The organism is Micromonospora sp. NPDC005171 (genome assembly GCF_040608575.1).
Lineage (GTDB): Bacteria > Actinomycetota > Actinomycetes > Mycobacteriales > Micromonosporaceae > Micromonospora.
The window spans coordinates 1-112,819 of record NZ_JBEXIM010000017.1; the positions used below are offsets into that span (position 1 = coordinate 1).

Consider the following 112,819-nt stretch of genomic DNA (forward strand, 5'->3'; position numbering starts at 1 on the left):
TTTTTTTTTGCTTCGTGTTTTTTGGTGTGTGTCGCCCGCCATGTTTCCGCGGGGGGGGGGGGGGGCCCGTTCCGGGGGGGGGGGGGGGGGGGGCCCCCCCCCCCCCCCCCCGACCGCTCACCTCAGACCTCTTCGACCGAGCTCGGCTCGCGCCGGGACAGGTCGATGCCCAGCTCCTCAGCGGCCCGGAACACCTCGTCGTCGGTCTCGCGCATCTCCAGGGCCACACCGTCGCTGGAAAGCACCTCAACGTTGAGGCACAGCGACTGCAGCTCCTTGAGCAGCACCTTGAACGACTCCGGGATGCCCGGCTCCGGGATGTTCTCGCCCTTGACGATGGCCTCGTAGACCTTCACTCGGCCGAGCACGTCGTCGGACTTGATCGTGAGCAGCTCCTGCAGGGCGTAGGCAGCGCCGTACGCCTGCATCGCCCAGCACTCCATCTCACCGAAACGCTGACCACCGAACTGCGCCTTACCACCCAGCGGCTGCTGCGTGATCATCGAGTACGGGCCGGTCGACCGAGCGTGGATCTTGTCGTCGACCAGGTGGTTGAGCTTCAGGATGTAGACGTAGCCGACCGCGATCGGGTCCGGCAGCGGCTCACCGGAACGACCGTCGAACAGCTGCGCCTTGCCGGTACGCCCGATCAGCTGCTTGCCGTCCCGGTTGGGCAGGGTCGACTCGAGCAGACCGGAGATCTCCTCCTCGCGGGCACCGTCGAAGACCGGGGTGGCCACGTTGGTGTCACCCTCGGACTCGTGCGCGTCGATCGAGCGGAGCTGGCGCTTCCAGTCGGCGTCGTCACCCTCGACCTTCCAACCGGTCTTGGCGACCCAACCGAGGTGGGTCTCCAGCACCTGGCCGATGTTCATCCGGCTCGGCACACCGAGCGGGTTGAGCACGATGTCGACCGGGGTGCCGTCCTCAAGGAACGGCATGTCCTCGATCGGCAGGATCTTCGAGATGACACCCTTGTTGCCGTGCCGGCCGGCGAGCTTGTCGCCGTCCTGGATCTTGCGCTTCTGGGCGACGTAAACCCGGACCAGCTCGTTGACACCCGGCGGCAACTCGTCGCCGTCCTCGCGGGAGAACGTGCGCACACCGATGACCGTGCCGGTCTCGCCGTGCGGCACCTTCAGCGAGGTGTCCCGAACCTCACGCGCCTTCTCACCGAAGATCGCGCGGAGCAGCCGCTCCTCCGGGGTCAGCTCGGTCTCACCCTTGGGCGTGACCTTGCCGACCAGGATGTCACCGGGGACGACCTCGGCACCGATCCGGATGATGCCGCGCTCGTCGAGGTCAGCGAGCATTTCCTCGCTGACGTTCGGGATGTCGCGGGTGATCTCCTCCGGGCCAAGCTTGGTGTCCCGGGCGTCGACCTCGTGCTCCTCGATGTGGATCGAGGTGAGCACGTCCTGCTGCACGAGGCGCTGCGACAGGATGATCGCGTCCTCGTAGTTGTGGCCCTCCCAGCACATGAACGCCACCAGCAGGTTGCGTCCGAGCGCCATCTCGCCCTCGTCGGTGCACGGACCGTCGGCGATGACCTGACCGGCCTCGACGCGGTCGCCCTCGAAGACCACCGGCTTCTGGTTGACGCAGGAGCCGGCGTTGGAGCGGCGGAACTTGTGCAGCAGGTACGTCCGGCGGTGGCCGTCATCCTGGTGGATGGTGACGTAGTCGGCGCAGAGATCCTCGATCACACCGCCGACCTCGGCGACAACCACGTCGCCAGCGTCGACCGCGGCACGGTACTCCATGCCCGTACCCACGAGCGGCGCCTCGGCCTTGACCAGCGGCACCGCCTGGCGCTGCATGTTCGCGCCCATCAGTGCCCGGTTGGCGTCGTCGTGCTCAAGGAACGGGATCATGGCGGTCGCGACCGAGGTCATCTGCCGGGGCGAGACGTCCATGTAGTCGACGGCACCGGGGACGACGTCCTCGGTCTCGCCGCCCTTACGACGGCAGAGCACCCGCTCCTCGGCGAACGTGCCGTCAGCCTTCAGGCGCGCGTTGGCCTGGGCCTTGACGAACCGGTCCTCCTCGTCCGCGGTCAGGTAGTCGATCTGGTCGGTGACCCGACCCTCGACGACCTTCCGGTACGGCGTCTCGATGAAGCCGAACGGGTTGACCCGGGCGAAGGTGGACAGCGCGCCGATCAGGCCGATGTTCGGGCCTTCCGGCGTCTCGATCGGGCACATCCGGCCGTAGTGGGACGGGTGCACGTCGCGGACCTCGAAGCCGGCCCGCTCCCGGGACAGACCACCCGGGCCGAGCGCGCTCAGCCGACGCCGGTGGGTCAGGCCCGCCAGCGGGTTGGTCTGGTCCATGAACTGGGACAGCTGAGACGTCCCGAAGAACTCCTTGATCGCCGCCACCACCGGGCGGATGTTGATCAGGGTCTGCGGGGTGATCGCCTCGACGTCCTGCGTGGTCATCCGCTCGCGGACGACCCGCTCCATCCGGGACAGACCGACCCGGACCTGGTTCTGGATCAGCTCGCCCACGGTACGCAGACGCCGGTTACCGAAGTGGTCGATGTCGTCGGCCTCGTAGCCGTCCTCACCGGCGTGCAGCCGGCACAGGTACTCCACGGTGGCGACGATGTCGTCCTCGGTCAGCGTGCCGGTGGTGATCGGCACGTCGACTTCGAGCTTCTTGTTGAACTTGTAGCGCCCAACCTTGGCGACGTCGTACCTCTTCGGGTTGAAGAAGAGGTTGTCGAGCAGGGTCTGGGCGTTCTCGCGCGTCGGCGGCTCGCCAGGGCGCAGCTTGCGGTAGATGTCGAGCAGCGCCTCGTCGGCGCCGGCGATGTGGTCCTTCTCGAGCGTGGTCATCATCAGCTCGGACCAGCCGAACCGCTCACGGATCCGCTCGGCCGACCATCCGATGGCCTTGAGCAGGACGGTGACGGCCTGCCGACGCTTACGGTCGATGCGTACGCCGACCGTGTCGCGCTTGTCGATGTCGAACTCCAGCCAGGCACCCCGACTCGGGATGACCTTGACGCTGGAGAGGTCGCGGTCGGAGGTCTTGTCCGGCTGCTTGTCGAAGTACACGCCCGGGGACCGGACGAGCTGGCTGACCACGACACGCTCGGTGCCGTTGATGACGAAGGTGCCCTTGGGCGTCATCATCGGGAAGTCACCCATGAACACCGTCTGGCTCTTGATCTCGCCAGTGGTGTTGTTGGTGAACTCCGCGGTCACGAAGAGCGGAGCGCAGTAGGTCAGGTCCTTCTCCTTGCACTCCTCGATCGAGGCCTTGACCTCGTCGAAGCGCGGCGCTGAGAAGGAGAGCGACATGGTGCCGGAGAAGTCCTCAATGGGACTGATCTCTTCAAGGATCTCCGCGAGACCCGATCGTGCGTGCGGGTCGTCCGCCGACCGGCCCTGCCAAGCCTCGTTGCCGACGAGCCAGTCGAAGGACTCGTTCTGAATGGCAAGGAGGTTGGGGACCTCGAGGTGTTCGGTGATCCTGCCGAATGAAACTCGGCGGGGAGCGAATGCGCTCGACGTACGACTGGTCTTCGCAGGGCGGGAAGCTGCCAAGATGCGTCCTTCCGAGGACCGGTGCTGCAGAACGGCTGGTACGCGTGCACTCCAATGACCCCACCAGAAATATCCGTAAACGGACATTTCCGAGCAGGGGTCAAGTCGGAAGGCAGCGCAAACTAGCAGTGTAGCCGAGAGGCTAACCGCTGTCCAGCCCACCCCGCAGGTTGTTTGCGGAGCGCGCCTCGGCCCCCGTCAACCGGGGTCTGCCGGGCCGCTCAGAACGCAACTCCCCACTGGGCCGCTCGGGTTACCGCGGCCGATGGTGCCGCCGCTGTCATACCCACGTCGTGGCCGTCGCAAGCGCGGTGTCTTGCTGGTGTCAGCGTGCCTGGCAGCCCCGGGCCGCGTCAAGGGCCGGTATTCCCCTTGCTGCGTGTTTCCCCCTGGAGAGCGACCCGCCGCCCTCGTTCCGGTCCACGGAGCCGCTGGTCGGAGCCCAGCTCAGGGCCGGTCGGAGCGCACTGCACCAATACGGCGGGCGGTGATCCGTGTCGGATCACCGCCCGCCGCGACGCGATGGTGTCCCGGCTCACGAGCCGGGTACGCGTTGGTGGAGCGTCAGGTCACTTGAGGGTGACCTTGGCGCCCTCGCCCTCGAGCTTGGCCTTCGCCTTGTCGGCGGTCTCCTTGTTGACCTTCTCCAGGATGGCCTTCGGCGCGGACTCAACCGCGTCCTTGGCCTCCTTGAGGCCCAGGCCGGTCAGCTCACGCACGACCTTGATGACCTGGATCTTCTTGCCACCGTCGGCCTCGAGGATGACGTCGAACTCGTCCTTCTCCTCCTCGGCCGGGGCAGCGGCGCCACCGGCGCCACCACCGGCAGCGGCAACCGCGACCGGAGCGGCGGCGGTGACCTCGAAGGTCTCCTCGAACTGCTTCACGAACTCAGAGAGCTCGATCAGCGTCATCTCCTTGAACGCGTCGAGCAGCTCGTCGGTGCTGAGCTTCGCCATATCTGGCGTCCTTTCCTGATTCTGTTAAGTAAGAACTGGTGCGCCGTGGGGGCCTCAGGCCGCCTCGGCGCCCTCCTTCTCGCGCTTGTCCTGCAGTGCAGCCGCCAGACGGGCGGTCTTCGACAGCGGGGCCTGGAACAGGGCCGCGGCCTTGCTCAGGTTGCCCTTCATCGCGCCGGCCAGCTTGGCCAGCAGCACCTCGCGGGACTCCAGGTCGGCGAGCTTCGTGACCTCGGCCGCGGAAATGGCCTTGCCCTCGAAGACACCGCCCTTGATGACGAGCTTCGGGTTGGCCTTCGCGAAGTCGCGAAGCCCCTTCGCCGCCTCGACGACGTCGCCCGAAACGAAAGTCAGCGCGGTAGGACCGGTGAACAGCTCGTCGAGGCCGGTGATGCCCGCGTCCGTCGCAGCACGCTTGGCCAGCGTGTTCTTCGCGACCGTGTAGCTGGTATCGGCGCCGAGCGAGCGCCGAAGCTGGGTGAGCTGGGAAACCGTCAGACCGCGGTACTCGGTCAGCACGGTGGCGCCCGAGCTGCGGAAGCTCTCGGTCAGCTCAGCGACGGCCGTGGCCTTGTCGGCCCGGATCGGCTTGTCCGCCATGTCCCTCCTCTCTCGTTACTCGAGGCTGGTCCCCGATTCGGCCGAAGCCGGAACGGGGGCGGAGGCAGCACGACAACGAAAAAGCCCCGGCGCAGGGCGCACGGGGCGAGGGCCGGCGGATCATCATGGTCGGCGGACCACGTTCACTGCCGAGTTACGCTTGCCGCCCTACGCGGGTCGCCCGTCGTCGCGGGACCTTCGACCGTGCCGAAGCACGGTGACCAGCGGTCTTTGGGTGGTTCCTCATCCATGAGAACACGGATGACGTTTGAAGAGTACGCGCCCGGGTCATCAGCACCAAATCGCGGCCTGTGAGCCGCGCCACCGGCTGCGGTCAGGTCAGCCCTGGGCCCGCCGCCGCCACAGGTAGCCGCCGACGACCGCCGCGCTCCAGGCCACCGCCCACCCGCTCAGCCCCAGCAGGGTCAGCGCGGCGGCGTCGCCGCCGGTGGTGCGAGCGGCGGCCATGATCGGCGGCGCCAGCCAGGGGGCCACCGAGCCGGTCAGACCGAGCACCACAGCGCCGACCCCGCCGAGGGCCAACACAGCGACGCCGTACCCGGCGCCGCCCACCGACGCCCGGCTGGCCAACGCCCCGAGAGCAACCGCAGCGGGTACGACCAGCAGGTGCGCCCACAATCCCAGCGCGAGCCCGACCGGAATCGACCGGTCCCCCAGGTCGACCGGGCCGGACACCCCACCGACCAGCCACGGAAAGAGCAGCGCGACGGCCACCGTCACCAGCGCCGCCACCGCGGCGGCGAACAGCCCGGCCAACCGCTCCCGCGCCACCCCGACCGTCACCTGCGCCAGTCGACGCTGCACGTCCGGCTCGACGTCCAACAGGATCTTGGTCTGCCAGGCCAGCACCGGGAAGAGCACCACCGCGGAGACGCCGTACGCCTCCGCCGGCTGGGCGCGGCCACCGCCGTAGAGGGTGCCGAGCGTGATCAGGCCGGCCAGCAACGGTGCCAGCGCCCGGCCGGTCCGTAGGAAACCGGCCAACCGCATCCGGACCAGGGCGGTCACCGGGCCTCCCCCGCCGCGGGCTCGACCGCGGCGTCGGCGGTCTCCGGCTGCTCCGCTGCCAACTCCCCGGCCAGCCCGAGCGACGGCTCGGCGGGTCGGGCGGCACCGGCAGGCCGCAACGGCTCAGCGGGCCGCGCCAGGAGTGCGGCGGGGGCGGCGTCGGAGCGTACCCCCAGCACCTGGTGGCCCTCGGCGCGCAACCGGGCGACGGTGCCGGCGACCCGCGCGGCCGGCACCGCGACCTCGACCACCGCGAACGTCTCGTCCGTCGACGACGTCTCCTCGGAGAGCGAGCCGTCGGCCACCAACCAGCGGCGCGCGGCCGGCAGTCGGACCGTCTCGCCGCGGTGGTCGCTGACCAGCACCGACCCGTCAGCAGCGAGCACCTCGGCGATCAGTTCGGGCACCAACTCGCGGGTGGTGGCGTCCAGCCCCTCCCACGGCTCGTCGAGGACCAGCAGGCCCGGCGGGCGCAGCATGGCCTGGGCCAGGCCGACCTTCTGCGCGGTGCCCTTCGACAACTCCGGCAGCCGGACCGAGCGGAAGGCGGACAGCCCGAGCCGGTCGGTCCAGGAGGTCACCGCCTCGTCGGCCGCGGCCCTGCCCAGCCCCGCCACCCGGGCCATCCCGGTCAGGTAGCGGGTCACCGTGAACGGTTGGTCGGCGGGGAAACGCTCCGGCACCCAGCCCACCCGCTCCGGCCGGTCGGTGACCCGGCCCCGGCCCGGTCGGAGGACCCCCGCGGCCACCTGGAGCAGTGTCGACTTGCCCACCCCGTTGCGGCCCAGCACGATCGCCGCCTCGCCGGGACCGATCCGCACGTCGATGCCCTGCAGCACCCACGGCCCCCGCCGGTGGTACCGCAACCAGACGTTCTCCAGCCGCATGGGGTCGAGCCTGCCACACCTCAAACGCGCCGGGGCGCCGCCACTGTCGTGGCGACGCCCCGGTGGAGCGAACTGTCGACTCAGGCGTCGGCCTGGTCCTCCCGAAGGTTCTTCACCAGGTTCGGGTCGACCGGGACGCCCGGGCCCATCGTGGTGGTCAGGATGACCTTGCGGAGGTACTTGCCCTTGGCCGCCGACGGCTTGGCACGCAGCACCTCGTCGAGCACCGCAGCGTAGTTGTCCACCAGCTGGGTCTCCGTGAAGGAGGCCTTGCCGATGATCAGGTGCAGGTTGGAGTGCTTGTCCACCCGGAAGGTGATCTTGCCGCCCTTGATGTCCTGCACCGCCTTGGTGACGTCCATGGTCACCGTGCCGGTCTTCGGGTTCGGCATGAGACCGCGCGGGCCCAGGATCCGCGCGATCCGGCCGATCTTGGCCATCTGGTCCGGCGTGGCAATCGCCGCGTCGAAGTCGAGCCAACCACCCTGGATCCGGGCGACCAGCTCATCGGTGCCCACCTCGTCCGCACCCGCGGCGGCGGCCTCTTCGGCCTTCGCGCCACTGGCGAACACGATCACGCGGGCGGTCTTACCGGTGCCGTGCGGCAGGTTGACCGTGCCGCGGACCATCTGGTCCGCCTTGCGGGGGTCGACGCCGAGGCGCATGGCGACCTCGACCGTGGCGTCGAACTTGACGTTGGTGGTCTCCTTGGCCAGCTTCACGGCCTCGGTGGGGGTGTAGAGCTTCGACCGGTCGATGACATCGGCGGCCTTGCGGTAGCTCTTGCTGCGCTGCATTGCTGATTACTCCTGTGGTCTCTGGCGGGCCGCTCGGCGCGAGCCCTCCCACGGTCGGGTCGAAGGCCGGGGCCGACGTCAGTCGTTGACGGTGATGCCCATCGACCGGGCGGTGCCGGCGATGATCTTCTCGGCCTGGGCGATGTCGTTGGCGTTGAGGTCGGCCATCTTCTTCTCGGCGATCTCACGCAGCTGGGCGCGGCTGACCGAGCCGACCTTCTCGGACTGCGGAACACCCGAACCCTTCTGCACACCGGCGGCCTTGATCAGCAGCCGGGCAGCGGGCGGGGTCTTCAGCACGAACGTGAAGGACCGGTCCTCGTACACGCTGATCTCGGCGGGGACGATGTCGCCCCGCTGAGACTCGGTCTGCGCGTTGTAGGACTTGCAGAACTCCATGATGTTCACGCCGTGCTGGCCGAGCGCGGGGCCGACCGGCGGCGCCGGCGTGGCCTGGCCCGCCGGCAGCTGAAGCGTGAACGTCTTGACGAGCTTCTTCTTCGGAGGCATGTCACTTCCTGGGGCTTGGAGCTGGGAAAATGCGGCTGTCGCCGCCCTCGGGCGCGCACGGTCAGCGCGGTGCGACAGCGGCGACATTCAAGAGTAGCGCAGGCCGCAGCCCACTCGTCCGCCGAGGTCGAGCGAGAGCGCGTACGCCGACGTCGGCGGCGGGCCGGGCCCGCCGCCGACGACCAATCAGATCTTGGCGACCTGGTTGAAGTTGAGCTCCACCGGAGTCTCGCGACCGAAGATCGACACCAGCACCTTGAGCTTCTGCTGGTCGGCGTTGATCTCGCTGATCGTGGCCGGCAGCGACGCGAACGCGCCGTCGGTGACGGTGACGGAGTCGCCCACCTCGAAGTCGAGGACCTTGATCTCCGGCTTCGCCTTCTTCTGCTCGGTCTCGACAGCCGGCGCCAGCCACTTCAGCACCTCGTCGAGCGAGAGCGGAGCGGGCCGGTCGGCCCGGTCGGTCGCGCCGACGAAGCCGGTCACACCCGGGGTGTTCCGGACACAGGAGTAGGACTCGGCGGTGAGCTCCATCCGGACCAGGATGTAGCCCGGGAAGACCTTGGCCTGGATCTGCGAACGCTTACCGTTCTTGACCTCGACCTCTTCCCGGGTCGGCACCTCGACCTGGTAGATGAAGTCCTCCATGTCGAGGCTCGTGATCCGGGTCTCGAGGTTGGTCTTGACCTTGTTCTCGTAGCCGGCGTACGAGTGCACCACGTACCAGTCACCCGGCGCGTAGCGCAGCTTCTGCCTCAGCTCCGCGACGGGGTCGTAGTCCTCGTCCGGTGCGGGCTCGGTCGTTGGGAACTCCGGCTCGCTGGCGGCCTCAACCGACTCGTCACCAGCCGCCGTCGCGACCGTGGACTGCTCGTCCACCGGTCCGGCGGTCTCGTCGTACTCAGGCACGCTCGCTCACTTCCGTCACTATGGCTGGAGGCAGCCGGTCAGTCCGAGTTGCCAAAGACAAACAACACGACCTTGGCGAAGCCGAAGTCCAGCACACCCACGATCGTCAGCATCACCGCGACGAACGCCACCACCACGGCGGTGTAGGTCAGCAACTCCTTGCGGGTCGGCCAGATGACCTTACGCAGTTCGGCTACGACCTCGCGGAAAAACCGGGCGATGCGGCCGAAGACGCCCACCCGACCCGTCTCCGACCGGGTGGTCGGTCGGCTGTCCGCCGACTCCGCCCGGGCACGGGACCGCGTGGCGGTGCCTCCTCGGGAAACCGGCTCGTCCGCGCCGGAGGCGTCGTCGTCGGCCACGTCGTCGACGACCTCGTCGTCCAGACGATCGTCGCCGTCGTCGTCGCGCCGCTTGTTGTCGGCCACTTCGCCCTCCGTCGCGGAATCTGGGGTCGCACGCCGGGCGGCGTACGCGGCGCTGGTCACGCCGGCCGGACCCAACCGTCCCGCGACGGGCCGCGGCCGGTGGATCACCCGGAGGGCCCGATTGCCTCGGAACCACCCCGCCGATGCCACCACCACGGGCCGGACGCCGCCAAGCTGGCGGCGCGACCCACGGGAACGGTCAGGCCTGAGGCGCAGGGGTGACAGGACTTGAACCTGCAGCCTGCGGTTTTGGAGACCGCTGCTCTGCCAATTGAGCTACACCCCTATGCGGCAACACTCGCCCCACGCGGCCACAGACGACCGAGCAGGGGTCACTTGCCCCACGGCGGACCAGTGTACGGGTAGCCGCCCGACTTTCCCAACCGGTCTCTCCGCCACGCGTGGCGGGCTCGGTTCAGGGTGCCGTTCGGATGGTTGCCCGCGCCTGCGACAGCACCTTGTCACCCAGGCAGGTGGCGGTCACCTCGAGTCGGGTGAGGCCGTCCTCGGTCACCTCACGGACCCGCGCGGTCACCTCGATTTCGGTCCCCTGGTCGTCGTCCGGGACCACCACCGGCCGGGTGAAACGCACGCCGTACTCGACCACCGCGTCCGGCGAACCGGCCCACTCGGTGACCGCCCGGCCGACCAACGCCATGGTGAACATGCCGTGGGCGATCACCCCGGGCAGACCCACGGTGGTGGCGACCCGATCACTCCAGTGGATCGGGTTGAAGTCGCCGGAGGCGCCGGCGTAGCGGACCAGGTCCGCGCGGGTCACCCGAAACGTCTGTGCTGGCAACTCCATCTCACGCCTCCCCGCGTACGACATACCGGGCCCAGACTGCGACGACGGGTTCCCCGCCGACGGTGCTCACGTCGGTGCGCGTGGTCAGGAAGCCGTGCCCACCCCGGGTGCTGACGTCCTCGATGGTGTTGGTGCAGACCAGCTCGTCGCCGGCGAACACCGGCCGGGTGTACGCGAACCGCTGATCGCCGTGCACCAGGCGGCTGTAGTCGACGCCCAGGGCCGGGTCCTCGATGATCTGGCTGCTCGCGGCCATCGTCACGATCACCGGGAAGGTCGGCGGGGCCACCACGTCGGGGTGGCCCAGCGCCCGCGCGGCCTCCGGGTCATGGTGGGCCGGGTCGGTGGCGCCGATGGCGGTGGCGAACTCGCGGATCTTTTCTCGGCCCACCTGGTAGGGGGCGGTCGGCGGATAGGTCCGGCCGACGAAGGAAGGGTCCAGAGACATGCCGCGAACCTACACGGAATGCCCAATCGCCGACCTGATCGGTAGGCGGCGGCGGAGCCGCGCCAAACCGGTCAGATCGGCGATGGAAAAGCTTCGACAGCGGCCGGCCCCAAGGCCGGCGGCAATCAGCGGGTCTCGCGGTGAACGGTGTGCCGACCGTCGCGCGGGCAGAACTTCTTCAGCTCGATGCGGTCGGGGTCGTTGCGGCGGTTCTTGCGCGTGATGTAGTTGCGCTCCTTGCACTCCACACACGCCAAAGTGATCTTCGGCCGGACATCGGTAGCCTTCGCCACGGCGGAGTGCCTTCCTCGCTAACGGAAACAAACTACGACGCGCCAGCCTAGACGCTGACAGCGCGGACATGCAAAGTGGGCGCCAGAAGCGCCCATTCTTACGACCACCGGCAACCAGCCCGGAAGACGAGAGTAGCGGTGGCCGGACTTGAACCGGCGACACAGCGATTATGAGCCGCTTGCTCTACCATCTGAGCTACACCGCTGCGATGGGTCCAGCTGAACCCTCGAGCCCCCTTACGGAATCGAACCGTAGACCTTCTCCTTACCATGGAGACGCTCTGCCGACTGAGCTAAGGGGGCCTGCGCGATCTCCCCGTGGGGCGCGCAGGAGTAAGAGTACACGGCCCGGCTCGACAGGTGAAATCGGATCCCCGGTGATCGTCCGCGCCCTGTTCAGGGCACGACGCGAAGGCGCGGCAGCTCCCCGTTGGAGGTCGTCTCCGGCTCGACCTGGGCGCCGAACCAGGCGGCCAACCGCTCGTACGGCAACGGCCGGCTGAACAGGAAGCCCTGCCCGATCTCACAGCCGATGTCCTGGAGAAGCTCCAGGGTCAGCTCGCTCTCCACCCCCTCGGCCACCACGGCCAGGCCGAACTGCTGGGAGAGGGTCACCACCGCGTTGACGATCGCCAGGTCCCCCGGATCGGTCGCCATGCCCTGCACGAAGGAACGGTCCACCTTCACCTCGTGCACCGGCAGCCGGCGCAGATGCGCCAGGGACGAGTCGCCGGTGCCGAAGTCGTCCACCGACAGCCGTACGCCGAGATCCCGCAGCCGTTGCAGGGTGGGGATGGGCCGGTCCGTGCCGTCCAGCACCCCCGACTCGGTGATCTCCAGCGTGAGGCGCTGCGCCGGCACCTTGTACTCGGTCAGCAACTCCTGGACCCGGTCCGGGAAGTGCTGGTCGATCAGCGTACGAGCGGAGAGGTTGACCGCGATGGGCAGCGGCTGGTCGGCGAGCGCCCAGTCCCGACTGCGGCGCAGGCCCTCGCGGAGCACCACCTCGGTGAGCCGGCTCAACTGACCGGTGTGCTCGGCCACCGCCACGAAGTCCTCCGGCGCGACAGTGCCGTGCGTCGGGTGCTCCCACCGGGCCAGACACTCCACACCGACCAGGCGCCGGTCCCGCAGAGTCACCTTGGGCTGGAAGTAGACCTCCAGCTCGTCCTGGTCCAGTGCTCGGCGCAGATCGCCGGCCAGGCCCAGCCGGCGCAGTGAACGGGACTCCAGCGCGGGGTTGAACAGCTGCACGCTGCCCGGCACCGACTTGGCCGCGGTGGCGGCGAGGTCGACCCGCAGCAGCAGGGTCGCCGCGTCGCTGCCGTGATCCGGGTGTACGGCCACCCCGACGGCAGTGTCCACGTCGAGGGTGAGCGCGTCGAAGACCATCTCGTCGCGAATCTGGTCGCGTAGTTGAGCGGCCAACTCAAGCGCCGCCTCGGCGCTCTCCAACCGCAGCGTCACCAGGAACTCGTCCCCGCCGGCACGGCCGACCAAGGCCGACGACGGCGCGCTGGCCCGCAACCGGTTGGCGACCTCGGCGAGGACCTTGTCCCCGGCCGCGTGCCCCAGGGACTCGTTGACCTGACGCAGCCCGTCGACGTCGAAGAGCAGCAGCGCCACCACCTCGCCCGGCGCGCGGATCTTGACCGACTCGTCCAGCGCTCCGGTGATCCGCCGCCGGTTGGGCAGGCGGGTCAACGTGTCGTGGTGCGCGTCGTGCCGGAGCCGGTCGACCAGTCGCGAATTTTCCAGGGCCACGGCCGCGTGCGCGGCGACCGTCTCGAAGACGGGGATGTCGCCGGGCGTGAAATGACCGACGTCGCTGAGCCGGTTGACCACCTCGAGCGTGCCGATCACCGCCTGACCCGAGTAGAGCGGCACCACGATGATGTCCTTCACACCGGTGGCGCGCAGCGAGCCCCGCAGGCTCTCCTCGTCCCCGAGGCGAACACCCATGGCCAGACTGCGACGCTGACGGCGGGCCTCCTCGCGGACGACCACAGGCGTCGGTGACGTGTCCAACAGGCCGGCGTCGTCGACCCGCGCGGTGAGCATCACCTCCGGGTGCCGGCCCTGGGCGGGCAGCCACAGCGTGGCGTACTCAGCCTGCATCAGCCCCCGGATCCGGCCGAGCAGGACGTCGGCCAGGTTGCCGCTCTGCCCGTTGGCGGTCATCGCCTGGGTGAGCTCGTACATGTCGCCGAGCGTCCGGTGTTGGCGGAAGAACTGCTCGTACGACCGGTAGACCTTCGCGAGCGCGACCCCGAGCACGACGATCAGCACGGCCGACCACCAGGTGCTGTCCACAGCGATCAGGACGATCAGCCCGACCACGAGGTTGACACCGTTGGCCAGCAGAGATGGCAACCCGCTGCGCAGCACACCCAGCGCGGCGTGCCGGCCATGCATGATCGCGATCACTCCGGCCACGCCAGCGAGGGTCGACACCACGACGGTACCGACGGACGCGAAGAGCACGCCCCACGTCTGCGGTCCGACGCCCACGACCGGCGGGAGCGCCAGCAGGACGAGACCGGCCAGCGATACGGCCGCAGCGGCGTTGGCGACGTTGAAGGCCAGCTTCTCCGCGCCGAAGCGGTACCGCAGGTGGGTGATCAGGGTGGAGAGGGTGTAAACCAGGACGACCATCAGCGGCGGCAGGAAGACGAACGCCGGCACCAGCGGGATCTCGACGAGCCGCACCCCGAAGGACTGCCGCCCGATGACGAAGTTCAGCATCGGCAGGCCGGCGATCACCATCACGCCCAGCAGGACCGCGGCTAGCCCCCAGGACCCGGAGGGGTGCGGTCGGTTCGGGGTCACCAGCCCGATCGTCATCGAGCAGACGACGGCCAGGAACATCAACGGCCCGGTGATGAACCATGCGTACTGGGCCGGGCGCCGAGGAGACCCCGAGCCACCCGACGCGGACCGGGGGCCAGCCATCCCACTCCTTACCGGTCACTGCCGCGAAGGACGCGCGGCCGGGGACGAAGCTGACGACACCGTCAAGTGCGACCCTGGTGTCGCCTGCCTCGACTAGTGCTTCGGCGCCGTCCAGACGTAGTCAAAAGCCTGAAACTCCCCGAAACTCCCGGAAGCCCCGCCTGCCATTACAGCGAAAGCCAAGACTGCGAACACCATGCCGACCCGCCGGGCCAGCCTTTGACCAGACATCGTGTGCTCCTCATGGCAGGGGTGTCGGGAAGGCAAGATTCCACGATGGTGCCACACACGAGGCAGCCCGCAAAGCGGTCGGACGGCTGAGCAGCGCGGGCCCGTCCAGCCGGCCCGAACGCTTCAACGACGGAAGCCCAGCAAGGTCGTTGGCTCGTTCCAGGAGACGCGCAGATGATGCGTGTTCAAGTTATAGCCACAATTTGGATCTACGTCATGGATGCCGCTTCCAGTAACAAAGCCCGCTGCGAACGCAAAGCCGGCAGGTATGGCGGCACCGGATCTTCCCGACCAGGCGAACTCCCCAGGGTGATGGGTGCGGTGGGCCGGGTTCGCAACCGGTGACCAGTTGAACACAACAATCCTGTCGGATCCATAGGATCGGAGTCTCTCGATTATCACCGCCGGAGGGGGACGGTTCGAGGGTCTGTAGCCTTCGCGACCGATCGGCGAGGCCCCCATGGCTGCCCGCTGGAGTTCCACGGCTCCATCACGTGGACCCGTGGCCCGCCCTCACAGGGCCAGCAGTTACCGCAGGCTCGGGACTACCGCGCGGCTCGGGCCTACCGCAGCGGCCGGAACGCGGCCCGCACCTCGGCGGCGAAGAGCTCCGGCTCCTCCCAGGCCGCGAAGTGCCCGCCGCGGTCAGCCTCGTTGAAGTACGAGAGGCCGGGGTAGACCGCCTCGGCCCAGCTCCGCGGAGCGGCCCAGATCTCGCCGGGGAACGTGGTGAAGCCGACCGCTACCGAGACCGGCGGCGGGGTCTGACCGGCCCCCTGGGCCGCGGCCTGAAACCGCCCGGCCTCCCAGTACCACCGGGCGGACGAGGTGCCGGTGCCGGTCAGCCAGTACAGCGTGACGTTGTCGACAATGGACTCGCGGGTGAGGCCGCCGGTCGGTGCGCCGTCGAGGAACGCCCGCGAGATCTTGTAGTAGCTGTCGGTGTCGTGGTCGAACATCCAGGCAGCCAGCCCGACCGGCGAATCCAGCAGCGAGTACCCGATCGTCTGCGGTCGAGTGGACTGCTCCAGGAAATAGCCGAACCCGTCCTTCGCGAACAGGTTCAGCGCGTCGCGCGCCGCGCGCTCCTGCGCCGTATTCGTCGGCAGTTGGTCCTTGATACCTATCGCCCCGGCGAGCAGGTTGACGTGGATGCCGAGCAGCCCGTCGGGCCCCTGGCGGCCCATGGCGTCCGTGACGGCGGCACCCACGTCGCCGCCCTGGGCGACGTAGCGCGGGCAGCCGAGGCGCTGCATCAGCACCGCCCAGGCACTCGCCATGCGGTTGGCGTTCCAGCCGGGCTCGGTCGGCTCGCCGGAGAAGCCATAGCCGGGCAGGGACGGCAGCACCAGGTGGAACGCGTCCTCGGGAGAGCCACCGTGCGCGGTCGGGTCGGTGAGCGGGCCGATCACCCCTAGCAGTTCGACGACCGAGCCAGGCCAGCCGTGCGTCATGATCAGCGGCAGGGCGTTCTCGTGCTGCGACCGCACATGGATGAAGTGAATCTCCACGCCGTCGATGGTGGTCGTGTACTGCGGCAGGGCGTTCAGCTTCGTCTCGAACGCACGCCAGTCGTAGTCGGTCAGCCAGTAGCGGGCCAACTCCTGGACCGTCGCCAACTGCACCCCCTGCGAGCGATCCGTGACCAACTCGCGAGTGGGCCAGCGCGTGGCCGCCACCCGGCGACGCAGATCGGCGATCGCGTCCTCCGATGTGTCGAGCCGGAAGGGACGAATTTCGTTGTCGTCGGACATCTTCCCCACCCGCCAGGTCGAGTCGGCCAGCGACGGTGCCGGCACTCGCTCAGTCTCACAGCGGGCCCACGTCCCGCGCGCCGAAACGCATATCGCCGATCACCGCCCGCGCCAGCGCCCCCTACGACAGCCGGGGCTACTTTTGATCACCGGCCGCGCGCTCGCCGGGACATTCCTCCGCGTCACCGATGCCGAGCCGACCGGGGCCTCGAACATCTGCATGATCACCCGACCCACGACAGACATCGCCGGCCAGACCCTTCAACGGCTGAGATCCGAGTGGCCTCGCCCGGTTGGCGCCGACACTCACCAGCATTGGTTCTCGGGTCCCGCCGTTCCCGCACCCCGCCGTTCGTGAGCAGGACGGACCGCGAGGCTGTCAGCCATGTGACGGCACCCTGACGAAGCGACGGGACGTGCCTACGCTGAGCGCACGGTTCGCCCGGCGACGCTCCGAAGGGAGCCGTCCCATGCCATCCATCCTCGGCACCGCCCTCCTCGCGGCCGCTTTGACGGCCGCACCAACCGCGTCCGCCCCCGACGCCCTGGTCAGCTACCGCCTGGTGGACCTCGGCACCCTCGGCGGCGACAGCAGCTTCGCCAGCGCCATGAACGACCGCGGTGACGTGGTCGGCCGCGCCCAGGCCACCGACGGCACCTACCGCGGATTCCTCTGGCACCACGGTCGGATGAGCGATCTCGGCGCGTTCACCCCGACCGACGTCAACGACCGCGGCCAGGTCTCGGGTGGGCTGTACCTGCCACCGGACGCCTTCCACGCCGCCCGGTGGCACAACGGCCGGGTCACCGACCTCGGTGCCGGCCCCTTCAACCGCAGCAACACGTACGCCCTCAACGACCGCGGCTGGGTGATCGGCTGGCAGTTCTCGGCCGACCAGTTCCCCCGCGGCATCCTCTGGCGGCACGGCCACGCCCTGGACGTCGGCACTCTCGGCGGCAGCTTCACCGAACTGCGGGCGATCAACAACCGCGGCGAGATCCTGGCCATCTCCCAGGCCACCGACGGAAGCTCCCGCCCGGCGCTGTGGCGACGAGGCGTCCTGCACGACCTCAGCCTCGCCGGGATCAGCACGTACGGGGAGGTCGTCGACCTCGACGACCGTGGCCGCATCGCCGCGTCGGTCCGCACGGACTCAGGTGTCAGAGCGGTCGTCTACCACCCGCGCTGACCTGCCGGTCCCGGGCGGCGTGGCCCACGCGGCCTGATCATGACCTACGACATTGCCTCGAAGGCACCACCGTGTCACCGGGCCGCGGAAGCAACTCCACCGCCAGGACGTCCACAAAAGCTGCGGCGCCCTCGCGGCAAAATGGTGGCGTGATGACCGAGCCCGTCACCGCCGACCAGGCGGTCCTGGTGGTCAACCTGGAAGGGTTGCCTGACAGCTCTGGCGGCTGTCTTCTTGCCCTGACGTTGGAAGCTCCGGTCTTCCTTCGTGCCGGCGACGTCTGGTGGGTTGAGGATGAGGTGCTGTACGTCCAACGCGGAGACGCTCCGGCCGTGGCGCATCCAGGACGCCTCGAATGGCGTCGGAAGTGGTAGCGGGCGTGCCCTCGGCACCAGGGGGGGGCAAGATCGAACCGCCCACGATCTGCTGCCCACAACCAGTCGTAATCGTCTTGCCTCAACCAGACTTCGCTAGATCAACGACAACGGCCCCTGATCAGCATCTCTGCTGGTCAGGGGCCGCATCTGCACCTGGTGGCGGGTAGAGGATTCGAACCTCTGAAGCTTTCGCGACGGATTTACAGGGCGTCCGCGATCTTGGCTGCCTCAACGCCTGTGAACTGGTAATTTACTCGTCCGGATAGAAGCGGCCCGGTCAGCCGCCCACCATCTGCCCACGCCCCAGACTCACGCAACGTCTCAGGAAGCCGAGGGCAACGGCGAACCAGAGAGCCTGCCAACTTCTCCCGAGGAGGCGGGAGAACTGGCGGGCGTAGGCACCGACACGGAAGGCGTCACCCCCGGGGCGCTGGTTTGGTCGGAAGGCCAAATAAGGGGCACAACCATCGCGACGATCGCGACCAGCAGTGCAATCCAAGCCACGCGCCGACTGTCCTTGGCCAGCGCGAGAGCCTCAAGCTCTCTCTGCTCAGCGCGCTCAAGCCGTTGCTGGTCGTCAGCCCGGTCGCTCTCCACCTTCGTCACGAAGTCCGAGAACCGCTGCGTAAGGACAACGTTCTGCTCTAAGAGTTCCGTCTCACGTTGTTCCGCCCGTTCCTGGCGCTCGGCCTCCTCGGCCGCACGCTCTGCCTCCTCGGCCTCACGCTCGGCCATGGCCTCTGCCACCTCGTCCGCCAACCGGCTGGACACGGTGGTCTGCAGCCTGAAATCCCCCAGGAAGTTCATCGGATCACTCACGAAGCGCCGTTGCCCTTTCAGCCAACCACTCTGCCGTCACCTACCGCAGCCCTGTCCGCAACAACGGGTCACCCGAGGGCATTCCCGATCTTGTCGTTGATCGTGTCTCCTTCCCCATCGATGCAGTTCGCATAGACCCGGAGGAGGACGGCGACACCGTGACCCAAGCGCCGGGCTACCTCGGTCGGCGGGACGCCGGCATTCAGCCAGAGCGATGCCGCCGCGTGCCGCAGGTCGTAGGGCCGACGTACCAGCGGCGAGGCGACCTGCGATTCGGTCAGCGCCTTCTCGCGGGCGAGCTTCCACCACCGGTCGTAGACCGACTCGGAAAGCGGCCCGCCGTGCAGGCCCCGGAAGAACCGACCGTCCGGGCTGACTCCGTGATTCTCGACGTGCGCGCACAGCAGCTCGACGAGCCGGGGCGGGATCGGGACCGTACGAGTCTCGGCCCTCCCCCGGTGCTTGAGTCCGCGCCGCTCGTGAGAGCCGCCGTCATCGGTCCAGTGCGACCCGGCGCGCGGCGAGGTGCCGGCGAGCACCAGGCGGCCCCAGCGATGTTCGATCTTCTCGTGGTCGCAGGACCGGGAAGGCTTCACCGCCGCCAGGTCGTCGAAGTCCGCCCCGCAGTCGGCGCACCGGCCGGCAAGGTCGCAGTCCTCTCGCCGCAGGTCGGCCGCTTCCGAAGGGCGCATACCCGCGTAGTAGAGGCAGCCGAAGAAAGCCGTGACCTTGTCGGCGCGTTTGCCGAGAGATTTCACCGCCTCCAGCAGCGTGGCGACCTGGGCCGGGTTTGCCACCACCCGCCGATCGATGGACTGAGCTACCTCGGGGGCGGTCCACTGGACCCGGTCGACCGGGTTGGAGGCGATCAGCTCCAGCTCGACTGCGTACCCGAGCACGTTGTAGAAGGTCGCCCGCTTCCGCTGGACGGTGGAGGCCGCCGCAGGCTTGCCGTCGAGGCGTACACACAGGCTGTCGAGGACGCGGCGGATCACCGCGGGTGAGTCCAGCTCGACGACCGGGAGGGACGCGGTGTCCAGCCAGGCGAGGGCAGCCGCGTGCTCGGTGGGGATCTCGTCGGACCAGCGGCGCGGGTTGAGGCCGTAGAGGTACAGCGACTCACGGAGCAGCGCGTCAGTCGGTCGGCCCCGCTTGGCCGGACGGGTCAGGGTGACCGTGATCGAAGTCAGCGCCTCGACGATCGACCGCCGGGTCTTGGCTGCCGCCCGGGGCCACTTCATCTCGACGTACGCACGGCTGTGCGCGTACCAGGTGGTGGGGTTCTTGGTTCTGGCCTCGGAGACCGGGCGGCCGGTGGCCGGGTCGAAGGGCTCCCCCGCGTTGGCCGCCTGGACCAGCTCGGCGCGGAACGAGTGCGCCAGGGCCTTGGTACGGAACATGTCCTCGAAGCGTTGCCCGCTCACCGCCCAGCGGACCCGCCACGGCCGAGCCTTCCGGTCAGCGCGCTTGCCGATCTCCCAGATCTGGACCTCGTAACTCTTCATGCGGCGTCCTGCTCCAGGTCGCCGAGCCACCGACCGAGCGCCGAACGGCGGACCCGCAGCTGCCCGTTCGGGAGCTTGATTACCCGTGGTCCCTTGCCGGTCTGCCGCCAGTAGAACCAGGTCGAGCGCGGTACGCGCAGTTCGGCGAGCACTTCCGGCACGGTCAACAACTCCTCGTTCACTGCCTCTCCTCCCCGTCCTGCTGTGCGCTCTGCTGAGTTGCCGAAAGATCTGAGGACCCCTGCGCGGCCCGGTCCTTGGCGGCGAGTAGTTCAGATCGCCAGCGGGCGCGTTCGCTGATCGACCGCATGAGCCGGTGTGTCATCGGGCCGACGTCGGGATCGTCGGGTCGGGCGAGTTCCCAGGCGTGGCGGACCCGTTCGGTGGTGTCGCCCTGGTCGTCGACGAACTGCGTACCGTCGGTGGTGACACCGAGCAGTGCCCGCACCCAGGCCCGCGCGTCGTGCTTGTGGTCGGCGAGGGTCTTACCGGACCAGTCGCGGGAGATGAGGATGCGCCGGCCGCCGATGCCGAGGGTGTCGCGCTGGTGGACCTTGCCCTTGCAGCGGCCGGGCTTGAGCTTGGCGTGTGCCTTCTTGGGCTGGACACCGTAGAGCAGCCAGTTGGCGCATCGATCGGTGCAGGGGGTGAGCTGGAGTTGCTGCCAGAGTCGGTCGAGGTGCTTGCGCTGGCGGTCGGTGGTCGCTTTGTGGCAGTCGCCGGTGTGCTTGGTGATGTATTTCGTGACGTATCGGATGGTCCGTTCGGCGTCCTCGGTGCCGGGCATGACGCCGCGGGCGTCGACCTGGGCGCCGAAGCGCACGACGTGCACCGGTTCCGCGTCCGGGTCGTCGTCGATGGCGTCGAGGGCTTCCGTCCAGGTGGTCAGTGGCTCGCGGGTGTCCGGGTCGACCCATGCGGCCGCCCGCTCGTCCCAGATCGGGAGCCGGTCGAGGGTGTAGCGCTGGACGTCAACCGAGGGCCACCACACCTGGTGGTAGGTCGCCGCCGCCACGGTGCGGAGCACGTCCCGGGGGATGGTGCCGCGGATGGCGAAGTGGGCGTGTGGGGCGAGTCGGCGTTGCGGCTCGACGCAGCCGGCGTACTGGACGTTCCAGCCCTCGCATCGTCGGAGGTTTTGCCAGAAGCGGTCGAGGAGCCGGGGGAAGTGGACGGCGTCCCAGGCGGCGCGGCGGTAGTCGTACCTGGCCGGGCTGACGGGGGTGCCGTCGGGGCGGACCGGGCCGTACGAGTCGAGGGTGAGCGTGAGCCACATCGACGGTTGGTAGGTGGCGCCGTCCGGGGCGGTGTAGGTCTTCCCGACGGTGCGGCGCTCGACCTTGCGCCGAGGCAGTTCCGGGGCATCCTGGCGCCGCTTGGTGGAGCGCTTGCGCCGTGGGCCGGGCTCGTCGTCCTGGTCCTCGTCGTCGCTAGCGTGAGGTGGTCCAACGCGCCCGCGTAGACCCTCAGCGGCGATGGCTTCCTCTACCTCGCGGATTGCCTCGTCGAGGTCGGTTACCTGGTCCCACTGGGCTGCGCGTACGGCCTCGTCGCGGGAGAACTCCAGGTGTGCGCGGAACAGGATCAGTGACTTCTGCGCCTCGGTCGCGGGTTCCGGGCCGGGTAGCGGTTCGTCGTCGCGGTGCCAGCCCTCGCGGATCTGGGCTTGCCGTAGCCGGCGGTTCTTCTTGGCGCACGGCGGGCACTTGTCCTCACGGGTCGCCCCACAGGGTAGGTCGATGACCTCGGTCAGGCCGGTGTCGAGGTCGGTGCGGCGCATCGCGAGGGGGCGGACGCAGACGCCGTACTCGATGGCGATGTCCTTGAGGACGTCGATTGAGCGGGGTAGCGCCATGCGGGCCGCCCGCGACCCCGGCCGAGGTGCAGCCGGGGCCGGGGCGGCGGGTTCGAGGCCGGGCAGGGTGGGAGCGGTCATCGGCCGACCCCTACCGCGAGTCGAATGCGGTGGTCCGGGGTGCGGGTCCGCCGGTACTGTCCGGGCTCACCAAGAATCCGAGCGGCGAGGTCGACATGAGCAGCGATGACGGTACGACGGTGCTGTGGCGCCCAACCGGGCCGAAAGAGCTGGATCTCGTCCGCGAGTCCGGATGGCGGGCGTGGCCGCCGCGCCTGCCGGATCAGCCGATCTTCTACCCGGTCCTGAACGAGGACTACGCGGTGATGATCGCCCGGGACTGGAACGTGCCCGTGTCCGGCGTCGGCTACGTGACCCGCTTCCGGGTGGAGTCGGAGTTCCTGAGTCGGTACCCGGTACGCCAGGCAGGGGGAAAGACCATTCTGGAGCTGTGGGTGCCGGCCGAGGAGCTGGACGAGTTCAACACTCACATCGTCGGCCTGATCGAGGTCGTGCACGAGTTCCGGTAGCCGCCGCCCGGCGGCGAGGGTGGCCGTCATCGGATGATCCCGACGACCTGGGGCCGGTTGGGCTGGACGGCCTTGATCGGAGGCAGCATCGCGGCTGATGCCGGCGGCATCACCGGAGCCGGCGGCGCGGGTTCGACAAGCTGCGGCTCGTCGTACCAATCGCCCTGCGGCTGATCGGCCTCAGGGACCGGCGCAGCGGTGGGTAAGCTGGACAGGACGACCTTCACCAGGGCGAGGAAGGCCAGCGAGGGCACCGCCGCGACGATCCAGCCCCAGACGGAGGGTTCGGCTTCGGCGACTTGGGCGGCGAGGGAGAGCAGCGCGAACGCGATCAGGAGCACGCCGACCAGGCCGACGGGGCGACCGTTGCGGCGGCGGGCGCGGATCTCCAGGCCGAGGTAAATCGCCATCAGCTCGACGGCTACGGCGTTGGCCCAGCCGATCCAGTTGGGTTGGCCGTGGGCGACGGTGAGGTCGTGGACGTGGGTGAAGGCGGCGGCGCCAGCCATGGTGCCGACGACGAGCAGGATCAGCACCCGGATGCCGGATTCAGCGCGGATCATCGGCCGCCCCTGGTGTCGCGGACGGTCAGGATGATGCAGATCTGTTGGCCGTTGAGGTCGCGGCGGCGGTTGACCATGTGCGCCAGGCCGTGCAGGGCACCGGCGAGCCGGTCCGGGGAGCCGTTGAGTTCGATGTGCAGCGGCTTGAGGCGGTGGGTGCCGAGGAAGAAGCTCTTGAGGGACATCGGTTACCTCCGGGCCGGGGCGACGCGGGTACGGATGTGGTCCGGCGGCTCACCGAGGGAGGCCACCGCTTCGGAGAGGCAGCGCCACAGCGCCCACGCCTCGTCGGGGGTCAGGTACATGCGGCGCCGGCCGCCACCGACGGCGAGATAGACCGGGTACGCGTCGGGCCGGGCGGGGTCGACGCGCACGGACACGGCCGTACTGGTGGCACCGTCGGTGCCGGGGGCGCGGAGCCGGTAGAAGGTCCGGCCGTCGGTCGGAGCGGTCACCGCGGCTCACCCCCGTCGGTGTCCCGGTCGAGGATGTTCAGCAGCGAGTCGGGCAGCAGCGGTCCGCGACGCTGCCGGGGCAGAGGCGGCCGGGTCGGTTCGGTGGCGGTTTCCCGGCCGACCTGAGCAAGGATGTCCGCCGCGTCGGCCGGCGCCGGGTACTCCGCGGCCAACTCCCGGATGTGGTCGTCGGAGATGTAGGAGAAGCGGACCCGGGCCGGCTCGGGGGTGCCGTCGAGGATCACGTAGCCGACGCCCTTGGCCCAGCGGGGCATCTGGTCGGCGAGGGCACCCCGGTTGCGGGCACCGTCGCCCAACACGAGGTCGACCTGAGCGGCCTCGGTCAGGCCGAGAGCGATCCGGGTCGGGAACAGGTCCCGGAACGGCAGCACCTCCTTGCGGGGGTCCTGCAACGCGGCCACCACCAGAACGCCGACGCCAGCCCCCTGCGACAGCAGCAGACCGAGCGAACCGGCGATGCGCTTACGCAGGTCGACGTCCTGGAGGTACGCGGTCAGTGCCGCCATTTCGTCGATGACGACCACGACCAGGGGGTCATCCAGGGTCGGAGTGTGGATCCGCACCGCGCCGGCAAGCCGGGTCTGCCGCTCGCGCATCACCGTCACGGCCTCGTCGAGCAGATCGGCCATGGCCTCGAACGACTTGCAGGCGAACCGGGCGAACAGCGGACGGCCCATGGCGAATTCCATGCCGCCCTTGGGGTCGATCACCCAGAGCCGGACCAGCCCGGAGGAGATCCCACCGGCCAGGACGCGGACCAGCGACCACAGGACCGAGCCCTTACCCGAGCGGGTGGCGCCCCCGATCAGGACGTGCGTGGCGAGCAGGTGCAGGCACCAGTGCCGCAGGTCTTCCCGCCGCGCCAGGGGTAGAGCGGTGAAATCGGGCACCGACGGGACGTCGAACGGATCGACCAGGGTGCGCAGCGCGTCCGTGCGGACCACCACCAGGTAGACCACCGACGGCCGGTCCCGGAACCGCAGCCGATCCACCGCGCCCAGGACCAACGCCCAGTAGCCCGACCGGGTCGGCGGGTCATCGGGACGCTCGGAATAGACCCGGGCATGCCGCCGGCCGAAGGCGTACGCAAGGTTCGCCGTCGCCTTCTGGAACTCCTCCGGTGTCTGGCCGCGGACCATGCGGATGGTCAGCACGTCGAGCGCCTGATCCGAGCGGACCCGCAGCAGCTCCGGCAGGACCGTGCGATGGTCGTACACCTTGGCTAGGCCGCAGAGGGTCATGGCCTCACGCCAGGCCCGCCGGTAGACGAAGAGCTGACGGAACCGGCCGAGGATCGGACCGGCGCACCAGGTCCACCAGGACGACTCGTGCCGCCACCGCCACAGCGCCGAGACGGCAGCGGCCAGGACCACGGGCACGATCACACCGGATCGGCCGAACTCCCGGTAGAAGGTCACCCCGGCCACGACCAGGCCGACGGCGACCGGGTGGCGAAGACACCACCACAGGCCCCGCCACAGCCACCGCAGCACCAGGCCGAGCGCGATCAGCCACACCGGCAGCTCCAGCCGACGCGGCCGGATCACCACCAGGTCCCCAGCGGTGGTCATCACGACCTCACCACGCGGCCGGCGCATCATCACGCACCCGCCACTGTGGGCCGCCGCAGGACGGCAGGCATACGCTTGGACATGTCACTACCTCTCTCGACAGAGCAGGGGAAAGAGACAGAGGGCGGGGCTGCCGTCCGCCAAGACCTGACAGCCCCGCCCCCACCACATCCGGCTACTGCGCCGCCTTCGCCGCCACGCCCGCCGGGGCACGCATACCGGTCGCCCGCAGCGAATACGCCATCCGACCGTTGTTGCCCACGTACGGCGTGACGGTCATGCCGTCGAACTCCACCGCCTCGAACAGGCCACCCGTCGGCGGCACCGGCTGATAGTCCGCCGAGATCTTCACCGTCGTCTCCCGCGACCGCTTTCCCAGCTCCGGATCCAGGTCCATCACCCGGACCTGCCACACCCGCTGACCGGTCAGCTTGTCCTTGGCCGGACTACGCCGGCCCGTCTTCTCGTCGTAGTCCTCGACCTCGCCCAAAGACTCGGGCACCAACGCGCACCCCGCCGGGAACACGTCCTCACACCGCACCGCGAACCTCGTACCGCCACGCAGAGCCATCGCTCAACCTCCACTTGTTAGCTTGTCTGCCAAGCTGCGTCCAAGGTAGACGGCACTTGGCAGACAAGTCAACAAGTTGGCCCACGCCGGTCGCCGGCGCAGCACAAAAGCTCGGGGACAGCGGTAACCGAGCAGGCACGTTAGGTTGTGGAGCCAAGCGACAACCTGATTGATGAGGAGCGATTCCGTGAGCGACGCGCTCGACGATCTCGCCGAGCTAGAGGAGCTACGCCGGCAGGCGGAAGAATTGTCTGGACGACTCGCGGCAGGCGATCGTGCCGCGGCTGAGTCGTCAGCGTGGGATTCACACGAAGTCGTGCGCATCGGCCTGGGCCCTGACGGGCGGATCGACGCGGTAGAAGTTCTCCCGCACTGGCGGAGGCACATGACCACCGAGCAGTTGGGCGCGGCGATCGTGGAAGCTGCTGACGAAGCTGCGCGCCGTCGGTCAGAAGCGTGGGCCTATGGAGTCAGCCAGGCTGCCACCGACGACGTCGACGCTCGGTTGCCCGAACAACCATCCCCGGTCCCCACTCCGACTGATCCGGTTGACGAATCGTCGATCAATTACGCCCGGAGCCTCCTCTACGTGCTCAGGGATTCGTTCGCACGACTCGACGATCTCGAACGCGAGACAGAGCGAGCGGCCCTGTCCAGCTCGACCACCACCGACGCGGACGGCAGAGTCCGGGTGAGCCTGAACGGTGAACACCTATCAGGGGTCAACTTCGACGAATCGTGGCTCAGGTCCGCGCACGCCCCGCAGTTGGGTGCAGCCGTCACCGAGGCAGTCCGACAGGCATACGCCGACCGGGCAAATGCCACACCCTTGCGGAACTCGTGGCCGTACAACGAGCTGGACCGCATGACCGGCGATCCTGCCCAGCTTCTCGCCAATCTCGGGTTGGCACCACGACAGGCACCAAGGAGCAACTGACATGCCGCCACCCGGCGATGGGAAGTTGAAAGTCTCGATTGAAGCCCTCCGCAAGGACGCGGCGGTATGGGACGACTCCGGGGACATCATGAGAGAAGCCGCCCAGGTGGCGGCCCGCCTTGAGCTCGCCGCCGTGCACTTTTCCTACATCGGCGACAAGGTCGGCCTCGTCGAGCTTTACCAGCAACTTCAGGACCGCTTGATTCGGCTTCTCGGCCAGGGCAGCGAGACGTTCGAGACGATTGCCACATCGCTGCGGACCGCTGCGGACGGATACGAGCGCGATGAGGCCGACGCCGTTCACCGCCTGAACAACATCTACTGAGGAGCAACCGGTGTCACGCCCCCTCCCGCTTTCCGAAGGCGAGTTCGCTGAGCTGGTTGACTCCATCAACGACGGGATCCAGCGCGTAGAACGGCTGGCGAACGAGATCATCAGACGAGTGAACGACAAGCTCCCATGGCTCGGACCGTTCGCACAGGACGCGCTCGACCTTCTCCGCAAGTTCGGCGACCTTGTCGCCAAGTTCTTCTCCGAGGTGGGCAAGTTCCTCACCCGATGGGGCGTGCCGTGGACGCTTTACTCACACGGCGAGACCTGGACCCAGCACGTCGGCGGTCCAGCACACGAGCAGGCGGCCAGGGTCGACGCCGGACAGCTACGGGTTGACGACTACTGGAGCGGAACTGCCGCGACTGCCTACACCGGGCTGCTCCCACTACAGGGAAAGGCCCTCGCCGCCATCAAGGCCGCGACCGATGAGTTGGACGACGCGCTCTGGAAGGTTGCCGCCGGAATCATCGCCTTCTGGATCGGTGTCGCAGCAGTGGTCCTCCCGTACGTCATCGAACTGATCGTGGCAGCTGCAGCGGCGCTCGGCATCATCACCGCCCCTGCGGCAGCCGCTGGCGCGGGAGCTTCCACGGCAAAGGCGATCGCACTCACCACCGCCGTCGTCACGGCAGCCATCACCTACCTGACGACACTCTGGACCCAGATGCGGGACCTTGACCAGCGGCTACACAACAGTGATGGCCTGCCGGGCGGCAACTGGCCTACCCTCGTCTCGGACATCTCGAACGGTCGAGTTTACGACGGTGGCAAGTCCCTCGACTGGAACGTCAAGCCCTGATGGAGACCCCGCCCGTGCACCCACGCCAGGACCGCATCCCACTGCCTGACGCTTCAGCAGCGCGTCTAGGTGCCCGCCGGGTGATCCGCGCCGGCATCGTCCTGGTCGTCCTTCTCACCGGCTTCACCGTTGGCGGCATCGGGATGCTCCGCGCAGGAGAGATCCCCGGCCTACCGTTCGCGGTAGGTGGCGCAGTCGCCCAGGTCGCCGTAATCGTCATCGTGGTGACGGTGTTACGAGCCCGCACGGGAGGTGACGGCCACAGCCTCTCGCGATCCCGCCTGGTCTCGGCCAGCCACTCCCTCGGCGGGCTTCGCCGAGTGCTCCTCGTCGCCCTGGTGGCGCTCGCGTTGTACGCACTGGTCCGCGTGGCACTGGGCGACCCGTGGACGCTGCTGACCAGCGCCTTCATCGCCCTGTTCTTCTGGCTGATCTATCGAGGGGTCGGCCAGCTGATCCAGGGTTTGAAGGAACAGCAGACGAGTTAGATCGCTGCTTTCCCCCTGCGTGGCCCGCGTTTCCATGGGTATCGGGAGGCCATGGCGTACGACAGCAACTCGGTAGATGACGAACACTCTCGCCCGGATGGCGTGAACGAGACCACCATTGAAGCACTCGGTGAGCTGAGCAAGGCACTAGAGACGATTCACCGGGTGCGTGGGCACCTCTACTCGGCGCACCAGCTCGTCGGCGGCGCAGACCTAACCCTCGACCGGGTGGTCAAGCTGCTGCGCGAGGCGGGACACGACGAAGTCGCCGACCGGGTGGAGCAAGAGCTACTTGGCCGGAATTTGCTGCCCGGCCGTTGGACCTTCCAGATCGTGGAGGAGTTCGACGACGGCTACTACGCCGCGTTCCAGGAAATCGAGCGGGACGCGCGAGAGAAGCTAGTCGGGGGCCGACGGCACATCTACGAGGCCGAGATGAAGGAACGGCGGCGTACCCACGGGATGCCGGGGCACGAGGCTACGCCGTAGCGCTGTCGCCGAAGCCGTTCGGGATCTTCAAAGCCAGGGCGTTGGCTCTCGCCTCGATGATCCTCATCCGTGCCTGGTACTCGGCCGGTTCCCGGTGCGCGGCCTGGCTGGTCACCTGGCCGGGCCATTTGCGGTAGAGCAAGCCGTACTCCCGGGTGAAGTAGCCCGCCGCGACCGCGTTGGCGGCGAGCAGGAGGCCGGTGTCCTCGGAGGCGGGCAGCGCCATCCAACCGCCCAGGGCGAAGACGAGATCCCGCCGCAGGCACAGCGTCGCCGGATGCACCGATGCCCGGTAGTCGTTGGTCTGCCAGAACGCTAGGACCGAACCGCGGTCGATAACCCCGCCGGCCGGGTCCTTGTCCCATCCGGCGGTCGAACCATCGGGCAGCAGGTCGAGTACCCGCGAGGTGGTCCAGCCGATCTGCGGGTGCGCGTCGAACGCGGCGATGTCCCGGCCGAGCGCGCCGGGGGTCAACTGGTCGTCGGCGTCCAGCACCTTGATGAGTTCCCCAGAGACGCGGGAGAGCGCGAGAGTACGGGCAACACCCGGCCCACCGGGACGGCCGGTGCCCAAACTGATCCGAGGATCATCCGGCAGCGCGTCGACCAGGGCACCGGTCTGCCCGTCCTCCTGGACGAGCCACTCCCAGTCCCACCCGTCAGGCATCTCCTGCTTGACCAACGACTCGTAGGCGCCAGCCAGGTACTCGATGCTGGGCGCGTGGACCGGAGTGATGACCGAGACGAGCTGCGTCAAGTTTTCCACCGCTGGAGTTTGTGGGAGTAGACAAGCTCGGTGCGGTCGCCCGGCATCACCACGTCGGCGACCTCGACGACTCGGCCAGCGGTGTCGGTCGAGGTCTTTCGCACGGTGAGCACGGAGACCCCCGGGTCGATGTCCAGCAACTCGGCCTCATCCGGCGACGGTGGGCGGGCGCGAATCTCGTCGTCGATTCGGCCCAGCTCGATGCCCAGCGTGTAGAGCTGGTGCTGCGTGCCGCCCGGCCACGGTTCCTTTCCGGCGTCGAGCAGGTCCGGGTTCGCGGCCACCAGGTCATAAGGCAGATAGGAGTACGACACGGTCAGCGGCGCATTCTCGTGCCGCGACGACGTCCAGTAGACCCGACGCAATAGAGATGTACCCGGCTCGACCTGCAAGGCCGCCGCCATCTCCGCGTCAGCTTCGACCCGGGAGTATTCGGCGTGGAACTTCAGGTCGTCGACGGTCAGGCCGGTGTCGTGCTCGGTGGCACCGGTCTTCAGCCGCTCGTCCTCGTCGAGCAGGACGCGATCCTTCTCCCACTGGTACCGCTCGGTGTTGCGACGGCGTACCCGCTGGCGGGGTGCCCGCACGTAGGTGCCGCGACCCTGCTCCGCGCGGACCAGGCCCCATTCCCGAAGCTGCCGGATGGCGTTGCGGACGCTGGTGCGCGACAGGCCCGAGGTGTCGGCCAACTCGGTCTCGCTGGGCATCAGGGTGCCGGGGGCAAGCTCCCCGCTCACGATCTTTGCCCGCAACTCTTCCGCGAGTTGCAGGTAGCGAGGGCGCCAGTCCCGGCCTTGCACACCGGTCACCGTACCCCCTAGACGTTCCAACGTCTGCCAGGTGGTCCCGCCCGCGGGCCGCTCAGGAACCGGCGGCACTGCTACCGCTGCTCGCGGTGGCCGCGCAGGACGCAGGCCAGGAGTACGAGGAACGGCTACGCCCCGACGGCTGTTGGCGTTCACCGCGTCTCCCCCACCCGCACGTCTCCATCAGCCGGCATCAGCATCTCCAGGCGGGCGTGCGTCAGCTCGTCAATGAGCCGGTCCACCTGCGCGGGCGACAGGAGCACGGTCTGCGTCGCGCCGTAACGGGTTGCGTCGAGCTTCACGGCCAGGTCCCGGCGGGCAAACCGGTCAACGAGCAGCTGGACGCTAATCCAGCCGGTCCGCTCCCGCCCGATCGTGGCGAGAAGCCCGCGGTGCATCAGGTCATTCGGTCCACAGCCCCGACACCACACCGGGCACACGACCGCCGCGATCGACGACGGCGGCCGACCCTGCGTGACGGGGACACCCTCACTCATCGTCGACCCCCTCCAGCCCGAGTACCTGCGTTACGAGGTCGCTAAGTTGCTGGGCCAGTTCGACCGTCTGCGGCAACGACAACTCTGCCCAGGCGTTCCCGCCCCGGCACGTCACGTGAACGCCGACCATGGCACCACCCAGAGCCTCAGCACTGATGAGGTACGTGACGACGAGCCCGCCCGAACGACTCTCGCCGACCCGCTGCATCGAGCCGCGATGGCGGCGGGCCATGTGTGCCATCACGGGCGGCACCAGGTAGCCGCAGCGATCCGGGGCGCACCAGTCCGGATGGCTCGTGACCGCGGCCGGCTTGTTCGTGCGACTCATCGCGGCCACCGCCCGCCGTTGCCTCGATAGAGCTGAGCCCGCGTCATAGAGGGCGCATACCGGAGCGCAGGCAATTCACGGGTGGCGCCCGTCGACCATCGAGGCAAGGCAGTCGTAGGAGCCGCGAGAGGACTCGACGGAACGTTGCCGCTGGCATACCGGGCAGATGGGCGCCTCCGAGACCACCAGGACGAGAACCAACGGTGTCGACGATGGGAGCTGGACATCGCACCTCCACAGGTAGACGGGGACCGGTGGCCAGCCACGGGGGAATGCGGCCGGCCACCGGCCTGGATGAAGGCACGGCGCACCGTCCGACGCCGGACGGGTCGGGTATCGCCGAGCCAACTTTTACGCGCGGCTACCGCAACCGGTCCGACAGGACGCCGCGCATCAGGTGCGACCGGGGCCGACGCGAGACCACCCCTGACACGAGCCGTCACCCTAGCCGCACACAAGGAAACGTAGCTACAAGTGGACGAGTTGTCTAGACATGGAATCTGGTCGCTTGGTTGGCACTTGGTAAGACAAGTGCCAGGTACGGTGAGCAGGTGCCCACCCCGCACTACGGACAGCCCCGCTACCGCGCGATAGCCGATGAGCTGAGAGAACGCATCGCGAGCGGCGCCCTTCCGCCCGGAGCTCTCTTACCGACCGAGAGCGCGCTCACCGCCGAATTTCGAGCAGCGCGAGGCACGATTCGTCAGGCAATAGCCGCGTTACGCGAGGCGGGCCTGGTGGCCACTGAACACGGACGCGGGACCTACACAACCCCTCGCCAGCACGAGGGTGGGCTAGACGAGGATTCCGGAACGGAAACACGGCAGCGCCAAGTCGCCGCCGACGCGGAGCTTGCAGCCCTTTTCGCTGTCGAGGTCGGCGCAGCCTTGGTGGAACAGCAGAGCATCACCCGAACTGATGGGGCCGTCGGGAAAGTTGTCAGGACCTACCGACTGCGTCAGGCGGAGCAATAGAACAACAGATCGTACCTTCGATACGTCCTCAAGGCGGCCCGCAACGGGCCGCCGGGGCGTGCGGCCTGCGCTCCCCTGCCGCTCTGCTCCGGCCACCCCAGACGCCCGGCGGCTGGCGCGGAAGCGGCGAAGCCCCGAGGGCCGCGCAGAACGACAGACCGTTCACGGGTGACGTGGTGGGCCGGCAGTCGGCCGGGTCGACGGCAGACGGGGGGAGGCGGCCCGAGAGATCGTCTTGACTGCTCAGATGCGGTTGGCCGCCGTCTTTATTTCGGTGGCAAGTGCGCGCACTTGGTCGCCGTACATGTGCTTGGCTCTGGCCCACTCGACATCGGTAAGGACACGCGTTCCGTCCTCGGTGGGCGTGCCGATCAGAGGTCCCTTGTTTAGCTGTAGCGCCTCCCGCAGTGCGTCCAGGTACCTGATCATTCCGGACTCGTCCTTGAGGTCGAGCCACAGGAGGGCCGGCTCGGTCGTTGTGCCGGCTCCGCGGGCCGCAGCCACGGCGTCGGCCATGATCCGAGCGACGAGTTCGATGTATCGCTTGCGCAGCTTATAGAGGGCGTCATCTCGGTTGCGTTGTTCAATGTCGTTGTAGCGATCTCGGCGCGCGAACTGAGCGCGTTCGAGCAGGTCATTGGCCATCGATTCAGCTTCGACGCGACTGACAGAGGGTCCGAGCTCCTCGATGTCGATGAGCCGACGGGCTGGTCGCGGAGGCACTGTGTCTGCGCGGACAGCGATTGTTGGCTCACGTTGGGCTTGGTTGAGCAGGACCAGCGACCCATCGACCCAACCGCTGGCGATTTGATCGAGGGCGGTGTCGAGTCGTGGGTGGCCGTAGGTGGCGAGGGCCACCCACGAGGCTGGGTCACGGCTAGCCCGACTCGGATCAGTGGTTATCGGTCGCTCTGGCTCATCTAGGACTGCACCGAAGCGCTCGATAACCACTTCGCGTAAGTCGGTGAGCGTGACGGGGCTCGGCTCGACGGCCGGGATCGGGAGTGGGTCGTCGTCAACCTCAAGTGGCAGGTCGCTGCCGGGATTAGAGTCGATGAGGTCCACGAGGTTCTCGACTCCCTGCCGACGGGCCTGGGCACGTTCGCTAGTTGGTGCTCTGAAGACGCCGCGAAAGGCGCCCTCCACGGCGCCGAGAATGGGTTGCAGTCCGCCAACGATGCCGCTGAACATGTCGATGCGGGAGGCCAAGGCGCGGTACACCTCTTCCTCGACTGTGCCGGCGATGAAGAAGTTGCGGACGACAATGGTATTACGGGCCTGACCGAGTCGGTCGATACGGCCAATGCGCTGCTCGACGCGCATGGGGTTCCAGGGCATGTCGTAATTGATGAGGTAGCTGCAGGTTTGCAGGTTCAAGCCTTCGCTGGCGGCGTCCGTAGCAAGCAGCACGGTGACGGCGTGTGCCTTGATGCCTTCGACAAGGTCGCGCTTACTGATGTCGAGCCAGCCTTCGTTTTCCCGAAAGATACGTCCGCCGTCGCCTGTGAAGGTGGCCAACTGGCTGCGGTAACGGTGGTGTAGTCGGTCCCGCAGTGCATCTAGCGTGTCGGTGAATTGCGTGAAGACGATCGCGCTGTGCCCAGCACCCCGCGCCTGATCGAGGTGCTGTTCGAGTGCCTCGAACTTGCGGTCGGGAATCTGGCCAATCCGCTCGGCGTAACTGCGCATCTCCCGCAGGTCCTGCTTGGTGAGCGGCACCGCCTCGCTGTCCTTGATCTGGCCGGCGTCGTCGGTGTCCAGACCTTCTTCGTCGGCCTCGTCTAGCAGCCCTTGTTCGAGGAAGGTTTCTTCGCTCACGAGCCGCCGGAGTAGGGTCTTCTGAATCGCTGCCCAACTGCTGGTGAGGCGGCGCCGGTAGACGGTTAGGACGAACCCAGCGCCACGGCGTTTGCCGTGGGCTTCCAGCAGCCTGTCGATGAGCCGTTCAAGGTCGTCGTAGAGCTGCTGTTCCTCGGTGTCGAAGTCGACGACGTATGGGCGCACGTCCCGCTCGGCGAGGTTTTCACTGATCAGACCTCGCTGTCGGTATGCCTTGAGGGTCGAGCGGCTGTGTCGGGCGACGTACTGCCGGACGGGACTGAGGGCTCGTAGCCAGTCACGTAACGCCTGGCACCCGTCTGGGCCGAGCTCAGCTATCCGTTGCTTAACGTCGGCGCCGTCCCGACCGAAGCGGATCACCATCTCTGCCCTGACGACACCGATTCGGCGTGCAATGTCGGCGGCGAGTTCGTCCTCAGCGCCCGTGCGAGGCAGAGCTGGTGTGCGTCGCACCTGCTCGGCAAGCCAGGCCCAGGCGGTCGCGCGGTCATCGGTCTTGGCAAGCTCGGCGTAGAACCGGACGAAGGCACCCTCGTCGGTGAGTGGCCCGGCCAGCCCGGTCTGCCTAAGCAGGTCGACCATCTCTACAGCGCTGGTCTGCAGTGGTGTGGCAGTGAGCAGCCAAATCGCCCGTGCCGCACCCTGCCGACGGACGACGTCGAGTAGTTCGAGGAGTCGGCTCGGGCGGTAACGGTCCTCGGCGCCGTGTTGTCTCCGCGCGTGGTGCGCCTCGTCCACAACGAGTAGGTCGTATGGGGCGGCTGCCAGCAAAAGGCGCTGCTGGTCGGGGCGGCGGGCCAAGTGGCTGGAAACCAGCAGCAATGGATGCGCTGCGTAAGGGTTGGCTCCTGCTGGACGGATGTCGTCGGGGTGTGCCCCGTGGATTTTGCCTTGATCGAGTCGCGGCACCCACAGCGCGAACTTCTCGAAAAGCTCGTCCTGCCACTGCCGGCACACGTTCGCTGGGGCCAGGACCAACCCCTTGGCGACCTCACCGCTCAGCACGAGCTGGCGCAGGCTCATTCCGGCGCTAATGGTCTTCCCGAGGCCAACCTCGTCCGCAATGAGCCATGAACGTGGGTACATACCTGCAAGCCGGGCGACGTTCTGCCGCTGGTGTGGGAACAGTCGAACACCGCTGGTGGCCTCCGCAAGGTCTCCTGCCCAGGGCAGGCGAGGGGCGATCTGCAGGTACCGGGCAACGGTCGCGTCATCGCCGACCGGAGGTGGCTCTTCAACATCCCGCTCGCCGGGCATGTTTGCGGGGGCTTGTTCGAGCAGTGCCTTCGTAGCGGCCTCAGGCAGAGGGTAAACCCGGAAGCCGGGAACGTGTCCGCTCCAGCGCTGCTCGAAGCGGCTAGACCAGAACGTGAAGTGATCGGCGGTGCCATCCCAACTGCGGTAGACGCTGAATGACTCAAAGTTCCTCGTCCAAGCGGTGGCGGTTTCGTTGACTGAACCTTGAAAGGCCACCGCGTCACCGTTGCCGTCACGCAGCACGCCGACTTTTTCGTGAAAGTAACCAAGTTGTCCGTCGGTTGTGATCGGATCGCCGCCCTCGTCCACGGCGATTGCCACGCGAACCTCTAAGCGCTGGTGACGGATCAACCAGGCGAGGATCTCCAGACGGCGACGGTCCACCTCGTTGCTGGTGACTAGACCCGCCGCGAGCCGCTCAGCGAAGGCGCCATCCAGGCTGACCTTACCCTGCAGCGCCTGCCGGTCCTCTTCGGTGATCGCGGCGCCGCAAAGCAGCCGAACCGTGCCACCTCGGTTGAGGAACCGGGACAGACCGCGGGCGGCGACGGACAGCGATGAAGAGCGGAAGTAACCGACGGAGCGGGCGTAACTGGTGGCCCGCCGAAGCGCTGGAACGTAGAAGGTATTCAGGGCATCGTCGCCACTGTCGTAACCGGCCGGGAGATCAAGCCCGCGTAGGTTCGGAAGCGGATGTGCCTCGTCCAGGGGAGACGTGATAGCGGGTGGCATCAGAACAACGTCGGTGCTGCGGCAGTGGCCTCGTCCGGGTCCGCCGGTAACGGCACATCGTCAAAGAAGGCCGACCGCAACGAGTCGAGGACGCGTGCCTCGGGCCGCACGAATACGCCATTCTGCTTCCGCCGCGGCACTGCATAAAGAGCGGCCCTAACGAGCGCGGCAAAGCGAGCGTCATGTCCCAGGTTGTGGCGGCTCAGCCAGGCTTGTGCGGCCCGGGTTCCGTCCTCTTCGTAAACGAGCATAAGAGCGTGCAGCGAGTCGATAAGTGTATCGTAGCTGGTGGCATCGACATCGAGGCGCTTTGCGGTGCGCCGTTGTGCCGGAGTGAGCAGTGTTGCCTTTCCAGAGCTGGTTCTTATCAATTTGTGGGTCTTGGCGACAGTATCTAGGTCGAGATGCGTCGCTAAGGAAAGCTTGAGGGCTTCCGGCGCCGGGAACTCGGCGGCTTGGAAGTCTGACCACGCCAGCAACCACCAGTCCGTGATCCGGTCAAAGTCCACGTCCTTGCCGCCGAGCAGACCACGCTTCTTCAACGCGGCGACCTTCTCCCGCGCCAAGTCGAGAGCCACGTCGGGGCGGAGCACCTCTGGAGCGCCGTCCGGATCGAGCTGTCCCGTATAGACCGGCCAGTTGCGAGACAAGACGGCGAGGACCGGGCCATACGTCGCCAAGGTGAGGTCGATGCCGCGCAGACCATGGCCGGAGAATCGTTGGACCGCCTCGACGGCCGCCTGCTCAACCTCCCGACGAATGTCGTTCCAGTACGCCGGTGTGGTGTCGCCCCGCTTGTGACAGTTGAGCAGAATTGTTGATTGCGCCGAGTTCTTCTTCGCCTGGTTGAGAGACTCTGCTTCTGTGGCTACGGGCCATGAAGATGCGATCGCGAAGCCAGCATTGAGCAGCGCCGCGCCAAGGGTGTCCCAAGCATCGACCCGCTTGTGGGTGAACATCACGTTCAACACACCAGTTGGGCGCAGAACACGGTGTGCCTCACGGAACGCCCGGGTCAACAGGTCCTCATAGTGGGTATCCGCGAGCTCGTCTGCAGTCTTGGTGCCGGCCGCCCTCTTGCCTCGGCCGCTGTGCGTGGCGACGGCTTTGAACAGGGACGGGTTCGCGACCGCCTCGGCCTGCTTGTCAGTGATGGGTAGGTCGCAAAACTGGGGCCACACCAATGGGAGGGAACGCTTGAGCCAGACATAGAAAAAGTCGCTGAGTTCTGCGTACATCACGTTGTTGTAGTACGGCGGATCCGTCACTACAACATCGACTGTCCCAGCGGCCAGGTTTACCGATGTCGCGCTCCCGCGTAGCACCTCAGGACGGCCGAGAACCTCTTCATTCGTGGTAGTTGGCTGCACACCGTGAACCAGCTTGCTGAGTTGCCGGTGGATACTCGCAGCCTTCTCGACAACCCAGGGAATCAAAACGCGAGCAGCGTCAAACTCGCCGCAGGTCCACTTGAAGGCGAAGTCGTGCCTGTCGAAAGTGTTGCCGATCATCGATCGGGTAGGATGCCAGCCACAAAGACGTGAGTTGTAGTTCAAGCATCGGTCGAGGGCGTATGCCAGCTGGAGGGCGACCGCCCGGCCTCGGGCATCACCGAGTTCCTGAAGCATTCGCGGCTGCAACCGCACGAGTTCCTCAAGGATGACCAAATTGGCCAGCAGTTGGCGCGGCAAAAACATATCCGACCAACGCTGAATACCCATTCGTAGCGGTTCATCCGTCTTGTGCCCGGGCTCGATAGGTTCGTCGCACACAAGCCCGTCGATCTCCCACCCAGGACGGAGGCGGGCAAGTTCCTTTTCCGCCGCTGCTGCTGCCGCTACGTCGGCCTCGGTCGGTGCGCGAAAGCGACGCCCCTTGCTGCCGGCCTCCTCATAACAGACGGCGAGCAGCATATAACCACCTTGTTCAGCCTTAGCCCGCTTTTCGATGTATTCGCCATTGAAGGTCGTGTCGCGGGACCATACGCTCTCCCCGACCCCGTTTTTGTAAGTGGCGCGCTCTCCATAGTGCGCCGCCATGGCCCCCTCGACGATGACCGGCACAATGGTGCCGGCGTCCTGGTCGACGTCGAGGCGGACAGCGACGTGCTTGTCGGCGGTGGCCGGTCGAGCGAGCCACAAGTTGGGGGCTAATGGCGTTGGCCGGCCAGTGGTAGGACACGGAACGGTGAACGCCCAAATGTAACCGGCGATGGCATGATTGGCGGCGCGCGGGAAAAATTCGTCCAGTCGGCTTCGAACTGCGACGGACCAAACCATTCCCCACTGACGGATGTCGCCAGCGAGGTCGGGACCAAAATCGTGAACAACACCGAGGGTGCCCTGCAGGATCGCCGAGGCGACCGGATTTAGCTCGTTGGCGATTGTGTTGCAGCCGAGCCGCATCGCTTCGAACGGGATGCTGCCGCCGCCCGCAAATGGGTCCAGTACTGTCGGCGCCTTATCCGTTGCGCTGTCGGCGCGCAGGGCGTAAAGCCGGCGGATGCGCGCGATCTCGTCCGGCTGGGGTGAACGGGTGAATGCCCGGTCGTAACCGTAACCATTGCCCTTCAGCTTGATGCCGTTCACGTTCGCTGAGGCGATAGCTGCTCGTGCCCGAACTGGATCCTTGCCCTTGGGGATCCCGACTACTTCGAGGAACCATTGGTGGTAAGCGGTCTCATCGGAGAATTCGGCGATGAGACCGTCACGCACCCTGCGGGCGTCCTCATCGGCGGCGGCTTCGCTTTTCGTTGGCCATGCTGGGAGCACGGACCCGAGCACGGCTGCCCGGCTGGCCGACAGAGGCCGGCGGGCCCACCAGACATGAACGACGTTCACCGGCGGAAGGGCCGTGGCGCTGCCGCGTTCGCGAAGGCTTTCAGCGCCGATCTTCTGCGCGGGAAACCATTGGTCGATGAGGCTCGGCACGGTCATCGTTTGCTGCTTTCCGCAAGAAGGAGGCGAAGGGCGCGCAACCCGTTGCGCCGGGTCACTTGGGCGTGCCAGTAGGCCGCTTCCTCGTGACTCATCGCGGCGACACCGGCGGCGACCGTGGTGATGCGGTCTATTCGCTGGAGCGGCTTAACCGCCCGCAGGAGCAACTCGGCATGAACCCCGAGCCGCGACTCGACGGAGAGGGGCTGTCCGCTTGTCCAGTCTTGGCCGCGTAGGCGAGCGTCCCGCAGAATGTTGTGTAGCCCGCCTGCCACGTGCAGCGCGCGATATCCGTTCACCCGAACAGACCTCTCCGCGCCTTCGAGGTCGGTGGCGTGGACGTTAAGCGCGGTAACGCGACCCTCGTCGTCGCGTTCGACCGTACAGCGATAGGTTTCGCTTCGGGTCATGACGAACCCTCAGCAGTGATGCGCACCTCGCACTTGGTAGGGCCGGTGGTTTGTGCGGCATTGACGACCGCAGCGAAGGCCTCGCCTTGCAGTTCGGCGGGATCCGACCACGTGACGTTGATAACGGCCTTGAGGTCGGCCGGTCGGCGCAGTATGGCGCGCAGCGCCTCCCGCAGCGGGGCGTAGTCGGCCGCGGGCCCGCTGAACTGAACGCTGATTTCATGCTCGGGATCGTCGAGCTGTACACGGGCACTGACGGTGTAGGTACTGCTGACGCCGATGTTGGCTGCCTGCGCGACGGTAAGCAAGCGCTGCAGTTCCTTGTCGGCGCCAACGCCGAGATGACTAACGCTGACCTGCAAGCGGCCGGCCCTTGTGCGGCCGGCGTCTACCGCCGATTGACGGGCGCCGACCATTGCGGGTCCTGCCGCACCCGACCCTGTGAAGTCGGTGAGGGTGACGGTGACGGTGCCACCGCTACTGGTACCGGTACCGGTACCGGTACCGCCACCTGAACTGCCGCAACCTCCCGTGTGGACCTTTCCACACAACGGGCATGCCTCTGGCCCCTCGTCCTTGAACGAGCCGGGCGGGTGTAGCAGGGTGTCCTCACCCAGGCGCGGCGCCGGGCCCGGCCGGGTCTGAGTGGACCAGCCCGCCGCTCCCCCATCGGGTGCTTGATATTCCCACACCCCGTTTCGGACACCGGCGGCGATCAAATTGACGAGCTGGGCCCGGTCGAGCACGAGCCGAAGCTCCGGGCGACGAGCGAAGATCCGAACGAGTTCATTGGCGGCCTGGGGCGTGTCAAATTGCGCACCAAGCTTGCTGCGAACATAGGCCGGGTCCAGTGGCTTACTTCCGGCGGCTAAGGTCTTGTCCATCGCGGCAAGCAGGTCGAGGATCGCGTCTGTCTGGCTGCTGCGGACGCTGCCGGAGGTGACGGTGTCAAGGACGACCGTCTCCAGCCCCCCCTTGCTCGGCACATACAGCACGTTCACGTGGTTGCAGACCGCGACACGGGCTAGTAGACCAGCCTCGGAGGCCTGCCGAGCAACGTCAGCGCGTTTGTCCTCCCCGAGGTTCTGCAGCAACTCGGGGGTGGATCGAAGCTGTTCGAGGGCCAGCAGTCGTCGCACGGCCTTCAGCATCGGCTCGTGCCCGTCCCGGTTCGGCACCAGGAAAATTAGCCGATTCCGGTATTCGCGGACGCCTCCGCTCGGGGCCTTTTCATAGGTGTCCAGCACCTTCTGCGGCACCGGGTCCACCGCTGGGTCGACGCCTTTGACCTCACCAAAATCGTCCCAGTGGTAGGCGACGAGGTAGGCATCCTCGCTGTTGTCCGGCACTTTTGCGTCTTCCCACGCCCGGCGAACCTTGAGCGCGGAATCCTTGTACTGCTCAGACAGAATCTTGGTGGCGCGCTCGCGGACTCTACTGCCGAGAATCTTCTCCTCGGCTTCCTGCACGAGTCGGACCAGACTGGCCTCTGTGGAAAATCGGTAGCCCCGAACATCGGCGTGGAGGTACCAGCAGGTGTTTTCGAGGTTGTCGAGGGCCTTGACGAGCAGGTTGGGGTCGTCGCTCGGCGTAAGTACAGACGCGTACAGGTCGCTGGCTGCGACCCCAGGCACGTTGCGAGTGAGGCTGAACAGGTACGCAGCGGTGGCGAGCCTTCGCCCGTAAGGAGCGCCCATTCGAGCGTCGACCTCGTCGGCGTGACTCGGCGCTCCGCCGGGTTGCTGGGCGATGTCAGTGCGGATCACCGGTTCATACAACGGTCGATCGATACGACTGGACAATTCCTCGGCAAGAATTTGATCCGACAGGTCCAAGTGGTGCAAGTGGATCAGGTCCAGCTCCCTGCCTGCGGTCCAGATACCGCGCACAGCCCGGGCTAGCAGCCGCAGCGCCCCACGGGTTCGCTGGAAGTTGGGTATGGTCGATAGCCGCTTATCCAAGACCCGAATCAAATCGGGGTGGAACGGGTAGCTGTCCTCGACGCTGCGGGCATAAGCGCCGGTGACTACCTCTAGTGGCAGGTCAAGACCTGCGGTGTGAGCGTCTGCGGCAGCTTGCGCGTACCGTGTGGCAACCGTCTTTCTTTCTGCCACTCCAATCAGGTCCGTTTCAAACAACCGACGCGAAAGGATCTTGGGCAGATCGGCCTCCCCGCTGGCCGGAAGCACTAGCTCCTTGCGGGCAAGCAGGCTCGCCGACTGCTTCAGAGTCTCAGCCAGAACTCCGGTGTCTGCAGCGAAAGCGTCGGTCTCGCCAGCGGTAGTGATTACGACGACAACCTGCTTGCTGCTGTCGGCGGCTTCCAGCAGAGCCATCATGAATGAAAGCACCTGCTTGGCGAGCGTTGACTCACCGACAGTGCGCGCGCCCGCGGCAGCCAGATAGCGGGCGATTTCATCGATGAGAATGAGAACGGGCTTGCCTGCAAATATCTGCTTGAGTTGGTCACTGCCCGGTGCGCTGAGCCCCTCATCGTCCTTGCGGACGATGTTGTATGCGGCTGCACCGCCGATCTGCAGGGCGAGATACCCCCAAGGGGTGGCGGCGCTGATCCCATCAACAGTCGGGAAGGTGGTCGCGCCTGCGCTGGTTCCGACGAACACGGCAACGGTCGGCGCTGGCGTGCCGCTAGGAGCCGCGAGGACTGCGGGATCCATGAACGAGCGCGCCAGGTCGCTGCCGAGGCTGCCCTTGGCCGCGTGATACAAGGCGATGAGGTTGTGGGTCTTGCCGCCGCCGAAGCTGGTTTCCAGCCGGAGCACGCTGGCCGCGTCCGGACGGGTTCCGAGAAGTCGACCGAGGGCCTCGTTCAGTAGGGTGCGAAGCCCATGGCTGGGATACGTCTGGGCGAAAAAGACGTCCGGGTTGCCGTAGGCCTCCGCTGCGCTTTCGGTAATCACATCTTCAAGCCCGGCTGCGAAACCTGACTCGCTGAGCTCACCGGCGAGCACGTCCTGTCGGGGCTTGATCGCTGTCAGTAATGTCATCTCGGCGATCTCCTGGTTGTGTGCCGGGGTGGGCGCAGCTCCAATGGATCGCTCCCCTGACGGCGATCTGCGACGCCAGCATCGTATGCCATTCGGCGGAGGACACCCAGGCTGACCACGGGCGCATTGGGTGACAGAAGGGCTTTGGCGCAAAGGCGGACGGCAGGGGTTCCCTGTCGTCACCGTCACTGTCAGCGCCGCTGTCGTCCGGACGACGTAGAGGCAGCCGCGAGGCACCCCGAGCCCCGGCGGGGCGCTCAGCAACCGCGTCGCCGGCAATCCCTATCAGGACTACCGCCCCCACGACCGGGTCGAGGCAAGAGGTAGCGAGGAGGCAGCAAGCCACTCGATCCAGGCCGGTACGACCCAGTACAAGGAGGCGTGGTGCCAGATGGCCACCAGCAATCCATGGCACCGACCGGCATGGGCCGACAACCTAAATCCGGCCCCCTCGGCGGGGGTCAGTCCGGACGGAGGTGCCGGCGGGAACGCTGTCGACAGCAACCGCGCTGGACGGCTTAGTGTGCCAGCGAGCGCAGAGACGGACGCTGCTCCGAGCTGACGACAGAGCTTGTGAGCGAGTTGTCAGACCCGGGTGGGTAGGCAGGCACAGCTCGACCGGCGGGCAATGAACGGTCGGTCGTTGACCGGGTCATTGTGCGGACTGGCGACTGTGTCAGGGGCCGAAGAGCGTGGGATCGCCTGGCGCATACGGCTCGTCCACCCAGACACCGTCGATGCTTCGACCATGTGGGAAGTCAGTGTCGCCCGTCATCAGCACATCTACGCTAGCGACAACGGCGCTGGCCAGATGGACCGCGTCATAGTTGCTCAACCGGTAGGTATATGCATAGCGGCGGGCGCGTACCGCGACTTCGCGGAAGAACTCGACACGCTCGATGGCGGGGCTGTCCAGCAGGGCCAGACATCGGTCGTCAAGGTCAGATGGATAGGGGTCGGTCTTGCCCCACCCCCGCACCTCTACGTACGACAGGGTGGAGATGACGATTCGGATCTTCCCAGCTTGCGCTAAACGAAGGAGCTCCGCAATCGGCTCGGCGCCAGACTTGTTTAGCAATGCCCGGATCAAGGTGTTCGAGTCCAGGTAAATCGATGAGGGGTAGTCAGGACGCGCCACGAATCTCCCTCAAGTAGTCCGCCGGATCGAGGCCTTCGGTCACGTCAGGATCAAGCCCGACCAGGTCAGTCAGAGGCGGAGTCTCGTGCCCGGCGGGCAGGGGCTGGATAGACCGCAACTTGATGCTCATCACGTTGCCGTCAATATCTCGGGTGATGCGGCCGACGATCTCGACTCGCTGCCCCAGAGCAGCGCTGACCTGCTCGGTGTCCTGGGCGGAGAAGTTGACAGCGACCCGCAGCCCGGTCCGTTCCAGCCAGAGTCCGGCCTCCCGCCGCTGATGTACGGAGATCGCGTCTAGGCGGCCGATCAACGATCCAATCGACTCACGGCGTACACGCAGCGCTGCCTGCAGATGCTCGGCGGCGTGGCGGGTAACTGTGACCTCGCTGGCGATGCGGCCCTGTTCAAGCAGCTCCAGCTTCATGCCGTCTGCGCTGAGCAGACCAAGCAGCTGCGCGAGCTCCGCTCCAGCGCTGGCCGCTCGAAGGTCCCAACCAGGGGGGAGGCCGTCCTGTTCTTCTGCGACGGCGAAACCCTGAACGGCCATGTCGGCGACCTGGTCGAGGATGATTGTCGTCGCTCCCCGTTTGGGGCGGTTTGGAGCAAGCGTCGTGACCAAGCTGCCGAGCGCCACGTCGGTCAGGCTCCACGCCGTCCGTTCGTCGGCGCGGGAGGCCCGCCTGTTGAGCGCCGAGTCTTCCAGGCAGCCGAGCACGCTGAGAAATTTGGTGAGGACGGTGAACGCGCGACGGGCGTCGGCCGACCCTTCCGGGCCTGGCAGCGTCACTCGCAGCTCGCTGGTCATGCGCTCAGAGTGCCACAGGCGGGCTTAGGGTGGGCGGCCATGACGACGAAGGTACTACTGGCAATCAATGTCTAGATGTCCACCAAGCCGCTAAGTGCCAGCACAGTTAGCCGTGCGCCGCCTAAACGGACGATCAAGATTGCCGGGCACCCGGACGTGCAGTCGTTCCCGGACGTGTCTGGACGCGATGTACAGAGTTCGTAAGCGAGATGTCTCGCTCCGACCTAATGCCCCCAGGCTGCTGCCGATTTCTTCTGTTTTGGATCAAGGCGCCGCGCTCCGCGCGACGCGGGCGGAGAGCCGGCCGGCGGCAAGCCGCCCCGGCCGCCTCCGGCGCCGGGGCGGAGAGCCACCGACTACCGCCGGACCGCCGCCCCGAACTCCACTGATCCAGACACACGACGACCACGGCCAGGCGGCACGGAAGCCAACAGGTCGACCTGATCGAGGGTCAGGGCTTCCGACTGCCGCGCCAGTCCAACCCCAGGACTGGCTTGCCCCCGGGCTACCTCCGAGGCCAGGTAAGCCCCGCGGCAGCCTCAGCCGGTGCTCCAGGTCCGATCGAGGTGGGCCGGCACTCCCGGGGCACGGGCGTTCACAGCCCCCAGAGGAGCCCTCAGCGGGCAAGATCGACCTGCCCACCATCTGCCCACAACCAGTCGTCAACGCCTGGACTCAGCCAGACTCGGCCAGACAAACGACAACGGCCCCCGATCAGCATCTCTGCTGGTCAGGGGCCGTGTCTGCACCTGGTGGCGGGTAGAGGATTCGAACCTCTGAAGCTTTCGCGACGGATTTACAGTCCGCTCCCATTGGCCGCTCGGGCAACCCGCCAGGGCACCCCACCGCGTCGCAACGCGGCGGCGGAAGCAAGAATAGCGGCTCCCCCCGGTACCGACGCAACCGGGTACGGTCAGGGGGTCGTGCCGCTGGTCGGCGGCCGACGGCAAGCCCAGACCGCCGGACAGCAGGAGCAGAAACATGGCAGCGAACCCGTCGTTCGACATCGTGAGCAAGGTTGACCGTCAGGAGGTCGACAACGCCCTTCGGCAGGCGGAGAAGGAGCTTGCTACACGGTTCGACTTCCGCGGCACCGGCGCTGAGATCTCCTGGTCTGGCGAGGAGGCGATCGGCCTTCAGGCGGAGACCGAGGAGCGTGTCCGCGCCGCGTTGGACGTGTTCAAGGAGAAACTCGTCAAGCGGAACATCTCGCTGAAGTCGCTGGACGCTGGGGAGCCGCGCCCGTCGGGCAAGATCTTCAAGATCGACTGCAAGGTGATCCAGGGCATCGAGACGGACAAGGCCAAGGCCATCAGCAAGAAGATCCGCGAGGAGGGCCCCAAGGGCGTGCAGGCGCAGATCCAGGGCGACCAGTTGCGGGTCACCGGCAAGAAGCGGGACGACCTCCAGGCGGTGATCTCGCTGCTCAAGGGTGAGGACTTCGGCGTCGCCCTCCAGTTCAACAACTACAGGTAAGGCGACCGCCGCCCAAGCCGCCGCCGACCAGCCGGGCTACCCGACATCGCAGTCAGGCACGCGCGGGGCCCGGCTGAGTCAAGGCGAACCTGGAACCGCTCTCTGGCCACCAACCGAGATGCATTCGACGCGTACTCACAGGGCTTCGCCGGTTGCCGTCGTTGCTGCCTGCTGGTCGACAGCGTTTGCTGGTGTCCTGCCCCCCATCTGCGCCCCGAGCGCCTGCCGGGCGGCTTCGCCCATGGGGTCGTCGCGGGTCGGCATCCCTCGGATGGTCGGCAGCACCTCTTCCCGAAAGACGCCGTGCAGCCGGTGCAGTTCCCGCGCCGGATGCTCGGAGTCGTCGACTCGCACGTCCCAGAGCGGGTACGGCTGATCGCCGATCACCACGACTGTCGCCGACCGTGCGCCGTGCCGGTCACCGCCGGCCTCCTCGCCGGCCCCGATGGCCAGAACGAGCCGCTCCGCCAGGTCGAGTTCCGCACTCTCCTCGAACACGCGGACGATCTCCGCGAGGGTCTGCGGGCCTGCCAGGCGGTTGCCCTGCACCGTGTAACCCGGCCCGGTGCGGTGCCCCGCCCAGTCCTTTGTGCGGGAGCCGGTGAAGGCGTGCGAGCGGCCGTGGCGGTCGACCATGCCGACCTGCCGCACTTCCCGACCCGGGTCTTGGGCCAGCAGCTCGGTCAGGACGTCCTGCGGCGAGCGGCCCTCCGCGAGCAGCGGTAGACCGTGATAGGCCAGGAACGGATTGGGGGTGGCCTGGGTCGCCACCGCACCGCCGCCCGACTGGACGTGCGCGACGAGCTTGCCGACTGCGGGCCTGGCTGTCAGGGCTCCCACCCCCAGCTGGCCGGTACGCCGACACCGTGCGGCGATCGAGAAGGTCACGTCCGGGAGGTACCCGGACCTGGTCCCGGCATGCCCGACGGCCGCCTGGTTGCTGTCGCCGGCACCTCCGCACGACGCGTGATCCGCTCGCCAGCGGAAGAGGTCCCTGTCCTACTGCCTGATCCGCTCCGGATGCACACCGTCGGCCATGTCGTGCCCCGGGACGTGGATGCAGAGCGCCTCCGGCTCTGCCTCGCACACCGGGCAGGGCCGCCGATCCTCGATCGGGCCTGGACCGTGCCCCAGTTCCTGAGCCATGCGGCTGATTTCCATCCCTGCCTGGTGCAGATTGTCGTCCTGATACCGGGTGGCGGCCCGATGGACGTCGCGCAACGCCTTCTTCGCACGCTCTTCCCTGGGCTCGGACTCGGGCATGGCAGCGCCTTCCGGGGGTGCACGACCTGAAACCGACTCGGTGCCACGCAACCAAGGCTCCAGCGGCAACTGTGTGCACGGATGTACACCAGCGCACCACGGTGGCAGGCGGGCGCCGACGCTGCCCGACGACGGCGGGCTCAGTAGACGACGCTGTACCAGTGCTCGGTCTCGCCGGGCAGTGGCACCAACCGCACCTTGGCGCCGCCCGGGTGGTCGAACATGCGCACTCCGTCGCCGAGCAGCACCGGGGCGAAGAACATGAGGATCTCGTCGAGCAGCCCTGCCTCGATGCACTGCTTGGCCACATTCGCGCCGAGGATGTTGACGTACCTGTCCCCGGCGGCCTCCTTGGCCTGGGCGACGGCGGTGTGCAGGTCACCGACGAACGTCACGTCGGCGGGCGGCTCGGCCGGTGGTCGGTGGGTGAGGACGAAAATTGGCCCGTCGTACTGGCCGCCGAATGCGCCTTCGCTGTCGGTGCCGCGGTTCGGGTCGTCACCACCGAAGGTGCCGTTGCCGGCCAGGATCGCGCCGACACTGTGCAGCAGCCGCTCCGCCGTCGGATTTTCGCCGCCGAGGTGGTCGGTCAGCCAGGTCATGTCGCCGCCGGGGCCGGCGATGTAGCCGTCGAGGGATGCCGTCGCCGAATATAGAACCTTGGCCATGAGCCCAGGGTAGGCGGCGGAACTCGGATTCCTTGTTGTCGGGGGATCCGCCGCGCAGGGACAGCCCGACTTCAAGGAACCCGAGTGGATCAAGCCCGGGGAGCCGCCGGAAGAAGGACAGCGGGTCAGACGGTGACGGGCCGTTCGCTACGTACCGCTGTGGTTTCCGCCCGGGCGATGGGCCCGGCGGGTAGTGCGGCGACCGCGGCCCCGATGGCGACTGCCGCCCCGGCGAACAGGAACGCCCACCGGACGCCGCCGGCGTGGTCCACGATCACGCCGGCCACCGAGCCACCGGCGGCGCTCGACGCGACCGCGACGGTGACCACCCAGGTGTACGCCTCGTTCAACATGCCGGTCGGGGCGATCCGGCCGACCAGGGTGTTCTCCAGGGTCAGCGCGGGCGCGATGGTGGCGCCGCCGGCGACCAGCGCGACACCCAACGCCAGTGGGGTGGGCATCACCGCGAAGACGGCGAAGGTGGCGGCCAGCGCGGCGAGCAGGAAAGCGAACTGTCGGGTCATGTTCGGTGCTGGCTTGCGGACGCCGAACCAGAGCCCACCCATGGCGCTGCCGACCCCCCAGACGGCGAGCAGCACCCCGGCGAGGCTCTCCGGGTCGCCGGTGGCGTGGTCGCTCGCGAAGGCCGGCACGATCACCCCGGCGGCCCCGAACGCGATGCCCAGGCCGGCCACGCAGATCAGCAGGGCCGGGAAGCCGGGGACCCGCAGCGGGCCGAGCCCGCGGGCGTGGTGCTCCTGCGGGTGCGGACGCCAGCCGCGCATGACCCGCCCGAGGGCCACGGCGGTCGTGCCGACCAGGGTGACCACGGCGGCGCCGATCAGCGCGGCCGCGGCGTCGGCGACGAGGACGAAGCCGGCGACGAGCAGCGGGCCGAGCACGAAGACGATTTCGAACAGCGTGGTCTCGGCGGCCAGCGCTGTGTTGCGGAGGGGGTATCGGCCGGAGTTGGGGCTGGTCAGGTCGTTCCAGGCGCCTCGGATGGCGGCGGTGAGCGGCGGGTAGGTGGCGCCGGCCACGCCTGCGGCGAGGTAGATGACGGGGAGGGCGTCGTCGCCGGAGCGGCTGGCCAGCAGCAACCCGATGAGTGCCAGCGGGTGGGCCACGGCGGTGAGCAGCAGGACGGGGCTGGGCCCGACCCGGTCGGCGATTCGTCCGGCCACCGGGCTGAGCGCGGCGCCGGCGAGGGCGTAGATGCCGCCGGCGATGGCGGCCAGCGAGTAGCGCCCGGTCACCTGCTCGACCACCAGGAGCAGCGCCAGCGGGGTCATGCCGATGCCGAGCCGCCCGATGATGCCGGTTATCAGCAGCATGGGCGCGCCGGGGATCCGCCAGACACCCAGGTACTGACGCAGCGCGGTCACCGTGAACCTCCCGAAGATGTAATGAGCGTGAGCCGTTATGACCCTAACGCGACCGCCGGGCGGGTAGACAACGGAAATACAGCACTCCGCCCGTACCCGGCGCGGCCGGCTACGGGCGGAGGCGGTGGATCAGTGGATCAGTGGATCAGTGGATCAGCGCTGGAACTGCACCGGCCCCGAGTTGCGGGCCATCTGCTCCAGCCGGGCGACGCGGTCCTCCATCTTCGGGTGAGTGGAGAAGAGCGCGGCCATGCCGCCGCCCCGGAACGGGTTGGCGATCATGAGGTGGGCGGTGCTGGTGAGCTGGCCCTGGGCCGGCAACGGCCGACGTCGAGCCACTGCATCGATCTTGCGCAGCGCGCTGGCCAGCGCCAGCGGATCGCGGCTCAGCTCGGCGCCCGAGGCGTCCGCCTGGAACTCGCGGCTCCGGCTGATCGCCAACTGGATCACCGTGGCCGCGATCGGGCCCAGGATCAGGGTGAGCAGCAGCACCGCCGGGTTGGGTCGGTCCTCGTCGTCCCCGCCACCCAGCGGAATGAAGAACGCGAGGTTCGCCAGCAGTGTGATGATGCTGGCCAGGCCGGCCGCCACGCTGGAGATCAGAATGTCCCGGTTGTAGACGTGGGACAACTCGTGCCCGATCACGCCGCGCAGCTCGCGGTAGTCGAGGATCTCGGTGATGCCCTGGGTCACGCACACGGCCGCGTGTTGCGGGTTGCGACCGGTGGCGAACGCATTGGGCTGCGAGGTCGGGCTGACATAGAGCCGCGGCATCGGCTGCCGGGCGTCGGTGGCCAACTCCCGCACCATCCGGTACAGCTCGGGGAACTGTGCCTCGGTGACCGGTTGCGCCCCCATCGAGCGCAGTGCGAGTTTGTCGGAGTAGAAGTAGGTGACGCCGTTCATGACCAGAGACACGAGGACGGCGATGACCAGGCCGCCGCTGCCGCCGAACCAGTAGCCCACCGCCAGGATCAGGGCGCTGAGCAGGCCAAGCAGCGCTGCGGTCTTCAGACGGTTGTGGTGCACGATGTCTCCTTCGGTGCACGGATCGCCGGGATCCGCTGACCGGTGTAACAACCCGGTACCCGTCAACCATCCGTCTCAACGCTGAGAGTTGACTGAGACCGGCGTGGGGTCGGTCAGCGGCCGGCCACGTCGAGCACCAGCTGCGGGGCGAACCCGAGCACCACGGCGGCCACCGTCGCCACCGCCAGCACCACCGCCACCACACCCACCACGGGTACGCCCGCAGCGCCGCCGCCATCCAGAACGGCGAGGGGCGGCGGCGACGCCCAGAGCGCGGCGGTCACCCGCAGGTAGTAGGCGAGGCCGATCACGGCGTTCAGCGCCACCACAAGCGCCAGCCAGGCCGCACCACCGTCCAGCAGGGCCCGGACCACCGTCACCTTCGCGAACAGGCCCGCCAACCCCGGCGGCAGGCCAGCCAGACCCACCAGCGCGAGACCGAACGCCGCAGCCCGCCACGGATGCCGCCGGGCTGCCCCGCGCAGGTCGTCAAGCGTGCCGCCGTCGGCACCGGCCGGCCGCAGGGCCGTCACCCCGGCGAACGCGGCCAGCTCCAACACCACGAAGAAGACGGCGTACGCCACGGCGGCCGCGTACGCGGCGGACCGTGCCTCGTCCGTGCGCCCGGCGGCCAGCGCCAACGCTCCCAGCGGGGCGAGGATGTACCCGGCCTGCGCGACGGACGACCAGGCGAGCAGCCGGACGGTCCGCCGCTGACGCAGGGCGACCAGGTTGCCGACGGTCATGGTGAGCACGGCGAGCACGGCGAGCACCGGACCTGTCTGGTCCGCCGGCAGCGCCCGCTGCACCACGGCGAGCAGGGCGACCAGGCCGCCCAGCTTCGACGCGGTGGACAGGTACGCGGCCACCGGCAGTGGCGCGCCGTCGTAGGTGGCCGGCGCCCAGGCGTGGAACGGCACCGCCGCCACCTTGAACGCCAACCCGACCAGCAGCACCGCCACCGCGGCGGTGGTCAACGGCAGGTCCCGCAGCTCCGGTTGCTCGGCGAGCAACGCGCCGAGCCGGTCCAGGTGCAGCCCACCGGTCACCGCGTACAACAGCGCCGCGCCGAGCAGGGTCAGCGTGGTCGCCACCACGCTGACCACGAAGAAGGTCAACGCCGCCTCGGCACTCGCCAGGCTCCCCCGGCGCAGGCCGACCAGCACGTACAGCGGCAGGGTCAGCGTCTCCAGGGCGACGATCAACGTGATCAGGTCGCCGGCGGCGCCGAGCACCACACCGCCGGTCATCGAGCAGGCCAGCAGGAAGGCGTACTCCCCGACCGGTGACCGTCCGGCCCGCAGCGCCGGCAGCGACAGCCCGAGCACGCCCACTGTGAGCAGCGCGACCACCACCCCGACCAGGGCCGCGCGGCCACCGAAGATCCAGGAGCAGCCGGCGCCCACGCAGAACGTCCGCCGCTCGGCGCCCGCCCCGACCAGCGCGGAGCCGACGGCGGTGCCGAGCGCGCCCAGCGCGGCCACCGCGATGGTGGCCCGTGGCCGGGCCACGATCAGATCGGTGAGGAGTACGAGCACGGCCGTGCCGGCGGCCAGGTAGGCCGGCAGCAGCGCGACGCTGTCCACGCTCTGCACGACGTTCATGGTTTGACCACCCCGATCAGGGCGTCGACGGGGGCCTCGGCGACGCCGAGGACCAGCGTCGGCGCCAGCCCGATGGCCAACGCGAGCAACACGAGCGGCACCCAGGCGGTCAGCTCCGCACCGGCCAGCCCGGGGCCGAGCTGCCCGACGGCGGGGCTCGGCCGGTTGTGGGTGACCTGGCGCAACAACCGCAGGAAGTACGCGGCGGTGAGCGCGCCACCGACCGCCGCCAGCACCCCGAGGGTGGTCCAGAGCGGGCCGCCCACCTGCAGTGCGGCGATCACCGCGAACGCCTCGCCCCAGAAGCCGGCCAACCCGGGCAGGCCCAGCGACGCGATCGCCGCGAACGCCAACAGGCCGGCCAACCGGGGCGCGGTCTCCCGCAACCCGGACAGCTCGGCGAGGGTGCCCGTGCCGGTACGGTCCTTCACCGCTCCGGCCAGGAAGAACAGCAGGCCGGTGATCACGCCGTGCGCGACGTTGCCGATCAACGCCGCCTGGATGCCGGTGGCGGTCAGCGTGGCGACGCCGAGCAGCACGAAGCCCATGTGCCCCACGCTGGAGTACGCGATCAGCCGCTTCACCTCCGACTGGGCCAGGCAGACCAGCGAACCGATCAGGATGGCGGCGACGGCCAGCACGCCGAGCACCGGCGCCGCCCAGCGGGCACCCTCCGGCGCAACCCCCACCGCGACCCGGATCAGGCCGTACGTGCCCATCTTGAGCAGCACACCGGCCAACACGACACTGCCCACCGTGGGCGCCTGGGTGTGCGCGTCGGGCAGCCAGGAGTGCAACGGCCACAGCGGGCTCTTCACCGCGAACGCCAACGCGAGCAGTGTGAACGCGGCCAACTGGGTGCCCCGGGACATCCCCGCGCCACCGGTGAGCGTCACCAGGTCGGCGGTGCCGGCGGCGGCGACCACCACGTACACGCCGACCAGCAGCAGCACCGAGCCGAAGAGCGTGTAGAGCGCGAACTTCCGGGCCGCCCGACGCCGGTCCGCGCCGCCCCAGCCGGCGATGATCGCGTACATCGGCAGCAGGACGACCTCGAAGAAGAGGAAGAACAGCACCAGGTCCAGGGCCAGGAAGGTGCCCAGGATGCCGACCTCGACCACCAACAGCAACGCGACAAGCGCCCGGCCGCTGCCGCCGCCCGGCACCCGCCACATCGTGTACGCGCAGCAGAGCAGCGTGAGCAGCGCGGTCAACACCACCAGCGGCCAGGAGATGCCGTCCACACCGAGGTGGAAGCGCAGCTCCAGACCGGGCACCCAGGGCAGATCCAGCTGGTGCCACGGGCGCACCGCCGGGGCGCCGGCCGACCAGGCGACCCAGCCTCGACCGCCGAACACCAGCGGCACCGCGGCCAGCAGGGTCAACGCCGCCGCGATCGTGCCAACCAACCGGGCCGCCCGGTCCCGTGGTGTCGCCGCCACCGCTACCGCACCCAACGCCGGCACCGCCAGCACCGCGACCAGCAACCCCTGCCCGAACGTCATCGGTCCGCCTTCGTTCGCGACTGCGGGGCTCGCAAACCCGGCTCACTCCTCGCGCTCACTGGACCACTCCAAACACGGCGGCGGCCAGGCCGACCAGCAGCGCGCCGGCCAGTACGCCGGCGGCGGCGCGGGGCAGCGCCGCACGGTGCAGCGCGGCCAGCCCCCCGCCCAGACCGGACGCGGCTCGCCCGCTGCCCTCGACCGCGCCGTCCACCACCACCTCGTCACCGAGGCGCGTGGCGCGGGCCAGCGCACGGACGGGGCGTACCACAACGGTGTGCTGGACGTCGTCGAGCCGGAACGCGCGGGCGAAGACCGGCCGCAGCGGACCCAGCGCGACGGCCGGGTCGGCGGCCGTGTCGCGCCGCCAGCCCAGCGTGACCAGCGCGGCGCCGAGCAGCAGGAACGCCAGCGGCAGCAGCGTGCCCGGCCCCAGGTGGACCAGGCCGTCCTCGGAGCCCGCCACCGGGACGGTGGGGAACCGCAGGCGGTCGGCGAACGCCCCGACGAACCCGGCCAGACCGAGCAGCGCGGCCGGCACGGCCAGCAGCAACACCGGCCAGCGCAGCACCGCCGGCGGGTCGTGTGGCCGGACCAGCGGCAGGCGCGGAGTGCCGAAGAAGGCGCGCAGCAGCAGCCGACCCGCGTACCAGGCGGTGACCGCCACACCGATCAGCCCGGCGATCCAGACGATCCAGCCCACCCAGGACGGGGCCGGGCCGGTGCCCTCCAACGCGGCCGACTCGGCGACCGTCAGCACGCCGTCCTTGCTCCAGAAACCGGCCAACGGCGGCACCCCGGCCAGCGCGCCCAGCCCCACCACCGTGCACCAGAACGTCACAGGCATGCTGCGCCGCAGCCCGCCCATTTCCGACATCAGTGTGCTGCCCACGGCGTGGATCACCGCGCCGGCGGCGAGGAACAGCAGCGCCTTGAAGGCGGCGTGGGTGAGCAGGTGGAACAGCGCCGCCGACGGTGAGCCGACCGCCAGCGCGCCGGTCATATAGCCCAACTGGGACACCGTCGACCAGGCCAGCACGCGCTTGATGTCGTCCTGGGCGGTGGCGGCGAGCGCGCCGAGCAGCAACGTGATCGCGCCGAGCACCCCCAGCACGGTCAACGTCACCGGCGCGGCGGTGAACAGCGGGTAGAGCCGGGCCACCGCGTACACCCCGGCGGCGACCATCGTCGCGGCGTGGATCAGCGCGGAGATCGGGGTCGGGCCGGCCATCGCGTCCGGCAGCCAGGTGTGCAGCGGGAACTGCGCGCTCTTGCCTGCCACGCCGGCGAGCAGCAGCAGGCCGGCGGCGGTCAACGTGGCGTGGGAGTGGTCGTGGGCGAGCACGTCGGCGATCCGGAAGCTGCCCGTCGACACGCCCAGCAGCGCGATGCCGAGCAGGAACCCGACGTCACCGACCCGGGTCACCAGGAACGCCTTCATGGCTGCGGCGGGGGCGCCGGCAAGTCGGCGGTCGTGGGCGATCAGGAGGTACGAGCAGAGGCCCATCACCTCCCAGCCGACCAACAGCATGATCAGGTCACCGGCGACCACCACCAGCAGCATCGCCCCGGTGAAGAGGCTGATCTGGGCGGCGTACGGGGGGTAGCGGTGGTCCACGTCGACGTCGTCGTGGGGACCGCGCCGCAGGTAGCCGATCGAGTAGACCTGCACGGCCAGGGCGACAGCGGTGACCGCCACCGCCACCAGCGCGGCGGCGCCGTCCAGCCGTACGCCGAGGGTCACCACCAACCCGCCGAAGTCGACCCAGGTGCTCGACGTCTCCGTCGGCCCGTCGACAGTGAGCAGCAGCGCGACGGCCAGCGCCAACGCACCGGCCGCGCCGGTGACGCCGAGCGTCACGGCGGCCGTCCGGGCCCGGTCGCCGCCGGTCGCGCCGTCGCGCCGAGGGGCCGGTGGCAGCAGCAGGCCGAGCAGCCCGGCGACCAGGGGTACGGCGGGCAGCAGCGCCCCGAACAGCCCGGTCACCGGCCCGCCTCCGAGTCCAGGGTGGCCGGCTCGCGCCCGCCGACGGGATCCGGCGACTCGGTCAGCGGCACGTCGTCCACGGCGACCGTCGCCCGCAGGCGGTAGAGCTGAAGGACGATCGCCAGCCCCACCCCGATCTCGGCGGCGGCGAGGACGATGACGAACAGGGCGAAGACCTGCCCCGAGTGCGGAAGCACCGCGCGGGCGGTGGTGTCCGCGGTGACCAGGATCAGGTTGACCGCGTTGAGCATCAACTCGACCGACATCAGCACCAGCACCGCGTTGCGGCGGCGCAGTACGCCGAACACGCCGAGGCCGAACAGCAGCGCGGCGGTGACGTACGGGATGACCGGCCTCACCGGCGCCCCCCGGGCTCGCTGTCTACCAGGTCAGCTGCCCGGCCGTCGCCGTGCGGGGCGGCTCGGCCGATGTCCGGCCGGGACAGCACGATCGCGCCCACCAGGGCGGAGAGCAGCAGCACCGAGAGCACCTCGAACGGCAGCACCCAGGATTGGAAGATCTGCTCACCCAACCGCTCGGCGGTGCCGGCGCGGGGCAGCGTGACGGTGCTCCAGCGGTACGCGTCGACCAGCAGGGCGGTCAACCCCAGCCCGGCACCGCCACCGATCAGTGCGGCCGGCCAGCCGGGCCGGTCCAGGTCGTCGGAGGCGCCGATCGGAGCCCGGGTCAGCATCACCGCGAACAGCAGCAGGACCACCACCGCGCCCACGTAGATCAGCACCTGCACCCAGGCCACCAGCTCGGCGCTGAGCACCAGGAAGTCACCAGCCAACGCGCCCAGGCACACCACCAGGTACAGCCCGGCCCGGACCAGGTGTTTCGTGGTCACCACCAACACGCCGGCACCGACCGCCACCGCGCCGAGGGCGAGCAGCAGCACATCCGCCCCGGTCACCGGGCCGCCCTTCCCGCTCGGGCGGTCACGACGCCGGGTCCTGGTCGGCGTCGGGGCGTACCGCAGGCGGAGCGGGACGCGCGGCGGCAGCCTTACGCGCGGCGGACGTCTCCTCCTTGGCCGGCTCGCCGTTCGGGTCGTGCGCGGGCGGCGGCGGAACGGTGGCCATCCACTGACCGAGGTGGTCCTTGTCGTGCAGCAGGTCCTTGATGTCGTACTCGGCGTACTCGAACTCCGGTGACCAGTAGAGCGCATCGAACGGGCAGACCTCGATGCAGATGCCGCAGTACATGCAGAGCGAGAAGTCGATGTCGAACTTGTCGAGCACGTTGCGCTGACGGGGGCGGGCGGCGCCGGGCACCGCCACCTCCTCCTTGTGCGAGTCGATGTAGATGCACCAGTCCGGACACTCGCGGGCGCAGAGCATGCAGACAGTGCAGTTCTCCTCGGACAGGGCGATGACGCCGCGCGAGCGGGGCGGCAGGTCAGGGGCCACGTCCGGGTACTGCTGGGTGGTCGACCGGCTGGTCATCGTCTTGAGGGTGACCGCCAGCCCCTTCACCAGGCCCGCGCCGGGAAGGCCGCGTTCGCCGGTGGCACCGCGCTCGCTGGGGTCGCTCATGTCGACCATCCTGCCCTGTGGCCCCGGCGCGCGCGACCACCACCCACAGGTCGACGACCCGAGGGCTTACCCGAGGAGCACGATCACCTGCGGATCGACCGGATCACGCCCCGGGTCCGCCGACGACGGCCGGGGGGAGCATCTCGACGCCGAGTTGTTGCAACAACTGGAACAGCTCGTTGCAGCTCCACACCTCGACGATCCGGCCCGCCGCGTCGAAACGCAGGAACGTCGCCCCCGAGTAGCTGACCACCTGCCCGGTCGGCGGCACCGGCCCGAACTGCCCGACATGGGTGCCGGCGGCCCGCCAGTGCACCGCCACCCGCTCACCGGCCGCGACCACGTCGACGATCTTGTAGCGGAGGTCCGGGAAGGCCGCCCGACGCTCACGGTGCCAGGCCAACGTCGCCTCCGGCCCGGTGCCGCCCAGCCCCGGGCACTCCTCGGCGACCAGCTCGTACGCCGACTCCTCCTGGCGGGCATTCCACACATCGGCGATGAACCGCCGGGCCGCCGCCTCCACATCCGTCATGCCGGCAGAGTATCCGGGACCACTGTGCGCCGTAGATCCGCGAGGATTGGGTAGAGACACTGACCAGACCGGGAGGGCGACGTGGGCGAGGAAAAAGGCGGCAAGTACGTCGAGCCGGGCGGCGAGTTCACCCGCGACCAGCGGTACATCGCCACCCGGATCACCGAGGACGGGCGGGACGGATACCCGGTCGAGCCGGGCCGGTACCGGCTGGCGGTCAGCCGGGCCTGCCCGTGGGCCAACCGACTGATCATCGTGCGGCGGTTGCTCGGTCTCGAGGACGCCATCTCGATGGCGGTGGCCGGCCCGACCCACGACGCCCGGAGCTGGACCTTCGACCTCGACCCGGACGGCCGGGACCCGGTGCTCGGCATCGAGCGCATCCAGGAGGCGTACTTCAAGCGCTTCCCCGGCTACGAGCGCGGCATCACCGTGCCGGCGATCGTGGACGTGCCGACCGGGCAGGTGGTGACCAACGACTACGCGCAGATGAGCCTTGACCTGTCCACGCAGTGGCGGGCATACCACCGCGAGGGCGCCCCGCAGCTCTACCCCGAGCACCTGCGGGAGCAGATCGACGAGGTCAACGCCATGGTGTTCCGGGACGTCAACAACGGCGTCTACCGGTGCGGTTTCGCAGGCAGCAAGGAGGCGTACGACAAGGCGTACCACCAGCTCTTCGACCGGCTCGACTGGCTCACCGAGCGGTTGACCGACCAGCGCTACCTGGTCGGCGACACCATCACCGAGGCCGACGTGCGACTGTTCACCACGCTGGTCCGCTTCGACCCGGTCTACCACGGCCACTTCAAGTGCAACCGGCAGAAGCTGAGCGAGATGCCGGTGCTGTGGGCGTACGCCCGGGACCTGTTCCAGACCCCCGGGTTCGGCGACACCATCGACTTCGACCACATCAAGCGGCATTACTACGAGGTGCACCGGGACATCAACCCGACCGGGATCGTTCCGCTCGGCCCCGACCTGTCCAACTGGCTCACCCCGCACGGTCGGGAAGCGCTCGGTGGCCGCCCCTTCGGCGACGGCACCCCACCCCCGCCGCCCGCCGAGCCGGTAGACCCGGAACACACCCCGCTGCGCTGACCGGAGACTTACCCGCCGCGCGGCGCGGCGCGGCGCGGCGCGCCGTGTGCCGCCCGCTCCGCAAGATCGTGCTCGAACAAGGAAATAGTGGCCTGCGAGCGCGGGGATGCCACTACATCCACGTTCGAGCACGATCTTGGCGCTGGCACCACCGCGGCGGCGCCGCGACGGGCGCGGGGCGCGGCGGGGTTCTACAGGGCGACGCGGACGGCGGCCGTTAGGACCAACTGGGCCAGGGACGCGGGGACCAGCACCAGCCAGCAGAGGCGTTGCAACTGGTCCTCGCGTAGCCGGGGGTAGGACACCCGGAGCCAGATGATCACGAAAGACACCGCGAAGATCTTGAGCAGCGTCCAGAGCCAGCCCAACTGGTCGTCGGCGAACGGGCCCTGCCAGCCGCCCAGGAACAACACAGTGGTCAGCGCGGCGATCACCACGATGCCGACGTACTCGGCGAGGAGGAAGAACGCGAACCGCAGACCTGTGTATTCGGTCATGTAGCCGAAGACCAACTCCGAGTCGGCCACCGGCATGTCGAACGGTGGCCGACGGATCTCGGCCAGCCCGGCGACGAAGAAAATGATCATCGCGGGTGCCTGCCAGAGCAGCCACCACGGCTGCCACGCCTCCACGATGCCGGACAGGCTGAGCGTGCCGGCCGCCATCGCCACCGACGCGGCGGCCAGCACCAGCGGCAGCTCGTAACCGAGCAACTGGGCCGCCCCGCGCAGCCCGCCCAGCAGGCTGTACTTGTTGGCCGACGCCCATGCCGACATCAGCACCGCCACCACCCCGACGCCGACCACGGCCAGCACGAAGAAGAGGCCGATGTCCAACGGTTGCCCGACCAGGTCGTTCGGACCGAGCGGAATGACCAGCAGCACCAGCAGGTAGGGCACCAGGGCCACCGCCGGGGCCAGCCGGAACACCGCCCGGTCCGCCTCGCGCGGCGTGATGTCCTCCTTCTGCACGAACTTGACCCCGTCGGCCACCAGCTGCGCCCAACCGTGGAAGCCACCCGCGTACATCGGGCCGAGCCGGCCCTGCATGTGCGCCATCACCTTGTGTTCGGCCTGGCCGACAAGCAACGGCAGGGTGAGGAACGCGACCACCACGCCGCCGATCCGGAGCACCAGCTCCACCCAGAGCGGCATCAGGCCGTACCCCCGTCGTGGTCGCTCCGGCCAGCGCGGCCCGGCGGCTCCGCGATCGGCTCGCCGCCCGATGCGGCCGAGCCCTCACCAGGGTTGTCCGATGCGGCCGCGCCGGGCGCAGACTCGGCGGCCGGACCCGCACCGGGGGCGGCCTCCTTGGCCTGGCCAGCGCCGGGCACGGCCTCGGCGGCCGGGCCGGCGCCGGGCGCGGGCTGGTCGGCGGGGGTCGGGCCGTCGGCGGTGCCGGCAGGCCGTGGTGTACGCGTCGGACGGGCCCCCGGGGCGGGCCGGGCCGGACGCTCACCGGCCGGTCTGGCCGGGGTGCCGCCGCGCGGGCCCTCCCCCACCCCACCGGCGCCGGCCGGGGTGGGCGTGGGGCCCCACTCGCCCGGAGCGGGAACGCCCGGCGGGCGGATCGGTCGACGCCCGCCGCCGGCCTCGGACTCGCCCGGTTCCTTCGCACCCGGCCAGGGCTTCGCCACACGGGAGGCGAGCACGAACTCCTTACGCAGCGGATGGCCCTCGAACTCCGGGGGAAGCAGCAGCGGCAGCAACTCCCCGTGCCCGGCGAAGTCGATGCCGAACATCTCGTGCGTCTCCCGCTCGTGCCAGGCGGCCCCGGGGTAGACGTCGACCACCGAGGCGACAGTGGGCGCGCCGCGCGGCAACCGGGTACGCAGCAGCAGGCCGTGGCGCAGTCGCGTCGACCAGAGGTGCGCCACCACGTCGAAGCCCTCGGCCAACTCGTCGACGGCGGAGAGCCAGTCGAAGAAGTCGCAGGCCAGCTCGGTGTCGTCACGGGCGGCGGTGAGCGCGGTCAGCCAACTCGCGGGCGGCACGTCGACGGTGGCCCGGGCGAACCGTTGCCCGCCGGCGACCGACGGGGTCGCCTCAACCGGCGCGAGCAGCGCGACCAGTCGAGCGCCGACCTCTTCGGGAGTCATGCCGCTGATCCTAGTGCCGGCCGAGCCCGCGCCTGGCCGCCGCCGATGCCCGGCGATCTGGCGGCTTTGGGCGCGGCGCACGCTCCGGCGGGGAAAGATGAGGGCGTGCGCGCTGTGACGGTGAGACCTGGGGTCGCCAACTCGCTGAACCTCGTCGAGGATCAGCCCGAGCCGGCTGCCGAGGAGGGCTCTGTCCTCGTCGAGGCGTTGGCGGTGGGAATCTGCGGCACCGACCACGAGATCATCGCCGGGGAGTACGGCGAGGCGCCGCCGGGCGCCGACCGCCTGGTCATCGGGCACGAGTCACTGGGCCGGGTGATCGAGGATTCGAGTGGCACCCTGCAACCCGGTGACCTGGTGGCCGGGATCGTCAGGTATCCCGACCCGGTGCCCTGCCCGAACTGCGCTGTCGGCGAGTGGGACATGTGCCGCAACGGTCGGTACACCGAACACGGCATCAAGGCACTGGCCGGGTTCGCCAGGGACCGCTGGCGGGTCGAGCCACGGTTCGCGGTCGCACTCGATCCGTCGCTGGCCCAGGTCGGCGTGCTGCTGGAGCCGACAAGCGTGGTGGCGAAGGCGTGGGACCACATCGAACGGATCGGGCACCGGGCCGAGTGGCAGCCGCAGACCGTCCTGGTGACCGGCGCCGGGCCGATCGGGCTGCTGGCCGCGTTGCTCGGCACCCAGCGCGGGCTCACCGTCCACGTGCTTGACCGGAACACCGAAGGGCCGAAGCCGGAGCTGGTCGCCGGGCTCGGCGCCACCTACCACACGGTGCCGGTCAACGACCTGCCCTTCGAGCCGGACGTGGTGATCGAGTGTACCGGCGCTCCCACTGTGGTCCTCGACGTCATGTGCAAGGCGGCTCCGACCGGGATCGTCTGCCTGGCCGGGGTGTCCAGCGGTGGCCGGAGCATCGACTTCGACGCCGGGGCCCTCAACCGGGCCCTGGTGCTGGAGAACAACGTGGTGTTCGGCTCGGTGAACGCCAACCGGCGGCACTGGAACATGGCGGCGCAGGCGCTCGCCCGCGCCGACCAGGTCTGGCTCGAATCGCTGATCACCCGGCGGGTGCCGGTGAACCGGTACGCCGACGCGTACACCCCCGGGCCGGACGACATCAAGGTGGTGCTGGAGTTCGCGTCGTGAGCGACGCCACCCCCGATCAGATGCCCGGCAGCCGACCGTTGCGGAACAGGTCGACGAAGAGCTGATGGTCCTGGCGGGCGCGCACCCCGTACGCGTGGGCGAAGTCCACCAGGTGGGTGACGAAGCCCGCCTCGTCGGAATCCACCGCCGCGACGATCGCCTCCTCGGTGGAGTAGTCCACCAGGTCGTGACTGGATTCGTCGTCGGCGACCGAGTGCATCCGGGCCACCGCCCGACCAAGGTCGACGAGAACGCCGGTCAGCTCCTCCGGCTCGTTCACGTCCGACCAGTCCAGGTCGGCGGCGTACGGGGAGACCTCGGCGACGAGCTGCCCGGCCCCGTTCAGCTCGGTGAAGCCCAACCACGGGTCGGCGTGCGCCTGCAACGCCCGCTGCGACTCGGCGGTCCGGTGCCCCTGGTGCTGGAAGTAGCCGCGGACCGTCTCGTCGGTGACGTACCGCGCCACGGCCGGCACCTGCGCCTGCTTCATGTAGATGACGACGTCGTTCTCCAGTGCCTGGGTGTGCCCCTCCAGCAGCAGGTTGTACGACGGCAGCCCGGCCGAGCCGATGCCCACCCCCTTGCGCAGCACCACGTCCTTGATCCGCGCCGCCACCGGGCGCAGCTGCGTCGAGGCGACGGGCAGGGTGCCCAGGTAGTCCTGGAAGGCGGCGCTGACCAGGCCCCGGGTGTCGTCGTCGATCTCGAAGACCCCGTCGCCGATGGAGAAGCGTCGCTCGTAGTTGTCGATTGTGGTCTGCGCGGCCAGCAGGTCGACGCGGGTGTTGAGCCGGGCCCGTTGGAGCACCCGGCGCAGCACCCCGTCGGCGTTGTCCAGGGTGATCGAACCGATCGCGTCGTCGCCGCCGGCGGCGATGGCCCGCAGCTCGGTCAGGTATGACCGGGCGAACCCGGCCACCAGTTCCCCGATCGCCGCGTCGGAGAGCGCCTTGCCGTAGCCGAGCAGCGCCACGCTGGCCGCGAGCCGGCGCAGGTCCCAGGTGAACGGCCCGACGTACGCCTCGTCGAAGTCGTTGACGTTGAACACCAGCTGCCCGGAGGCGTTCATGTAGGTGCCGAAGTTCTCCGCGTGCAGGTCACCGTGGATCCACACCCGGCTGGTCCGCTCGTCTGAGAACCGGTCGTCGGCGAAGTCGCCGCGCTGGTCCGCGTAGAACAGCGCGGCGCTGCCCCGGTAGAAGGCGAACGGGGAAGCCGCCATCTTGCGGAACTTGCGGCGGAAGGCGGCCGGGTCGATCGCCATCGACGCGCCGAACTCCTCGGTGAGCACGTCGACGATGTGCGTGGACCGTTGGTCCTCTGAGCTGCTCATAGTGCGCAGGCTAGTGCGGCCGGTCCAGAACGGGGTGGCGAACCGACCATCCATCGATCGTGCTGCCCGCCGGCCGGGCGCGACGAGCGTGACCTCAGGTCGCGGCGGGTGGGCGTACCGGCGGGGCGGTGAGCGAGTCGACCGAGCGCGGGGCGGCGGCCTCACGGGGTGGGGCGTCCAGCGGCGCGGCCAGCACGTCCCGTTGTGGCACACCCCCGATGCCGGACTGCTCGGCGGCGATCTTCTCCTGCAGGCGCAGGATGCCGTGCAGCAGCGCCTCCGGCCGGGGCGGGCAGCCAGGTACGTACACGTCGACAGGGATGAGCTGGTCGACGCCCTTGGTCACCGAGTACGAATCCCAGTAGGGCCCGCCGCAGTTGGAGCAGGCGCCGAACGAGATGACGTACTTCGGCTCGGGCATCTGGTCGTAGAGCCGCTTGATCGCCGGGGCCATCTTGTCGGTCACCGTGCCGGAGACCACCATCAGGTCGGCCTGGCGGGGGCCGTGGGCGAACGGGATCACGCCGAGTCGGATGAAGTCGTGCCGGCCCATGCTGGTGGCGATGAACTCGATGGCACAGCAGGCCAGCCCGAAGTTGAACACCCATAGCGAGTAGCGGCGGCCCCAGTTCAGCACGAACCGGATCGGCTCACCGAGCACTGCCGGCAACTGCACGACGACCCCTCCTGTCCCCCTCCCGACAGTCAACCACAGCGCCGGGCTGCAACCCCGAGGCCCGTTCAGGGCTTCTAACCGGGTATGGCGCGCCGAGCACGGCGGCCGACAACGGGGGCCACGGGAGGACCTTTCCATGAACACTCGTACCAAGCTCCGCGCAGGTGCGACAGTGCCCGCCGGGGTGGAGATCGCTGCCGTCGACCTGGTTCTGAGCACCTGGTACGGCGCCGGCGAGGTGGCCGACGCCGCGCTGGCCGACAACAGCGTCCAGGTCAGCCTGAGCGCCTCCGACGACAGCTGACCGGGTCGACGTCGCCGGCCGGCACGGGGGTCCGGCCGGCGACGTGGGCGGGGCGTTGGCCCCAACCTCACACGTCACCCCCACCGGAGGGTCACGACCGCGCCGACGCTCATCCGGCGGTGGGTCCGCAACCCGGCCGATTGGCGAGCGTACGACCGCCTCGGGTACGGACCCGACGGCGAACGGGGAGAGGCAGTGACAGTGATGACGGAAGCCCGCGCCAACGAGCCGCCGGGGGCGACTGCCGCGATGGCCAGGGAGCATGCCCCGACGGTGAGCTTCGACGACTTCTACCACGCGCACTTCCGCAACGTGACCATCCAGCTCGGCGCCTACACCGGTGACCTGTCGCAGGCCCAGGATCTCGCGCAGGAGGCGTTCTGCCGGGCCCTGGCCCGGTGGGACCGGCTGGCCCGGTACGACGACCCGGTCGCCTGGGTCCGTCAGGTCGCCTGGAACCTCGCCCGGAGCCGCTGGCGGCGGCTCCGGACCGCGCGCAACCACCTGCTCCGGCAGCGGCGGATCGAGGCCACGATGGCCGGGCCGACGCCCGATCGGGTGGCGATCGACGCGGCGCTGGCCCAACTGCCCGCCAATCATCGTCGAGCCGTCATCCTGCACTACCTCGCCGACCTGCCGGTCAACGAGATCGCGAGTCAGGAGGGGGTGGCCGAGGGCACTGTCAAGTCCTGGCTGCACCGCGGCCGGGTGGCGCTGGCGGGGCTGCTCGACGAGAACATCGAGGGGATGGGCAATGTCTGACATCGACCCGCGGCTACGGGAGCGGTTCGCCGCGTACCGCGCCGAGACGGTCTCCCAGATCGCCGGCCCGGGACCTGACCAGGCCCGGCGTACCCTCCGTCGACGTCGGCGGACGACGGCTGCGGCGGTGGCCGTGACGGCGGTCGTCCTGGCGGTCGCGCCGATCGTCGCCAACGCCGCGCTGCGCGATGACGGGTCCGTGCCGGTGCCGGCGCAGACCGTCGAGCCGACCACGCCGCCGTCGAGCGCTCCCGCGCCGACGCCGTCCATCCCGCTCACTCCCAGCACCACCACGTCCGCGAGCCCGGCCGCGCCGGACGGCCTGATCAGCCGGGCAGACCTGCTCGGCACACCGGTGAACCTGCCCGCCTGGCGGGCCGGGCCAGGCTGCCCGACGTCGGAGGTACGGATCAGGGCCGACGACCGCGAGGGGGTCAACTGGCTGCTGGCGCTCGACCACGGTGACGTCGACGGGGACGGCGCGGTGGAGACGGTGGCTCTGGTGCAGTGCGTGCTCGGCAGCGGCGGGCCGATGCAGGTGGTCGCCTTCGACCGGGACAGGCAGGGGAAGGTGGTCACGCTCGGCCGCGTGGTGGCGACCACGCTCGACAAGCCGCAGTGGCTGTTCGCGCTCGACGTGGTCGACGACGGCACGGTACGGGTGCAGGTCGGTGACGTCGCGCCCGGCGGCGGCTGGCCAAGTGAGTGGTCACAGCGACAGTGGCGGGGCTACCGCTGGAAGGGCGGGAGCTTCGCGCAGGTTTCCGGTCCGACGTCCTTCGGCGCCAACAGGCACGACATCAACCTGGTCGTCACCGCAGGTGATCTGGTGCTGACCACGGCACCGGACGGTTCCCGCAGCGGCACGGTGACCGTGCGGATCCGCAATACCGCCACCGGCCCGGCCGCCTATGTGGCGCTCCGGCTCGGCCTGCCGGCGGCGATCCGCCCGGCCGGTGACGGGTGGGCGGCGTGCCGCAACGACCCGGAGACGACCAGGGAGCCGGTCGACTGCGATCTGAACCGGCTCGAAGGCGGCAAGGAGGTCCGGCTCACGCTGGGCTTCCGGGTGGCGGCGGGCGTCACCGTCGGGACCGGCGAGGCCGACGTGGACGCCTGGCCGATGGACGCCACCTTCGACTTCGTGGCGGAGGTCTACGACGTCGACAACACGGCCGTGATCACGTACCGCTGAGCGGGTCGGGGCCGCCCGACGGCGGACCTGACCCCGCACGGGTCAGGTCCGCCGGTTCACCAGGTGGGGCGCTGGAGCAGGCTGACGAATTCCACGAGCAACCGCTCGCGCAACGCCGACGGCGCGGCGTCGAGCAGTGTGTTCACCAGCGCCATCCGCTCCGGCAGCGGCCCTGCGGCCGACCCCGGCTCGCCGCCCAGACCCAGCCCGGCGGCCAGGCCGACGACCATCTCCGGAGTCAGTGCGTCCGGGGTGAGGGCACCGACCACTGCCGTCAGCTCGGCGGGCAGCCGCACCGGGCCGGCGGCCCGGGCCACCGCTACCGCCTCGGCAAGGTCCGGCCCGAACTCGGCGACCCGGGGTGCGACGGCGGCGGTCACCGTGAGGTGCACGCTGGCGGGCAGACCGGCGTACGACAGCTGGGGTTGGGTGTGCCAGCCCCGCGCGGTCAACTCGTCGACAAGGACGAACAGGTCGGGGCCACCAGCGGTGGCGGTGAAGCAGACCACCGTCGACTCCGGTTCGGCCATCAGCCGCAACCCGTCGACGGCACGGACCGCGTCGGCGAGACCGGCGACGGCGTCCCGGGTGACGGCGGCCAGCCGCAGGTAACCGTCGTCGCCGAGGTGCCGCACTGTGGCGTACGCGGCGGCGATCGGGCCGCCCGAGCGGGTGGACGCGATCACCGGGTTGATCATCGTGTAGCCGGGCCAGTCGGCGTACGCGAAGTACTGCGGGGCGCGCAGGGTGGCGTCGCGGTGCAGCAGCACCGACACCCCCTTCGGCGCGTACGCGTACTTGTGCAGGTCGACCGAGATGGAGGTGACCCCGGGCACCGCGAAGTCGAACGCCGGCACCGGCTCCCCGAGGCGCCGGAGGTACGGCAGTGTCCAGCCGCCGAAGCAGGCGTCCACGTGGCAGCGCACCCCGGCCTCGGCCGCGGCGGCCGCGATCTCCGCGACCGGGTCGACCACCCCGTGCGCGTACGACGGCGCGGAGCAGGCGACCAGCACCGTCTCCGGGCGGATGGCGGCGGCCATCGCGGCCCGGTCGGGGCGCAGCGTGTCCGGGGAGACCGGTACGACGTCAAGCGCCACCCGCAGGTAGTGCGCCGCTTTGGCGAACGCGGCGTGTGCGCTCGACGGCACCACGATCCGGGGTTCGGCGATCTCCGGGTGGGCGTCCCGGGCGGTCTTGACGGCGAGGATCAGCGACTCGGTGCCGCCGCTGGTGACGCTGCCGACGACGTCCGGGGCGGTGGTGCCCGGGCCGGCGCCCAGCACCCGGCCGGCGGCGGCGACGAGCGCGTTCTCCATGGCCAGCAGGGACGGGAACGCGGTCGGGTCCAATCCGTTGACGTGCGCGCTCTCCCGGTGGGCGGCGGCGGCCAGCTCGTCCAGCCCCGGGACCGCCGGGTCGTAGACGTACGCGAAGAGCCGTCCCCCGTGGGTGGGCGCGTCACTCGCCCGCAACTCCCGCACCTCTTCAAGAACCCGTTCCGCCGGAACCCCGGTAGCGGAAAGCGCCCCGGCCTCTAGCCTGCTCTCGTCGATCATGGAGTCATGGTGCCCTTCTCGTGACGGTCAACGGCTTTCGTCCCCCAGCACAACTGCATGATCGACCCGCTCGCTCTGGGCGGTGAGGGTGTACTGGCGGAGCAGGAGGATCGGAGGGGCGATCAGCAGGGCCGGGATCAGCGTGAAGCCGAGGAGCACGCCCAGTCTCGCCGTGTCGGACTGGGCCGCCGCCGAGCCGGTGTCGGAGGACACGTAGCCGGAGAGCTGGAGCACCAGCCCGTAGATGCCCGGGCCGAGCGCCAGGCCGAAGGTCTCCCCGGCGGTCCACAGCCCGGTGAAGACGCCCGCCTGCCGTCGGCCGGTGCGCGCCGTCTCGTGCGCGATGCAGTCCGGCAGCATCGCCAGCGCGAAGACCTGCTGCCCGGCGTACCCCACGCCGATCAGCGCGACCACCAGATAGACGGCGACCGCCGGCAGCACCGGCGCGGCGACCAGGGCGAACGCACCGACGGCAAGGATCAGCGAGGCGACGACCAGCGCGGTCCGCTTGCCCAGCCGGGCGCCGACCCGGCTCCAGATCGGCATCACCAGCAGCGCCGGCCCGACGAAGCAGACGAAGAGCACTGTCGGGCCGCTCTCCTCGTCGCGCAGGATCTGCCCGGCGAAGTAGTTGACCCCGGCCAGGATCGTCGCCACCCCGGCGGACTGCACCACGAAGCAGATCAGCAGTGCCCGGAACGGGCGGTTGCCGCCGGCCACGGCGAGCTGGGCGCGCAGTGTCGGCTCGCTCTCGCCCACCGTGCCGGTGGGTGCGGACCGGGTGCCCAGGAACGCGCCGAGGGCGCCGAGGGCGATCAGCACCGCCACGAACAGGCCCATCCAGCGGTGCCCGGTCACACCGTCACCACCGGCGCTCACCACCAGCGGCGCGACCGCGCCGGAGACCAGGATGGCCAGCGCCAGCACCGCGATCCGCCAGGTCATCAACCGGGTGCGCTCGGCGTAGTCGCCGGTCAGCTCCGCCGGCATCGCCACGTACGGCACCTGGAAGAAGGCGAAGGCGGTGGCGGTGGCGAGGAAGGCGAACGCCACGTACGCCACGGCGGCCGGGCCGTTACCGAACGGCGCGGCGAAGATCGACGCGAACAGGACGGCGAGCGCGAGGCCGGCGACGAGCAGGTACGGCCGGCGGGCACCCCACCGCGACCGGGTCCGGTCGGAGATTCGCCCGGCGACCGGGTTGACCAGCACGTCCCAGGCCTTGGGCAGCAACACCAGCAGGGCGGCCAGCCCGGCGGCCACGCCCAGGGTGTCGGTCAGGTACGGCAGCAGCAGCAGACCGGGCACGGTGCCGAACGCTCCGGTCGCCAGTGAACCGAGCGCGTAGCCGGCGTGCACCGAGCGGGGCAGCGAGCCGGTGGCTGACGAGCCGGCGCCCGGCGGCGTTTTCATGGGGCCGAATGTTACTCACGTTAGGACGGAGGTCACATCCCCTCATCAGGCGACCAGCCCGCCGCCGCGATGTCCACGCCCTCGCCGCGCAGCGGCACTCCCTCGGCCCGCAGCCGAGCCCGCGCCTCCCGCTCGTGCCCCGGCGGCAGCCGACCACTCGCCGTCACCACCCGATGCCAGGGCACCGAGCCTCCGTGCCGGGCCATGATGTTGCCGACCAACCGGGCCGAGGCACGTCCGGAACGCTCGGACAGCGCGTCGGCCACCCCGCCGTACGACATGACCCGGCCCTCCGGGATCCGCTCCACCAGGTCGAGCACCGCCTCGACGTACTCGTCAGGAGTCACAATCCGCCACCATATGGGAACGCCGCCGGGCGGTGCGGCCGTGACCACGCAGAATGGTCGGGTGCGCGACGCTGTCACGACGGCCCGGCGGGTCGTCGTCAAGATCGGATCCTCCTCGTTGACCACCGCCACCGGCGGGTTGGCCGACGAGCGCGTCGACACGCTCGTCGACACCCTCGGTCGGCTCACCGCCGAAGGACGCGAGGTCGTACTGGTCTCCTCCGGCGCCATCGCCGCCGGGCTCGCCCCGCTCGGGCTGACCCGACGCCCGCGCGACCTGGCCACCCAGCAGGCCGCCGCCAGCGTCGGGCAGGGGCTATTGATCGGCAGGTACGCGGCCAGCTTCGCCCGACACGGCCGCACCGTCGGGCAGGTGCTGCTCACCGTCGACGACGTGACCCGGCGAGCGCACTACCGCAACGCGTACCGGACGCTGCGCAAGCTGCTCGACCTGCGGGCGGTGCCGATCGTCAACGAGAACGACACGGTGGCCACCCAGGAGATCCGGTTCGGCGACAACGACCGGCTGGCCGCCCTGGTGGCCGCGCTGGTGCACGCCGATCTGCTGGTGCTCCTCTCCGACGTGGACGCGCTCTGGACCGGCGACCCCACCAAACCCGACTCGACCCGGATCGCCGAGGTGCGCGACGACGCGGACCTCGCCGGCATCACCATCGGCGGGGCCGGCCGGTCCGGCGTCGGCACCGGCGGCATGGTCACCAAGGTCGAGGCCGCCCGGATCGCCACCGGCTTCGGCATCCCGGTGGTGCTCACCGCCGCCGACCTGGCCACTCCGGCGCTGGCCGGCGAACCGGTCGGCACGCTCTTCCACCCGCAGCGGCAACGCCCGACGGCCCGGCTGTTCTGGCTGGCCCACGCCACCTCGCCCCGGGGCCGGTTGCACCTTGACCCGGGCGCGGTCGCCGCCGTCGTCGGGCGGCGCAAGTCGCTGCTCCCGGCCGGCATCACCGCCGTGGACGGCACGTTCACGGCCGGCGACCCGGTGGACCTGGTGGACACCGCCGGCGCGTCGGTCGCCCGAGGGCTGGTCAACTACGACGCGGTGGAGCTGCCCGGGCTGCTCGGCCGTTCCACGTCCGAACTCGCCGCGGCGCTCGGCCCGGCGTACGAACGGGAGGTCGTCCACCGCGACGACCTGGTGCTGCTGTGAGCCAAGGACCTTCCCATCTTCACGAGGAGTGCTGGCATGAGCGTCGTTGAGCAGGCGCGACGGGCGCGGGACGCCGCCGCCGAGTTGGCCGTCGCCACGCGTACGGTCAAGGACGCCGCGCTGGTGGCGATGGCCGACGCGCTTGTGGCGCGTACCCCGGAGATCCTGACCGCGAACGAGACGGACCTGGCGGCCGGCCGCGAGGCCGGGCTGAGCGCGGCAGTGCTGGACCGGCTCGCGCTCGACGCGGACCGGGTGGCCGGCATCGCCGACGCGCTGCGCCAGATGGCCGCGTTGCCCGACCCGGTCGGCGAAGTGGTCCGCGGGTCCACCCTGCCCAACGGCCTGGAGCTGCGCCAGATCCGGGTGCCGTTCGGGGTGGTCGGCATCATCTACGAGGCGCGGCCCAACGTGACAGTGGACGCCGCCGGGATCTGCCTCAAGTCCGGCAACGCGGCGCTGCTGCGCGGGTCGTCGTCGGCCGCGCACTCGAACGCCGCGCTGGTCGCGGTGCTGCGCGACGCGGTCGCCGGGGCCGGGCTGCCCGCCGACGCGGTGCAGTTGCTCGACGCCAGCTCCCGTGACTCGGTCAAGGAGCTGATGCGCGCCCGGGGCCTCGTCGACGTGCTCATTCCGCGCGGTGGCGCGTCGCTGATCCGCACCGTCGTCGAGGAGTCGACAGTGCCGGTGATCGAGACCGGGGTGGGCAACTGCCACGTCTACGTCGATGCCGCCGCCGACCTGGCCAAGGCTCTCGCGGTGACGCTGAACGCCAAGACGCAGCGCCTGTCGACGTGCAACACCGCCGAGTCGCTGCTGGTGCACGCGAGCGTCGCCGACGCGTTCCTGCCGCCGATGCTGGCGGCGTTCGCCGAGGCGGGGGTGACAGTGCACGGCTCGCCCGAGGTGGCCGCCCACTCCGCCGCCGTGGTCCCGGCCACCGAGGAGGACTACGCCACCGAATACCTGTCCGCGGACATCTCGGTCGCGGTGGTCGACTCGCTGGATGCGGCTGTCGCGCACATCCGCCGCTTCGGCACCGGGCACACCGAGGCGATCCTCACCGATTCGGCGAGCGCGGCCCGCGACTTCGTGGCGAGGGTGGACGCGGCGGCGGTGATGGTGAACGCCTCGACCCGGTTCACCGACGGGGGCGAGTTCGGCTTCGGCGCGGAAATTGGCATCTCCACTCAGAAGCTGCACGCCCGCGGTCCGATGGGCCTGCCCGAGCTGACCAGCACCAAGTACGTCGTCACCGGGGACGGGCACCTGCGCTAGCGGCGGCGGTTCATCCGGGCGGGGCGGGCCGGGCCGCCCGGATCGCGGCCAGCGTGGTGTGCACGTCGAACTGGTGGCCGTCGTCGCTCTCCCAGCCACCGTCGCTGCGCTGGGTCTCGGTCAGCCGGCGCAGCGCCCGCACCATGATCCAGTCCTGGGGGTCGACGCCGGCGCGGCGCAGCGTCGCCGCCAGCCACGCCACGTCCCCCGGAGACATCTTCGGCATCCGCTCGGCGAGCACCACCTGGATCCGCGCCGACTCCTGGAACATCTCCTGCCGGTGCAGCACGGCCGCGCTCAGCCAGCCTGCGGCGAGGAACGACGGCCAGCTACCGTCCGGGCGCAGCCGCGTGGCGAGCGAATGGGCCGCCGCCTGCACCACCCCGGCGTACGCCCCACCGACCCGATGATCGAGCGGACCCGAGGCCCGGGCGTCCAGGCCGGCGACGGTGAGCCAGAAACCGGCGTTGGCCGACACGAGGAACCCGGCCTCCGGGTCGCCGGGACGGGCCCACTCCGGCGCCGACTCGGCCAGCGACGCGTCCTCTTCCCAACCACCGTCGGCCTGCTGCCGGGACGCCAGCCAGTCCAGCGCCCGCCGGGCGGCGGGACGGCCGAGCGCGCCCAGGTCGTCAAGCTCGGCGAGCCGGAAACAGGTGGCGTCGATCGAGGCGATCTCGCCGCCCCAGGTGGCCGGCCAACCGCCGTCCGGTGACTGGCCGACCTCGGCCGTCTCCAACAACTCGGCGGGCACGGGGGTGCCGTTGCGGAGCCAGGAGAGGCGGGCGCGTTCCACCGCATCCCCATGCGCCACGACGAACCCGATCGCGGCTTCCAAGTCGACCACGGCGGAGACGCTACCTGCGCAGACGCGATGCCGCCTCAGGGAATCGGCCAGCCCGGAATGGCTGCGTCGCTCCGGCCGGACGACCGCTCGGCGTCATCTGCGTCGATTGGCCAGGACAGCGGCGTGGATCTTGCCGGAGCGGCCGGGGCGGCGTGTGGGCCACCCCGGCTCGGCGACGTGGCCGCCCCGGCCCGATCGTCAGTACGCGGGCAGCGACGGGTCGATCTGCTTGATCCAGGAGAGCACGCCGCCCTGCACGTGCACGGCGTCCTTGAAGCCGGCTGCCTTGAGCGCGGCGAGTGCCTCCGCCGAGCGGACGCCGGACTTGCAGTGCAGGACGATCTGCCGGTCCTGCGGCAGCTTCGCGAGGGCCTCGCCGGAGATGATGTCGCCCTTGGGGATCAGGGTGGCGCCGGGGATCCGGACGATCTCGTACTCGGCCGGCTCCCGTACGTCGACGAGGAAGATGTCCTTGCCGGCGTCCTGCCACTCCTTGAGCTCCAGCGCGGTGATGGTCGAGTCGAGCGTCGCCTCCTGGGCCTCCTCGGAGACCGCGCCGCAGAAGTCCTCGTAGTCTTCCAGCAGGTCGGTGACGGTCGGGTTGTCGCCGCAGAGCGCGCAGTTCGGGTCCTTTCGGACCTTGATCTTGCGGTATTCCATCTCCAGGGCGTCGTAGACCATCAGGCGACCGACCAGCGGCTCGCCGATGCCGGTGAGCAGCTTGATCGCCTCGTTCACCTGGATCGAGCCGATCGACGCGCAGAGCACACCGAGCACGCCACCCTCGGCGCAGGAGGGGACCATGCCGGGCGGGGGCGGCTCCGGGTAGAGGCAGCGGTAGCAGGGGCCGTGCTCGGCCCAGAACACCGACGCCTGGCCGTCGAAGCGGTAGATCGAGCCCCAGACGTACGGCTTGCCCAGCAGCACCGCCGCGTCGTTGACCATGTAGCGGGTGGCGAAGTTGTCGGTGCCGTCGACGATCAGGTCGTACTGGGCGAAGATCTCGCGGACGTTCTCCCGGTCCAGCGCGGTGTTGTGGATCTCCACGTTGACCAGGGGGTTGATCTCGCGGATCGACGCAGCGGCGGACTCGGCCTTGGACCGGCCGATGTCGGAGACGCCGTGGATGATCTGGCGCTGGAGATTGGACTCGTCGACGGTGTCGAAGTCGATGATGCCCAGCGTGCCCACCCCGGCCGCGGCGAGGTACATCAGGGCGGGCGACCCGAGGCCACCGGCGCCGACACAGAGCACCCGGGCGTTCTTCAGCCGCTTCTGGCCGGTCACCCCGACGTCCGGAATGATCAGGTGACGTGAGTAGCGGCGGATCTCGTCTACGGTCAGCTCGGCGGCGGGCTCGACGAGCGGGGGCAACGACACGGTGGACTCCCCGGGATCGGCGGTGTGAACCGCGCCATTGTTGCTCGCGGGGGCCCCGCTCGGCCATGACTGACGACACGTGGTCCGGAATGCGGGAGCGGGAATAACCGACGACCCGGCCGATCAGGGGACGATGTCCCCCGCGTAGCGACGACCGTCGAGGTAGGGCCAGGCGTTGGCGACGCAACCTTGCAGGCCGTACGTCTGTTGCTGCATCACCGGGGCGGGCTCCCCCGGGCCGGGGCACGCCTCGTGGTCCTCGCCGAACTCGTGGCCCACCTCGTGGTTGATGACGTAGGTCCGGTAGGTGTCCAGCGAAGCGCCGTAATCGGGGACCGCCTCCATCCAGCGGGCCAGGTTGATGATGACCTGACCGGGCAGGCGACAGGAGGTGTAGCGCTCGGTGTTCAGGCCGCCCTCGGCGCACATCCGCTCGGACGTGACAGGAGTGGCCAGGTAGATGGTGAAGTCGGCGGCCCCGGCGTCGGCCACCCGTTGCACCCGCAGTTCGTCGGACGCGATCCAACTGCGCGGATCGGCGAGCACCTCGTCCACCGTGGCGGCGAAGACGTCGGCGTCCTGGCCGGCGTCGCGTTCGACGACGACCCGGTAGCGGCGCAGCGGCCCGTCCGTGCCGTGCACGGGAGTCTCGCCGTCGGCCGCTGTGAAGCGGCCCGCTCCGATCGACGGGTAGCCGGTGGGCGCCGGGTGCGCGGCCACCCCACCTCCGTGCCCCATTCCGCCCTGGGTGGTGGCCGGCGGGTCGGCTGACGGCTCGCTGCCCCGGCTCACCGTCACGCCGACGCCGACGGCGACGGCGACGGCGAGCAGGCCGAGCAGCACGCTGCGGCGCCGACGTCGGCGCATCCGATCGAACGCGGGACGCACATCCCGCAACGCCGACCGGTGGTCGGGCGGCCGGGGCGGGCCGTAAGGGGACGACGGCGTCATGGCAGCAAGCCTGCCAGATTATTCGGGCATTTCTCCGATTTTATCGCTATTGCCGCAACACCCCTGATGGAGGGGGCAATGGTCGGCGTGTCAGGCCCGATCGACTCAGAGCGCGGGGCCGGTGTAGCGACGCCCGCTCAGGTACGGCCACGGGTTGACCCGGCACCCGTTGAGGAAGAGCGTCTGCTGCATCATCACCGGCGCCGGCCGACCCGCACCGGGGCACCGCTCGTGCCGATGCCCAAGCTGGTGACCCACCTCGTGGTTGACCACGTACGTCCGGTAGACAGTCAGCGGCACCGCGGCCGAGACGAAGTGCGGCACCGACAACCGCCACCGATCCAGGTTGATGATCACCTGGCCGGGCGCGCGACAGGACGTGTACGGCCGACCGTTGATCCGGATGTCCACCCCACCCCTGGCGCACATCCGACCCGCGGTGCGGGCGGTGGCCAGATAGACGGTGAAGTCACGAGGCGCAGCCCCCGGCACCTGCTGCAGCCGCAGCTGACCGCTGTCGACCCAACTGCCCGGCCCGGCGAGCGCCACATGAACCGCCTGGGCGAAATCGGCGGCGTCCTCAGCACTGCCCGACTCCACCGCAACCCGGTAACGCCGCAGCTCACCCGCCCGACCCAGCACCGGGCCGGAGCGGGCGTCGTAGCCGAACCTGCCCGTGCCGGCGCTCGGAACCGCACCCGGCACCCGCAACACCGGCGGCGGACTGGACGAAACCACATCGGAGGGCGAGGGATCAACCGACGGCGGCAGCGGCCCGGCCACCAGCGGCGGCGGCGTGCCGATCTCCTCGGCGGCCAACCGCTCAGCGCGGGGATGCCCACCCGGCCCCTCGGCGATCACCGTCACCGCCGCGCCGACGGCCACCACCACCGCCACCAGTTGGGCGAGCAGCGCGAAACGCCGCCGACGGCGACCAGGGAGGCGGGCTGAGCTGGGCATCCACGTCAGCCTGCCAGATCAGACCGCCCCGCGGTGTCCCCCGTTTCGGCGAGCAGGCCGACCACCGCCCGGGCAACCAACCGGGGAACCTCCAACTGCGCCACGTGGCCAACCCCGTCGAGCATCATCAATCGGCTGTCCGGAATCACCCGCGCGGTCTGCGGCGCGACCCGCACGTCGACCAGGAGGTCCTGACGACCGCCCACCACCAGGGTCGGTGCGCGTACCGCCTCGGCGAGGCGCCACAGCGACCCCGGCCCCGGCAGGTACGCCCGCAGGAAGCTGGAGACCAGCCCACGGAACGTCCGGACGTACGCGGCGGCATAGTGCGTGGCCTCGTACCGCACCCGGATCTCCTCCAGCGCCTCGGCCCGGCGCTGATCGCAGATCCGGCTGAGGTCGGCGACGCAGGCCTCCAGCACCTGCTGGGCCATCACCTCGGGCGCGAGCTGGGTGAGTCGTCGGGCGACCAGCCGTTCACCACCGGGAATGGCGAGCACCGGCAGCATCCGCCCCTGCAACGAGCGCCGGAAATCCAGGAACGGCAGCGCCGGGGAGATCAGGGTGAGGGTACGGACCAGGTCCGGCCGAAGCCCGGCGACGTGCACCGCTACCGCACCCCCCAGCGAGTTGCCGAACAGGTGCACCGGGCCCCGACCGGAATGGTCGATCCAGCGGACGACCAGATCCGCGAAGGCCGGAATCGTGTAGCGCGGGCCCGGCTCGCTCCGACCGAAGCCGGGCAGGTCGATGGCCTGACCGTCCAGCCGGTCGGCGAGCAGCCCGGCCAGGTCGGTCCAGTTCTGCGACGACCCGCCCAACCCGTGCACGTACAACGCCGGCTCCGCGCCGGCGGCGGTGGCCGGGGTGTCCCGCACGTACGTGACCCGGCCGTCGAGGCGGACTTCCCGGCCCGGCCAGGGCGGCGGGACGTGGTCGTCGGGGAGCAGATGGTCCGGCCAGAGGGTGGCGCTTCTCATCGTTCCAGTCTGCCCCGGACCACTCAGGACAGCAGCGCCTCCAACCGACGGTTGACCGCCGCCAGCGTCGCCCGGACCACCGCCTGACGCGGATCACCCGCGACCAGGGCCGACCCGGCGAGTTGCTCGACCCAGCCCTCACAGACCAGCAGCGCCACCACGGTGGCCACCTCGCAATTGCCGAACGGCACCACCGCCGCGTGTTCGACGAAGCAGCGCCCCCGCTCCGCGTTGTCGGTGCCGCGCAGCAACTCGTCCACCGCGGCGGCCGCCGCCACCGCGCAGAGCCGCAGCACGTAGCCGTCCACCGCCGGTCCGGTGGCGTACCCGGAGGCGCTGTCGCCCCCGGCCAGAAGCCGGACCTCCACGTTCGCGTCCAGGCCGAAGGTGCTGACCTGCACGTGGTCGATCACCACCCGGGGCCCCGGCGTGCCGCCGGTCTCCAGCGGCCGGGACGGCGCCGACTCCGTGGTGGTCACCTGACCCCCGGAGTACGACGTGCCAAGCGTCGCCGGGCTACCGGTCGCGGCGCCGGCCGGCGCGGCCGAGACCGATCCGGGTTCCTCCACCGTGGCGCGACCCCGGTGTGGAGCGTTCGACCGACGGCGGCGCGCCGGGTCCGTGCCGGTCCGCTGCTCCGGGCCGGCCGGCGGGGTCTCGACCCGGCCGCCGGGCGGTCGGACGACCGTCGGCGGTTCGGCCGCGCGAACCTCGCCGGGCTCGCGCGACGCCGCGTTTCGAGTCTCCGGGGTACGCCGCTCGGCGGGACGGTCGGCCGCGCGACGGCGAACCGGCGGAGGTGGCGTGGTGGGCAGGCCGGGCACGTTCTGCGGGGCAGCGGCCAACCCCATCCGCTCTTGGAGAAGCCGGGCCACCTGCCGACTCACCTCAGCCGGGTCGGCGCCGTCGGCCAGGTCCAGTCGCAGGCTGTGCGCCCCGGCCGGCGTGCGGCGCAGGGCCGCGTCGCGGACACCGGCCACCTCCCGGACGGCGTCCAGGATGGCGTTGACGTCGAACCCCTCGGGGCGCTCCCGCAACGGGGCTGGCTCGTCGTCCCGACGCAGGTGGGTGGCGATGCGGGCGAGTTCCGGGGTTTCGGCGGGTGGCTCCACGGCTGGCGGCTCCGGCACGACGGGCACGTCCGGTTCCGCGGGGACGCGCTGCGGCAACACCACCGCGCTCGGGGCCGACTGCCGGCCATCGTCGACCGGCGACGTCGGGTCGGGGGCGGATCGGCGCGCCGCGTACTGCGAGGCGGACGCCGGTGCGGGTTGATCGCGGCGGCCGGAACCCTTCGTGGCGGCGAGCGGGACCGCCGCGGTGGATGACGGGGTGACGTCGGTCGATGGCGGGTCGTTTGCCGGCCCGGCCGGCTGGGGTGACTCGACGGGTGACGGACCCGGCTCGGGTGTCGCCGGCCGGAGCCGGAACGGTCCGGTCGGCCGGCTCTCGGGCCGGGACCGGCCGGGCGTTTCGCCGCCGTCACCCCCACCGACGCTGGCCGACCGGCTGGCCGGCCAGGACGGGCGTTCGATCGGGGTGGCGGGGAGCCGGCCCTCGGACCAGTCCGGCCGCTCGGCCCGGGAACTGCTGCTCGCCGTCGGCGACGCGCTGGTCCAGGACGGGCGCTCCGCCACCAGCGACGGGCCGGCCGGAGCCGGTGGCGTGTCGGTAAGCGTGGGAGGTGGCCCGGCCGGTGCCGGAGGCGGTCCGGCGGGTGACGGAGGTATCGCTTCGGCGGGCGCCGACGGGTCGGCCGGCGACGGGCTGGAGGCCCAGGAGGGTCGCGTCGGCGGGGAACTGGTCGGTGCCGGATCGGAACCGCCGGCCCAGGACGGCCGCGCGGGCGACGCGCTGGTCGCGGGCGGTTCGGACCCGCCAGCCCAGGACGGTCGTACCGGCGGCACGCTTGTCGCTGCCTCGGACCCGCCAGCCCAGGACGGCCGCGCAGGCGGCCCGCTGGGCGGCGTCGGATCGGAACCGCCGGCCCAGGACGGCCGCACGGGCGGCACGCTGGTGGGGTCGGGGTCGCCGCCGCCAGCCCAGGACGGACGGTCGGCTCTGGGTCCGCCGGTCGCCCCAGACCCCGCCCAGGACGGCCGGTCGGCGGGCGGACCACTGGTCGGCGTCGCACCACCAGCCCACGACGGCCGGTCGGCCGGCGGTGCGCTGGTCGGTTCGGCGGGGCGCTCCGGCGCGGACTCGGATTCACCCCGGCCGGGTTCGTACGCGCGGGGCGGATCGGCGCGCACCGGCTCGTACGGGCGGGGCACCTCGGCGCGCACCGGCTCGTACGGCTGGTGGGGCTCGGCGACCCAGCCCGGCGCAGACTCGTCCCGTGCTGCCGGGCCGGCCGGCTCGTCGTCCTGACGGGACCAGGGCGGTGCCCACCCGCCGCCCCAACTGGGACGGTTCCAGCTCGGCCCCGACCAGTCGGGCTCGATTGCCGACGACTCCCCTGCCCGGTGCGTGTCTCCGGTGGGGTGTGTCTGTGCCGGGCGGGAGCCCTCCGCAGCGCGACCGGGCTCACCCTCGTCGGCGGGCCCGGAGGGGCCCGGGGTGCGTCCCGAGTTCGCTGCGTGCTCGGGTGCGAGCGGGTCGCGCCAGTCGCGTGGCGCCGTGGGATTTTCGTCGGCGGCCAGCCGCTCGCTGGTCGGTGCGTGGAGGCCGGGCGGCACCTCGAAACCCGACGCCGCGGTGCCGACAGGTGGCACCTGGACGGCCGGTGGGGCCGAATTGGGCAACCCGGGCTCGGCCCAGCGGGCACGGTGCGCGGCGGCCGGATCGACGGTGGGGCCCGGGTCGGGCTCGGCGGCGGCCTGCTCCGCCGGCGGGGCGGGTCGTTGGGCGGGCACCACGAGCCGGTCGCTGGCCGCCCCGGGGCGGCCCTCGGCGGGTAGCCCCGGCGGTGCGCTCACCGGCGTGGGGCGTCCCACCGGCGGTTCGAGACCCGGGTGCGGGACGCCGTTGACGTCATCGGGGTGGTGCGCGCCGTTGACGTGGTGGCCGTTGGTGCGGGCCGGCGACTCGGGGTCGCCCGACCGCCCGACCAGCGGCGACGGCAGGTCGCCGTGCCGTGTCGAGGAGGTCCGCCAGCCCGACGCGGGGTCGGGCTGCCAGCGCGGCGCCTCGTCCCGGGCGTCCTCGCGGTCGGCGGCTCGGGGCCACCCACCCGCCGGAGGGGCCCACCCGCTGACGGAACGGCTCGGGTCGTCGTGCTGACCCGCTCCGTCACCGTGCTCTCCCGGGGTGGCGGCTCCGGGTTGCCCTGTTTCACTCACCGCGCGCTCCTTGGTCGCCCCCGCTGAGGCTACCGTGTGCCGAGAGTGGCGATAAGTTACAGCGGCGGGCCATTTCCACGACCGAGGTCACGGGCCTCGCCCGGTCTGGGGGGAAAATGCCGGCTCGTACGGAGAACTCGGAGGATCCCATGACCGCTGCGGGGAACGGTGCACAGACCGCCGGCCGGCCCACCCGCCTGCCCCGCTCCGCTCGTCGTAAGCAGCTTCTCGCTGCGGCGCAGGAGGTGTTCGTCGCGCAGGGCTACCACGCCGCCGCGATGGACGACATCGCTGAGCGGGCCGGGGTTTCGAAGCCGGTGCTCTACCAACACTTTCCCGGAAAAATGGATCTCTACCTGGCGCTGCTCGACACGCACTGCGACGCCATCGTCGCTCAGGTGCAGGACGCGATGCGCGGCACCAGCGACAACAAGGAGCGGGTCAGCGCGTCGGTGCGGGCGTACTTCGACTTCGTCGACCACGAGAGCGAGGCGTTCCGGCTCGTCTTCGAGTCGGATCTGCGCAACGACCCGGCGGTGCGGCAGCGGGTGGAGCGGGTCGAGCAGGGCTGCATCGCGGCGATCACCGACACCATCATCTCCGACACCGGGGTGAGCCGGGCGCACGCCGAGTTGCTCGCCTCCGGGCTGGTCGGCGCGGCGGAGACGGCCGCGCAGTTCTGGCTGGCCGGCGGTCGGCAGGTGCCGAAGGCCGAGGCCGAGGCGTTGGTGGCCGCGCTGTCGTGGCGGGGCATCGCGAGCTTCCCGCTGCAAGGTGAGTCAGCCTGACCGCCGACCCCGTGATCGGATAGCCTTCGCAGGGCGGTTCTTTCGCCCCAGTTGAGGAGGCACAGTGGAGGTCAAGATCGGCGTGCAGTACGCGCCGCGCGAGCTGGTACTGGACAGCGCGCAGTCGCCGGCCGAGATCGAGCAGATCGTGACCGACGCCTTCGCCGGCAACGGCGGCACGCTCTCCCTGACCGACGAGAAGGGCCGGCGGGTCATCGTTCCGGTCGAGAAGGTCGCCTACGTCGAGATCGCCGAGGCGTCGCCCCGGGCGGTCGGGTTCACCGTCCGCTGACCGGTCCGGCCGTCGCGGCAGGTCGGCACTCGGCCCACCTGCCGCAGGCCGGCACCGGCCCGACCAGCCGGGCGGTCAGTTGTTCAGCCCGGCGGCGGCCATTCGCGCGGTGTGCGCGGTGGTGAGCCGGCCGAACAGCCCAGGCACGTCGACCCGGCCGTCCCGCGCGATCAGCGCGGTGAGGGTGGCCCGCTCGGCGGCGACGCGGCCGGCCTGGGACAACGCCTCTCCGACCAGCCGCCGCGCCCACATCGATAGTCGACCGGCCACCCGGGGGTCGTCGGCGACGGCCACCCGGATCTCGGTCGCGGCGAAGTCCGCGTACCGGGAGTCGTGCAGGACGTCCAGCACCAGCGCCCGGTCCGGTTCCTCAAGCGCGTCGGCGATCTCGCGAACGAAGTCGTCGGTGATCGCGTCGCCGACGTACGCCTTGGTGACCACTTCCGCCCAGTCCCGTGGCTCGGTCGAGTCGTGGTACGCCTGCACCGGCTCGACATAGGGCGCCATCGCATCCTCCGGCGGTACGCCCAGCGCGGTGAGCCGGTCGGCGAGGCGCCGGTAGTTGGCGATCTCGGCCGCGGCCATCTCGTTCAGCGCGGCCCGGCGGCGCAGGTCAGGGGCGAGCCGGGCATCCCCGGCCATTCGCTCGAAGGCCAGCAGCTCGCCGAAGGCGACGAGACCCAACAGGTCAGTGACGGCGAAAGCGGACACGAGCGGCAGGCTACCGCGCGTCTGCCCTTGTGCGTGTCCCGCGCACTTCGCGCTCCGACCGCGCTCGGGCACGTCGACCGGGGCAAAAAATGTGGCATGGGTCACATTCACTTGCCCCGCGTGGCGAGTGGCCGCCCGGGAATCGGGACGGGGACGTGCCTGTTCAGGTAACATGGAGCAGTTGCCGTGGGCGCCGATCTGATCGAAGCTCAGCCCGCGGCGCGCGTGCGGCCCGGTCCGGCTCGGCAATCTGCCGCCGACCGTGTGGCCCGCGTCATACCGAACGCGCCCTGAGGACATGACGGGCGCACCCACGAGAGGGCACCCCCACATCCACATGAGCGACCTGACTCAAGATCTGCTGGACGGCCAGGAACTGGCCCCCACCGCCCCGGTTCGACCGGAGGCCCCCACGTTCGCCGCACTCGGCGCCCGCGCCGAGACCGTCGAGGCCCTGGCCTCGGCCGGCATCACCCGCGCCTTCGCCATCCAGGAATACGCGATCCCGATCGCGCTGCGCGGCGTCGACCTGATCGGTCAGGCGCCGACCGGCACCGGCAAGACCCTCGGCTTCGGCGTGCCCCTGCTGGATCGCGTCTTCGCCCCGAGCGAGGGCAGCGACGGCGTCCCCCAGGCGCTGGTCGTCGTCCCCACCCGTGAGCTGGGCATCCAGGTCGCCAAGGACCTGGCCGCCGCCGGCCGGACGCGTGGCGTCCGGGTGCTGCCGATCTACGGCGGCGTCGCGTACGAGCCGCAGATCGACGCGCTGCGCAAGGGCGTCGAGATCCTGGTCGGCACTCCCGGCCGACTGATGGACCTGCAGAAGCAGAAGCACCTCCGTCTGGACCGTGTGCACGCGCTCGTCCTCGACGAGGCCGACCGGATGCTCGACCTGGGCTTCCTCGACGACGTCGAGAAGATCCTGGCGATGCTGCCGGAAGACCGGCAGACGATGCTTTTCTCGGCCACCATGCCGGACCCGATCGTCACCCTGTCACGGCGCTTCCTGCGCCAGCCGATGACGATCCACGCCGGGCACACCGCCGAGACCGGCCCGTCGCCGCAGACCCAGCAGCTGGTCTACCGCACCCACTCGATGAACAAGGTCGAGGTGGTGGCGCGCATCCTCCAGGCGGAGGGGCGTGGGCTGACCATGATCTTCACGCGTACCAAGCGGGCCGCCGACCGGGTCGCCGAGGACCTCGACTTCCGCGGGTTCGCTGTCGCCGCGGTGCATGGCGACCTCGGCCAGGGCGCCCGCGAGCGGGCGCTGCGGGCGTTCCGGGCCGGCAAGATCGACATCTTGGTCGCCACCGACGTGGCGGCCCGCGGGCTGGACGTCACAGGCGTCACCCACGTCATCAACTACGACTGCCCGGAAGACCAGGACACCTACACCCACCGGATCGGTCGCACCGGCCGGGCCGGCGCGACGGGTGTCGCGGTGACCTTCGTCGACTGGGACGACATGCCGCGCTGGCGGATCATCGACAAGACCCTCGGTCTGGAGATGCCGGAGCCGCCGGAGACGTACCACACGTCGCCGCACCTCTACACCGACCTGCACATCTCCACCGAGGTCAGCGGGACGCTGCCCACGGCCGAGCGCACCCGGGCCGGGCTGTCCGCCGAGATCGAAGAGGACCTGGGTGGGACGACCCGCTCCCGCCGGGGCGACAGCGGCGGTCGGGGCCCCCGACGCGGTGAGGGTCGCGGCGAGCGCCGTGGTCGGGGCGATGGCCGCCGCGACCGCTCCGACGCTGGCACGCCGGCCGTCGCCGAGGCACCTGCGGGCGACGCCGCCGACGCCGCCGACGAAGGCACCCGTACCCCGCGCCGCCGGCGTCGCCGCCGGGCCGGTGAGGTGGTCGCGGGCGAGGCGACCGCGGTGATCTCCGCCGACGCCGGCCCCGCCGAGCCGGCGACCGCGTCCGACGGCGAGGCGTCCAAGCCGCGCCGCCGCCGACGCCGCCGTGGTGGCGGTTCCGGTGCGGGTACGCCGGCCGAGGCGACCGCCGACTGACCACCAGCCACACCTGACATCCCCCGCACCGCCTCGCGCGGTGCGGGGGATGTTCCCTTCTCCCACCCCACCTGCCGAAGATGGAACGATGCCGCAACCACTGGACGCCGCCCTTACCGAGGTTCGGGCGCTGCTGCTCGACCCCGCGCTGACCCGGGCGGTCGCCGCCGGACGCCGCCGCGGCCGCCGCCCCACAGTTGAGCGGGCCGAACTGCGGCCGGTGACGCTGAAGGCCGGGCCGCGGATGCAGATCACCACGTCCGACGGCGCTCGCCCGTACACCCGCAACGTCGCCTCCGGTCCCGAGGCCGTTGCGGCGATCGACGAACTGCTCGCCGAGCCGTTCGGCAACTGGCACGTCGAGACGGCCGACGCGACGCTCCAGCTGCGGGTGACCAAATCCGGCGAAGCGCAGGTGCACCGGGCCGCGACGTCCCGCCCGGCGGCGACCCCCACCGGAAACGACCGGGCCAAGGAATACCTGCTCGACCCGGGTGACCCGATCTTCGCCGAGATCGGCGGCTCGGCGGCCAAACGCCGCCAGGTGGACGCGTTCCTGCGGGCCCTGGCCGCTACCCTGCCCGACGACCTGACCGGCCCGCTACGCGTGGTCGACCTGGGCTGCGGCAACGCGTACCTGACGTTCGCCGCGTACCGCTACCTGACCAGTAGGGGGCTCGACGTCCAGCTGGTCGGCGTGGACGTCCGGGAGGACCAGCGGCGGCGCAACACCGAGCTGGCGCAGCGGCTGGGCTGGGCCGACCAGGTCAGTTTCGTGGCCGGGACGATCGCCAACGCCGTCGTCGACCCCGCCCCCGACCTGGTGCTGGCACTGCACGCCTGCGACACCGCCACCGACGAGGCGCTGGCCCGCGCGGTGCGCTGGGAGGCCCGCTGGGTGCTGGCCGCGCCGTGCTGCCACCACGACCTGGCGAAGCAGCTCCGCGCCCACCCCACCCCGGCCCCGTACGAGCTGCTGACCCGGCAGGGCATCCTGCGCGAACGCTTCGCCGACGTGCTCACCGACGCCCTGCGCGCCGGGCTGCTGCGGGTGCACGGGTACCGGGCCGAGGTGGTGGAGTTCGTGGACTCGCAGCACACCCCGCGTAACCTGCTGATCCGCGCACGTCGTACCGGCGCCGGGGCGACCGAGCCGCAGCGCGCGGAGTACCGCGAGCTGGTGGACCAGTGGCAGGTCACGCCCCGGCTGGAGACCCTGCTCGCCGCAGGCGGGAAGCCGACCGAACGGCAGCCGGCGATCTAGGTGCCTGTTGCGAAAGTGGATTTTGGCTGTAGATGATCACGCTCCCGTAGGGCATGGTGATCTGACGAATGGACAGTGGGCCCGACTTGAGGCGTTGTTGCCGCAGGCCATCAAGCCGGGCCGTCCGCCGGTGTGGACGCGACGGCAGCTGATAGACGGCATCCGGTGGCGGACCCGTACCTGTGCTCCTTGGCGTGATGTGTCGGAACGCTACGGGCCCTGGGGTCGGGTCTACGACCTGTTCCGGCGCTGGCAGCGCCATGGCACCTGGGCCACGAGATATGACAAGCTCGCCGTCCGCTACGAGGCGACCGTGTTGGTGGCAGTCCTCAACGAGTGTCTGTGACCAGCAGCACCTTCCCAACAACCCCTAGTCGACCCTGACCAGGTATTTGCCCCGCACCCCGCCCGCCTCCAGCGCCCGGTGTGCCGCCGCTGTCTCTTCCAGCGGGAAGACCGTGTCCACCGCCGGCCGCAGCTTCCCCTCCGTCACCTGGCGGGCGAGGTCGTCGAAGAGCGCACGTTTGGGGTTGCCGCTGAAGAAGCGCACCCGGCCGCGTCCATGGACGGCGCTGGCCGCGATGTAGCCCAGCGAGGCGGCGGGCCGCGTCAGGTCGAAGGCAATGGTGACCATGCGCCCGCCGGGCTTCAGCATCCGCCGTACGGTACGCAGGTCGGCGCCCGCCGTGTCGAGGATCACGTCGAACAGTCCCAGTTCCGCAGGGGACACGGTCCGGTGGTCGACGGCATGGTGGGCACCGAGCGTACGGACGAAGTCGAGGTTGGCAGCGCGGGCCAGGGCCGTGACCTCGGCGCCGTACGCCTGTCCGAGCTGGACGGCGGCGTTGCCCACGCCGCCCGCCGCGCCCCGTACGAGCAGCCGTTCGCCGGGGCGCAGTGCGGCCTTGTCGCGGAGGGCCGTGACGGCCGTGGTGGCCACCGGCAGCGCGGCGGCGGCCACGAGGTCCAGCCCGTCCGGGACCAGGCCGAGCTGCTCGGGCCGTACCGTCACGTACTCGGCAGCGCTGCCGAAACCGGAGCTGCGGCTCAGGACGCCCCACACCTGGTCGCCGACCGCTACGCCGGTCGCACCGGTGCCGAGTGCGGCGATCTCGCCAGTGAAGTCCAGCCCGATGCGCTGCGGGAACTTCCGGCCGGTGAGGAGGCGGGCCTGACCGGAACGGGCCGCCAGCTCAACGCCGTTCACGCTGAACGCGCGCACGCGCACGAGGACCTCGCCGGGTGCCGGTTCGGGGCGTGGCACCCGGCCCACATATAGCACCTCGGGGCCGCCGAAGCGGTCGAACAGTACGGCTTTCATCGTGCGGTCGTCCATCGTTGCGTTCTCACCTTCGCTACCAGTGACCGTTGGGGATCGTGCACCGAGCGTAGACTGGCAAGCGGACGACATCGTCCACTTGACCGGAGGTGAGAGACAGCGGTGGGGGAATCCTCTCGGATAGCGGGTCAGGACGGTCTGCGAGCGGACGCCCGGCGCAATCGGCGGCGCGTCCTCTGGGCTGCCCGCGTCGTCTTCGCCGAGCACGGCATCGACGCGCCCATGGCGACCGTGGCCCGACGGGCGGGGGTCGGCGTGGCGACGCTGTACCGGCGTTTTCCGACGCGGGACGCCCTGGTGCGGGCCGCGTTCGCGCACCAGATGGAGACCTGTGCTCGGGCGCTCACCGAGGCGCTGGCCGACCCCGATCCGTGGCAGGGCTTCCAGCGGCTGGTCGAGACGGTCTGCGAACTACAACGGGAGGAACGGGGCTTCCCGGCCGCGTTCGTCGCGGCCTTTCCGGACAGCAGGCGAGAACACTCGCGGGTACGGGAACAGGCCGAGCGGGACTTCATGACCCTGGTCCGCAGGGCTCAGGCGGCGGGCGCGCTGCGGGCCGACTTCCACCCCTCCGACTTTGCCGTGGCCCTGTTGTCCCACTGCGGTCTGGTCACCGCACTGCCGGGTGACCATGCGGCGTCCCGGCGTTTGGTGGCGTACCTGCTCCAGTCGTTCCGCGCCGAGGCAGCCCACGGAGCGCTGCCGGCGCCGAGCGCACTGTCACTGCGCAGTCTTCCGCTCGCGGCCGATGGTTCCCAGGGACAGCGGCCCTCCAGAGCCTGATACGAAGCGGCGCCTGCCGCGTGGCCCGCCCTTCGGACGACCGCGCCACGTTCGCAGCAGGCCCTAGTCGACACGTGGGCACCGACTAACGACGCCATTCGCCGTTGCCGCCGCGATCCCGGCCACTTGTGCGCTCGCCGGCACCACGGTCGAGGACCGCCACCCGCTCGCCACCGCTCCACTGGCCGGCCCATCCGCCGTCGGCCGGGGCGGCGGGGAACTGGTGCCGCTGGCGGCCAGCACCTGGAGACCGGTCGCGGAGTCGGTGCGGAGCACCAGAACCAGCAACCAGATCCAGAACGCGGCGGCGAAGACGCCGGCCTTGGCGACGAAGAAGAGGCTCACCGCACCGGGCTGGTACGGCTGGGGGCGGCTCGATTCGGCCATGGTGCTCCTCGGCGGTGTCCGGTCGGAGGCGGCAGGCGGCAGACGCGGTGTCGGGACGGGCACCGAGCTTGATGGAACAACGATGAAGATCGCTCGATGCAATTTTCGTTCTGCACACACGCTTCCAGAGAAAAGTCTCGTCCACGGGACAGTTTGTGCGGTCAGTCAATTGTTTCCGGCTCCGGGCGTACTACCCTCGGAAGGCGCATCGTCCCGGCGCTCCGGCGGGAGGGGAAGACACACAGGGATGGGATCCGCCGACGTATCACCGCAGATGGCCTTCGCCCGCTTCGTCCGGCGCGCCATCGATGACGCTCGCGACGAACGTGGCTGGACCGTGACTGATCTTGCCTCGCACACGGGCGTGGGTCGCTCCACCGTGTTCCGCTGGCTGGCCGGCGATTGGCAGGATTATCCCGAGTTGGCCAAGGTGCGCGGCTTCTGCGCCGCACTGGATCTGCCGGTCGCCGCCGCGTTCCGCGCGCTCGGGCTGCCCGACGCCGGTCCCGCGCCCCGCCGCCGCCAGGACGACGGCCCGGTGGAGGCCGACGTCCGGGCCATCCTGGACCGGCTGGCCGACCCGACGGTCCCCGCCGAGGAGAAACACCACATCCGCGACCTGCTCCGCTACCTGGCCCGCCGCCCCATCCGCCGAGCCGGCTAACCCACCCCACCCCCACCCCGGGGCACGGCCCCGGGCCGCAGGCGCGGTTGATCATGAAGTTGTGGCCACGACACGCCGTGGCGAGAGGCAACAACTTCATGATCAACGCCGAGAGGGCGGGGGCTGGGGCGGTCTAGGGGACGGTTAGGGTCAACTCGGCGGTTCGGACTTCGGCGTTCACCTGGAAGTCGAGGTAGAGGCGGTAGCGGCCCGGGCCCGGAGTGGTCAACCAGAACTTGATCTGACCGTCCACCAGCTCGGTCTCCGGATGCACGTGCAGGTAGCCGAGGTCGCCCTCGCGCAACACCACCAGGTGCCCGTACGCCCCGAGGTACCGCTCCAGCGGGGCGGCACCGCCAGCTCCGTCGACCCGGAACGTCAGTGGCACGGTCGCCCCGATCTGCGGAGTGCCCTGGTAGCCGACTGTGAAGCCGTCAACTGTGGTCGAGGTGGCCGGCCCTGGGAGTGGACGGGGCCGGTAGTCGCCGGGTGCCACCAGGTCCGTGCCGAGGGTCACCGCGGTCTGCGCGCCGTTGTCGGCGACCACGGTGAAGTCGGCGTACGCGCGCCAGAGGCCGGGCTGCGCGAGCGTCAACGGCACCGACCAGGTGCCGTCCGCTGCCATGGTCGGGTGCAGGTGCTGGTAACCGGACAGGTCCCGCCGGACGACAATGAGGTGCATCGGCTTGTCGTGCACGATGGCGAACCGGGTGACCGGCCGGCGCTGCGCGTCGCGCACCTGGAAGCGGAGCTGACCGGGGCGACCCGCCGCGAACTCGGTGGCCAGGGGTGCCACGGTGAACCCGGCCGAGCTGACCGCCAGACCGCCCGGTTCGGTGGCCGCGCCCTGATCGGTGGCCGTGGCACCGCCATGGTTGTGCGGCGCGACGCCCGGTGGGTCGGTGTGCTCGGCGGCCAACGACGGACTGCCGGTGGCGGCGGCACCGTTCGTGTTCAGCCGGCCGAGGCCGAAGCCGAGCAGCACCGCGAGCACCAGCCCGCCGACGACCAGCGCCAGCCGGAGAGTGCTCCGGTCCGGCCCGACGGGACCCTGATCAGCCACGACCGACACCCCGCGCCTGGGCGGCCTCGCCGCCAGCGGTCGGGTCCGCGCCGGGGTACGGGCGGCGGACTGGCTGCTGGTCGGTCATGCCGCCCACGGTACCGCCGCGTCCGGCCGCGCCAGGCCGACGCCCGGGCAGCGTGGCGACTGTCGCAATCGACGCCGCCCGGGAACTTTCCCACCCGACGAGCGCAGACCCCGCCGCAGCGTCGGGCAACGTCCCGACCTGGGCACGGACTCTGCAGCGCCGAGGACCGGTCTCGCGACCGACCGGAGGGCAGCCGGTCAGCCGGCCACGGCGAGGGCGAGTGGGAGCACGTCCGTCGCGCCGGCTCGGCGCAGGGCACGGGCCACAAGCGTCATCGTCCAACCCGAGTCGATCAGGTCGTCGACGAGCAGCACGGGGCCGTCCAGCCCGGCCAGCGCGCCGACCAGGTCGGTCGGCACGGTGAAGGCGTCGTGCAGCGTGCGTACCCGTTGGGCGCTGTTGCCGCGCGGCCCCGCTGGGCCGTCGGGGCCGGCCGCGGTGACCTCGCCGAGCAGCGGCAGACGGCCCACGGTGGCGATCCGCTCGGCGAGCGAGCCGAGCAGCCGGGGTCGCCGCCGGGAACCGACAGCGACCACCGCCACCGGCCGGCGGGGCCACGGGTCGTCGCCGTGGGCCCACGCCTTGAGCACCTCCACGACCGCGCCGGCGACGTCGTCGGGCAGCGGCGCGTCCGGCGCCTCCGGGCCGACGAGAGCCCGCAGCCGGCCACCCCAACCCAGGTCGGAAAGACGCCCGACGGCCCGGCCCGGCAGCGCCTGCTCCGCGGGGGCGATCCGGCCCTTGAGGGGTACGCCCACCGCGTCGAGCCCGGTCGGCCAGAGCTTCTTCGGCGCGATCTCCACACCGGGTCGGCCCAGGAAGGTCTGCGCGGCGGCGAGCGCGGCCGTCGACACGTCGGCGGCGAAGAGAGGGTCGGCGCACCTGTCGCACCGGCCGCAGTCGGCCGCCTCGGTGTCGTCCAGGCGTTCCCGTAGGTATCGCATTCGGCAGTCGGACGTGGTCGCGTACTCCCGCATGGCCTGTTGCTCGACGGTGCGCGCCTCGGCGACGCGGCGCAACCGGGCCTCGTCGTAGACCCACGGCTCGCCGGTGGCGAGCCACCCACCGCGCACCCGGCGGACCGCGCCGTCCACGTCGAGCACCTTGAGCATCAGCTCCAACCGGGCCCGACGCAGGTCGACGAGGGGTTCGAGGGCCTGGGTGGAGAGCGGGCGGTCGGTGTGCAGGGCGGCAAGCACGGCGCGGACCTGCTGCTCCGGTGGGAACGCGAGCGAGGCGAAGTAGCGCCAGATCGCGGCGTCCTCGACGCCGGGCAGCAGCAACACCTCGGCGTGCTCGACGGCGCGGCCGGCCCGGCCGACCTGCTGGTAGTACGCGATCGGCGAGGGGGGCGCGCCGAGGTGGACGACGAAGCCCAGGTCGGGCTTGTCGAAGCCCATGCCGAGGGCGCTGGTGGCGACCAACGCCTTGATCTTGTTGTCGAGCAGGTCCTGTTCGGCGGCCCGCCGGTCGGCGTCGTCGGACTGCCCGCTGTACGAGGCGACCGGGTAGCCCCGGGAGCGCAGAAACTCGGCCGTCTCGCCCGCTGCCGCCACGGTGAGCGTGTAGACGATGCCTGAGCCGGGCAGCTGGTCCAGGTGGTCGGCGAGCCAGGCCAGCCGGTGCGCCGGGCTGGGCAGGTCGAGCACCCCGAGGCGCAGCGACTCGCGGTCCAGGGTGCCGCGCAGGATGAGGGCGTCGCCCAGCTGCTCGGCGACGTCCTGGGTGACCCGGGCGTTGGCGGTCGCGGTGGTCGCCAGCACGGGGGTGCGCTCGGGCAGCTCGGCGAGGAACGTCCGCAGCCGCCGGTAGTCCGGCCGGAAGTCGTGCCCCCAGTCGGAGACGCAGTGCGCCTCGTCGACCACCAGCAGGCCGGTGGTCGCGGCCAGCTTCGGCAGGACGCCGTCGCGGAAATCCGGGTTGTTGAGCCGTTCCGGGCTGATCAGCAGGACGTCCACGGCGCCGGTCTGGATCTCGGCGGTGATCTCGTCCCACTCGTCGAGGTTCGCCGAGTTGATGGTGCGGGCCCGGATGCCGGCCCGAGCGGCCGCCTCAACCTGGTTGCGCATCAACGCCAGCAGCGGCGAGACGATGACTGTCGGCCCGGCCTGGCCGCCCCGCTCGGCCTGGTCGCTGTCGCGCAGCAGGGCGGTGGCCACGAAGTAGACAGCCGACTTGCCCCAACCGGTCCGTTGGACGCAGAGCACCCGTCGCCGGTCGACGACGAGTGCCTCGATGGCGCGCCACTGGTCCTCGCGCAGCCGGGCGTGGTCGCCGGCCAGCCGGCGCAGCACCGCCTCGGCCCGCTCCCGTACGCCTGCCCGCTCTGCTGTCTCCACCCGGCATTTCTACCAGCGCCGTCCGTCAAGCCCTTGTTGATCAAGAGGTTTCGTCATCATTCGGCCGGATTCCGACACGAACCTCTTGATCAACAACCGGGCGCTTCGTCAGCGGCCGAGGACCGAGCCTCCGTTCACGCCCAGGACCTGACCCGTGACATAACCGGCCGTCGGGCCGGCCAGGTAGCGGACCGCTTCGGCGACATCGTCCGGCAGCCCGGCCCGTCCGACCAGGGTCGCCGCCACTCGCTTCGCATGCCCCTCGGCGGTCATCCGGTCAGCGAAGAACTCGGTCTCGGCGACGTAGCCGGGGCTCACCACGTTGACCGTGATCTGCTCCGGACCAAGCTGCGCCGCCAGGTCGTACGCCCAGCCGTGCAGGGCCGCCTTCGCCGCCGAGTACGGCCCACCGCCGCCCCGCTGGGCGGAGATCGAGCTGATGAGGATCACTCGCCCGCCCGGTCGACGCAGAGCCGGCCGCAGCGCCTCGGTCAGCAGCACGGCGGTGAGCACGTTGGCGTCCAGGTTGGCCCGCCAGTATGCGGCTGTCCCGGCCAACGTGTCGGTGTCCCGGTCCAGATAGCCGCCAGCGTTGTTGACCACCACGTCGACCGGTCGGTCACCAACCGCCGCGAGGACCGCGTCGAGCTGCTCCGGATCGGTCAGGTCCGCGGTCACGGCGGTGACCGCGTCCGGCCGCCCGCAGTCCGCGGCGATCTGCGCGGCGGTGGCCGTCAACACGTCCGCCCGCCGCCCGACGATCAGTACGTCGTACCCGTCCCGGGCGAGCACTCCCGCCACGGCCGCCCCGATCCCGGTCCCGCCGCCACTGACAACCGCAATCCGCGAGTCCATCTTCTGACCTCCCCTGCGAGAAACCCCGTCGATCATGAAGTTATCGCCATTCGCCGGGGGGTGTCATGGCAGTAACTTCATGATCGACGGGGGTGGGGGTTTGGGTTAGGGGCGGGGGCGGAGGGCGCGGGTCAGGTGTGCCAGGCGGGGGGCCAGGCTGGTCAGGCCGCCGGGGAAGAAGTAGACGGCCAGGATGAAGACCGTGCCCAGGACGAACAGCGGCTGGCTCAGCGGACGGCTGAGAATGGCCGGCAGGCTGTCCACGGCGTCGCTCGTGCCGAACGCGGTGAGCCGGTGGTCCAGGTACATGTAGAGGACACCGCCGAGCACTGGACCCCACCGGGTGCCCGGCCCGCCGAGCACCACCATGACCAGCAGCGACAGGGTCAGCTCGGAGGACGTGATGTGCGGCGACGCGCCGCCGACGATCAGGACATAGACCACCCCGCCCGCCGACGCCAACCCGCCGGCCAGGGTGAACGCCACCAGCTTGTAGCGGTACGGGTCCAGGCCGAGCACGCCGATCCGCCGCTCGTCGTCGCGCAACCCGGCGAGCACCCGCCCGGTCGGCGACCCGCTCACCCGGTGCACCACGAAGACCACGAGGGTCAGGTACGCCAGCGCCAACCAGTACAGGTTGACCGTGTTGGTCACCCCCACCAGCCCGGCGGGCAGCCCGGACACGTCCAGCGGCAGACCCTCCTCGCCACCGGTGAGCCCGCCGAAGTCCCGGGCCACCAGGATCGCGCCCACCTGGGCGAAGGCCAACGTGACCATGGCGAAGGCGATGCCCACCGTCCGCAGCGCCACCGCGCCGAGCAGCGCGGCGAGGATCGTGCCGCCGGTGACGGTCAGCAGCGCCGCCTGCCACAGCGGCAGACCGGCCCGGGTGACGAGGATGTCGGTGCCGTAGACGCCGGCCGCGAAGTACAGCGCGTGCCCGAAGGAGAGCATCCCGGTCCGGCCGAAGAGCAGGTCGTACCCGGCCGCCAACCCACCGAAGATCAGGCAGATGGCGAGCAGTTGCAGGGTGCCGGGCGAGTTGACCGGCCCCTCGAAGATCCCCGGCAGGGAGATCGTCGAGTACGGCAGGATCGCCAGCACCACCAGCGCGACCAGCGGCAGGAACGGGCGCACCCGGTGCCACCGCCCCCGCTGCGATGTCAACTCGTCGGGCACCTGGGCGGGAGGCGCGTCGATCACCGTCATGCCGTTGCCACCTTTCCGGCGATGCCCTGCGGGCGCAGCAGCAGCACCACAGCCAGCAGGCCGACCACGCAGATGTCGCCCAGCCCGGACGTGCCGTAGTAGTTGACGAACTGCTGCACCAGCCCGACCACAACCGCCGCGTACGCGGAGCCGACCACCGAACCCATCCCGCCGATCACCACCACGATGAACGCGAAGATCAGCAGCGAACCGCCCTGCCCGGGGGAGACGGTGCCGAAATAGACCCCGCCCAGCGCTCCGGCGAGCGCGGCGGCCGCACCACCGATCGCGAAGACCAGTGTGAACGCCTTGCGGACGTCGATGCCCAACGCCGTCACCATTTCCCGGTTCTCCACCCCGGCCCGGATCACCAGGCCGTAGCGGGTCCAGCGCAGGAACGCCAGGATCGCCCCGAGCACCAGCACCGCCGCGACGATCAGCAGCAGGCCACCGTTGGGCACCTGCGCGCCGAGGATGCCGGTCACCTGCCGGGTCCAGTCCGGACGCGGGAACGGCCGGGCGTCCGCACCCCAGGTGGCCTGCAACAACGCCACCCCGGCCAGCGACAGCCCGACGGTGACCAGCACCTGCTCGATGGTGCGGGAGTACAGCGGACGGATCAGCACCAGCTCGACCAGGATCGCGACGAGCGTGCCGGCTGCCACCCCGAAGGCGACCGCCAACACGAAGCCGAACCCGTCCGGGCCGGCACCCGGCAGGTTGCCCGCCGCCCACCAGGTGCCGTACACGCCGACACCGAGGAACAGCCCGTGCGCGAAGTTGAGCACGTCGGCGAGGCCGAAGACCAGGGACAGGCCGGAGGCGACCAGGAAGTACAGCGCCGCCAGGCCGAGCCCGGTCAACGCCAACAGGATGACCGTACCCATCAGTGCGCGTCCTTCCCCGCCGTGGCGGCTCGGCCCGGCTCGACCGGGTGGTGCGACTCGCCGGTGCCGACGCCGAGCAGCGACTTGGTCAGCGCCGTCTCCAGCAGCAGCTCGCGGGCGTCGCCGGTCCAGGCCACCTTGCCGGCGGCGAGCACCACCGCGTCGCGGGCCAGCCGGCGTACCACCGCCAGGTTCTGCTCAACGAGCAGCACCGGCACCGACTCCGCGACCCGTTCCAACACCTCGGCCACCTCGGTCACCACCTTCGGCGCCAGCCCCTTGGTCGGCTCGTCGACGAGCAGCAGCCGGTTGTCGTTGAGCAGCACCCGCCCGATCGCGAGCATCTGCTGCTGCCCCCCGGAGAGCGAACCGGCCCGTTGCCGTCCGCGCCGGTCCAGCTCCGGAAAGAGCGCGAAAACCTTGTCGTACGCCGGGGTGGTGCCGCGTTGTTCGGCGAGCCGCAGGTTCTCCGCGACGGTGAGGCCGGCGAACACACAGCGGTCCTCGGGCACGTAGCCCAGCCCGCCGCGGACCAGCCGGTGGGTCGGGCGGGCCAGCAGGCTCTGCGCGCCCATCCGGATGGTGCCGCGGACCTCCCCGGCGGGCGGGGTGAGGCCGACGATCGCGCGCAGCGTGGTGGTCTTGCCGACGCCGTTGCGACCGAGCAGGACGGTCACGCCCGTCGGGGCGACAGTGAAGGACACCCCCTGGAGGATGTGCAGCCCGGAGATCCGGACCGACAGGTCCTCCACACTGAGGATCGGTTCCATCAGAGTCGCCTCCGTTCGCGACTGCGGGGCTCGCACAAACCCGGCTCACTCCTCGCGCTCACAGGACTGCCTCCGTTCGCGACTGCGGGGCTCGCAAACCCGGCTCACTCCTCGCGCTCACAGCGACTCCCCCAGGTAGGCCTCTTGCACAGTGGGGTTGGCCATCACCGTCTCCGGGGTGTCGCAGGCCAGCAGCGCGCCGTGGTGCATGACGGCGATCCGGTCGGCCAGCTCCAGGATGACGTCCATGTGGTGTTCGACCATCAGCACCGCCCGGCCACTGTCGCTGGTCAACGACTTGATGACGGCAACCAACTCCGGTACGTCCTCGGCGCTGACCCCGGCCATCGGCTCGTCCAGCAGCATCACCCGCGGCTCACCGGCGAGCAGCAGGGCGATCTCCAGCTTGCGTTTCTCGCCGTGGGCCAGGGTGCCGGCGAGGGCCGTACCCCGGTGGGCGAGGCCGACCCGGTCGAGCGCCACGTCGGCGGCGACGGCGACCTCCCGGTCGGCCGCCGCCCGCCGCCACAGCGCCATCGAACCCCCGCAGTGCGCCTGCACGGCGAGCCGGACGTTCTCCCGCACGCTCAGCGAGCCGAAGACCGAGGACGCCTGGAAGGTACGGCCCAGACCGAGGCGGGCCCGCCGGTGCGGCGGCAGCTCCCCGATGTCCTGCCCGTCCAGGGTGATCCGACCCTCCGTGGCCCGGCGCAGGCCGGTGATCAGGTTGAACAGTGAGGTCTTGCCTGCGCCGTTCGGCCCGATGACGCCCAGGAACTCCCCGGGCGCCAGATCGAGGTAGACGCTGTCGACGATGGCGACCTCACCGATCCGCCAGGTCAGACCGCGGGTGGCGAGCATGGTCAGCCCTTCATGGCCACGGCCGGCGGCGCGGTCTCGTCACCGGTGAGGCTCTTCTGCGCGGTCGCGGTGAAGGCCGTGCCGCTGCCGGTCAGCTTGGCCTGGAACATCGGCTGGAGCAGCGCGTGGTCGGCGGCCCGGATGGTCATCTTGCCCTTGACCCCGTCGAAGCTCCAGCCCTCCAGGGCGGTGACCATCTTGTCGACGTCGTCCCCACCCTCCTGCGCGGCGCGGACCACCATCTGGGCGGCGGCGAAGCCGTCCGGGTGGAACAGGTCGATGGTGCTGACCTTCGCCTTGAGGGCCTTGCTGGCCTCGGTGTCGCTGGCACCGTCGAAGTAGTGCGACAGGAAGGAGATCTTCGCGCCGGCCGCGCCGAAGGTCGGCCAGGAGGCGCGGATGTCCAGACCGGTGACGACGGTGGTGGACGAGAGCACGGCCTGCTGGTCGAGGGTCTGCCACATGGCCGGGGCGGTGGTGCCCGCCCACGCCACGAAGAGCAGGTCCGGCTTGGCCGCCTTGATCTGGCTGGCGAACGGGGTGAACTCGGTGGCACTGGCCGGCGCCCGGACACTGCTCACTGTCGCGCCCGCGCTGCCGATGACGGCCTTCACGGCGGCCTCGTTGGCGTCGCCGAACGCGCCGTCCTGCGCGAAGACCACCACCTTCTTGCCGGCCGGGTCGCCGATGAACGACTTGGCGGTCACCACATCCTGGTAGGACTGCCGGCCGGAGCGGAAGGTGTACTTGTTCGCGCCGGTCACCGCGTCCGTGGCCGCCGGGCCGGAGATGAAGAGGACCTTGTTCTGCGCCGCGATCGGCGCGACCTGGAGCGCCACCCCGGAGGCGGTGGAGCCGGCGATGATCTTCGTGCCCTTGCCGATCAGGTCCTTCGCCGCGGAGACCGCCTTGGCCGGATCGCCCGCGTCGTCGACCTCGGTCAACTCGATCTTCCGGTCACCGACCTTGCCGGTGCCCTGGGTGGCGAAGTCCAGCCCCGCCTTGAACCCCTCGATGTACTGCTTTCCATAGCTGGCCAGGGCTCCCGACTGGGAGTACACCAGGCCGACCTTGACCGGCGCGGCGCTGTCGCCGCCGCCGGTGGCGGTGTCCTGCGGGCTGCCACAGGCCGTGGCGGCCAACGCCGCGGCCATCATCGTGGCGGCGGAGAGGAACACCCGCCGCGTCGTCCGGACCGTCATTGCGACTCCACATGAGGACTCGGAGGGAGAGAACTTCTTCGTGACGGCTCACGCTAGAAGTGACGTCACCCACGAGCTATGTGGCGGAAACACACAAGTAACAGGAATGAGGTGGCCGAGGGTTACAACGGACCGCACTACCAGCCGGGAGCCCACCCTCTCGATGGCCCGAACCCCCACGGACCACCCGAACCGTGTGTCGCCCCGCGCCATTCGCCCGGTTCTGCTCCGCCGAAAGACCCGCGATGGGCCTGCCGCCTCGGCCCGGACGCACGGGCGAACACCCGCGCGATCTTGCGCCCACGACACGTGATCCCGGTCGGGGCAGCCCCGGACGTGCCGCTGGCCCGTCGTCCGGGTGACGGACGACGGGCCAGCGGGCGGGCCGGGCGTGGTCGGCCCGGTGGTCGGCTCGGCGCAGGTCAGCGCCGGCCGAGGTTCGGGTCAGCGGCCGGCGAGGGCGGCGACGGCGGTGTCCGGGTGGTCGCTGAAGACACCGTCGAGGCCCAGGCCGAGGAAGAGTTCGTACTCGGCGGTGATGTCGCCGCGCGCGTTCGGGTCGGTGCCGATCCGGAAGTCCACCGGGAGGAACTGGTTCTCGGCGCGGAACGTCCAGGAGTGCACGAGCAGGTGCTCCCGGTGCGCGTCGCGTACCACGGTGGTCGGGGCGAGCAGGGCGCCCGCGGCGTTCCGGGGGACGATCAGGTTCTTGTTCGCGCCGATGCCGTCGGCGTACCCGGCGATCCACTTCAGCCCGGTCGGTGTGGCCAGATCCTGGTAGGTGCGGGCGTCACCGGTGGCGGTGAAGTCGTAGGGGCGGCCTGTCGCGTCGAGCAGTTGGACCAACTTCACGTCGGTCAGCCGGCTCAGGCGACGCAGGTTGGCCGTCTCGAACGACTGGATGAAGACCGGCGAGTTCTTCCGGTCCAGCTTGTTCTGCCGCAGCACCCGGAGCAGCGGCTCCTCCAACGGCAGTTTGATCGAGGCGAAGTAGCTCGGGTGCTTGGTCTCCGGGTAGATGCCGATGGTGCGGCCCCGTGCCCGCCCCTCGGTCCGGGCCAGGTCGATGACTTCCTGGAGGGTGGGCACCTCGAAGCGGCCGTCGAAGGCGGTGTTCGCCACGCGTACCTGCGGCAGCCGCTCCTTGGCGCGCAGTGTCTTCAGCTCGGCGAGGGTGAAGTCCTCGGTGAACCAACCGGTCACCGCGACACCGTCGATGGTCTTCGTCGCCTTGCGGGACGCGAACTCCGGGCGGGCCGACACGTCTGTGGTGCCGGAGATCTCGTTCTCGTGCCGGGCGACCAGCACGCCGTCGGAGGTGGAGACCAGGTCCGGCTCGATGTAGTCGGCACCCATCCGGATCGCCAACCGGTACGCCTCCAGCGTGTGCTCCGGCCGGTAACCGCTGGCGCCCCGGTGACCGATCACGATTGGGCGATCGTCGGCCCGGGAGTGGTCCGCGTTCGTGGCCGGTTCGGCGGCCGCGATGGTCGGTAGGGCCACGGCGGCGGCGAGCAGCGCGCCGGCCACGCCGAGGGTCGAGAGGGTACGTCGCAACGCCGTCTCCTGTCATCGGTTGGTCCGGGTAAGCAGACCGCCCGTGATTTGCCAGGAGTTGGTCGATGGCTGGCCGGCAGGTGAATCTCCGGATTGCCCGTTCCCACTCCAGGGTCGCGGGCGGACAGGAAGATTGTCTGGTGCGCCGGTTTTTCCGCAATCCCGTGCGGCTGGTGCCGTTCGCGTTCCTGGTGCCGATCCTGCTCGGCACCGGGTTGCTCATGGCGCGCTGGTCGACCGTCGAACACCAACGCCCACCCGTGGTCACCGCGCTCTTCACCGCCACCTCGGCCGTGTCGGTCACCGGCATGGCCATCACCGACACGCCGAACTACTGGTCCGGCTGGGGACTCCTGGTGATCACCCTGCTCACCCAGCTCGGCGGCCTCGGCATCCTCACCGTCGCGGCACTGGTCATCCTGGTGGTCTCCAGCCAGCTCGGGCTGCGCAACCGGTTGCTGGTGCAGGCCGAGACGGCGGAGTTCGGCATCGGTGACGTGGGTCGGTTGCTCCGCCGGATCGCACTGACCGTCTTCGCCTGCGAGGCTGTGATGACAGTGCTGGTCGCCGGCCGGCTCTGGCTGACCTACGACTATTCCTTCGGGCGTGCCCTCTGGTCGGGCGTCTTCCACGCCGTGCAGGCGTTCAACAACGGTGGCTTCGCGCTCTACACCGAGGGCCTGTTGGCCTTCAGCCGTGACCCGTGGGTGTCGCTGCCGCTGGCGCTCGGCGCGATCGTCGGCGGTCTCGGGTTTCCCGCGCTGTTCGAGGCGGTCCGCGAGTGGCGTCAACCGGCGCACTGGGCGGTGGCAACGAAGTTGACCATCTGGGGCAGCGCGGTGCTGCTGCTCGTCGGCTTCGTTGGCCTACTCGCCGCCGAATGGACCAACGAGGGCACGATCGGCCAGTACGACGTACCCGGCAAGGTCCTCGCGTCGTTCACCCAGATCGCACTGAGCCGCACCGGCGGCTTCAGCATCCTGAACATCGCCGACCTCCAGGAGGAGAGCTATCCCCTGCTGATCGTGCTGATGTTCATCGGTGGCGGTAGCGCCAGCACGGCCGGTGGCATCAAGGTCTCCACGTTCTTCCTGCTGGCATTCACCATCTGGGCGGAGTTGCGAGGTGAGCCCGACGTGACGATCGGGCACCGCCGGGTGGCCACCGCCAGCCAGCGGCAGGCGGTCACCGTGGCGCTGCTCAGCGTCGCGTTGGTGACGGCCGGAACCATGCTGTTGCTGCTGCTCACCGAGGGCGTCCGCTTCGTCGCGGCCCTGTTCGAGGTCACCAGCGCGTTCAGCACCACAGGTCTGACCATCGGTCTGGCCGCCGAACTGCCGGCCGGCGGGCAACTGGCGCTGACCGTGCTGATGTTCATCGGCCGCGTCGGGACGCTCACCCTGGGGTCGGCGATCGCCCTGAACACCAGACGCCGGCTCTACCGCTATCCCCAGGAGCAACCAATTGTCGGCTAGGACGTGTTTCGGAAGTGTCGGCCGGCCAGCACGTCGGAAACACGCCGTTGGAAGCAGGGAGGGCCGAGGTGTCGGCTAGACGGGCGGACAGCGGCGGCATCGTGGTGATCGGGTTGGGTCGGTTCGGTTGCCACCTGGCCGGGTCGCTGACCCGAATGAACCGCGAGGTGTTGGCCATCGACCGCAGCCCGGCGAAGGTGCAGCGCTGGTCGGCCCAGCTCGACCGGGTGATTCAGGCCGACGCCACCGAGGAGGGGGCGCTGCGGCAACTGGGCATCGCCGGTTTCGGACGGGCGGTGGTGGCCATCGGGGCCTCGGTGGAGGCGAGCGTGCTCACCGTGTTGGCGCTGGTCGAGCTGGGTGTGCCCGAGATCTGGGCACGGGCGACCTCGCAGAAGCACGCCAAGATCCTGGGGTCGGTGGGCGCGCACCATGTGATCTTCCCGGAGGCGGAGACCGGGGACCGGGTCGCGCACCTGATCGTGAGCCGGTTGCTCGACTTCATCGAGTTCGACGATGACTTCGCCATCGCCACCGTCCGGGTGCCGGAGTCCCTGGCCGGACGCACCCTGCTCGACCTGCGACCGGAGGATCGCTACGGGATTCGTGTGATCGGCGCCAAACCGCCGGGCGAACGCTTCCGGTACGCGTCCGACGACATCGCACTCCCCAGGGGTGGGGTGGTCATCGTCGAGGGTGGGATCGACCAGGTGCAGCGATTCGCGGGCCTCCGCTGAATTCGCTACTTCCTCTTTCCAGCGCCCTTCCCCTTCCCCTCACCCTTCGTCACTTTCCCGCTTTTCCCGAACCACCACCCGTCCCCTTGCTCTTGCCGGGCTTCTCGGGTTTGGCCTTCGTCGCGCCATTGCCGGGACCGGTGCCGCCCGCCGTCGCTACCTTGGCCGGGGCCTTCGGCGGCGTCGCCTTGCCCGGCGGGGCCTTCGTCGCGGCGGCCTTGCTCGGCGGGGCCGTGGACGGCACACTGCCGGCGACCCCGGACACCCGAACCCCGCAGGTCGCGTCGCCCAGCCGAAACTCGACAGGCAGCGGGTTCGCCCCGCTGTACTTACCCGTGAGGGTCACCTTCTCTGCTGCACCGGGGGCCAGCGTGGTGCGCTGGGCCGCCGGCCGGACGAGCACCGTGCTCCCCTGCTGGTGCACAGGCGCGGGCTCCGCCTTCGTCACCTTCTGCTGCCCCGGGAAGGTGAAGCTCATCGTCCAGTCCTGCAGCTCACGGCCACCGGTGTTGGTCAGGGTCAGCTCGGCGGCGAACTCGGTGCCGGAGTCGGAGCGCAACGCGTACGCCACCTCGCAGGGCACCGCCGCCGGCAGACCCATCCGAGCCTCGGTCGTCGGCCGGTCCCCACCGCTGGCCGGGCTGCGCGAGGTGAACCCCCACATCGCCCCGGTGACCGCGATCAGCCCCACGGCGGCCACTCCGGCCTCCACCCGTCGACGCCGGGTCACCCGCTGCCGCGCCCGACGGTCCCGATTGCGGGTCCGCGACAACGGCAACGCGTCGGTCGCCGCCGACCAGGGCAGGATCGTGGTACGCGCGCTGCCGAGCATGGCCGGGTCCAGGGGCCCGGCGGCCGGGGAGACCGGCACCGCCGCGAGCATGCCCGCCGCCTCGGCCAGCGTCCGGGTCAGCTCGGCGGTGGCCGGTCGGTCGGCGGGCCGCTTGGCCAGGCAACGTCCGACCAGCTCGGCGATCCCGTCGGGCAGCCCCGGGACGGTGGGCATCGGATCCGGGTCGTTGTACATGTGGGCACGCAGCATCTGGGTGGTCGTGCTGGCCTGCCACGGCAGTCGGCCGGTGAGCATCCGGTAGAGCAACAGCCCCACGGCGTACACGTCGGTGGCCGGTGAGACCTGGCCGTTGTCCAGCCGCTCCGGGGCGAGGTACGCGGGAGTGCCCAACAGCGTGCCGTCCGGCCCCTTCTCGCTCTCCCCGACGAGCGCGGAGATGCCGAAGTCGACCACCTTGACACCGGTCGAGGTGAGCATGACGTTGCCCGGGGTGACGTCGCGGTGCACCACGCCTCTGGCGTGCGCGGTGGCCAGCGCCGAGCTGACCTCGGCGCCGATGGTCACCGCGTCCCGCCACGGCAGCCGGCTCTCCCGGCCCAGTCGGCTGGCCAGCGAAGCGCCGTCGACCAGCTCCATCACCACGTACGGCACGGTCAGCCCGACCTGCTCGGACTCGCCGTAGTCGTACACGTTGGTGATGTTGGGGTGGCAGAGCCGCGCGGCGGCCTGCGCCTCGATCCGGATGCGGTGGCGGAAGGCCCGGTCGCTGGCCAGCCGGGAGGCCAGCACCTTCACCGCGACCTGGCGGCCGAGCACCTCGTCGTAACCACGCCAGACCACCGACATGCCGCCCGCGCCGAGCTGCTCGATCAGCCGGTATCTCTCATCGAGCAGCTGCGCGCCGTTTCGGTCCCCACCACCCATGGTGAGCGTTGTTGCCCAGGAACGGCCCGCCTACACCTGGAGTATCGGAATCGGTCAGGATTGTCACCCGATCAGGCGGTCGCCAGCAGTTGGTCCACCGGGGCGTAGTCGTCGGTCAACACCATCGCCCCGCCGACGAAGTCCGTCAGCGCCGCGCCGGAGAGCAGGCTGACCTTCGGGTCCACCTCGGCCAGCCGGGCCCGAACGGCTTCCAACGGCAGCGGTGCGTCGGAGCCGACGATGAGGAAGTTGGAGCCCTGCTCCTCGGCGAGCGCCTCCGGCGGCGCAATCAACGCGATGTGCCCGAACTCCGCGGCCACCGTGGCCAACTCGGCGCGGATGAACCGCAGCGGCGGGTAGTCGATGACGTTCTGCACGTAGACGCCGCCGGGGCGGGTCACCCGCCGGACGTCGGCGGCCATCTCCCGGGTGGCCAGGTGCCAGGGCACCACCAGGTGCCCGAACGCGTCACCGACCACCAGGTCACGGCTGTCGGTCGGCTCACCGGCGACCAGCATCCGGGCGTCACCCACCACCGCCCGCAGTTCCGGCCCCGGCCGTACGCCCAGCTCCCGCTCGCCCAGCTCGACCAGCCCACCGTCGATCTCGAACACCAGGTTGTCGGTGCCCGGCCGGGTGGCGGTCAGGTAACGCGGCACTGTGAACCCGCCACCACCCAGGTGCAGCGCGTCCACACGTCGACCGGCCGGCGCGGCGACGTCGGCGACCGCGCCGATCCACTTCGTGTACGCGTACTCCAGGTGCTTCGGGTCGGCGAGGTCCACGTACGAGTGCTGGGCCGAGTTGAGCAGCAGCGTCCGCCCGCTGGGCCGGGCCGGGTCCGAGGTGACCCGGGCGCAGTGGTACGCCGTCTCGATGTCGCACGGGTTGGGGGCCACGGTGGTCAGCCCCGCCCCGACCAGGCCGAGCACGGCCAGCGCGGCCCGGGCCCGAGCCGGACCGGGCAGCTCGGTGGGCTCCTGCCGGCGCAGGTACCAGCCGAGGCCGAGACCGACGAGCCCGAGCGCGACCGCCAGGGCCAGCAGGATGACCGTGCTGCGCAGGGCGGCAACCAGCACGAACCCGGTGAGCAGGGTTGCCGTGATGCCGCCGAGAGTGCCGATCCCGGAGAGTCGACCGACCACCTGGCCGGTGCGGCGCAGGTCGGCGAGCTGGAGTTTCACCACCAACGGGGTGACTGCGGCCAACAGCGCGGCCGGCACGAACACCGCCAACGCGACCAGCAGCAGGATGCCGGTGGCCGCACCACCGCGCAGCACCTCACCGGCGTACCGGACGACGGGCAGGGTGACAGCGGTGGCGATGCCGGCCAACACCAACGCCGGCGCCAGCAGGCCCCGCGGGTTGCGCCGGTCGGCGAGCCAGCCGCCGGACCACGCCCCGTACGCGATAGCGGCCAGCGCGATGCCGATCACCGAGCTGGTCACCTGGAGGGTCACCCCGACGTACGGGCCGACCAGGCGCAGCGCGACTGTCTCCAGCACCAGCACGGCGCCGCTGGAGAAGAAGACCAGGAAGGCGGCCAGGCCGTTGGGCAGCGCCCGGCCGGTGGTCGGCACGGGCGGGGCCGGGGAAGCCGGCGGGGCCGCTACGTCGGACGGTGGAGAGCTCATCGTCGCGATGGTACGCAGCGAAGCTGGTGCTTCGGGTCAGTACATCGAGAGATGAACATGGTTCGTGTGGGACGCCGCCGGACTGCCGCTGCCACTGTACGAACGCCACCCGGTGCCGGGATGCCAGATCTGCCGGTACCAGATCACGTAGAGCACGCCCAGCCGGTCGGCGTTGCGCACGTGCCAGGCGGCCAGGCTGTCCCCGTACGCCTTGTCGCCGCCGGTCGCGTTCTTGTCCTCGAAGCCGTTCGTGGCGGCCGAGAAGTCGCAGGCCCGTCCCTTCGGGTGCTCACCGCTGCCGCCGCTGCGCTTGCAGGAGACGTGCCGCTTGTAGCCGGCCGCCTGGGTCTGCTTGAGGGCGTTGAGGGTGCGCGGCGTGATGCACCCGGAGGTGGTCGGGTCCTTCACCGAGCAGGATTCCGACGGCCACGACCCGTCGGAGTTACGCGGCGCCGGCTTCGCCGAGGCGGAGTTGCCACCGCTGAAACCGTTGCTGCCGCCCGAGCTGACCTCGGCGAGCGCCGCCTCGGCCTCTTTCTTCTTCTTCGCCATCACGGCGAGCTGCTTCTGCTGCTCACGGACCTCGGCGTCGATGGCGACCTTGGCCTGCTGCGCCTGCTGCCGAGCGTCGGTGAGATCACGCAGCCGCTTGCTGTCCCGCTGGGCCATCAGGTCGAGGTCGCCCGCGCGTTGCAGGAACGCCTCCGGCGTGGCGGTGTTGAGCAGCATCGAGGCCGCGCTGAGCCGACCCATCCGGTACGACTGGGCGGCCACCTCGCCCACCTGGGCGGTGAGCCCGACCAGCCGGCCCTCCAGGGTCGTCAGCTCGCCGGTCAGCGCCGTCTGACGACGCTTGGAGTTGTCCAGTTTGGCCTTGGCCTCGATGTGCCCCTTGGCGGTCAACTCCAGCGCGTCCTGCAGCTTCTTGCTGCCCCCCTCGCCCGGCTCCGCGTACGCGGGCACAGCGGCGCCGCCGAGCACCAGCGCGACGGCGGCGAGCAGGGCGAACAGAGCGCGGCGACCGAGCCGCGGGCTGAGCGTGGTGCTGGGCACGAAAGCGTCCTTCCGTCGACCGCCGGCCTCCGATGAACACTGCACTCCGGCGCCGGTCGGCGGCCTGCTGGCGGAGACCGCCGGTCACGATACCGGACTGCGGGCCGGTGACCAGCCCCCTGACCCTCGGGCTGTCTCGATGTCGACGGAGCGTCCCAGCCCGGTCGCGCAGCGCGCGGATCAGGCGCTGAGGAGAGCGTCGCGCACCTCGGCCCAGACCTGCTCGTTGGCCGCGACGAGCAGACCGCGGCCGTCGTCGGCGGGGTGGTAGTCGGCCCCGTCGAACCGGCGGGCGACACCCCCGGCGGCCCGGACCAGCAGGGTGCCCGGGGCGTGGTCCCAGGGCAGGGTGCGCCAGAAGAGGGCGAACTGCTGCTCGCCGGTGAGGATGTCCAGATACTCCCGACCGGCGCAGTGCTGGCCGGGCAGCAGCTCACCGAGCCGCCGACCGCCGGCGCGGACCCGGTCCCGGGTCTCCGGCGGCAGGAACCGGGTCATCGCCACGCCGCGCAGCTCGCCGAGCGGCGGCACCGAAGCGGCGCCGTCCACCGGACGACCGTTGAGCAGGGTGCCCTCGTCCGCCGAGCCGGCGGCGAGAGTGTCGGCGAGCGGGTCGAGGATCCAGCCGGCGGTCGGCCGCCCGTCGCTCAACAGCGACACCATCAGGGCGAACGGCCGGCGACCGGCGGCGAAGTTGGCGGTGCCGTCGACCGGGTCGACCAGCCAGACGTCCCCGCCGTCGCGCAGGTGCCGCAGCAACCCCGGATCGTCGGCGACGCCCTCCTCGCCGACCACCATCGAGCCCGGCCGCAGCCGTCGCAACCCCGCCGAGAGCAGCTCCTCGGACCGGCGGTCGGCGACGGTGACCACCTCGCCGGGCGCCTTCTCCGACACGTCATCGTCGTCGAGCTTGCGGAACAGTGGCAGCACGACCTGCTCGGCGGCCTCCCAGAGCAGGTCGCCAACGTCGTCCAGCAGGGTGTCAGCCACGCGGCGGCAGCTTGACCACGCTGACGAAGAACTCGTCAATCTGACGGACCACCGAGATGAAGCGCTCGAAGTCCACCGGCTTGGTCACGTAGGCGTTGGCGTGCAGCTGGTAGCTGCGCAGAATGTCCTCGTCGGCCTGCGAGGTGGTGAGCACCACCACCGGGATCCGGCGCAGGTTCTCGTCCTTCTTGATCTCCTCCAGCACCTCCCGGCCGTCGCGCCGGGGCAGGTTGAGGTCGAGCAGGATCAGGTCGGGCGCCACCGCGTCGGCGTACTGGCCCTCCTGCCGCAGGTAGGCGAGCGCCTCGGCCCCGTCGGAGACGACGGTCAGCCGGTTCCGCAGCTTGTGCTCCTCGAACGCCTCCTGGGTCATCAGCACGTCGCCCGGGTCGTCCTCCACGAGCAGGACCTCGATCGGGCTCTTGCCATCCGCCGGCGCGGTCATCCCACCGTCTCCCTCATGTCACCCGTTCTACCGCTTTCCGGCCCCTCGTCGGCCCGGTCCGGCTGGTCCGACCCGTCGGCCTGCTCCGCCGGCACCGCCGGTGCCTCGGTCGAGGGCGTCGTGTCGCCAGCGGTCGGCGCGTCCGGCTCCTCCGCGGCATCGGCGGCCGCAGCCGCCTCGACGTCCTCGGGGAGCGCCGGCAGGGTGAACCGGATCGCGGTGCCCTCCGGCACGTCGGTGTCCACCCAGACCCGACCGCCGTGGTACTCGACGATCTTCTTGACGATCGCCAAGCCGATGCCGGTGCCCGGGTACGCGTCCTTCGAGTGCAGCCGCTGGAAGATCACAAAGATCTTGTCGGCGAACTCCGGCTCGATTCCGATGCCGTTGTCCTGACAGGTGATCTCCCACTCGGCGCCCACCAACCGGGCCGAGATGTGCACCTTCGACGGCATGTCCGGACGGCGGAACTTGATCGAGTTGCTGACCAGGTTGGCCAGCAGGTTGGTGAGCAGCGGTTCCTCACCCGAGATCACCGGCAGCTCGGACCAGGTCAACTCGGCGTCCGCGTACTGTCGGGCGGCCTCGGTCTGACCGGCCACGTCGCCCATCACCTTGTTGAGGTCGACCTCGACGAAGCCGGTGGTGAGCCGCCCGATCCGGGAGAACGCGAGCAGGTCGTTGATCAGACGTTGCATCCGTTGCGCGCCGTCCACAGCGAAGGCGATGTACTGGTCGGCCCGCTCGTCGAGCTGCCCGGCGTAACGGCGCTGGAGCAGCTGGCAGAAGCTGGCGACCTTACGCAGCGGCTCCTGCAGGTCGTGCGAGGCCACGTACGCGAACTGCTCCAGGTCACGGTTGGACCGGGTCAGCTCCTCGGCCTGCTTCTGGAGCTGACTGTTGACCCACTCGATGCGCTCGCGGGCGGCCCGGACCTCGGCCAGGTCGGCGGCGATCTTCTGCCGCATCGCGTCGACGTCCTCACCGAGCCGGATGAACTCGGGCGGGCCGGTGGTGGCGATGCCGTGCTGGTAGTCACCCTCGGCGACCTCGCGGACCTGGTCGGCCAGCCCGATCAGGGGTCGGATGACCATCCGGTCCAGCGAGAGCACCAGCAGCGCCCCGGCGACGACCACCACCAGCGCGGCGACGATCAGGAGCACGACCAGCACGTTGCTGCTGGTACGCACGTCCCTTGCGGCCTGCTCCCGGGCGGCCAGGATCTCCTCCTGGAGGTCGTTCACCGCCGACCGCACCTGGTCGAACTGCTGCCGGGCCCGTTCGGTGACCAACGCCTGGCCGGCGCGGGTGCCGCTCTGCTCGGTGGTGGTGATCACCGGCTCCGCCACCGACTGTCGCCACTGCGCCGTCTGCTCCTCGACGATCCGCAGCTCCTGGCCGATCTGTGGGTAGTCGTCGAGCAGCGTCCGCATCGAGGCGACGACGCTCTTCTCCTGGTCGAGCCCCTCCCGGTAGGGGTTCAGGTCGGCCGGATCACCGCTGACCGCGTACCCCCGGACCGCCGTCTCCTGATCGAGCAGCGCGTTGAGCAGCTCCTGCGACTGCACCCGCAACGGGCCGGTCTGGTTCAGCACGGCGTCGATCTGGGTGCGGTTACGGGCCGCGATCGCCGCCTCCGCGGCAGCCAGGCCGATCAACAGCACGCCCACGACGGTGAGCAGGGTGATCACCCGGCGGCGCAGACTCCAGCCGCCGACCACCGGCCTCACCGGCCACCGCCCCGGCTGACCAGCAGCATGGCCACGTCGTCGGCGAGCGGGCCACCGTTGAGCCGCTCGGCCCGCCCGACCAGCCAGGCCGGCAGCTCGGGCAGCGACACCGAACGGTTGGCCGGCTCGTCCAGCAACCCACTGAGGCCCGGCACGTCGAGCCGTTCATCGCCGGCACCCACCCGCCCCTCGATCAGGCCGTCGGTGTACATCAACAGGGACCAGTCATCGGTGTCGAACTCCAGGTCGTAGGCGATCGGCCGGCGCGGTCGTACGCCCAGCAGCAGGCCGCCGGGCGCGGGAACCGGGACGACCCGACCGCCGGAGAGCAGCAACGGTGGTGGGTGCCCGGCCAGGCGGACGGTGGCCCGGTTGGCGTCCAGGTCCAGTCTGACGGTGGCCACCGTCGCGAAGATCTCCTGGAGGCGGCGCTCACTCATCAGCACCTGCTCCAGGGCGGGCAACACCTCGTCGTCCGGCACCCGGGCGAGCACCAGGGCCCGCCAGGCCACCCGCAGCTCGACCCCGAGCGCGGCCTCGTCCACTCCGTGCCCACAGACGTCGCCGACGATCAGGTCGAGGCGGTCCGGATGGGTCTGCACCACGTCGAAGAAGTCCCCGCCGATCAACGCGGCGTGCCGGCCGGGCCGGTAGAAGGTGTGCACCGCCACCTGGTCGGTCGTCATCAGCGGTTGGGGCAGCAGGCCGCGTTCGAGTCGGGCCGACTCGGCCTGGCGCAGCTCGACCTCGCGCAACCGGCGGGCGTTCTCGTCGGCGCGCTTACGCTCCACGGCGTAGCGCAGCGCCCTGGTCAGCAGCACCCCGTCGACCTGGCCCTTGACCAGGTAGTCCTGGGCGCCCTCGGCGACTGCCACCACGCCCAGGTGCTCGTCCGTGCGACCGGTCAACACGCAGACCGCGGCGCCGCTGGACATCTCCAACACCTGGCGCAGCCCGTCCAGCCCCTGCGCGTCGGGCAGGCCCAGGTCGAGCAGGACGCAGTCGACGTTGGCGATCCGCTGCCGCGCCTCGCGGAGGCTGGTGGCGACCAGCAGGTCGATCATCGAGTTCGTTTCGGCGAGCAACTCGCTGACCAGGAAGGCATCGCCCTCGTCGTCCTCCACCAGCAGCACCCGCAGCCGCTCGCCCGGCGGCAGGTTGGCGTGCCGCGCCAGACCACCGTGCGGGTACGGCACAACTGGGGAACCGGCCAAGCCGGCCCCCCGGTGCGGCCGGGTCACCGCCGCGAGACGCGGGAGTTCGCTGGTGATGTCGGGCTCCTTCCGAGTGCCCTGCTGATCCTGTATTAGACAACGGTCGCACACAACACGGCGCCTGCGGCGCGGGCGGGGATGGGCCGCATCACTGCCCACCGAGGCACATCCTTGCCGATCGGTGACCGACCGGCCGTGCCGCGGGCCGCCGAGGGACGGCAGGATGATCCCACCCCAGGCCCCACCACCCCCCGAGGAGTCCCCGTGGGCGCACCCACCACCCCGGCCACGACGGGCACGCCGCCCCGTCCCATTCCGGGCGTACCCCTGGCCCAGCGCGCGCTGACCCGGCCGCGTCGGCGGCTCGTGGCCGCCGCGGCGGCGCTGCTCGCGCTGGCCGCGGTCGGTGCCGGCAGTCTGCTCGACCTGCGCACCCCGGCCCCGAAGCCGGCCGACGCGCCGGCGGGCGCGTTCAGCGCCGGCCGGGCGTACGAGGACGTCGAGGTGATCGCCGCCCGGTCGCACGTCGCCGGCAGCCCGGCCAACGAGCAGGTCCGCGCGCACCTTGAGCAGAAGTTGCGGGGGTTGGGCCTGGAGACCGAGGTGCAGGACACCGTGGCACCGGAGGCCGGTCAGCTCAGCGGGGCGGCGGGCGGGGCGACAGTGGCCCGGGTCCGCAACGTGGTGGCCCGGCTGCCCGGCACCGACTCGACGGGGCGGGTCTTCCTGGTCGCCCACTACGACTCGGTACAGACCGGGCCGGGCGGCAACGACGACGCCGCCGGCACGTCGACCATCCTGGAGGTGGCCCGCGCGCTGACCACCGGGCCCCGGCCGCGCAACGACATCGTCTTCGTGCTCACCGACGCCGAGGAGGCGTGCCTCTGCGGGGCGTCCGCGTTCGCCGCCAGCCACCCGCTGGCCGCCGACGGCGGTGTGGTGCTCAACCTGGAGGCGCGGGGCTCCACCGGGCCGGTGATCATGTTCGAGACGTCCCGGAACAACGCGAAGCTGGTGGACATCTTCGGCCGGGCCGCCCCGCACCCGGTCGGCACCTCGTTCGCGGTGGAGATCTACCGCGCGCTGCCGAACGACACCGATTTCACCGCCTTCCTCGATCAGAAGTTCGTGGGGCTGAACTCGGCGTACATCGACGGCGGGGCGATCTACCACACGCCGCTGGACACTCCGGCCGCGATGGACCGGGGCAGCCTCCAGCAGCACGGGGACAACGCGTTGGGCCTGGCCCGGGAGTTCGGTGGCACCGACCTGAGCGACCTGCGCTCCGGGCACGACGCCACCTACTTCCCCGTACCGGGTGGGCTGGTCCGTTACCCGGGCTGGCTCACAGTGCCGCTGGCCCTGCTCGCGGTGGCCGGGGTGGCCGCCCTGGGCTGGTTGACCCGCCGCAGCGGCCGGGCCAGCAGCGGCCGGCTGGCCGCCGGCTTCGCGCTGGCCCTGGTGCCGATCGTCGCCGCGCCGGTCGCCGCCCAACTCCTCTGGCTGGCGATCACCACGATCCGACCGGGGTACGCGGAGCTGCTCGACCCGTACCGGCCGATCTGGTACCGGCTGGCCGTCCTGGCGCTCGCCACCGCCATCCTGTTCACCTGGTACGCGCTGACCCGCCGGCGGATCGGCCCGGCCGCGCTCGCCGTCGGCGGGCTGGCCTGGCTGGCGGTGCTCGGGGTGCTGCTCGCCGTGGCGGTGCCGGGTGGGGCGTACCTCACCACACTGCCGGCGCTGGCCGGCGCCCTCGGCGGGCTGGTCGCGCTGCGTACCCGGCAGACCGGACCGTGGCCGGTGGTGGCGGTGACGGCCGCCGCGGCCGTCGGTGTGATCATCCTGCTGCCCACAGTGGTGCTGCTCTTTCCCGCGCTGGGGATGGCCATGGGCGGGGTGGCCGCGCTGGTCGCGGTGCTGCTCGGCCTGGTCGCCCTGCCGGTGGTCGACCTGCTGCACCCGCAGGCCGGCGGTCAGCGTGGCCTGATCGCGCTGCGGGCCCGGCGGCTCGCGGTGCTGCCGGCCGGTGCCGCCGCCGTGGCGGCGGTGGTGCTCGCCGGGGTCGGGCTGTCCGTGGACCGCTTCGACGCCGACCACCCCGCCCCGACCCACCTGATGTACGCCATGGACGCCGAAACCGGCCAGGCCCGTTGGCTCAGCCACGAGACCGACCCGCAGCCGTGGACGGACGGTTACGTGGACGGGGTGACCGACATCGGCGACGACTTTCCCGGGCTCGGCGACGGCGAGCTGCGGGCCGGCCCGGCGCAGTCGGCGAACCTGCCGGCACCGAAGCTGGAGGTGGTGGCCGACGCCACTGCGGGTGGCGAGCGCACACTGCGGCTGCGGCTCACCCCGCAGCGGACGGCCCGACTGGCCACCCTGCACGTCGACACGTCGACCGCCACAGTGCTGCGCGCCGAGGTGGCGGGACGGTCGGTGCCGGTGGAGCCCCGAGCCGGGAAGTGGGGCTTCGGGCTGGTGTTCCACGCCCCGCCGACGGAGGGCATCGAGGTCACGTTGACCCTGCGGCCGATCGCCGGGCAGGTCGCGCTGCGGGCGATGGACGCCAGTGACGGGTTGGACGCGCTGCCCGGCTTCCGCCCCCGGCCGCCGGCTGTCGGCGTCGTCGGGTCGCACAGCTCGGAGATGCTGGCGGTCGCCCGCACCTATCCCCTCTGATCGAAACGGTGGTCCGGCGGGGCGCCCCGCCCGCCCACCCAAAACCCCAATACGAAAAACCCACCCCGTAGGGGTTGGCGGGACCCAAACAGGGCCACCAAATAAACACCTACTACGAGGAAC

101 protein-coding genes, 4 tRNA genes and 3 pseudogenes are annotated in these 112,819 nt (G+C 70.3%); 27 read left to right on the plus strand and 81 right to left on the minus strand.

Annotated features, from left to right (window positions below):
* Window positions 1-122: 122 nt before the first annotated feature.
* From ABZU74_RS20440 to ABZU74_RS20520, 17 genes are all read right to left on the minus strand, one after another.
* Window positions 123-3,554 (minus strand): DNA-directed RNA polymerase subunit beta, encoded by a 3,432-nt coding sequence (locus ABZU74_RS20440; protein ID WP_355426055.1) that lies wholly within the window; start codon window positions 3,552-3,554, stop codon window positions 123-125.
* Window positions 3,555-4,123: 569 nt separating this feature from the next.
* Window positions 4,124-4,513, minus strand: a complete 390-nt coding sequence (rplL, locus tag ABZU74_RS20445) for a 50S ribosomal protein L7/L12 (RefSeq protein ID WP_030329874.1) — start codon at window positions 4,511-4,513, stop codon at window positions 4,124-4,126.
* Window positions 4,514-4,567: 54 nt separating this feature from the next.
* Window positions 4,568-5,113: a 50S ribosomal protein L10 gene (gene rplJ / locus ABZU74_RS20450; RefSeq protein WP_030329872.1), complete on the minus strand. Its 546-nt coding sequence runs from the start codon at window positions 5,111-5,113 to the stop codon at window positions 4,568-4,570.
* 339 nt (window positions 5,114-5,452) lie between these two features.
* Window positions 5,453-6,142 carry a hypothetical protein gene (locus ABZU74_RS20455; RefSeq protein WP_355426059.1) on the minus strand — a complete coding sequence of 230 codons (690 nt, stop codon included), beginning with the start codon at window positions 6,140-6,142 and terminating at the stop codon, window positions 5,453-5,455.
* The gene (locus ABZU74_RS20460) at window positions 6,139-7,029 is read right to left on the minus strand and encodes an ATP-binding cassette domain-containing protein (protein WP_355426062.1); all 891 of its coding nucleotides are present in this window, start codon (window positions 7,027-7,029) and stop codon (window positions 6,139-6,141) included. The genes ABZU74_RS20455 and ABZU74_RS20460 overlap by 4 nt, the downstream gene beginning before the upstream one ends.
* 80 nt (window positions 7,030-7,109) lie before the next feature.
* Window positions 7,110-7,826 carry a 50S ribosomal protein L1 gene (rplA, locus tag ABZU74_RS20465; RefSeq protein ID WP_091402424.1) on the minus strand — a complete coding sequence of 239 codons (717 nt, stop codon included), beginning with the start codon at window positions 7,824-7,826 and terminating at the stop codon, window positions 7,110-7,112.
* Window positions 7,827-7,904: 78 nt separating this feature from the next.
* Complete coding sequence (rplK, locus tag ABZU74_RS20470) at window positions 7,905-8,336, minus strand: 50S ribosomal protein L11 (protein ID WP_124820953.1); 432 nt, start codon at window positions 8,334-8,336, stop codon at window positions 7,905-7,907.
* A 186-nt stretch (window positions 8,337-8,522) separates the two neighbouring features.
* A complete protein-coding gene (gene nusG / locus ABZU74_RS20475) occupies window positions 8,523-9,245 on the minus strand; it encodes a transcription termination/antitermination protein NusG (RefSeq protein WP_112584800.1) in 723 nt (240 codons plus the stop codon).
* 38 nt (window positions 9,246-9,283) lie between these two features.
* Complete coding sequence (secE, locus tag ABZU74_RS20480; RefSeq protein WP_091403530.1) at window positions 9,284-9,673, minus strand: preprotein translocase subunit SecE; 390 nt, start codon at window positions 9,671-9,673, stop codon at window positions 9,284-9,286.
* Window positions 9,674-9,886: 213 nt separating this feature from the next.
* Window positions 9,887-9,959: transfer RNA gene (locus ABZU74_RS20485), tRNA-Trp, on the minus strand.
* A gap of 129 nt (window positions 9,960-10,088) precedes the next feature.
* Window positions 10,089-10,481, minus strand: a complete 393-nt coding sequence (locus ABZU74_RS20490) for a MaoC family dehydratase (RefSeq protein ID WP_355426067.1) — start codon at window positions 10,479-10,481, stop codon at window positions 10,089-10,091.
* A 1-nt stretch (window position 10,482) separates the two neighbouring features.
* Window positions 10,483-10,929 carry a MaoC family dehydratase N-terminal domain-containing protein gene (locus tag ABZU74_RS20495; protein ID WP_355426070.1) on the minus strand — a complete coding sequence of 149 codons (447 nt, stop codon included), beginning with the start codon at window positions 10,927-10,929 and terminating at the stop codon, window positions 10,483-10,485.
* 125 nt (window positions 10,930-11,054) lie between these two features.
* A complete protein-coding gene (gene rpmG / locus ABZU74_RS20500; protein WP_007073056.1) occupies window positions 11,055-11,222 on the minus strand; it encodes a 50S ribosomal protein L33 in 168 nt (55 codons plus the stop codon).
* Window positions 11,223-11,355: 133 nt separating this feature from the next.
* Window positions 11,356-11,428: transfer RNA gene (locus ABZU74_RS20505), tRNA-Met, on the minus strand.
* Between the two features lie 24 nt (window positions 11,429-11,452).
* Window positions 11,453-11,525 (minus strand) — tRNA-Thr (locus ABZU74_RS20510).
* Between the two features lie 93 nt (window positions 11,526-11,618).
* Window positions 11,619-14,090 carry an EAL domain-containing protein gene (locus ABZU74_RS20515; protein WP_355426275.1) on the minus strand — a complete coding sequence of 824 codons (2,472 nt, stop codon included), beginning with the start codon at window positions 14,088-14,090 and terminating at the stop codon, window positions 11,619-11,621.
* A gap of 878 nt (window positions 14,091-14,968) precedes the next feature.
* A complete protein-coding gene (locus ABZU74_RS20520) occupies window positions 14,969-16,159 on the minus strand; it encodes an epoxide hydrolase family protein (protein ID WP_355426278.1) in 1,191 nt (396 codons plus the stop codon).
* 470 nt (window positions 16,160-16,629) lie between these two features.
* Between ABZU74_RS20520 and ABZU74_RS20525 the strand changes: the two genes are divergently transcribed.
* Together ABZU74_RS20525 and ABZU74_RS20530 are read left to right on the plus strand one after the other, a co-directional pair.
* Window positions 16,630-17,349, plus strand: a complete 720-nt coding sequence (locus ABZU74_RS20525) for a hypothetical protein (protein WP_355426073.1) — start codon at window positions 16,630-16,632, stop codon at window positions 17,347-17,349.
* A 152-nt stretch (window positions 17,350-17,501) separates the two neighbouring features.
* Window positions 17,502-17,723 carry a hypothetical protein gene (locus tag ABZU74_RS20530; protein WP_355426076.1) on the plus strand — a complete coding sequence of 74 codons (222 nt, stop codon included), beginning with the start codon at window positions 17,502-17,504 and terminating at the stop codon, window positions 17,721-17,723.
* Between the two features lie 324 nt (window positions 17,724-18,047).
* Here the strand turns inward: ABZU74_RS20530 and ABZU74_RS20535 are convergent, their stop codons facing one another.
* The 4 genes from ABZU74_RS20535 to ABZU74_RS20550 all read right to left on the minus strand — a co-directional run bounded on the left by ABZU74_RS20535 (window position 18,048) and on the right by ABZU74_RS20550 (window position 21,986).
* Complete coding sequence (locus tag ABZU74_RS20535) at window positions 18,048-18,545, minus strand: hypothetical protein (RefSeq protein WP_355426079.1); 498 nt, start codon at window positions 18,543-18,545, stop codon at window positions 18,048-18,050.
* 68 nt (window positions 18,546-18,613) lie between these two features.
* Window positions 18,614-20,050 carry a site-specific integrase gene (locus ABZU74_RS20540; protein ID WP_355426082.1) on the minus strand — a complete coding sequence of 479 codons (1,437 nt, stop codon included), beginning with the start codon at window positions 20,048-20,050 and terminating at the stop codon, window positions 18,614-18,616.
* On the minus strand, window positions 20,047-20,232 hold the full coding sequence (locus ABZU74_RS20545) for a helix-turn-helix domain-containing protein (RefSeq protein WP_030329852.1): 186 nt from the start codon (window positions 20,230-20,232) through the stop codon (window positions 20,047-20,049). The genes ABZU74_RS20540 and ABZU74_RS20545 overlap by 4 nt, the downstream gene beginning before the upstream one ends.
* On the minus strand, window positions 20,229-21,986 hold the full coding sequence (locus ABZU74_RS20550) for a replication initiator (protein ID WP_355426085.1): 1,758 nt from the start codon (window positions 21,984-21,986) through the stop codon (window positions 20,229-20,231). Before ABZU74_RS20550 ends, ABZU74_RS20545 begins: the two co-directional genes overlap by 4 nt.
* A 95-nt stretch (window positions 21,987-22,081) precedes the next feature.
* On the opposite strand from ABZU74_RS20550, the gene ABZU74_RS20555 reads away from it, so the two are divergent.
* Entirely contained in the window at window positions 22,082-22,435 is a 354-nt protein-coding gene (locus ABZU74_RS20555) for a hypothetical protein (protein ID WP_355426088.1), read from the plus strand.
* A gap of 26 nt (window positions 22,436-22,461) precedes the next feature.
* On the opposite strand, the gene ABZU74_RS20560 is transcribed toward ABZU74_RS20555, so the two are convergent.
* The 5 genes from ABZU74_RS20560 to ABZU74_RS20580 form a co-directional block, all read right to left on the minus strand.
* Entirely contained in the window at window positions 22,462-22,998 is a 537-nt protein-coding gene (locus tag ABZU74_RS20560) for a DUF2637 domain-containing protein (protein ID WP_355426091.1), read from the minus strand.
* Window positions 22,995-23,183, minus strand: a complete 189-nt coding sequence (locus tag ABZU74_RS20565) for a hypothetical protein (RefSeq protein ID WP_112671649.1) — start codon at window positions 23,181-23,183, stop codon at window positions 22,995-22,997. Before ABZU74_RS20565 ends, ABZU74_RS20560 begins: the two co-directional genes overlap by 4 nt.
* 3 nt (window positions 23,184-23,186) lie before the next feature.
* Window positions 23,187-23,453 (minus strand): hypothetical protein, encoded by a 267-nt coding sequence (locus tag ABZU74_RS20570; protein ID WP_121676974.1) that lies wholly within the window; start codon window positions 23,451-23,453, stop codon window positions 23,187-23,189.
* Window positions 23,450-25,045, minus strand: coding sequence for an FtsK/SpoIIIE domain-containing protein (locus tag ABZU74_RS20575; RefSeq protein WP_355426095.1), 1,596 nt, complete (start codon window positions 25,043-25,045; stop codon window positions 23,450-23,452). The genes ABZU74_RS20570 and ABZU74_RS20575 overlap by 4 nt, the downstream gene beginning before the upstream one ends.
* Before the next feature lie 175 nt (window positions 25,046-25,220).
* Window positions 25,221-25,616: a hypothetical protein gene (locus tag ABZU74_RS20580; protein ID WP_030489556.1), complete on the minus strand. Its 396-nt coding sequence runs from the start codon at window positions 25,614-25,616 to the stop codon at window positions 25,221-25,223.
* A gap of 187 nt (window positions 25,617-25,803) precedes the next feature.
* Between ABZU74_RS20580 and ABZU74_RS20585 the strand changes: the two genes are divergently transcribed.
* The 5 genes from ABZU74_RS20585 to ABZU74_RS20605 all read left to right on the plus strand — a co-directional run bounded on the left by ABZU74_RS20585 (window position 25,804) and on the right by ABZU74_RS20605 (window position 28,663).
* A complete protein-coding gene (locus ABZU74_RS20585; protein WP_355426098.1) occupies window positions 25,804-26,553 on the plus strand; it encodes a YbaB/EbfC family nucleoid-associated protein in 750 nt (249 codons plus the stop codon).
* A 1-nt stretch (window position 26,554) separates the two neighbouring features.
* Window positions 26,555-26,878, plus strand: coding sequence for a hypothetical protein (locus ABZU74_RS20590; protein ID WP_355426101.1), 324 nt, complete (start codon window positions 26,555-26,557; stop codon window positions 26,876-26,878).
* A gap of 10 nt (window positions 26,879-26,888) precedes the next feature.
* Window positions 26,889-27,686, plus strand: coding sequence for a hypothetical protein (locus tag ABZU74_RS20595; protein WP_355426104.1), 798 nt, complete (start codon window positions 26,889-26,891; stop codon window positions 27,684-27,686).
* Window positions 27,687-27,766: 80 nt separating this feature from the next.
* Window positions 27,767-28,174 (plus strand): hypothetical protein, encoded by a 408-nt coding sequence (locus ABZU74_RS20600; RefSeq protein WP_355426107.1) that lies wholly within the window; start codon window positions 27,767-27,769, stop codon window positions 28,172-28,174.
* A gap of 51 nt (window positions 28,175-28,225) precedes the next feature.
* The gene (locus ABZU74_RS20605) at window positions 28,226-28,663 is read left to right on the plus strand and encodes a hypothetical protein (protein ID WP_355426110.1); all 438 of its coding nucleotides are present in this window, start codon (window positions 28,226-28,228) and stop codon (window positions 28,661-28,663) included.
* Here ABZU74_RS20605 and ABZU74_RS20610 read toward each other — a convergent pair.
* The 4 genes from ABZU74_RS20610 to ABZU74_RS20625 form a co-directional block, all read right to left on the minus strand.
* A complete protein-coding gene (locus ABZU74_RS20610) occupies window positions 28,653-29,429 on the minus strand; it encodes a glycosyltransferase (protein ID WP_355426113.1) in 777 nt (258 codons plus the stop codon). The two genes, ABZU74_RS20605 and ABZU74_RS20610, sit on opposite strands and share 11 nt — an antisense overlap.
* Window positions 29,417-30,238, minus strand: a complete 822-nt coding sequence (locus ABZU74_RS20615; RefSeq protein WP_355426116.1) for a GntR family transcriptional regulator — start codon at window positions 30,236-30,238, stop codon at window positions 29,417-29,419. Before ABZU74_RS20615 ends, ABZU74_RS20610 begins: the two co-directional genes overlap by 13 nt.
* A 149-nt stretch (window positions 30,239-30,387) precedes the next feature.
* Window positions 30,388-30,633 (minus strand): precorrin-4 C11-methyltransferase, encoded by a 246-nt coding sequence (locus ABZU74_RS20620; RefSeq protein ID WP_355426119.1) that lies wholly within the window; start codon window positions 30,631-30,633, stop codon window positions 30,388-30,390.
* Between the two features lie 91 nt (window positions 30,634-30,724).
* Complete coding sequence (locus ABZU74_RS20625) at window positions 30,725-31,060, minus strand: hypothetical protein (RefSeq protein ID WP_355426122.1); 336 nt, start codon at window positions 31,058-31,060, stop codon at window positions 30,725-30,727.
* A 551-nt stretch (window positions 31,061-31,611) separates the two neighbouring features.
* On the opposite strand from ABZU74_RS20625, the gene ABZU74_RS20630 reads away from it, so the two are divergent.
* Window positions 31,612-32,034, plus strand: a complete 423-nt coding sequence (locus ABZU74_RS20630; protein WP_355426125.1) for a GntR family transcriptional regulator — start codon at window positions 31,612-31,614, stop codon at window positions 32,032-32,034.
* Window positions 32,035-32,277: 243 nt separating this feature from the next.
* Here the strand turns inward: ABZU74_RS20630 and ABZU74_RS20635 are convergent, their stop codons facing one another.
* From ABZU74_RS20635 to ABZU74_RS20665, 7 genes are all read right to left on the minus strand, one after another.
* The gene (locus tag ABZU74_RS20635) at window positions 32,278-35,862 is read right to left on the minus strand and encodes a helicase-related protein (RefSeq protein ID WP_355426127.1); all 3,585 of its coding nucleotides are present in this window, start codon (window positions 35,860-35,862) and stop codon (window positions 32,278-32,280) included.
* Window positions 35,862-38,798, minus strand: a complete 2,937-nt coding sequence (locus tag ABZU74_RS20640) for a DUF1156 domain-containing protein (protein WP_355426130.1) — start codon at window positions 38,796-38,798, stop codon at window positions 35,862-35,864. Before ABZU74_RS20640 ends, ABZU74_RS20635 begins: the two co-directional genes overlap by 1 nt.
* Complete coding sequence (locus ABZU74_RS20645) at window positions 38,795-39,208, minus strand: hypothetical protein (RefSeq protein WP_355426133.1); 414 nt, start codon at window positions 39,206-39,208, stop codon at window positions 38,795-38,797. Before ABZU74_RS20645 ends, ABZU74_RS20640 begins: the two co-directional genes overlap by 4 nt.
* Window positions 39,205-42,216, minus strand: coding sequence for a DUF499 domain-containing protein (locus ABZU74_RS20650; RefSeq protein WP_355426135.1), 3,012 nt, complete (start codon window positions 42,214-42,216; stop codon window positions 39,205-39,207). Before ABZU74_RS20650 ends, ABZU74_RS20645 begins: the two co-directional genes overlap by 4 nt.
* A gap of 676 nt (window positions 42,217-42,892) precedes the next feature.
* Window positions 42,893-43,354 carry a type II toxin-antitoxin system VapC family toxin gene (locus ABZU74_RS20655; protein ID WP_355426138.1) on the minus strand — a complete coding sequence of 154 codons (462 nt, stop codon included), beginning with the start codon at window positions 43,352-43,354 and terminating at the stop codon, window positions 42,893-42,895.
* Window positions 43,341-44,162 carry a hypothetical protein gene (locus ABZU74_RS20660; protein WP_355426141.1) on the minus strand — a complete coding sequence of 274 codons (822 nt, stop codon included), beginning with the start codon at window positions 44,160-44,162 and terminating at the stop codon, window positions 43,341-43,343. Before ABZU74_RS20660 ends, ABZU74_RS20655 begins: the two co-directional genes overlap by 14 nt.
* A gap of 750 nt (window positions 44,163-44,912) precedes the next feature.
* Window positions 44,913-44,996 (minus strand) — tRNA-Tyr (locus ABZU74_RS20665).
* Window positions 44,997-45,143: 147 nt separating this feature from the next.
* On the opposite strand from ABZU74_RS20665, the gene ABZU74_RS20670 reads away from it, so the two are divergent.
* The gene (locus ABZU74_RS20670; RefSeq protein ID WP_091402478.1) at window positions 45,144-45,638 is read left to right on the plus strand and encodes a YajQ family cyclic di-GMP-binding protein; all 495 of its coding nucleotides are present in this window, start codon (window positions 45,144-45,146) and stop codon (window positions 45,636-45,638) included.
* Between the two features lie 135 nt (window positions 45,639-45,773).
* Here the strand turns inward: ABZU74_RS20670 and ABZU74_RS20675 are convergent, their stop codons facing one another.
* The 12 genes from ABZU74_RS20675 to ABZU74_RS20730 all read right to left on the minus strand — a co-directional run bounded on the left by ABZU74_RS20675 (window position 45,774) and on the right by ABZU74_RS20730 (window position 57,149).
* Window positions 45,774-46,526 (minus strand): DUF1028 domain-containing protein, encoded by a 753-nt coding sequence (locus tag ABZU74_RS20675; protein WP_355426144.1) that lies wholly within the window; start codon window positions 46,524-46,526, stop codon window positions 45,774-45,776.
* 111 nt (window positions 46,527-46,637) lie between these two features.
* Complete coding sequence (locus ABZU74_RS20680; protein ID WP_355426147.1) at window positions 46,638-46,901, minus strand: hypothetical protein; 264 nt, start codon at window positions 46,899-46,901, stop codon at window positions 46,638-46,640.
* A 140-nt stretch (window positions 46,902-47,041) separates the two neighbouring features.
* A complete protein-coding gene (locus ABZU74_RS20685; protein WP_355426150.1) occupies window positions 47,042-47,569 on the minus strand; it encodes a dihydrofolate reductase family protein in 528 nt (175 codons plus the stop codon).
* Window positions 47,570-47,694: 125 nt separating this feature from the next.
* Complete coding sequence (locus ABZU74_RS20690; RefSeq protein WP_355426153.1) at window positions 47,695-48,954, minus strand: MFS transporter; 1,260 nt, start codon at window positions 48,952-48,954, stop codon at window positions 47,695-47,697.
* 153 nt (window positions 48,955-49,107) lie between these two features.
* On the minus strand, window positions 49,108-49,983 hold the full coding sequence (htpX, locus tag ABZU74_RS20695) for a zinc metalloprotease HtpX (protein WP_112700485.1): 876 nt from the start codon (window positions 49,981-49,983) through the stop codon (window positions 49,108-49,110).
* A gap of 113 nt (window positions 49,984-50,096) precedes the next feature.
* Window positions 50,097-51,587, minus strand: a complete 1,491-nt coding sequence (locus ABZU74_RS20700; RefSeq protein ID WP_355426156.1) for an NADH-quinone oxidoreductase subunit N — start codon at window positions 51,585-51,587, stop codon at window positions 50,097-50,099.
* Window positions 51,584-53,092, minus strand: a complete 1,509-nt coding sequence (locus ABZU74_RS20705) for an NADH-quinone oxidoreductase subunit M (protein WP_355426159.1) — start codon at window positions 53,090-53,092, stop codon at window positions 51,584-51,586. Before ABZU74_RS20705 ends, ABZU74_RS20700 begins: the two co-directional genes overlap by 4 nt.
* Before the next feature lie 55 nt (window positions 53,093-53,147).
* Entirely contained in the window at window positions 53,148-55,079 is a 1,932-nt protein-coding gene (locus ABZU74_RS20710) for an NADH-quinone oxidoreductase subunit L (RefSeq protein WP_355426162.1), read from the minus strand.
* Window positions 55,076-55,438 (minus strand): NADH-quinone oxidoreductase subunit NuoK, encoded by a 363-nt coding sequence (gene nuoK, locus ABZU74_RS20715; protein WP_355426164.1) that lies wholly within the window; start codon window positions 55,436-55,438, stop codon window positions 55,076-55,078. The genes ABZU74_RS20710 and nuoK overlap by 4 nt, the downstream gene beginning before the upstream one ends.
* Window positions 55,435-55,995: an NADH-quinone oxidoreductase subunit J gene (locus tag ABZU74_RS20720; protein ID WP_355426167.1), complete on the minus strand. Its 561-nt coding sequence runs from the start codon at window positions 55,993-55,995 to the stop codon at window positions 55,435-55,437. Before ABZU74_RS20720 ends, nuoK begins: the two co-directional genes overlap by 4 nt.
* Before the next feature lie 25 nt (window positions 55,996-56,020).
* Window positions 56,021-56,626 (minus strand): NADH-quinone oxidoreductase subunit I, encoded by a 606-nt coding sequence (locus ABZU74_RS20725; protein ID WP_355426170.1) that lies wholly within the window; start codon window positions 56,624-56,626, stop codon window positions 56,021-56,023.
* A gap of 94 nt (window positions 56,627-56,720) precedes the next feature.
* Window positions 56,721-57,149 (minus strand): ester cyclase, encoded by a 429-nt coding sequence (locus ABZU74_RS20730; protein WP_355426173.1) that lies wholly within the window; start codon window positions 57,147-57,149, stop codon window positions 56,721-56,723.
* 81 nt (window positions 57,150-57,230) lie between these two features.
* Here ABZU74_RS20730 and ABZU74_RS20735 point away from each other — a divergent pair, with 81 nt between their 5' ends.
* Window positions 57,231-58,250 carry a glutathione S-transferase C-terminal domain-containing protein gene (locus tag ABZU74_RS20735; protein ID WP_355426176.1) on the plus strand — a complete coding sequence of 340 codons (1,020 nt, stop codon included), beginning with the start codon at window positions 57,231-57,233 and terminating at the stop codon, window positions 58,248-58,250.
* Between the two features lie 191 nt (window positions 58,251-58,441).
* On the opposite strand, the gene ABZU74_RS20740 is transcribed toward ABZU74_RS20735, so the two are convergent.
* Window positions 58,442-59,404 (minus strand): complex I subunit 1 family protein, encoded by a 963-nt coding sequence (locus ABZU74_RS20740; RefSeq protein WP_355426178.1) that lies wholly within the window; start codon window positions 59,402-59,404, stop codon window positions 58,442-58,444.
* Window positions 59,405-59,766: 362 nt separating this feature from the next.
* A pseudogene (locus ABZU74_RS20745) lies at window positions 59,767-60,348 on the minus strand (NADH-quinone oxidoreductase subunit C); the annotation flags it as partial.
* Window positions 60,349-60,453: 105 nt separating this feature from the next.
* On the opposite strand from ABZU74_RS20745, the gene ABZU74_RS20750 reads away from it, so the two are divergent.
* A complete protein-coding gene (locus ABZU74_RS20750) occupies window positions 60,454-61,500 on the plus strand; it encodes a glucose 1-dehydrogenase (RefSeq protein ID WP_355426181.1) in 1,047 nt (348 codons plus the stop codon).
* 16 nt (window positions 61,501-61,516) lie between these two features.
* Here ABZU74_RS20750 and ABZU74_RS20755 read toward each other — a convergent pair whose 3' ends face one another.
* The gene (locus tag ABZU74_RS20755; protein WP_355426184.1) at window positions 61,517-62,833 is read right to left on the minus strand and encodes a DUF2252 domain-containing protein; all 1,317 of its coding nucleotides are present in this window, start codon (window positions 62,831-62,833) and stop codon (window positions 61,517-61,519) included.
* Between the two features lie 94 nt (window positions 62,834-62,927).
* Window positions 62,928-63,509, minus strand: coding sequence for an NADH-quinone oxidoreductase subunit B family protein (locus ABZU74_RS20760; RefSeq protein WP_355005696.1), 582 nt, complete (start codon window positions 63,507-63,509; stop codon window positions 62,928-62,930).
* Window positions 63,510-63,645: 136 nt separating this feature from the next.
* Between ABZU74_RS20760 and ABZU74_RS20765 the strand changes: the two genes are divergently transcribed.
* The 3 genes from ABZU74_RS20765 to ABZU74_RS20775 all read left to right on the plus strand — a co-directional run bounded on the left by ABZU74_RS20765 (window position 63,646) and on the right by ABZU74_RS20775 (window position 65,770).
* The gene (locus ABZU74_RS20765; RefSeq protein WP_355426187.1) at window positions 63,646-63,813 is read left to right on the plus strand and encodes a hypothetical protein; all 168 of its coding nucleotides are present in this window, start codon (window positions 63,646-63,648) and stop codon (window positions 63,811-63,813) included.
* A 249-nt stretch (window positions 63,814-64,062) separates the two neighbouring features.
* Window positions 64,063-64,575 (plus strand): SigE family RNA polymerase sigma factor, encoded by a 513-nt coding sequence (locus ABZU74_RS20770; protein ID WP_355426281.1) that lies wholly within the window; start codon window positions 64,063-64,065, stop codon window positions 64,573-64,575.
* Window positions 64,568-65,770, plus strand: coding sequence for a hypothetical protein (locus tag ABZU74_RS20775; RefSeq protein ID WP_355426190.1), 1,203 nt, complete (start codon window positions 64,568-64,570; stop codon window positions 65,768-65,770). The genes ABZU74_RS20770 and ABZU74_RS20775 overlap by 8 nt, the downstream gene beginning before the upstream one ends.
* A 56-nt stretch (window positions 65,771-65,826) precedes the next feature.
* Here ABZU74_RS20775 and ABZU74_RS20780 read toward each other — a convergent pair whose 3' ends face one another.
* The 3 genes from ABZU74_RS20780 to ABZU74_RS20790 are packed head-to-tail and all read right to left on the minus strand — an operon-like array spanning window position 65,827 to window position 69,086.
* The gene (locus ABZU74_RS20780; protein ID WP_355426192.1) at window positions 65,827-67,326 is read right to left on the minus strand and encodes an aminotransferase class V-fold PLP-dependent enzyme; all 1,500 of its coding nucleotides are present in this window, start codon (window positions 67,324-67,326) and stop codon (window positions 65,827-65,829) included.
* Window positions 67,327-67,353: 27 nt separating this feature from the next.
* Window positions 67,354-68,739 carry an MFS transporter gene (locus ABZU74_RS20785; RefSeq protein WP_355426195.1) on the minus strand — a complete coding sequence of 462 codons (1,386 nt, stop codon included), beginning with the start codon at window positions 68,737-68,739 and terminating at the stop codon, window positions 67,354-67,356.
* 32 nt (window positions 68,740-68,771) lie between these two features.
* Complete coding sequence (locus ABZU74_RS20790) at window positions 68,772-69,086, minus strand: MGMT family protein (protein WP_196919863.1); 315 nt, start codon at window positions 69,084-69,086, stop codon at window positions 68,772-68,774.
* 13 nt (window positions 69,087-69,099) lie between these two features.
* On the opposite strand from ABZU74_RS20790, the gene proB reads away from it, so the two are divergent.
* Both proB and ABZU74_RS20800 read left to right on the plus strand, forming a co-directional pair.
* Window positions 69,100-70,257 carry a glutamate 5-kinase gene (gene proB / locus ABZU74_RS20795; RefSeq protein ID WP_355426198.1) on the plus strand — a complete coding sequence of 386 codons (1,158 nt, stop codon included), beginning with the start codon at window positions 69,100-69,102 and terminating at the stop codon, window positions 70,255-70,257.
* 36 nt (window positions 70,258-70,293) lie between these two features.
* On the plus strand, window positions 70,294-71,535 hold the full coding sequence (locus ABZU74_RS20800) for a glutamate-5-semialdehyde dehydrogenase (protein WP_355426201.1): 1,242 nt from the start codon (window positions 70,294-70,296) through the stop codon (window positions 71,533-71,535).
* A gap of 10 nt (window positions 71,536-71,545) precedes the next feature.
* Here ABZU74_RS20800 and ABZU74_RS20805 read toward each other — a convergent pair whose 3' ends face one another.
* The 6 genes and pseudogenes from ABZU74_RS20805 to ABZU74_RS20830 all read right to left on the minus strand — a co-directional run bounded on the left by ABZU74_RS20805 (window position 71,546) and on the right by ABZU74_RS20830 (window position 78,665).
* Entirely contained in the window at window positions 71,546-72,433 is an 888-nt protein-coding gene (locus ABZU74_RS20805) for a prenyltransferase/squalene oxidase repeat-containing protein (protein WP_355426284.1), read from the minus strand.
* A 147-nt stretch (window positions 72,434-72,580) separates the two neighbouring features.
* Window positions 72,581-73,829 (minus strand): annotated as a pseudogene (gene moeZ / locus ABZU74_RS20810) (adenylyltransferase/sulfurtransferase MoeZ).
* Between the two features lie 56 nt (window positions 73,830-73,885).
* Complete coding sequence (locus ABZU74_RS20815; RefSeq protein WP_355426204.1) at window positions 73,886-74,713, minus strand: DUF3152 domain-containing protein; 828 nt, start codon at window positions 74,711-74,713, stop codon at window positions 73,886-73,888.
* A 105-nt stretch (window positions 74,714-74,818) separates the two neighbouring features.
* On the minus strand, window positions 74,819-75,673 hold the full coding sequence (locus ABZU74_RS20820) for a DUF3152 domain-containing protein (RefSeq protein ID WP_355426207.1): 855 nt from the start codon (window positions 75,671-75,673) through the stop codon (window positions 74,819-74,821).
* A 5-nt stretch (window positions 75,674-75,678) separates the two neighbouring features.
* The gene (locus tag ABZU74_RS20825) at window positions 75,679-76,653 is read right to left on the minus strand and encodes an alpha/beta hydrolase (RefSeq protein ID WP_355426209.1); all 975 of its coding nucleotides are present in this window, start codon (window positions 76,651-76,653) and stop codon (window positions 75,679-75,681) included.
* Window positions 76,654-76,676: 23 nt separating this feature from the next.
* Window positions 76,677-78,665 (minus strand): hypothetical protein, encoded by a 1,989-nt coding sequence (locus ABZU74_RS20830; RefSeq protein ID WP_355426287.1) that lies wholly within the window; start codon window positions 78,663-78,665, stop codon window positions 76,677-76,679.
* A 1,418-nt stretch (window positions 78,666-80,083) separates the two neighbouring features.
* Here ABZU74_RS20830 and ABZU74_RS20835 point away from each other — a divergent pair.
* Together ABZU74_RS20835 and ABZU74_RS20840 are read left to right on the plus strand one after the other, a co-directional pair.
* Window positions 80,084-80,722: a TetR/AcrR family transcriptional regulator gene (locus tag ABZU74_RS20835; protein WP_030489514.1), complete on the plus strand. Its 639-nt coding sequence runs from the start codon at window positions 80,084-80,086 to the stop codon at window positions 80,720-80,722.
* Between the two features lie 64 nt (window positions 80,723-80,786).
* A complete protein-coding gene (locus ABZU74_RS20840; RefSeq protein WP_030329796.1) occupies window positions 80,787-81,014 on the plus strand; it encodes a DUF3107 domain-containing protein in 228 nt (75 codons plus the stop codon).
* A 75-nt stretch (window positions 81,015-81,089) separates the two neighbouring features.
* On the opposite strand, the gene ABZU74_RS20845 is transcribed toward ABZU74_RS20840, so the two are convergent.
* On the minus strand, window positions 81,090-81,725 hold the full coding sequence (locus tag ABZU74_RS20845) for a ferritin-like fold-containing protein (protein WP_355426212.1): 636 nt from the start codon (window positions 81,723-81,725) through the stop codon (window positions 81,090-81,092).
* Between the two features lie 337 nt (window positions 81,726-82,062).
* Between ABZU74_RS20845 and ABZU74_RS20850 the strand changes: the two genes are divergently transcribed.
* The 3 genes and pseudogenes from ABZU74_RS20850 to ABZU74_RS20860 form a co-directional block, all read left to right on the plus strand.
* The gene (locus ABZU74_RS20850; protein ID WP_355426215.1) at window positions 82,063-83,748 is read left to right on the plus strand and encodes a DEAD/DEAH box helicase; all 1,686 of its coding nucleotides are present in this window, start codon (window positions 82,063-82,065) and stop codon (window positions 83,746-83,748) included.
* A gap of 88 nt (window positions 83,749-83,836) precedes the next feature.
* Complete coding sequence (locus tag ABZU74_RS20855; protein WP_355426218.1) at window positions 83,837-85,012, plus strand: SAM-dependent methyltransferase; 1,176 nt, start codon at window positions 83,837-83,839, stop codon at window positions 85,010-85,012.
* A 22-nt stretch (window positions 85,013-85,034) separates the two neighbouring features.
* A pseudogene (locus ABZU74_RS20860) lies at window positions 85,035-85,283 on the plus strand (transposase); the annotation flags it as partial.
* Window positions 85,284-85,382: 99 nt separating this feature from the next.
* Here the strand turns inward: ABZU74_RS20860 and ABZU74_RS20865 are convergent.
* Window positions 85,383-86,348, minus strand: coding sequence for an NAD(P)-dependent alcohol dehydrogenase (locus tag ABZU74_RS20865; protein WP_355426221.1), 966 nt, complete (start codon window positions 86,346-86,348; stop codon window positions 85,383-85,385).
* A 105-nt stretch (window positions 86,349-86,453) separates the two neighbouring features.
* Here ABZU74_RS20865 and ABZU74_RS20870 point away from each other — a divergent pair, with 105 nt between their 5' ends.
* The gene (locus tag ABZU74_RS20870; RefSeq protein ID WP_355426224.1) at window positions 86,454-87,134 is read left to right on the plus strand and encodes a helix-turn-helix domain-containing protein; all 681 of its coding nucleotides are present in this window, start codon (window positions 86,454-86,456) and stop codon (window positions 87,132-87,134) included.
* Between the two features lie 63 nt (window positions 87,135-87,197).
* Here the strand turns inward: ABZU74_RS20870 and ABZU74_RS20875 are convergent, their stop codons facing one another.
* Entirely contained in the window at window positions 87,198-87,521 is a 324-nt protein-coding gene (locus tag ABZU74_RS20875) for a hypothetical protein (RefSeq protein ID WP_355426227.1), read from the minus strand.
* Between the two features lie 247 nt (window positions 87,522-87,768).
* On the opposite strand from ABZU74_RS20875, the gene ABZU74_RS20880 reads away from it, so the two are divergent.
* Window positions 87,769-88,185: a helix-turn-helix domain-containing protein gene (locus ABZU74_RS20880; RefSeq protein WP_355426229.1), complete on the plus strand. Its 417-nt coding sequence runs from the start codon at window positions 87,769-87,771 to the stop codon at window positions 88,183-88,185.
* A 133-nt stretch (window positions 88,186-88,318) separates the two neighbouring features.
* Here the strand turns inward: ABZU74_RS20880 and ABZU74_RS20885 are convergent, their stop codons facing one another.
* The 9 genes from ABZU74_RS20885 to ABZU74_RS20925 all read right to left on the minus strand — a co-directional run bounded on the left by ABZU74_RS20885 (window position 88,319) and on the right by ABZU74_RS20925 (window position 99,016).
* Window positions 88,319-89,248 (minus strand): hypothetical protein, encoded by a 930-nt coding sequence (locus ABZU74_RS20885; RefSeq protein ID WP_355426232.1) that lies wholly within the window; start codon window positions 89,246-89,248, stop codon window positions 88,319-88,321.
* A gap of 285 nt (window positions 89,249-89,533) precedes the next feature.
* Window positions 89,534-91,675, minus strand: a complete 2,142-nt coding sequence (locus tag ABZU74_RS20890; RefSeq protein WP_355426235.1) for a DEAD/DEAH box helicase — start codon at window positions 91,673-91,675, stop codon at window positions 89,534-89,536.
* 108 nt (window positions 91,676-91,783) lie between these two features.
* Window positions 91,784-92,530 (minus strand): SDR family NAD(P)-dependent oxidoreductase, encoded by a 747-nt coding sequence (locus ABZU74_RS20895; RefSeq protein ID WP_355426237.1) that lies wholly within the window; start codon window positions 92,528-92,530, stop codon window positions 91,784-91,786.
* 105 nt (window positions 92,531-92,635) lie between these two features.
* The gene (locus tag ABZU74_RS20900; protein WP_355426239.1) at window positions 92,636-93,739 is read right to left on the minus strand and encodes a branched-chain amino acid ABC transporter permease; all 1,104 of its coding nucleotides are present in this window, start codon (window positions 93,737-93,739) and stop codon (window positions 92,636-92,638) included.
* Entirely contained in the window at window positions 93,736-94,626 is an 891-nt protein-coding gene (locus ABZU74_RS20905; protein ID WP_355426242.1) for a branched-chain amino acid ABC transporter permease, read from the minus strand. Before ABZU74_RS20905 ends, ABZU74_RS20900 begins: the two co-directional genes overlap by 4 nt.
* Window positions 94,626-95,396: an ABC transporter ATP-binding protein gene (locus ABZU74_RS20910; protein WP_355426244.1), complete on the minus strand. Its 771-nt coding sequence runs from the start codon at window positions 95,394-95,396 to the stop codon at window positions 94,626-94,628. The genes ABZU74_RS20905 and ABZU74_RS20910 overlap by 1 nt, the downstream gene beginning before the upstream one ends.
* A gap of 117 nt (window positions 95,397-95,513) precedes the next feature.
* Window positions 95,514-96,257, minus strand: coding sequence for an ABC transporter ATP-binding protein (locus ABZU74_RS20915; RefSeq protein ID WP_355426247.1), 744 nt, complete (start codon window positions 96,255-96,257; stop codon window positions 95,514-95,516).
* A 2-nt stretch (window positions 96,258-96,259) separates the two neighbouring features.
* Window positions 96,260-97,459, minus strand: a complete 1,200-nt coding sequence (locus ABZU74_RS20920) for a substrate-binding domain-containing protein (protein WP_355426249.1) — start codon at window positions 97,457-97,459, stop codon at window positions 96,260-96,262.
* A gap of 444 nt (window positions 97,460-97,903) precedes the next feature.
* Window positions 97,904-99,016 carry a glycerophosphodiester phosphodiesterase gene (locus ABZU74_RS20925; RefSeq protein WP_355426251.1) on the minus strand — a complete coding sequence of 371 codons (1,113 nt, stop codon included), beginning with the start codon at window positions 99,014-99,016 and terminating at the stop codon, window positions 97,904-97,906.
* 140 nt (window positions 99,017-99,156) lie between these two features.
* Between ABZU74_RS20925 and ABZU74_RS20930 the strand changes: the two genes are divergently transcribed.
* Together ABZU74_RS20930 and ABZU74_RS20935 are read left to right on the plus strand one after the other, a co-directional pair.
* Window positions 99,157-100,491: a potassium transporter TrkG gene (locus ABZU74_RS20930; protein ID WP_355426254.1), complete on the plus strand. Its 1,335-nt coding sequence runs from the start codon at window positions 99,157-99,159 to the stop codon at window positions 100,489-100,491.
* A 68-nt stretch (window positions 100,492-100,559) separates the two neighbouring features.
* Complete coding sequence (locus ABZU74_RS20935) at window positions 100,560-101,228, plus strand: TrkA family potassium uptake protein (RefSeq protein WP_355426257.1); 669 nt, start codon at window positions 100,560-100,562, stop codon at window positions 101,226-101,228.
* A gap of 49 nt (window positions 101,229-101,277) precedes the next feature.
* Here the strand turns inward: ABZU74_RS20935 and ABZU74_RS20940 are convergent, their stop codons facing one another.
* From ABZU74_RS20940 to ABZU74_RS20970, 7 genes are all read right to left on the minus strand, one after another.
* On the minus strand, window positions 101,278-102,945 hold the full coding sequence (locus ABZU74_RS20940; protein ID WP_355426259.1) for a serine/threonine-protein kinase: 1,668 nt from the start codon (window positions 102,943-102,945) through the stop codon (window positions 101,278-101,280).
* Between the two features lie 71 nt (window positions 102,946-103,016).
* Entirely contained in the window at window positions 103,017-104,579 is a 1,563-nt protein-coding gene (locus ABZU74_RS20945) for a fused MFS/spermidine synthase (RefSeq protein ID WP_355426262.1), read from the minus strand.
* A 36-nt stretch (window positions 104,580-104,615) separates the two neighbouring features.
* Complete coding sequence (locus tag ABZU74_RS20950) at window positions 104,616-105,632, minus strand: hypothetical protein (RefSeq protein WP_355426264.1); 1,017 nt, start codon at window positions 105,630-105,632, stop codon at window positions 104,616-104,618.
* Window positions 105,633-105,812: 180 nt separating this feature from the next.
* Entirely contained in the window at window positions 105,813-106,622 is an 810-nt protein-coding gene (locus ABZU74_RS20955) for an inositol monophosphatase (protein ID WP_355426267.1), read from the minus strand.
* On the minus strand, window positions 106,615-107,067 hold the full coding sequence (locus ABZU74_RS20960; protein WP_196929407.1) for a response regulator: 453 nt from the start codon (window positions 107,065-107,067) through the stop codon (window positions 106,615-106,617). Before ABZU74_RS20960 ends, ABZU74_RS20955 begins: the two co-directional genes overlap by 8 nt.
* Window positions 107,064-108,797 carry an ATP-binding protein gene (locus tag ABZU74_RS20965; RefSeq protein ID WP_355426269.1) on the minus strand — a complete coding sequence of 578 codons (1,734 nt, stop codon included), beginning with the start codon at window positions 108,795-108,797 and terminating at the stop codon, window positions 107,064-107,066. Before ABZU74_RS20965 ends, ABZU74_RS20960 begins: the two co-directional genes overlap by 4 nt.
* Window positions 108,794-109,993, minus strand: coding sequence for a fused response regulator/phosphatase (locus ABZU74_RS20970; protein WP_355426272.1), 1,200 nt, complete (start codon window positions 109,991-109,993; stop codon window positions 108,794-108,796). The genes ABZU74_RS20965 and ABZU74_RS20970 overlap by 4 nt, the downstream gene beginning before the upstream one ends.
* Before the next feature lie 330 nt (window positions 109,994-110,323).
* Between ABZU74_RS20970 and ABZU74_RS20975 the strand changes: the two genes are divergently transcribed.
* The gene (locus ABZU74_RS20975) at window positions 110,324-112,696 is read left to right on the plus strand and encodes a M28 family peptidase (RefSeq protein ID WP_355426290.1); all 2,373 of its coding nucleotides are present in this window, start codon (window positions 110,324-110,326) and stop codon (window positions 112,694-112,696) included.
* Window positions 112,697-112,819 lie beyond the last annotated feature (123 nt).

Coding starts and splice junctions, on each gene's coding strand:
- rplL (WP_030329874.1), bottom strand. CDS start 4,513: ATGGCGAAGCTCAGCACCGACGAGCTGCTCGACGCGTTCAAGGAGATG.
- rplJ (WP_030329872.1), bottom strand. CDS start 5,113: ATGGCGGACAAGCCGATCCGGGCCGACAAGGCCACGGCCGTCGCTGAG.
- ABZU74_RS20460 (WP_355426062.1), bottom strand. CDS start 7,029: ATGCGGCTGGAGAACGTCTGGTTGCGGTACCACCGGCGGGGGCCGTGG.
- rplA (WP_091402424.1), bottom strand. CDS start 7,826: ATGCAGCGCAGCAAGAGCTACCGCAAGGCCGCCGATGTCATCGACCGG.
- rplK (WP_124820953.1), bottom strand. CDS start 8,336: ATGCCTCCGAAGAAGAAGCTCGTCAAGACGTTCACGCTTCAGCTGCCG.
- ABZU74_RS20490 (WP_355426067.1), bottom strand. CDS start 10,481: ATGGAGTTGCCAGCACAGACGTTTCGGGTGACCCGCGCGGACCTGGTC.
- ABZU74_RS20495 (WP_355426070.1), bottom strand. CDS start 10,929: ATGTCTCTGGACCCTTCCTTCGTCGGCCGGACCTATCCGCCGACCGCC.
- ABZU74_RS20515 (WP_355426275.1), bottom strand. CDS start 14,090: ATGTTCCTGGCCGTCGTCTGCTCGATGACGATCGGGCTGGTGACCCCG.
- ABZU74_RS20520 (WP_355426278.1), bottom strand. CDS start 16,159: ATGTCCGACGACAACGAAATTCGTCCCTTCCGGCTCGACACATCGGAG.
- ABZU74_RS20525 (WP_355426073.1), top strand. CDS start 16,630: ATGCCATCCATCCTCGGCACCGCCCTCCTCGCGGCCGCTTTGACGGCC.
- ABZU74_RS20530 (WP_355426076.1), top strand. CDS start 17,502: ATGACCGAGCCCGTCACCGCCGACCAGGCGGTCCTGGTGGTCAACCTG.
- ABZU74_RS20540 (WP_355426082.1), bottom strand. CDS start 20,050: ATGAAGAGTTACGAGGTCCAGATCTGGGAGATCGGCAAGCGCGCTGAC.
- ABZU74_RS20550 (WP_355426085.1), bottom strand. CDS start 21,986: ATGACCGCTCCCACCCTGCCCGGCCTCGAACCCGCCGCCCCGGCCCCG.
- ABZU74_RS20555 (WP_355426088.1), top strand. CDS start 22,082: ATGAGCAGCGATGACGGTACGACGGTGCTGTGGCGCCCAACCGGGCCG.
- ABZU74_RS20560 (WP_355426091.1), bottom strand. CDS start 22,998: ATGATCCGCGCTGAATCCGGCATCCGGGTGCTGATCCTGCTCGTCGTC.
- ABZU74_RS20565 (WP_112671649.1), bottom strand. CDS start 23,183: ATGTCCCTCAAGAGCTTCTTCCTCGGCACCCACCGCCTCAAGCCGCTG.
- ABZU74_RS20575 (WP_355426095.1), bottom strand. CDS start 25,045: ATGACCACCGCTGGGGACCTGGTGGTGATCCGGCCGCGTCGGCTGGAG.
- ABZU74_RS20580 (WP_030489556.1), bottom strand. CDS start 25,616: ATGGCTCTGCGTGGCGGTACGAGGTTCGCGGTGCGGTGTGAGGACGTG.
- ABZU74_RS20590 (WP_355426101.1), top strand. CDS start 26,555: ATGCCGCCACCCGGCGATGGGAAGTTGAAAGTCTCGATTGAAGCCCTC.
- ABZU74_RS20605 (WP_355426110.1), top strand. CDS start 28,226: ATGGCGTACGACAGCAACTCGGTAGATGACGAACACTCTCGCCCGGAT.
- ABZU74_RS20620 (WP_355426119.1), bottom strand. CDS start 30,633: ATGCACCGCGGGCTTCTCGCCACGATCGGGCGGGAGCGGACCGGCTGG.
- ABZU74_RS20625 (WP_355426122.1), bottom strand. CDS start 31,060: ATGAGTCGCACGAACAAGCCGGCCGCGGTCACGAGCCATCCGGACTGG.
- ABZU74_RS20635 (WP_355426127.1), bottom strand. CDS start 35,862: ATGCCACCCGCTATCACGTCTCCCCTGGACGAGGCACATCCGCTTCCG.
- ABZU74_RS20640 (WP_355426130.1), bottom strand. CDS start 38,798: ATGACCGTGCCGAGCCTCATCGACCAATGGTTTCCCGCGCAGAAGATC.
- ABZU74_RS20645 (WP_355426133.1), bottom strand. CDS start 39,208: ATGACCCGAAGCGAAACCTATCGCTGTACGGTCGAACGCGACGACGAG.
- ABZU74_RS20650 (WP_355426135.1), bottom strand. CDS start 42,216: ATGACATTACTGACAGCGATCAAGCCCCGACAGGACGTGCTCGCCGGT.
- ABZU74_RS20660 (WP_355426141.1), bottom strand. CDS start 44,162: ATGACCAGCGAGCTGCGAGTGACGCTGCCAGGCCCGGAAGGGTCGGCC.
- ABZU74_RS20670 (WP_091402478.1), top strand. CDS start 45,144: ATGGCAGCGAACCCGTCGTTCGACATCGTGAGCAAGGTTGACCGTCAG.
- ABZU74_RS20680 (WP_355426147.1), bottom strand. CDS start 46,901: ATGCCCGAGTCCGAGCCCAGGGAAGAGCGTGCGAAGAAGGCGTTGCGC.
- ABZU74_RS20685 (WP_355426150.1), bottom strand. CDS start 47,569: ATGGCCAAGGTTCTATATTCGGCGACGGCATCCCTCGACGGCTACATC.
- ABZU74_RS20700 (WP_355426156.1), bottom strand. CDS start 51,587: ATGAACGTCGTGCAGAGCGTGGACAGCGTCGCGCTGCTGCCGGCCTAC.
- ABZU74_RS20705 (WP_355426159.1), bottom strand. CDS start 53,092: ATGACGTTCGGGCAGGGGTTGCTGGTCGCGGTGCTGGCGGTGCCGGCG.
- ABZU74_RS20725 (WP_355426170.1), bottom strand. CDS start 56,626: ATGGTCGACATGAGCGACCCCAGCGAGCGCGGTGCCACCGGCGAACGC.
- ABZU74_RS20730 (WP_355426173.1), bottom strand. CDS start 57,149: ATGACGGATGTGGAGGCGGCGGCCCGGCGGTTCATCGCCGATGTGTGG.
- ABZU74_RS20740 (WP_355426178.1), bottom strand. CDS start 59,404: ATGCCGCTCTGGGTGGAGCTGGTGCTCCGGATCGGCGGCGTGGTGGTC.
- ABZU74_RS20755 (WP_355426184.1), bottom strand. CDS start 62,833: ATGAGCAGCTCAGAGGACCAACGGTCCACGCACATCGTCGACGTGCTC.
- ABZU74_RS20765 (WP_355426187.1), top strand. CDS start 63,646: ATGAACACTCGTACCAAGCTCCGCGCAGGTGCGACAGTGCCCGCCGGG.
- ABZU74_RS20770 (WP_355426281.1), top strand. CDS start 64,063: ATGGCCAGGGAGCATGCCCCGACGGTGAGCTTCGACGACTTCTACCAC.
- ABZU74_RS20775 (WP_355426190.1), top strand. CDS start 64,568: ATGTCTGACATCGACCCGCGGCTACGGGAGCGGTTCGCCGCGTACCGC.
- ABZU74_RS20780 (WP_355426192.1), bottom strand. CDS start 67,326: ATGATCGACGAGAGCAGGCTAGAGGCCGGGGCGCTTTCCGCTACCGGG.
- ABZU74_RS20785 (WP_355426195.1), bottom strand. CDS start 68,739: ATGAAAACGCCGCCGGGCGCCGGCTCGTCAGCCACCGGCTCGCTGCCC.
- proB (WP_355426198.1), top strand. CDS start 69,100: ATGGGAACGCCGCCGGGCGGTGCGGCCGTGACCACGCAGAATGGTCGG.
- ABZU74_RS20800 (WP_355426201.1), top strand. CDS start 70,294: ATGAGCGTCGTTGAGCAGGCGCGACGGGCGCGGGACGCCGCCGCCGAG.
- ABZU74_RS20815 (WP_355426204.1), bottom strand. CDS start 74,713: ATGACGCCGTCGTCCCCTTACGGCCCGCCCCGGCCGCCCGACCACCGG.
- ABZU74_RS20820 (WP_355426207.1), bottom strand. CDS start 75,673: ATGCCCAGCTCAGCCCGCCTCCCTGGTCGCCGTCGGCGGCGTTTCGCG.
- ABZU74_RS20825 (WP_355426209.1), bottom strand. CDS start 76,653: ATGAGAAGCGCCACCCTCTGGCCGGACCATCTGCTCCCCGACGACCAC.
- ABZU74_RS20835 (WP_030489514.1), top strand. CDS start 80,084: ATGACCGCTGCGGGGAACGGTGCACAGACCGCCGGCCGGCCCACCCGC.
- ABZU74_RS20850 (WP_355426215.1), top strand. CDS start 82,063: ATGAGCGACCTGACTCAAGATCTGCTGGACGGCCAGGAACTGGCCCCC.
- ABZU74_RS20855 (WP_355426218.1), top strand. CDS start 83,837: ATGCCGCAACCACTGGACGCCGCCCTTACCGAGGTTCGGGCGCTGCTG.
- ABZU74_RS20865 (WP_355426221.1), bottom strand. CDS start 86,348: ATGGACGACCGCACGATGAAAGCCGTACTGTTCGACCGCTTCGGCGGC.
- ABZU74_RS20875 (WP_355426227.1), bottom strand. CDS start 87,521: ATGGCCGAATCGAGCCGCCCCCAGCCGTACCAGCCCGGTGCGGTGAGC.
- ABZU74_RS20880 (WP_355426229.1), top strand. CDS start 87,769: ATGGGATCCGCCGACGTATCACCGCAGATGGCCTTCGCCCGCTTCGTC.
- ABZU74_RS20895 (WP_355426237.1), bottom strand. CDS start 92,530: ATGGACTCGCGGATTGCGGTTGTCAGTGGCGGCGGGACCGGGATCGGG.
- ABZU74_RS20900 (WP_355426239.1), bottom strand. CDS start 93,739: ATGACGGTGATCGACGCGCCTCCCGCCCAGGTGCCCGACGAGTTGACA.
- ABZU74_RS20905 (WP_355426242.1), bottom strand. CDS start 94,626: ATGGGTACGGTCATCCTGTTGGCGTTGACCGGGCTCGGCCTGGCGGCG.
- ABZU74_RS20910 (WP_355426244.1), bottom strand. CDS start 95,396: ATGGAACCGATCCTCAGTGTGGAGGACCTGTCGGTCCGGATCTCCGGG.
- ABZU74_RS20915 (WP_355426247.1), bottom strand. CDS start 96,257: ATGCTCGCCACCCGCGGTCTGACCTGGCGGATCGGTGAGGTCGCCATC.
- ABZU74_RS20920 (WP_355426249.1), bottom strand. CDS start 97,459: ATGACGGTCCGGACGACGCGGCGGGTGTTCCTCTCCGCCGCCACGATG.
- ABZU74_RS20940 (WP_355426259.1), bottom strand. CDS start 102,945: ATGGGTGGTGGGGACCGAAACGGCGCGCAGCTGCTCGATGAGAGATAC.
- ABZU74_RS20945 (WP_355426262.1), bottom strand. CDS start 104,579: ATGAGCTCTCCACCGTCCGACGTAGCGGCCCCGCCGGCTTCCCCGGCC.
- ABZU74_RS20960 (WP_196929407.1), bottom strand. CDS start 107,067: ATGACCGCGCCGGCGGATGGCAAGAGCCCGATCGAGGTCCTGCTCGTG.